Origin of the sequence: Ensifer sp. ENS02 (genome assembly GCF_014851885.1) — a bacterium.
Taxonomy (GTDB): Bacteria; Pseudomonadota; Alphaproteobacteria; order Rhizobiales; family Rhizobiaceae; genus Ensifer; species Ensifer adhaerens.
The window spans coordinates 286,260-401,339 of sequence record NZ_JACVAO010000005.1 but is presented as its reverse complement, the minus strand read 5'-3'; the positions used below and the strand labels follow the sequence as shown (position 1 = coordinate 401,339).

At 62.3% G+C, this 115,080-nt stretch carries 104 protein-coding genes and 3 pseudogenes (2 of these 107 running past the window's edge); 51 read left to right on the top strand and 56 right to left on the bottom strand.

The genetic code is table 11. The features are described from left to right. The 4 genes from IB262_RS13530 to IB262_RS13515 all read left to right on the top strand — a co-directional run. Positions 1-146: the 3' portion of a DoxX family protein gene (locus tag IB262_RS13530; protein ID WP_060610703.1), read on the top strand. The gene continues 136 nt to the left of window position 1, outside the view; only the last 146 of its 282 coding nucleotides appear in the window; its start codon lies beyond the left edge, outside the window; its stop codon occupies positions 144-146. Positions 147-484: 338 nt separating this feature from the next. Continuing rightward, positions 485-1,645: an MFS transporter gene (locus IB262_RS13525; RefSeq protein WP_192493659.1), complete on the top strand. Its 1,161-nt coding sequence runs from the start codon at positions 485-487 to the stop codon at positions 1,643-1,645. A gap of 265 nt (positions 1,646-1,910) precedes the next feature. Continuing rightward, a complete protein-coding gene (locus IB262_RS13520) occupies positions 1,911-3,116 on the top strand; it encodes an MFS transporter (RefSeq protein WP_113293256.1) in 1,206 nt (401 codons plus the stop codon). A gap of 124 nt (positions 3,117-3,240) precedes the next feature. Continuing rightward, entirely contained in the window at positions 3,241-3,879 is a 639-nt protein-coding gene (locus tag IB262_RS13515) for a LysE family transporter (RefSeq protein WP_060582249.1), read from the top strand. Between the two features lie 64 nt (positions 3,880-3,943). Here IB262_RS13515 and IB262_RS13510 read toward each other — a convergent pair whose 3' ends face one another. After that, positions 3,944-4,429 carry a hypothetical protein gene (locus IB262_RS13510; RefSeq protein WP_060521164.1) on the bottom strand — a complete coding sequence of 162 codons (486 nt, stop codon included), beginning with the start codon at positions 4,427-4,429 and terminating at the stop codon, positions 3,944-3,946. Between the two features lie 139 nt (positions 4,430-4,568). Here IB262_RS13510 and IB262_RS13505 point away from each other — a divergent pair, with 139 nt between their 5' ends. After that, a complete protein-coding gene (locus tag IB262_RS13505) occupies positions 4,569-5,162 on the top strand; it encodes a TetR/AcrR family transcriptional regulator (protein ID WP_060521163.1) in 594 nt (197 codons plus the stop codon). Between the two features lie 73 nt (positions 5,163-5,235). Here IB262_RS13505 and IB262_RS13500 read toward each other — a convergent pair whose 3' ends face one another. The 9 genes from IB262_RS13500 to tauA all read right to left on the bottom strand — a co-directional run bounded on the left by IB262_RS13500 (position 5,236) and on the right by tauA (position 14,397). After that, a complete protein-coding gene (locus tag IB262_RS13500) occupies positions 5,236-5,700 on the bottom strand; it encodes a hypothetical protein (protein WP_113136349.1) in 465 nt (154 codons plus the stop codon). 116 nt (positions 5,701-5,816) lie between these two features. Then, positions 5,817-6,827: a phosphate acetyltransferase gene (gene pta, locus IB262_RS13495; RefSeq protein ID WP_034790423.1), complete on the bottom strand. Its 1,011-nt coding sequence runs from the start codon at positions 6,825-6,827 to the stop codon at positions 5,817-5,819. Then, complete coding sequence (locus tag IB262_RS13490) at positions 6,827-7,864, bottom strand: YeiH family protein (protein ID WP_034790424.1); 1,038 nt, start codon at positions 7,862-7,864, stop codon at positions 6,827-6,829. The genes pta and IB262_RS13490 overlap by 1 nt, the downstream gene beginning before the upstream one ends. 72 nt (positions 7,865-7,936) lie before the next feature. After that, complete coding sequence (gene xsc, locus IB262_RS13485) at positions 7,937-9,712, bottom strand: sulfoacetaldehyde acetyltransferase (protein WP_034790425.1); 1,776 nt, start codon at positions 9,710-9,712, stop codon at positions 7,937-7,939. A 34-nt stretch (positions 9,713-9,746) separates the two neighbouring features. Further along, positions 9,747-11,147, bottom strand: coding sequence for an FAD-binding oxidoreductase (locus IB262_RS13480; protein ID WP_060521161.1), 1,401 nt, complete (start codon positions 11,145-11,147; stop codon positions 9,747-9,749). An 18-nt stretch (positions 11,148-11,165) separates the two neighbouring features. Beyond that, on the bottom strand, positions 11,166-11,546 hold the full coding sequence (locus IB262_RS13475) for a nuclear transport factor 2 family protein (RefSeq protein WP_090297417.1): 381 nt from the start codon (positions 11,544-11,546) through the stop codon (positions 11,166-11,168). A gap of 117 nt (positions 11,547-11,663) precedes the next feature. Then, the gene (locus IB262_RS13470) at positions 11,664-12,491 is read right to left on the bottom strand and encodes an ABC transporter permease subunit (protein WP_034790428.1); all 828 of its coding nucleotides are present in this window, start codon (positions 12,489-12,491) and stop codon (positions 11,664-11,666) included. After that, complete coding sequence (locus IB262_RS13465) at positions 12,484-13,296, bottom strand: taurine ABC transporter ATP-binding protein (RefSeq protein WP_034790429.1); 813 nt, start codon at positions 13,294-13,296, stop codon at positions 12,484-12,486. The genes IB262_RS13470 and IB262_RS13465 overlap by 8 nt, the downstream gene beginning before the upstream one ends. Positions 13,297-13,380: 84 nt before the next feature. After that, complete coding sequence (gene tauA, locus IB262_RS13460; protein WP_034790430.1) at positions 13,381-14,397, bottom strand: taurine ABC transporter substrate-binding protein; 1,017 nt, start codon at positions 14,395-14,397, stop codon at positions 13,381-13,383. A gap of 144 nt (positions 14,398-14,541) precedes the next feature. Here tauA and IB262_RS13455 point away from each other — a divergent pair, with 144 nt between their 5' ends. Beyond that, positions 14,542-16,038, top strand: a complete 1,497-nt coding sequence (locus tag IB262_RS13455; protein WP_060521160.1) for a PLP-dependent aminotransferase family protein — start codon at positions 14,542-14,544, stop codon at positions 16,036-16,038. A gap of 718 nt (positions 16,039-16,756) precedes the next feature. After that, positions 16,757-18,316: an ABC transporter substrate-binding protein gene (locus tag IB262_RS13450; protein WP_113080078.1), complete on the top strand. Its 1,560-nt coding sequence runs from the start codon at positions 16,757-16,759 to the stop codon at positions 18,314-18,316. Positions 18,317-18,408: 92 nt separating this feature from the next. On the opposite strand, the gene IB262_RS13445 is transcribed toward IB262_RS13450, so the two are convergent. Then, positions 18,409-19,806, bottom strand: coding sequence for a family 16 glycosylhydrolase (locus IB262_RS13445; protein ID WP_192493658.1), 1,398 nt, complete (start codon positions 19,804-19,806; stop codon positions 18,409-18,411). 135 nt (positions 19,807-19,941) lie between these two features. After that, complete coding sequence (locus IB262_RS13440; protein WP_090297348.1) at positions 19,942-20,550, bottom strand: TetR/AcrR family transcriptional regulator; 609 nt, start codon at positions 20,548-20,550, stop codon at positions 19,942-19,944. A 98-nt stretch (positions 20,551-20,648) separates the two neighbouring features. Here IB262_RS13440 and IB262_RS13435 point away from each other — a divergent pair, with 98 nt between their 5' ends. Beyond that, positions 20,649-21,371, top strand: a complete 723-nt coding sequence (locus IB262_RS13435) for an NIPSNAP family protein (RefSeq protein ID WP_089044859.1) — start codon at positions 20,649-20,651, stop codon at positions 21,369-21,371. A 112-nt stretch (positions 21,372-21,483) separates the two neighbouring features. Continuing rightward, positions 21,484-21,672, top strand: a complete 189-nt coding sequence (locus tag IB262_RS13430) for a hypothetical protein (RefSeq protein WP_060521158.1) — start codon at positions 21,484-21,486, stop codon at positions 21,670-21,672. Between the two features lie 96 nt (positions 21,673-21,768). Here IB262_RS13430 and IB262_RS13425 read toward each other — a convergent pair whose 3' ends face one another. Then, positions 21,769-22,746 (bottom strand): L,D-transpeptidase family protein, encoded by a 978-nt coding sequence (locus IB262_RS13425; protein WP_113136354.1) that lies wholly within the window; start codon positions 22,744-22,746, stop codon positions 21,769-21,771. A 253-nt stretch (positions 22,747-22,999) separates the two neighbouring features. Between IB262_RS13425 and IB262_RS13420 the strand changes: the two genes are divergently transcribed. Genes IB262_RS13420 through IB262_RS13395 form a run of 6 tightly spaced genes read left to right on the top strand, consistent with a single transcriptional unit; the run spans position 23,000 to position 28,691 of the window. Further along, on the top strand, positions 23,000-24,022 hold the full coding sequence (locus IB262_RS13420; RefSeq protein ID WP_090297342.1) for a LacI family DNA-binding transcriptional regulator: 1,023 nt from the start codon (positions 23,000-23,002) through the stop codon (positions 24,020-24,022). A 34-nt stretch (positions 24,023-24,056) separates the two neighbouring features. Continuing rightward, positions 24,057-25,013 carry a substrate-binding domain-containing protein gene (locus IB262_RS13415; RefSeq protein WP_060521156.1) on the top strand — a complete coding sequence of 319 codons (957 nt, stop codon included), beginning with the start codon at positions 24,057-24,059 and terminating at the stop codon, positions 25,011-25,013. After that, entirely contained in the window at positions 25,013-25,816 is an 804-nt protein-coding gene (locus IB262_RS13410; protein ID WP_034790756.1) for an ATP-binding cassette domain-containing protein, read from the top strand. Before IB262_RS13415 ends, IB262_RS13410 begins: the two co-directional genes overlap by 1 nt. Next, positions 25,813-26,811, top strand: a complete 999-nt coding sequence (locus IB262_RS13405) for an ABC transporter permease (protein ID WP_060521155.1) — start codon at positions 25,813-25,815, stop codon at positions 26,809-26,811. The genes IB262_RS13410 and IB262_RS13405 overlap by 4 nt, the downstream gene beginning before the upstream one ends. Before the next feature lie 5 nt (positions 26,812-26,816). Beyond that, entirely contained in the window at positions 26,817-27,884 is a 1,068-nt protein-coding gene (locus tag IB262_RS13400) for a phosphotriesterase (RefSeq protein WP_060521154.1), read from the top strand. A gap of 39 nt (positions 27,885-27,923) precedes the next feature. After that, positions 27,924-28,691: a glutamine amidotransferase gene (locus tag IB262_RS13395; protein ID WP_060521153.1), complete on the top strand. Its 768-nt coding sequence runs from the start codon at positions 27,924-27,926 to the stop codon at positions 28,689-28,691. 31 nt (positions 28,692-28,722) lie between these two features. On the opposite strand, the gene IB262_RS13390 is transcribed toward IB262_RS13395, so the two are convergent. Beyond that, a complete protein-coding gene (locus IB262_RS13390) occupies positions 28,723-29,622 on the bottom strand; it encodes a ribokinase (RefSeq protein ID WP_060521326.1) in 900 nt (299 codons plus the stop codon). A 25-nt stretch (positions 29,623-29,647) separates the two neighbouring features. On the opposite strand from IB262_RS13390, the gene IB262_RS13385 reads away from it, so the two are divergent. The 8 genes from IB262_RS13385 (at position 29,648) to IB262_RS13350 (ending at position 37,158) form a co-directional block, all read left to right on the top strand. Next, complete coding sequence (locus IB262_RS13385; RefSeq protein WP_113136355.1) at positions 29,648-30,490, top strand: BtpA/SgcQ family protein; 843 nt, start codon at positions 29,648-29,650, stop codon at positions 30,488-30,490. A 2-nt stretch (positions 30,491-30,492) separates the two neighbouring features. Then, positions 30,493-31,140, top strand: a complete 648-nt coding sequence (locus tag IB262_RS13380) for a TenA family protein (RefSeq protein ID WP_113136356.1) — start codon at positions 30,493-30,495, stop codon at positions 31,138-31,140. A 24-nt stretch (positions 31,141-31,164) separates the two neighbouring features. Then, positions 31,165-32,415, top strand: coding sequence for a Zn-dependent hydrolase (locus IB262_RS13375; RefSeq protein WP_060521150.1), 1,251 nt, complete (start codon positions 31,165-31,167; stop codon positions 32,413-32,415). 155 nt (positions 32,416-32,570) lie between these two features. Beyond that, on the top strand, positions 32,571-33,101 hold the full coding sequence (locus IB262_RS13370; protein WP_060529059.1) for a sigma-70 family RNA polymerase sigma factor: 531 nt from the start codon (positions 32,571-32,573) through the stop codon (positions 33,099-33,101). Beyond that, on the top strand, positions 33,094-33,855 hold the full coding sequence (locus tag IB262_RS13365) for an anti-sigma factor (RefSeq protein WP_113136358.1): 762 nt from the start codon (positions 33,094-33,096) through the stop codon (positions 33,853-33,855). The genes IB262_RS13370 and IB262_RS13365 overlap by 8 nt, the downstream gene beginning before the upstream one ends. 10 nt (positions 33,856-33,865) lie before the next feature. Continuing rightward, positions 33,866-34,582 carry a Bax inhibitor-1/YccA family protein gene (locus IB262_RS13360; protein WP_034790478.1) on the top strand — a complete coding sequence of 239 codons (717 nt, stop codon included), beginning with the start codon at positions 33,866-33,868 and terminating at the stop codon, positions 34,580-34,582. A 27-nt stretch (positions 34,583-34,609) separates the two neighbouring features. Further along, positions 34,610-35,176: a DUF2076 domain-containing protein gene (locus tag IB262_RS13355; protein ID WP_060582271.1), complete on the top strand. Its 567-nt coding sequence runs from the start codon at positions 34,610-34,612 to the stop codon at positions 35,174-35,176. A 401-nt stretch (positions 35,177-35,577) separates the two neighbouring features. Continuing rightward, complete coding sequence (locus IB262_RS13350) at positions 35,578-37,158, top strand: TerC family protein (protein WP_112983601.1); 1,581 nt, start codon at positions 35,578-35,580, stop codon at positions 37,156-37,158. A gap of 56 nt (positions 37,159-37,214) precedes the next feature. Here IB262_RS13350 and IB262_RS13345 read toward each other — a convergent pair whose 3' ends face one another. Next, positions 37,215-38,228, bottom strand: coding sequence for a 2Fe-2S iron-sulfur cluster-binding protein (locus tag IB262_RS13345; RefSeq protein WP_034790521.1), 1,014 nt, complete (start codon positions 38,226-38,228; stop codon positions 37,215-37,217). 474 nt (positions 38,229-38,702) lie between these two features. Between IB262_RS13345 and IB262_RS13340 the strand changes: the two genes are divergently transcribed. The 3 genes from IB262_RS13340 to IB262_RS36480 all read left to right on the top strand — a co-directional run bounded on the left by IB262_RS13340 (position 38,703) and on the right by IB262_RS36480 (position 43,670). Then, positions 38,703-39,965 carry an efflux RND transporter periplasmic adaptor subunit gene (locus IB262_RS13340; RefSeq protein ID WP_192493657.1) on the top strand — a complete coding sequence of 421 codons (1,263 nt, stop codon included), beginning with the start codon at positions 38,703-38,705 and terminating at the stop codon, positions 39,963-39,965. Next, positions 39,962-43,141 carry an efflux RND transporter permease subunit gene (locus IB262_RS13335; protein WP_192493656.1) on the top strand — a complete coding sequence of 1,060 codons (3,180 nt, stop codon included), beginning with the start codon at positions 39,962-39,964 and terminating at the stop codon, positions 43,139-43,141. Before IB262_RS13340 ends, IB262_RS13335 begins: the two co-directional genes overlap by 4 nt. Positions 43,142-43,547: 406 nt before the next feature. After that, complete coding sequence (locus IB262_RS36480) at positions 43,548-43,670, top strand: hypothetical protein (RefSeq protein WP_255380984.1); 123 nt, start codon at positions 43,548-43,550, stop codon at positions 43,668-43,670. A 53-nt stretch (positions 43,671-43,723) separates the two neighbouring features. Here the strand turns inward: IB262_RS36480 and IB262_RS13330 are convergent, their stop codons facing one another. Both IB262_RS13330 and IB262_RS13325 read right to left on the bottom strand, forming a co-directional pair. Then, positions 43,724-44,041 (bottom strand): hypothetical protein, encoded by a 318-nt coding sequence (locus tag IB262_RS13330; RefSeq protein WP_192493655.1) that lies wholly within the window; start codon positions 44,039-44,041, stop codon positions 43,724-43,726. Positions 44,042-44,318: 277 nt separating this feature from the next. Continuing rightward, positions 44,319-45,209: a LysR family transcriptional regulator gene (locus tag IB262_RS13325; protein WP_060583536.1), complete on the bottom strand. Its 891-nt coding sequence runs from the start codon at positions 45,207-45,209 to the stop codon at positions 44,319-44,321. A gap of 98 nt (positions 45,210-45,307) precedes the next feature. Here IB262_RS13325 and IB262_RS13320 point away from each other — a divergent pair, with 98 nt between their 5' ends. Continuing rightward, entirely contained in the window at positions 45,308-46,057 is a 750-nt protein-coding gene (locus IB262_RS13320; protein ID WP_192493654.1) for a sulfite exporter TauE/SafE family protein, read from the top strand. A 164-nt stretch (positions 46,058-46,221) separates the two neighbouring features. Here IB262_RS13320 and IB262_RS13315 read toward each other — a convergent pair whose 3' ends face one another. Beyond that, the gene (locus IB262_RS13315; RefSeq protein ID WP_034790543.1) at positions 46,222-46,554 is read right to left on the bottom strand and encodes a multidrug efflux SMR transporter; all 333 of its coding nucleotides are present in this window, start codon (positions 46,552-46,554) and stop codon (positions 46,222-46,224) included. A 42-nt stretch (positions 46,555-46,596) separates the two neighbouring features. Continuing rightward, on the bottom strand, positions 46,597-47,520 hold the full coding sequence (locus IB262_RS13310; RefSeq protein ID WP_034790550.1) for a DMT family transporter: 924 nt from the start codon (positions 47,518-47,520) through the stop codon (positions 46,597-46,599). A gap of 392 nt (positions 47,521-47,912) precedes the next feature. On the opposite strand from IB262_RS13310, the gene IB262_RS13305 reads away from it, so the two are divergent. Then, positions 47,913-48,830 carry a LysR family transcriptional regulator gene (locus tag IB262_RS13305; RefSeq protein WP_060521144.1) on the top strand — a complete coding sequence of 306 codons (918 nt, stop codon included), beginning with the start codon at positions 47,913-47,915 and terminating at the stop codon, positions 48,828-48,830. Between the two features lie 421 nt (positions 48,831-49,251). Here IB262_RS13305 and IB262_RS13300 read toward each other — a convergent pair whose 3' ends face one another. The 7 genes from IB262_RS13300 to nirK all read right to left on the bottom strand — a co-directional run bounded on the left by IB262_RS13300 (position 49,252) and on the right by nirK (position 55,968). After that, positions 49,252-50,517 (bottom strand): TolC family protein, encoded by a 1,266-nt coding sequence (locus IB262_RS13300; RefSeq protein WP_192493653.1) that lies wholly within the window; start codon positions 50,515-50,517, stop codon positions 49,252-49,254. 60 nt (positions 50,518-50,577) lie between these two features. Continuing rightward, positions 50,578-51,513, bottom strand: coding sequence for an NAD(P)-dependent oxidoreductase (locus IB262_RS13295; protein ID WP_060583524.1), 936 nt, complete (start codon positions 51,511-51,513; stop codon positions 50,578-50,580). 367 nt (positions 51,514-51,880) lie between these two features. Next, a complete protein-coding gene (locus IB262_RS13290) occupies positions 51,881-52,423 on the bottom strand; it encodes a hypothetical protein (RefSeq protein ID WP_192493652.1) in 543 nt (180 codons plus the stop codon). Positions 52,424-52,477: 54 nt separating this feature from the next. Continuing rightward, the gene (locus tag IB262_RS13285) at positions 52,478-52,723 is read right to left on the bottom strand and encodes a hypothetical protein (RefSeq protein ID WP_192493651.1); all 246 of its coding nucleotides are present in this window, start codon (positions 52,721-52,723) and stop codon (positions 52,478-52,480) included. Positions 52,724-52,988: 265 nt separating this feature from the next. Continuing rightward, positions 52,989-53,687: a Crp/Fnr family transcriptional regulator gene (locus tag IB262_RS13280; RefSeq protein ID WP_034790556.1), complete on the bottom strand. Its 699-nt coding sequence runs from the start codon at positions 53,685-53,687 to the stop codon at positions 52,989-52,991. Positions 53,688-53,811: 124 nt separating this feature from the next. Beyond that, positions 53,812-54,729, bottom strand: coding sequence for a formylglycine-generating enzyme family protein (locus tag IB262_RS13275; protein WP_090297304.1), 918 nt, complete (start codon positions 54,727-54,729; stop codon positions 53,812-53,814). 102 nt (positions 54,730-54,831) lie between these two features. After that, on the bottom strand, positions 54,832-55,968 hold the full coding sequence (gene nirK, locus IB262_RS13270; protein WP_060583514.1) for a copper-containing nitrite reductase: 1,137 nt from the start codon (positions 55,966-55,968) through the stop codon (positions 54,832-54,834). Positions 55,969-56,306: 338 nt separating this feature from the next. On the opposite strand from nirK, the gene IB262_RS13265 reads away from it, so the two are divergent. Next, a complete protein-coding gene (locus tag IB262_RS13265) occupies positions 56,307-57,530 on the top strand; it encodes an NnrS family protein (protein ID WP_060583513.1) in 1,224 nt (407 codons plus the stop codon). 68 nt (positions 57,531-57,598) lie between these two features. Here the strand turns inward: IB262_RS13265 and IB262_RS13260 are convergent, their stop codons facing one another. The 4 genes from IB262_RS13260 to IB262_RS13245 form a co-directional block, all read right to left on the bottom strand. Beyond that, complete coding sequence (locus IB262_RS13260) at positions 57,599-57,925, bottom strand: metal-sulfur cluster assembly factor (RefSeq protein WP_034790566.1); 327 nt, start codon at positions 57,923-57,925, stop codon at positions 57,599-57,601. Beyond that, complete coding sequence (locus tag IB262_RS13255) at positions 57,912-58,442, bottom strand: DUF2249 domain-containing protein (RefSeq protein ID WP_089044842.1); 531 nt, start codon at positions 58,440-58,442, stop codon at positions 57,912-57,914. Before IB262_RS13255 ends, IB262_RS13260 begins: the two co-directional genes overlap by 14 nt. Beyond that, on the bottom strand, positions 58,423-59,802 hold the full coding sequence (locus IB262_RS13250) for a hypothetical protein (RefSeq protein WP_060521138.1): 1,380 nt from the start codon (positions 59,800-59,802) through the stop codon (positions 58,423-58,425). Before IB262_RS13250 ends, IB262_RS13255 begins: the two co-directional genes overlap by 20 nt. Before the next feature lie 135 nt (positions 59,803-59,937). Further along, positions 59,938-60,216 (bottom strand): DUF2249 domain-containing protein, encoded by a 279-nt coding sequence (locus tag IB262_RS13245; protein ID WP_034790571.1) that lies wholly within the window; start codon positions 60,214-60,216, stop codon positions 59,938-59,940. Positions 60,217-60,440: 224 nt separating this feature from the next. Here IB262_RS13245 and hemN point away from each other — a divergent pair, with 224 nt between their 5' ends. Beyond that, complete coding sequence (hemN, locus tag IB262_RS13240; protein WP_112976901.1) at positions 60,441-61,793, top strand: oxygen-independent coproporphyrinogen III oxidase; 1,353 nt, start codon at positions 60,441-60,443, stop codon at positions 61,791-61,793. A 459-nt stretch (positions 61,794-62,252) separates the two neighbouring features. Here the strand turns inward: hemN and IB262_RS13235 are convergent, their stop codons facing one another. The 6 genes from IB262_RS13235 to IB262_RS13210 form a co-directional block, all read right to left on the bottom strand. Then, positions 62,253-64,154, bottom strand: coding sequence for a nitric oxide reductase activation protein NorD (locus IB262_RS13235; protein WP_060583505.1), 1,902 nt, complete (start codon positions 64,152-64,154; stop codon positions 62,253-62,255). 8 nt (positions 64,155-64,162) lie between these two features. Continuing rightward, positions 64,163-64,975, bottom strand: coding sequence for a CbbQ/NirQ/NorQ/GpvN family protein (locus tag IB262_RS13230; RefSeq protein ID WP_060521135.1), 813 nt, complete (start codon positions 64,973-64,975; stop codon positions 64,163-64,165). Between the two features lie 65 nt (positions 64,976-65,040). Then, on the bottom strand, positions 65,041-66,387 hold the full coding sequence (locus tag IB262_RS13225; protein ID WP_060521134.1) for a nitric-oxide reductase large subunit: 1,347 nt from the start codon (positions 66,385-66,387) through the stop codon (positions 65,041-65,043). Between the two features lie 24 nt (positions 66,388-66,411). After that, positions 66,412-66,864: a cytochrome c gene (locus IB262_RS13220; protein WP_060521133.1), complete on the bottom strand. Its 453-nt coding sequence runs from the start codon at positions 66,862-66,864 to the stop codon at positions 66,412-66,414. Between the two features lie 158 nt (positions 66,865-67,022). Next, positions 67,023-67,301 (bottom strand): cytochrome C oxidase subunit IV family protein, encoded by a 279-nt coding sequence (locus IB262_RS13215; protein ID WP_034790601.1) that lies wholly within the window; start codon positions 67,299-67,301, stop codon positions 67,023-67,025. Between the two features lie 5 nt (positions 67,302-67,306). Further along, positions 67,307-67,864, bottom strand: a complete 558-nt coding sequence (locus IB262_RS13210; protein WP_089044839.1) for a cytochrome c oxidase subunit 3 — start codon at positions 67,862-67,864, stop codon at positions 67,307-67,309. 122 nt (positions 67,865-67,986) lie between these two features. On the opposite strand from IB262_RS13210, the gene IB262_RS13205 reads away from it, so the two are divergent. The 3 genes from IB262_RS13205 (at position 67,987) to IB262_RS13195 (ending at position 69,349) form a co-directional block, all read left to right on the top strand. Beyond that, on the top strand, positions 67,987-68,142 hold the full coding sequence (locus IB262_RS13205) for a hypothetical protein (RefSeq protein ID WP_089044838.1): 156 nt from the start codon (positions 67,987-67,989) through the stop codon (positions 68,140-68,142). 78 nt (positions 68,143-68,220) lie between these two features. Further along, positions 68,221-68,649: a hemerythrin domain-containing protein gene (locus IB262_RS13200; protein ID WP_051659203.1), complete on the top strand. Its 429-nt coding sequence runs from the start codon at positions 68,221-68,223 to the stop codon at positions 68,647-68,649. A gap of 10 nt (positions 68,650-68,659) precedes the next feature. Continuing rightward, positions 68,660-69,349, top strand: coding sequence for an NnrU family protein (locus IB262_RS13195; protein ID WP_192493650.1), 690 nt, complete (start codon positions 68,660-68,662; stop codon positions 69,347-69,349). 1 nt (position 69,350) lies between these two features. On the opposite strand, the gene IB262_RS13190 is transcribed toward IB262_RS13195, so the two are convergent. Both IB262_RS13190 and IB262_RS13185 read right to left on the bottom strand, forming a co-directional pair. Continuing rightward, complete coding sequence (locus IB262_RS13190; RefSeq protein ID WP_034790605.1) at positions 69,351-69,941, bottom strand: UbiX family flavin prenyltransferase; 591 nt, start codon at positions 69,939-69,941, stop codon at positions 69,351-69,353. After that, positions 69,938-71,449, bottom strand: a complete 1,512-nt coding sequence (locus tag IB262_RS13185) for a UbiD family decarboxylase (protein ID WP_034790612.1) — start codon at positions 71,447-71,449, stop codon at positions 69,938-69,940. The genes IB262_RS13190 and IB262_RS13185 overlap by 4 nt, the downstream gene beginning before the upstream one ends. A gap of 115 nt (positions 71,450-71,564) precedes the next feature. On the opposite strand from IB262_RS13185, the gene IB262_RS13180 reads away from it, so the two are divergent. Genes IB262_RS13180 through IB262_RS13170 form a run of 3 tightly spaced genes read left to right on the top strand, consistent with a single transcriptional unit; the run spans position 71,565 to position 73,985 of the window. After that, entirely contained in the window at positions 71,565-72,083 is a 519-nt protein-coding gene (locus IB262_RS13180; protein WP_034790616.1) for an SCP2 sterol-binding domain-containing protein, read from the top strand. Next, positions 72,074-73,051 carry a peptidase U32 family protein gene (locus IB262_RS13175; RefSeq protein ID WP_034790618.1) on the top strand — a complete coding sequence of 326 codons (978 nt, stop codon included), beginning with the start codon at positions 72,074-72,076 and terminating at the stop codon, positions 73,049-73,051. Before IB262_RS13180 ends, IB262_RS13175 begins: the two co-directional genes overlap by 10 nt. Positions 73,052-73,058: 7 nt before the next feature. Continuing rightward, positions 73,059-73,985 carry a U32 family peptidase gene (locus IB262_RS13170; RefSeq protein ID WP_034790621.1) on the top strand — a complete coding sequence of 309 codons (927 nt, stop codon included), beginning with the start codon at positions 73,059-73,061 and terminating at the stop codon, positions 73,983-73,985. 68 nt (positions 73,986-74,053) lie between these two features. Here the strand turns inward: IB262_RS13170 and IB262_RS13165 are convergent, their stop codons facing one another. Beyond that, positions 74,054-74,977, bottom strand: coding sequence for a LysR family transcriptional regulator (locus tag IB262_RS13165; protein WP_060521129.1), 924 nt, complete (start codon positions 74,975-74,977; stop codon positions 74,054-74,056). Positions 74,978-75,090: 113 nt separating this feature from the next. Between IB262_RS13165 and ilvD the strand changes: the two genes are divergently transcribed. Then, positions 75,091-76,761, top strand: coding sequence for a dihydroxy-acid dehydratase (ilvD, locus tag IB262_RS13160; protein WP_192493649.1), 1,671 nt, complete (start codon positions 75,091-75,093; stop codon positions 76,759-76,761). A gap of 77 nt (positions 76,762-76,838) precedes the next feature. Here the strand turns inward: ilvD and IB262_RS13155 are convergent, their stop codons facing one another. Both IB262_RS13155 and IB262_RS13150 read right to left on the bottom strand, forming a co-directional pair. After that, positions 76,839-77,450: an NUDIX domain-containing protein gene (locus tag IB262_RS13155; protein ID WP_060583495.1), complete on the bottom strand. Its 612-nt coding sequence runs from the start codon at positions 77,448-77,450 to the stop codon at positions 76,839-76,841. 190 nt (positions 77,451-77,640) lie between these two features. Then, positions 77,641-78,627, bottom strand: a complete 987-nt coding sequence (locus IB262_RS13150) for a cyclase family protein (protein ID WP_060583494.1) — start codon at positions 78,625-78,627, stop codon at positions 77,641-77,643. A gap of 116 nt (positions 78,628-78,743) precedes the next feature. Here IB262_RS13150 and IB262_RS13145 point away from each other — a divergent pair, with 116 nt between their 5' ends. From IB262_RS13145 to IB262_RS13130, 4 genes are all read left to right on the top strand, one after another. Next, a complete protein-coding gene (locus IB262_RS13145; RefSeq protein ID WP_060521125.1) occupies positions 78,744-79,640 on the top strand; it encodes a LysR family transcriptional regulator in 897 nt (298 codons plus the stop codon). Positions 79,641-79,937: 297 nt separating this feature from the next. Beyond that, complete coding sequence (locus tag IB262_RS13140) at positions 79,938-81,140, top strand: HlyD family secretion protein (RefSeq protein ID WP_192493648.1); 1,203 nt, start codon at positions 79,938-79,940, stop codon at positions 81,138-81,140. A gap of 70 nt (positions 81,141-81,210) precedes the next feature. Further along, on the top strand, positions 81,211-82,803 hold the full coding sequence (locus IB262_RS13135) for a DHA2 family efflux MFS transporter permease subunit (protein ID WP_192493673.1): 1,593 nt from the start codon (positions 81,211-81,213) through the stop codon (positions 82,801-82,803). Between the two features lie 30 nt (positions 82,804-82,833). Further along, positions 82,834-83,295 carry a MaoC family dehydratase gene (locus tag IB262_RS13130; protein ID WP_060521122.1) on the top strand — a complete coding sequence of 154 codons (462 nt, stop codon included), beginning with the start codon at positions 82,834-82,836 and terminating at the stop codon, positions 83,293-83,295. A 163-nt stretch (positions 83,296-83,458) separates the two neighbouring features. Here the strand turns inward: IB262_RS13130 and IB262_RS35955 are convergent, their stop codons facing one another. Further along, positions 83,459-83,605, bottom strand: a complete 147-nt coding sequence (locus IB262_RS35955) for a hypothetical protein (protein ID WP_246802634.1) — start codon at positions 83,603-83,605, stop codon at positions 83,459-83,461. On the opposite strand from IB262_RS35955, the gene IB262_RS13125 reads away from it, so the two are divergent. From IB262_RS13125 to IB262_RS13115, 3 genes are all read left to right on the top strand, one after another. Then, complete coding sequence (locus tag IB262_RS13125) at positions 83,597-84,997, top strand: ATP-binding protein (protein WP_250806614.1); 1,401 nt, start codon at positions 83,597-83,599, stop codon at positions 84,995-84,997. The genes IB262_RS35955 and IB262_RS13125 overlap by 9 nt on opposite strands. Further along, the gene (locus IB262_RS13120; RefSeq protein ID WP_060529182.1) at positions 84,994-85,602 is read left to right on the top strand and encodes a response regulator; all 609 of its coding nucleotides are present in this window, start codon (positions 84,994-84,996) and stop codon (positions 85,600-85,602) included. The genes IB262_RS13125 and IB262_RS13120 overlap by 4 nt, the downstream gene beginning before the upstream one ends. An 88-nt stretch (positions 85,603-85,690) precedes the next feature. Then, positions 85,691-86,173 carry a heme-binding protein gene (locus tag IB262_RS13115; protein ID WP_192493647.1) on the top strand — a complete coding sequence of 161 codons (483 nt, stop codon included), beginning with the start codon at positions 85,691-85,693 and terminating at the stop codon, positions 86,171-86,173. Between the two features lie 196 nt (positions 86,174-86,369). Here the strand turns inward: IB262_RS13115 and IB262_RS13110 are convergent, their stop codons facing one another. The 8 genes from IB262_RS13110 to cyoA form a co-directional block, all read right to left on the bottom strand. After that, positions 86,370-88,574, bottom strand: coding sequence for a TonB-dependent siderophore receptor (locus IB262_RS13110; protein ID WP_060583486.1), 2,205 nt, complete (start codon positions 88,572-88,574; stop codon positions 86,370-86,372). 173 nt (positions 88,575-88,747) lie between these two features. Then, positions 88,748-89,632, bottom strand: coding sequence for an AraC family transcriptional regulator (locus IB262_RS13105; RefSeq protein ID WP_034790688.1), 885 nt, complete (start codon positions 89,630-89,632; stop codon positions 88,748-88,750). 209 nt (positions 89,633-89,841) lie between these two features. Continuing rightward, positions 89,842-95,784 (bottom strand): putative Ig domain-containing protein, encoded by a 5,943-nt coding sequence (locus IB262_RS13100; RefSeq protein WP_192493646.1) that lies wholly within the window; start codon positions 95,782-95,784, stop codon positions 89,842-89,844. A gap of 388 nt (positions 95,785-96,172) precedes the next feature. Beyond that, positions 96,173-96,931, bottom strand: coding sequence for an SURF1 family protein (locus IB262_RS13095; RefSeq protein WP_060521116.1), 759 nt, complete (start codon positions 96,929-96,931; stop codon positions 96,173-96,175). A 22-nt stretch (positions 96,932-96,953) separates the two neighbouring features. Then, positions 96,954-97,358 carry a cytochrome o ubiquinol oxidase subunit IV gene (cyoD, locus tag IB262_RS13090; protein WP_034790693.1) on the bottom strand — a complete coding sequence of 135 codons (405 nt, stop codon included), beginning with the start codon at positions 97,356-97,358 and terminating at the stop codon, positions 96,954-96,956. Beyond that, positions 97,355-97,975, bottom strand: a complete 621-nt coding sequence (gene cyoC / locus IB262_RS13085; RefSeq protein WP_034790695.1) for a cytochrome o ubiquinol oxidase subunit III — start codon at positions 97,973-97,975, stop codon at positions 97,355-97,357. The genes cyoD and cyoC overlap by 4 nt, the downstream gene beginning before the upstream one ends. A 4-nt stretch (positions 97,976-97,979) precedes the next feature. Further along, positions 97,980-99,983 carry a cytochrome o ubiquinol oxidase subunit I gene (gene cyoB / locus IB262_RS13080; protein ID WP_034790697.1) on the bottom strand — a complete coding sequence of 668 codons (2,004 nt, stop codon included), beginning with the start codon at positions 99,981-99,983 and terminating at the stop codon, positions 97,980-97,982. Positions 99,984-100,063: 80 nt separating this feature from the next. Further along, positions 100,064-101,182: a ubiquinol oxidase subunit II gene (gene cyoA, locus IB262_RS13075; RefSeq protein ID WP_060529189.1), complete on the bottom strand. Its 1,119-nt coding sequence runs from the start codon at positions 101,180-101,182 to the stop codon at positions 100,064-100,066. Positions 101,183-101,476: 294 nt separating this feature from the next. Between cyoA and IB262_RS13070 the strand changes: the two genes are divergently transcribed. Next, positions 101,477-102,802 (top strand): MFS transporter, encoded by a 1,326-nt coding sequence (locus IB262_RS13070; protein WP_060521113.1) that lies wholly within the window; start codon positions 101,477-101,479, stop codon positions 102,800-102,802. A gap of 112 nt (positions 102,803-102,914) precedes the next feature. On the opposite strand, the gene IB262_RS13065 is transcribed toward IB262_RS13070, so the two are convergent. From IB262_RS13065 to cmoA, 4 genes are all read right to left on the bottom strand, one after another. Continuing rightward, a complete protein-coding gene (locus IB262_RS13065) occupies positions 102,915-104,231 on the bottom strand; it encodes an ATP-binding protein (RefSeq protein WP_192493645.1) in 1,317 nt (438 codons plus the stop codon). Positions 104,232-104,235: 4 nt separating this feature from the next. After that, positions 104,236-104,889 (bottom strand): response regulator transcription factor, encoded by a 654-nt coding sequence (locus tag IB262_RS13060; protein ID WP_113080085.1) that lies wholly within the window; start codon positions 104,887-104,889, stop codon positions 104,236-104,238. Between the two features lie 137 nt (positions 104,890-105,026). Further along, positions 105,027-105,761: an isoprenylcysteine carboxylmethyltransferase family protein gene (locus IB262_RS13055; protein ID WP_113080067.1), complete on the bottom strand. Its 735-nt coding sequence runs from the start codon at positions 105,759-105,761 to the stop codon at positions 105,027-105,029. 12 nt (positions 105,762-105,773) lie between these two features. Continuing rightward, positions 105,774-106,541 carry a carboxy-S-adenosyl-L-methionine synthase CmoA gene (gene cmoA / locus IB262_RS13050; RefSeq protein ID WP_089044824.1) on the bottom strand — a complete coding sequence of 256 codons (768 nt, stop codon included), beginning with the start codon at positions 106,539-106,541 and terminating at the stop codon, positions 105,774-105,776. Positions 106,542-106,822: 281 nt separating this feature from the next. Between cmoA and IB262_RS13045 the strand changes: the two genes are divergently transcribed. Continuing rightward, positions 106,823-108,076 (top strand): S41 family peptidase, encoded by a 1,254-nt coding sequence (locus IB262_RS13045; protein WP_246802639.1) that lies wholly within the window; start codon positions 106,823-106,825, stop codon positions 108,074-108,076. Between the two features lie 88 nt (positions 108,077-108,164). Here IB262_RS13045 and IB262_RS13040 read toward each other — a convergent pair. Continuing rightward, positions 108,165-108,490, bottom strand: a pseudogene (locus tag IB262_RS13040) (pyridoxal-dependent decarboxylase); the annotation flags it as partial. A 1,132-nt stretch (positions 108,491-109,622) separates the two neighbouring features. Here IB262_RS13040 and IB262_RS13030 point away from each other — a divergent pair. The 5 genes and pseudogenes from IB262_RS13030 to IB262_RS35950 all read left to right on the top strand — a co-directional run. Further along, entirely contained in the window at positions 109,623-110,090 is a 468-nt protein-coding gene (locus IB262_RS13030) for a hypothetical protein (RefSeq protein ID WP_162728869.1), read from the top strand. Positions 110,091-110,271: 181 nt separating this feature from the next. Beyond that, the gene (locus tag IB262_RS13025) at positions 110,272-111,471 is read left to right on the top strand and encodes a glycosyltransferase family 4 protein (protein WP_089044820.1); all 1,200 of its coding nucleotides are present in this window, start codon (positions 110,272-110,274) and stop codon (positions 111,469-111,471) included. A gap of 614 nt (positions 111,472-112,085) precedes the next feature. After that, positions 112,086-112,229, top strand: a pseudogene (locus IB262_RS13020) (IS3 family transposase); the annotation flags it as partial. A gap of 453 nt (positions 112,230-112,682) precedes the next feature. Further along, positions 112,683-113,816, top strand: coding sequence for an SGNH/GDSL hydrolase family protein (locus tag IB262_RS13015; protein ID WP_250806612.1), 1,134 nt, complete (start codon positions 112,683-112,685; stop codon positions 113,814-113,816). Between the two features lie 92 nt (positions 113,817-113,908). Beyond that, positions 113,909-114,214: pseudogene (locus IB262_RS35950) on the top strand (hypothetical protein); the annotation flags it as partial. Positions 114,215-114,240: 26 nt separating this feature from the next. Here IB262_RS35950 and IB262_RS13010 read toward each other — a convergent pair. After that, a protein-coding gene (locus IB262_RS13010; protein WP_192493644.1) for an aspartate aminotransferase family protein crosses the window boundary here: on the bottom strand, positions 114,241-115,080 show its 3' portion. 639 nt of this gene lie beyond the right edge of the window; the window shows 840 of its 1,479 coding nt (coding positions 640-1,479); the start codon falls outside the window, past its right edge; it ends in the stop codon at positions 114,241-114,243.

The following is a 115,080-nucleotide window of genomic DNA, read 5'->3' as shown; positions in this document are numbered from 1 at the left end:
AGATGATCGTCATTCTGGTTGTGGTGATGATCCCGCGCGGCACGGGCTTTCAGCTTTCGACGGTATGGATCGGCGTCTTTGCCTATCTCAGCGCCCATGGGATCGGACGCTGGGCGCTGGACCGGCCGATTGACCGGCAGGTCTGAGCGTTCCACCGCAGATCATGTGAGGCCAGGGTCTGCCTTGACCACGAGCGCCTGAATGGGCCGGTCGCGCGATAGCGCGGCTGGCCACCCAGCGGTTCGTTTCGGATACCGATCGGGAAGAACTGTTGTGTTCCCTAAACCTCTTTGCTAGAGGTTCCTTGTCGTATTCAGCTTAGGCGAGCATTCATTCGCATCGCCATGACCCGAACCATCGGGGTCCGCAGCGCCGACACTCTCCCCCCCAAAAAAAACGCTTCGATCCTTCCGGCGCCACGAACGGGCTAGACGTCTTCGCGCGCCGGTTCTCTCCTGCTTCTCAAGCTCAAGGACGATAATCCGTGCCCTCACGCTTCATTTTGCCCACCCTCGCGTTTGCCGTTTTCTTTGTCGGCGCGACCGAGTTCATGCTGTCGGCGATGCTTTCGCCCCTGGCCGTGGCCTTCGAGACGACGCCGGCGCACGCCGCATGGCTCGTCAGCAGCTACGCGCTTTCCTATGCCGTGGCCGCGCCGATCTTCGGCTACCTTTCCGATCGCATAGACCGTCGCCGACTTCTGCTCGTGTCGCTGGTTCTGTTCTCGATTGACGGCCTCGCGGTGACGATCGCGCCGAGCTTCGGGGCAGCGATCGTCCTGCGGGTCTTCGGCGGCCTGGCGTCGGCGGCTCTGATTCCGACGGCCTTTGCCCTGGTGGCAGACATCATCCCCGCGCACCGACAATCCGCCGCGATGGGAGCGGTGATGATCGGCATGACATCAGGCATCGTCTCGGGGCCGGTCATCGCCGGCGTCCTGACGGAGGCATTCGATTGGCGTGCGCCTTTCCTGGTGACTGCCGCCGGCTGCCTCACGACAGTTGCCATAGCCCGGAGTGCGATTCCCGCCCGGGCGGGAAATCCCCCAGTGCCGAAGATGAGGCGTCCTGTCTGGCTCGGCCGTGGCAATTTGATCCGCCCCCTGGCCGCGAAAGGCCTTTGGAACGGAACGGCTGTCGCCGGTTTCCTTCTTGCCGGCGAGGTCCTGCGGCTTCGTTATGACCTCGGCGTTGCGGCCACCGGCGTCTCCATCTCGGCTTTCGGTCTGGGACTCTTGCTTGGCAACCTCGGCGTCGGCCGAGCCGCACGGCTGTTTCGCGGTGACGATCGCACGCTGATCGTTGCGCTGTTCCTCCTGAGTGCGGCGGTCGGCGGCTTCATGCTCAACCCCCTGTCGTTCACGGGGGACCTCGTTTTCCTGACGGCATGGGGCTTTGCCTTGGGGCTCGCCGCACCGACGAGCACCGCCATTCTTGCGAGCCTGGCCGGAGAGGAAAAAGGCCAGGTGCTTTCGCTTTCGGAAAGCCTCAACAACCTGACGATCCTGGCCGTGCTGCCGCTTGCTGCGATGCAGCTCGACGCGACTGGTGCAACTGGAGCGGCGCTGGTCCTTGCCGTATTCCTCGCGATCGGTGTTTTCCTCGCGATCGCGGACCTTGCCACCCGAAAGCCGACAGCGCCGTGAGACCTGTCTCGCGGGGGAAGGCCTGAGTCGGGGCGAACGAGGCGGCGGGGCAAGAACCGCGCCTTGCCGGCAAGCTCCGGGGCGTCCTCAGAGGAAGGTTGGCCAAGAAAGTGCCCGTGCGAGCCTAACCTCCCGCCCCGACAGCTCATTTTTTCGCGCGCAGCGTCATCCGGTGGTTGCCCGCCTATCGGAGGATGCATAAGCTCCCCGCCGCGCGGCATCGCCGCAGGCCGTTTCACGGCATCCTGGAGTCTAGAAATCAACCATGACAGTCGCCATCCCTGCCGTGACACGCCCGAAGACGCATCTGGCCGTCCTGGTCGTTCTCGGGGTCACCCATCTCCTCAACGACCTCATGCAGTCGCTGATCCCGGCCGCCTATCCGATCCTGAAGGACGCCTATGCGCTCGACTTCGTGCAGATCGGCATGATCACCATGACCTTCCAGATTGCCGGGTCTCTGCTGCAGCCGGCGATCGGCATGGTCACGGACAAACACCCCGCCCCCTATTCGCCAGTCGTCGGGATGATGTTCACGCTCTCGGGCCTGGTCAGCCTCGCCCTTGCCGATAGCTATTCCATGATCCTTGTCTCTGTCGCGCTGATCGGCATCGGGTCGTCCATTTTCCACCCGGAAGCCACGCGCATGGCGCGCTATGCCGCCGGCGGCCGGCAGGGATTGGCGCAGGGACTGTTTCAGGTCGGCGGCCAGGCCGGCGGCGCACTCGGTCCGGTTTTTGCCGCGGTGATCATCGTTCCCTGGGGGCAGCCGAGCCTCGCCTGGTTCGCCGCCTTGGCGTTGCTGGCAATGGTGCTTCTCGCGTGGATCGGCGGCAAGCAGCGGGAGATCAGCGCCGCATTCATGGCGCTGCGGGCGGACAGCAAGAAGGCGGGCAGCATCCGCCACGCGCCGGCGACGATTGGCGCCGCTCTGGTGGTCCTGACGCTGCTGATGTTCACCAAGAACGCCTATGGCGAAAGTTTCCGCTCGTTCTACACCTTCTACCTCATGGAGAAGTTTGGTCTCTCCATCCCTTCCGCACAGATGATGTTGTTCATCTTCCTGCTTGCCTCGGCCGCAGGCGCACTGATCGGAGGGATTGTCGGCGATCGCATCGGACGCTACCGGATCATCTGGATCTCGGTTCTGGGGCCGCTTCCCCTGACGCTGATCCTGCCACATGCCGATCTGTTCTGGACCGGCGTGCTGACGGTGATGATCAACCTGATCATGGCAAGCGCCTTCGCATCGATCCTGATCTACGCCATCGAGCTGTTGCCGAACCGCATCGGGCTTATCGGCGGGCTGTTCTACGGCTTGAACTTCGGTCTCGGCGGCATTGCGGCAGCGCTTCTCGGGATACTGGCCGATAGCTACGGCGTCGAAACGGTCTACTATATCTGCTCGTTCCTTCCGCTTGCGGGGCTTCTCGCGTGGTTCCTCCCGAAGATCGAGGAAGGTCATTCTTGACGAACGTCTCCCGCTCTCTCGACGGAGAGAGCGGGAGAGGACATTCCCGATTGTGGGATGACGCAACGCGTTTCATACTCGCCCTGCGTCGGCGGCAGCAGCGTTCTAAAGAGAGGATAGTGACATGCATGAACTTGCAATTCTTGCCTCCATCCTGGGCGTCTTCCTGCTTGGAGCCATGAGCCCCGGGCCGAGCTTCATCGTGGTGTCGCGGATCGCGATCGCACGGTCCCGCGCCGATGGATTGATGGCAGCGGTCGGCATGGGCATTGGCGGCTTTTTCTTCGCCTGTATTGCGGTCGCCGGCCTGACGGCGATCCTTCTTCAGGTTGAATGGCTCAACATCCTCCTGAGGCTCGCCGGTGGCGCCTATCTCGTCTGGATCGGCATAAGCATCTGGCGGGCCGCACCGCAGAAGATAGTGATTGCCGAGACACCCGCCGACCAGCCGAGCACGCTCTGGAAATCCCTGCTACGGGGGCTCTTCGTTCAGATCTCCAACCCGAAGACGGCGATCTTTTACGCCTCGATGTTCGCCGCGCTGTTGCCGTCGCCGGCGCCTACCTGGATGCTTCTCGCCCTGCCCCCGCTGCTCTTCATCAACGAGTTTGCGTGGTACGCAATCGTCGCCCTCGGCTTTTCCTCCCACGGCCCGCGGGTCGTCTACCTGCGCTCCAAGACCTGGATCGACCGCGCCGCCGGCGCCGTGGTGGGCGCACTGGGGCTGAAGCTGATGACGGATAGCGCACGAACAATCGCCTGACGGCGCTTGTTCGCAGCGTTGCCTTATCCGAACGACCGGCGCGGCCGCCGGCACCTAAATCCGATCACCGGGCGGGCGGCCGCAACAGAGCGAGCGTATTCAGCGCGGTGATGACGGCGAGCGGGAACTGGGCGATCCCCGTCAATTCAAAAAGCAAACTATCCGGCAACCGGTACACGGGCTCGGGAAACAGGGACCGTGCTGCATCTGTTCCGAAGCCGAAATAGGCGACGTTCTTGACCACATGGTTCCAGCCGCCCTCGTAGATGCCGATCATTGCGACCGGAAAGGCGAGCACGACAAGGGCGGCCAGCCAGGTCGCGACACGTCCAGCCGTGGTCCCGCTCCTCGACCGGCCAACGAACAGCGCGGCCGCAATGACTATTGCCGCCGGCACGGCCAACTGGACGATATGGAGACGCCACGGTGTTTCATAGATGTAGGCGCCATAGGCGTGATGCAGGCTCGTCAGGGTGAGCAGGAGAAGCGCGCAGGCACCCGCTTTTCGAAATGGGGAAGAGAGAGGGGACTTTGCAGAAAGCTCAACCATGGCTGTTCCTCGATGTTGACTAGACGACATTCGGCTAGCACGATCCGGAACACGGTGTTCGGAAGTTGCGAAACAGAAGGGTGCCTCGTGTACCGAATGGGACTGCAACGCGCGCTCGTCCGGAAAAAGGAGAACAAATTTGCCGATCGATCGACGCGTGGCCCGAACGCGCACGGCGCTCTATGAAGCTCTTCTCGCCTTGATACGCCGCAAGCACTACGAACTGATCACCGTCGAAGACATCCTGACCGAGGCGAATATCGGGCGGTCGACGTTCTATGCGCACTTCACGTCGAAAGACGACCTTCTGAAACGCAGTCTGGAGCGTCTGCGCGATCTGCTGGTGACCGCAAAGGACAAGACGATCTCATCGCCACGCGAGCGGGTGCGAGAAGAGGCGTGGGATCCCAGCCGCGCCTTGTTCGAGCATGTCGCCGAACACGCGGACATCCAGGTCGCACTTGCCGGCGGACGCGGAGGCGGCATCGTTCGCGATGCGGTTGACGAGGTGCTTGCGGAGGTCCTTCGCCAGTCGCTCCCCGCCACGATGCATGCCGCTCTTCCGCGTGACCTCGTGATCCGTCACATGGTCTCCACGTTCAACGCCGTTCTGCGCTGGTGGCTGGAGGAGCGACCGGAAATGCCTCCCCGGGAAGTCGACGCTGCGTTCCGAAAACTTGTACTTGATGGTCTGCCGCCGGAGACATGCCGGCCCTTCATCATGACGTCGTGACCGACAGCCTGCGCGGCAACCGAGCTTTGCTCCGCCGCGAACACGAAGGATTCGCTGCGAGAAGATCGTGCGCCTAGTTGGCGCACAGCATTCGGGCGTCGAAAGCGCTTTGCTCTTTGTTGAAGCGCACTGCGATGGCCTTCTTCAAACCATCCGGGTGCACTTGAAGCACGCCGTCGGCCTGGCCGGTTTCGGCAGGGGTCTCGATCTGCCGATAGCTCACGAGGCCGGGCACGAGATCCACCTGCTCGACATAGCCCGGCACTTCGAAGCTATAGACGATGTCCGTCGAGACGAGTTCGAGGTTCACCACCGCGCCGGCGGGAAGCGTGAACCGAGCGCCAACGGCGCATTGGACGGAGGGATCATCTTCGAGACGTTGGCCTGGCTTGCGGTATTCGAGCGTGAGCGCGCCCTTATCCGCCCTCAATAGGATCGTCAGATCATCGTCTGGCGACGCGGCCTCCTCTGTCGTTGCCATACCCGACGATACGAAGGCCATGGTAAGAAAGAAGATGATCCTTGACGCCCAAGTCATTGTTCGGTCTCTCCTTTAGATCGGCAGTCGATAGACCACCGATGGTCCAATTCGACCCAAAGGTGATAGCTTTGCCAGGCTCAACCGGCAAGGCGGTTCGCTGTCACTTGCGCGACTTAGCCGGTCGACTGCCCGCCCGACGCCTGAACGACGGTGACGGCGATCATGTGGAAGACGTCGTCGGCGTTGCAGCCGCGCGAGAGATCGTTGGCAGGCTTCGCAAGCCCCTGCAGGATCGGGCCGATGGCGGTGGCGCCGCCGATGCGCTGGGCGATCTTGTAGCCGATGTTTGCCGCGTCGAGGTTGGGGAAGACAAAGACATTGGCCTCGCCATGCAGCGCCGATTGCGGCGCCTTTGCCGCGCTGACGGCCTCGACAAAAGCGGTGTCGAATTGCAATTCCCCGTCGATCACCAATCCCGGCGCTGAGGCATGGGCCAGGCGCGTCGCCTCCACCACCTTCGAAACGCGCTCATGCGCGGCACTGCCGGCCGTCGAGAACGAGAGCATCGCCACCTTCGCCGGTTTGCCGGAGAGCGCCTCGTAGGAGCGTGCCGAGGTCACGGCGATATCGGCAAGGCCGGTGGCGTCAGGATCCACAACCAACCCGCAATCGGCGAAAACGAAGGCGCCCTTCTTTTCGTGGTGCGGCGCGCAGAGCATCATCAGGAAGAAGCTCGACACCAGTCCGACATCCGGTGCCCGGCCGATGGTCTGGAGGGCGGCGCGCACGGTATCGGCGGTGGTGGCGACAGCGCCCCCGACCGTTCCGTCTGCCTGATCCTCGCGGACCATCATGGCCGCAAAGACAAGAGGCGAGCGTACGGCTGCTGCCGCGGCCGCTTCGTCGACACCCTTGCTACGACGGAGATCGTGGTAGGCAACGGCAAGGTGCTCAGTCAGCGCAGACGAAGTCGGATCCTCGATGCGGATTTCGTCTGGTGCGCCGCCGGCGGCGTGCAACTCCTCCGCGACGATTTTCCTGTCGCCGACGAGCGTGATCTTGGCGATACCGGCGCGCACGGCGCGCAAGGCGCCTTCGACGATGCGTGGGTCTTCGCCCTCGGCGAGCACGATATGGCGCGGGGCGGCTTTAGCGGCCTCGATAATGCGATCGAGCGGTTTCATCAGGCGTGCCCCAGATAGTGAATGCCGACGAGGATGAAGAGAGCGATGAAGACGGTTTCGGCGACGATCAGCGCGACGGCGTCGCCACCGACATCGAGCACGCGGCGAAGCGACGTGCGCATGCCGACGGCGACGATGCCGGCAAGCAGCGCCCAGCGCGACGTTTCCATGCCGGCCTTGGCCACCAGTTCCGGCACGAAACCGAAGGAATTCAGCGCTGCAAAGATCAGGAAGGCGACGACGAAGCCGGGCAAGAGCGGCGGGCGCTTACCGGTCTCGCCCTCAGGCTGCGGTACTTTGCGCAGTGACAGCGAAAAGATGAGCACGACCGGCGCCAGCATGGTGACGCGGATCAGCTTGACGAGCGTCGCCGTTTCGCCCGCCTCCGGCGAGACCGAGAAGCCTGCGCCGACGACCTGCGCGACGTCATGGATGGTGCCACCGAAGAAGATGCCCGTGGCGCGCGCGTCGAGCCCCATGGTCTGGGCGAGGATCGGATAGGCAATCATCGCAAGTGTCGAGAGCACGGTGACCGAAAGCACGGTGAAGATCAGGTTGCGCTCGGAGAACTCGTTCTTGGGAAGAACGGCTGCGATCGCCATCGCTGCAGACGCTCCGCAGATTGCGACCGAACCGCTGGTGATAAGCGCCAGCCGCCAGCCACGCCCGAGAAGCTTTGCGGCAAGCAGGCCGAAGCCGATGGTCGCGGCGATGGCTGAGATGAGGAGCAGGATCGTGCTTGCGCCAAGCCCGATGAGGAGGTCGACGCTGATGCGCATGCCGAGCAGCGCCACACCGATGCGCAGCACCTTCTTGGCACAGAAATCGATGCCGGCGACGCAACGCCCTTCCTCGGACAGAAAGTGAAAGGCGATGCCGAGCAGGAGCGCCATGAGCATGGCCGGCGCGCCGTAGTGGTCGGAAAGGAATTGGGCAGCGACGGCCACCGCCGCGGTAACGGCAAAGCCAGGCCAGTAGGCCGCAAAGCCGGAGGGCACGCTTCGGAAGCGTTCGTGGACGGAGGCGACGAAGGTCATGGTTCTGTTCCGGTCATCTGCGGGAGGCTTCGCCCCGCCCGGGTACCGGGCGGGGCTTGACGTAATCGAGGATCAGGCCCGCTTCTGGGGACGCATGTCGGCGCGATCGATACCGGCAACGGGCACCGGCTTCTTCATCGCGTCTCGGCGGAAGGGTTCGCCGAGCTCCTGGTTGAGGATGACTTCGATGAAGGTTGTCACGCCCTTCTTCTGGTCGGCGATCGCAGTGGACAGGGCTTCGGTGAGAGCTGCGGTCGTGTTGACCGCCACGCCCTTCAGGCCGCAGCCTTCCGCCACCTTGGCGTAGGAGAGGTTGGGGTTGAGCTCCGTGCCGACGAAGTTGTTGGCGTACCAGAGCGTCGTGTTGCGCTTTTCGGCACCCCATTGGTAGTTGCGGAAGATCACCATCGTTATCGCCGGCCATCCCTCGCGGCCGATCGAGCCCATCTCGTTCATCGAGATGCCGAAGGCACCGTCACCGGCAAAACCGACCACTGGCACATCAGGGCAACCGATCTTGGCGCCGACGATCGACGGGAAACCGTAGCCGCAGGGGCCGAACATGCCCGGCGCCAGATATTTGCGGCCCGCTTCGAAGGTCGGATAGGCATTGCCGATCGCGCAGTTGTTGCCGATGTCGGTGGAGATGATCGCTTCCTTCGGCAGGGCCGCCTGGATCGCACGCCAGGCCTGGCGCGGTGACATGCGGTTCGGCTCGCGCGAGCGTGCGCTTTCGTTCCATTCCGTGCCCGGATCATCGTCCTCGTGATCCATCGAGGAGAGTTGCTGCTGCCAGGCCGAGCGGGTCTGGTGGATCGCGGCCTTGCGCTCCTCGCGGCCGGCATCGCCGGCAGACGGCGAGAGCAGCTCCAGGATCTGGCGGGCGACCTGCTTGGCATCGCCGCAGATGCCGACCGACACCTTCTTGGTAAGCCCGATCCGGTCGGCGTTGATGTCGACCTGGATGATCGAGGCGTTCTTCGGCCAGTAGTCGATGCCGTAGCCCGGAAGCGTCGAGAACGGATTGAGCCTCGTGCCGAGCGCCAAGACAACATCGGCCTTGGAGATCAGCTCCATCGCAGCCTTCGAGCCGTTGTAGCCGAGCGGGCCGACCGACAGGCGATGGCTCCCCGGGAAGGCGTCATTGTGCTGGTAGCCGCAGCAGACTGGCGCGTCGAGACGCTCGGCGAGCTTCATGGAATCGGAGATGGCATTGCCGATGACGACGCCGGCGCCGTTGAGAATGACCGGGAATTTTGCCTCGGACAAAAGCTTGGCCGCTTCGGCAATCGCCTGCGGGCCACCAGCCGGGCGCTCGAAGCGAACGATCGCCGGCAGGTCGACGTCGATCACCTGGGTCCAGTAGTCGCGCGGGATGTTGATCTGTGCTGGGGCACAGCCGCGCCAGGCCTTTTCGATGACGCGGTTGAGCACCTCGGGGATACGTGAGGGATCGCGCACTTCTTCCTGGTAGCAGACCATCTCCTCGAACATCGCCATCTGGTCCACTTCCTGGAAACCGCCCTGCCCGATCGTCTTGTTGGCCGCCTGCGGCGTGACCATCAGAAGCGGCGTGTGGTTCCAGTAGGCGGTCTTGATCGCGGTGATGAAGCCGGTGACGCCGGGGCCGTTCTGGCCGATGGCAACCGACATCGTGCCCGTGGCGCGGCTGAAGCCGTCGGCCATCATGCCGGCATTGGTCTCATGGGCGCAGTCCCAGAATTTGATGCCGGCCTTCGGGAACAGGTCCGACACCGGCATCATGGCCGAGCCGATGATGCCGAAGGCATGTTCGAGGCCATGCATCTGAAGAACTTTGACGAAGGCTTCCTCGGTGGTCATTTTCATGGGGTGGTTCCTTTCCTGGTATTATTTCAGAGAGTTAGAGGATCTCGTCACGGAGGTAGTACCAGCGGTACATTCCCCATTGGCCGAGCCGTCGGAACGGCGTCAGAAGCCCGTGGCCCGGCAGAGGCGAAGTGAAGATGGGAAGGTCGAGGCCGCCGCCTTTGCCGGCGACCATCTGGGCCATGCGACGGCCGGCCTGGGCGGAATACATCACGCCGTTGCCGCCATAGCCCATGGCGTAGAACAGCCTCTGGCTCCGGTCCGGCTGGAAGATGCGCGGCATCATGTCGTGGCTGACATCCACCCACCCCCACCAGGAGTAGTCGATGTCGATGCCGCGGAGTGCCGGGAACTTGCGGTAGAGACCGGCAAGCAGAAGCTCGAGATGCTTCGGATTGCTCGCGTCGCGTCCGGTGATGGCGCTGCGGCTGCCGATCTGCACCCGGCCATCCGGCAGCATGCGATAGTAGTGACGCAGCGTCCGCGTATCAGTGAGCGGGATGCGCGCCTTGAAGTTCAGCGCCTTCTGCTCGCTTTCCGTCAGCGGCCGAGTGACGATCGAGTTCGACAGGATAGGCATCAGTCGGTGGCGGGTGAGCGCGTTCATGCCGGGTGACGTGTAGCCGGCCGTCGCAATGCAGACGGCACGCGCCCGCACCGTTCCGCCAGGCGTCGTCAGGTAATGCATGCCGCCCTTGGCGGTGCAATCAAGCACCGGGCTCGACGTATGCACCTTTGCCCCCAGCTTGCGGGCAAGCCTGAGGTAGCCGAAGGCGAGCTTGGCGGCATGGATGCCCATGCCATCGGGCTCATACATCGCCCCGCGGGCTTCCTCGTCGCGAACGAAATCGCGGTGGATCTCGTCGCGCGAGACCATGCGGGCGCGATAGCCGAAGGTATCGTTGAGAACGCGAACCTCGCTTTGCAGCGCTGGCAGCATCTTGTCGCGGTGGGCGATATAGAGATGGCCGCCATCCTGCGGATCGCAGTCGATTTCGGGCTCGCGGACGAGAGAGCGAAAGAGGTCGAATCCCTCGGAAATCTCCGCATGCATCTTGCGGGCAACGTCCACGCCCCAGCGGGCGATCCATTGCGAGCGCTTCAGGCGGCCGGCAGAAATCTGTGCCTGCCCGCCGTTGCGGGTGCTGCAGCCCCAGGCGACGCCATTGGCCTCCAGCACCGTTGCTTTGATGCCGTGCTCGCGCGCCAGATGAATGGCGCAGGAGAGACCGGTATAGCCGGACCCGATGATCGCAACATCGACATCGATATCGCCCGTGATCGGACCGTCGTCCTCCGGTTCGGGACCGGCGGTGCCGATCCAGTAGGTCGGCGCATAGTCCTTGCCCGTGCCGGGGCTGCGGGCATGGTTGGGGTCATAGGCCGGGTCAAACGGCTCTCTTTCAGGCTTCAAGGGTGTGGCGCGCAGTTGCATGGCTCTAGCTCCAGGCCATCAGTAGCGGGGTTGCAGGACCGGGCGGTTCTTGCGGAACGCCTGCTTGCGCACGATCTTGCCGTTGCGGAAGGTGAAGAGGTCGCAGCCTTCTGCCTCGATGCGGCTGCCGTCGGCAGCCGTGCCGGAGAAGGTCCACTCGGACACGCCGCGATCGCCTTCGACGAAGTGGCTGTGGTTGCCCCATTCGGCGTCCGGCATCGATTTCCAGACGCCGCTGAAGGCATCTGCGATCGGACCGGTACCGACGAAACGGTTGCCGTAGACCTCCGGGCCGCCGACGGCGTTGAATACGCAATCTTCGGCGAAGAAGTGCATGACCCCGTCGATGTCATGCCGGTTGAAGGCATCGAACAAGGTTTTGAGATCGGTTGCCGTCAGTGTCATGGTCCAGTCCTTTGGCTTGGTCGTAAGGCATGGCTTCGCCGGAGACGGGAAAGGCCGTCTTCAAAAGGCCGCCAGGCCGTATTCAGTTGAAGTGTCGGAGGTGGTCGCCGGTTAGAGGCGGCCCTTCCAGGGGATCAGCGCCTTTTCGAGGTAGCGGATCAGAAGATCGAAGGCGAAGGCGAAGATGCCGATGATGAAGATGCCCATGATCACCGTGTCGCTTTCGAGGTTTTCGGCGGCATTCAAAACCATGAAGCCGAGGCCTCGGTTGGCCGCCACCATTTCGGCGGCAACCAGGGTGGTCCAGCCGACGCCGATGCCGATGCGCATGCCGGTGAAGATCTCCGGCAAGGCCGCCTTCATGATCACCTGACTGATGACCTGCCCGCGGGTGGCGCCCATCGCATAGGCAGCGTGGATCTGTTCCGTCGAGACCGAACGCACCCCTGCCCTTGCGGCAATTGCCATCGGCGCAAAGATCGCCAGATAGATCAGGAACACCTTCGGGAACTCACCGATGCCGAGCCAGATGATGACGAGCGGCAGGTAGGCGAGCGGCGGCAACGGCCGGTAGAATTCGATGATCGGATCGAACAGGCCGCGCACGAAGCGATTGACGCCCATGAGCACGCCAATCGGCACGGCGGTCAGCAGCGCCAGCAGGAAGGCGCCGAACACGCGGCCGATACTGGCAAGCGTGTGCTGCATCAGCGTCGAGTTCGAAACACCGTCGGTCATCGCCAGCATGAACTTGTCCCAGACCGCCAGCGGCGACGGCAGGAACAGCGGCTTGACCCAGCCGCCTTCGGTCACGAGGAACCAGAGAGCGACGATGACGACCGTCGTCGAAAAGCTGATGAGGCCGCTGCTGCCTTCACCGGGCGCGCCGAAGATCTTGCCGGCCTTTACGGGCTTGGCGCGTGTCACTCTGTCAAGCATGGGCCACCTCCGGGTTGCCGGACGCACGTTCGTCGCCATAAATGATGCCGAGCACTTCTTCGCGCATGCGGATGAATTCCGGGCTGGATTTGATTGCGCGCGCATTGCCCTCGGCGAGGAACCGCTTGTTGAAGTTGAGCTCGTAGGTGTGGGTGATGCGGCCCGGGCGCGGCGACATGACGATCAGCCGCGAGCCGAGGAACAACGCTTCTTCCACACTGTGGGTGATGAAGAAGAACATCTTGTTGGTGAGTTGCCAGACCTTGAGCAACAGTTCCTGGATGGTCTCGCGTGTCAGCGCGTCGAGTGCTGCCATCGGTTCGTCCATCAGCAGCATCGCGGGATCGCAGGTCAGCGCCCTTGCGATGCCAACACGTTGCTGCATGCCGCCTGAGAGGTGATAGATCATGTGGCGGTGGAAATCCTGAAGGCCGACCAGAGCTAGGTTCTTGGTGGCAAGATCCCGCCGGGTCGCCTTGTCGACGCCGCGCAGCTTGAGGCCGAACTCGGTATTCTCGATGACGTTCAGCCACGGCAGAAGCGCGTGCTTCTGGAAGACGACGCCGCGCTCGGCGCCAGGTCCGTTGACCTGGTGGTTGCCAAGGGTGATGTCGCCTTCCGACGGGGCCATGAAGCCCGCCATCAGGTTGAGCAGCGTCGTCTTTCCGCAGCCCGATGCGCCCAGCGCAACGACGAAGTCTCCGCTGTTGATGGTAAGGTTGACGCCTTTTAAGGCGATGATTGCCTGGTCCGAATAGAGGCCCGGGTAGGTCAGACTGATGTTTCTGACGCTCAATGTTTCCATGAGAAATGCCTCCCTGCACCTCGGTCACGGTCTATGGTGGTGCGCCGGCCGCTCCTCAACGGCCGGGGCAATCGACAGATTAGCCTATTGTGCGGCCGCCTTGGCAAAGTCGGCGTTCACATAAGGCGCGTAGTCGTCGAGCGACTGGCTGATCTGCTTCTGCTCGACGAGGAACTTGGCGCTTTCGGTCAGTGCACGCGTGGCGCCGCCGCCGAGCCAGACCTCGGAGGCCTGCTCATCCGCATTCGGGAACGAAAGCAGGCGCAAGGCTTCGACGGTGCTCGGGCCATCGCCGCCGATCAGCTTGACGATGCCTTCCACTTGCGGCGACTCCTCCGTCCACGCCGCCTTGTTGGCGTTGTAGTCGGCATAAGCGTCCGCCAGAACCTTGGTGAAGGCTTCCATCAGCTTCGGGTTCTCCGAGGCCCAGGCCTTGTCGACCACCAGCCCGTCGAAGGTCGGCACGCTAGCCGCGCCAATCACCTCGGAATCCGAGATCGTCTTGCCGGTCTTCTGGATTTCTGAGAGCGCCGGCGGCCAGACATAGGCCGCGTCTATATCGCCACGCTGCCAGGCGGCAACGATCTGCGGCGGCTTCAGGTTGAGGATTTCCACCTCGCGCGGATCGACGTTCCAGACCTTGTTCATACCGACCAGCAAGTGAAAATGCGACGTCGAGACGAAAGGCACGGCGACCTTCTTGCCCTTGAGATCGGCCGGCGTCTCGATGCCCGAGCCCTCGCGGGCGACCAGCGCTTCCGACTGACCGATATTGTCGAGGATCCAGAAGAGCTGCAGTTCGACGCCGCGCGTCGCGGCAGCCGCAGTACCTGTCGAACCGAGAACGCCGATCGGCACGTCACCGGAGGCAAGCGCCGTAGTGATGTCGCCGGCCGAGCTGAATTGGCGCCAGTCGATCGAATAGCCGGCCTCCTTGGCGGCTGCATCGAAGCGGCCATCGGCGATCGCAGCCACGAACGGGCCAACGATCTGCTGATAGCCGACGACGAGTTTCGTTTCGGCATAAGCGACGCCGGATGCGGCCAGGCTCGCGACAATGCTGGCGGCTGCGGCCAGTCGTCTGAAATGTCCATGTAGCATTTGTCTTCCTCCTCTTTGTTTATTCGCTGACCGTTTCTCCGGTCTTGCTGATGACGATAAGGCCGAGATCCGGCTTGCGTTATATCCAGTCTGGAAGTTGAATAGATCCAGTTTAGCGCCGTCGGGGGAGCAGGCGTCGTGCAGATGAACGTTTCCGAAACCATTTTTTTCATCGATCGCGACAGTGGGATCGGCCTGCAGGCGCAGTTGCGCGAGACGGTCGTTTCGGCCGTGCTCGCCGGAAGGGTGCAGCCGCGCGCGCATCTGCCATCCAGCCGCAAGCTCGCCGACTATCTGCGAATATCGCGCATCACGGTGACACTCGCCTATCAGGAACTGATCAACCAGGGCTATGTCGAGGCGGTCAACCGCAGCTCCTATCGCATCTCCGGCAATCCGCCGGGCATGGATGTGGAAGGGGAGCGCCCATCCGCCGGCTCCAATCCGATCGACTGGAGCCGCAAGATCAAGATGAGCTTTGGCGTCGTGCGCCAGGTCGCCAAGCCGCTGGACTGGCGGCGCTATCCATTCCCCTTCCTCTATGGCCAGATGGACCCGACACTGTTCGATCTCAATGCCTGGCGCGACTGTGCCCGCCGGGCTCTGGCGCGAGAGGATTTCGTGCTGATGGCGAGCGACTTTGCCGCGGCCGACGATGTGCGGCTGGTCAACTACATCTGCTCGCGCACGCTGCCGCGCCGGGGCATCCACGCCACGCCGGACGAAATCCTCGTCACCGTCGGCGCGCAGAATGCGCTCTGGATCGTGACCCGTCTGATCCTGGAGAAGGGCTCCGCCGCCGTCTGCGAAAACCCCTGCCATCCCGATATCAGCGCCTCGCTGCTGTTGAGCGGCGCCGACGTCACCACCGTCGATGTCGATGTCGAGGGCCTGTCACCGGATGCCTTGCCGGAAAACGTCGATGCCGTCTTCGTGACCCCGAGCCACCACTCGCCGACCGGCGCGACTATGCCAGTGGATCGGCGTACGCAACTGCTGCAGGCTGCGGAAGAACGGGATTTCGTCATCGTCGAGGACGATTACGAGTTCGAGATCAGCTACCTCGCTCCGCCTTCCCCGGCGCTGAAGGCGCTCGATCCGTCAGGCCGGGTGCTCTACATCGGCAGCTTCTCGAAATCGCTTTTTCCCGGGCTTCGGCTCGGCTACCTCGTGGCGCCAGCCCCCTTCATTCGCGAGGCGCGTGCGCTTCGCTCGCTGATGTTGCGCCACCCGCCCGGACACCTTCAGCGCACCGCAGCCTATTTCCTGGCGCTCGGCCATTATGACGCCGTGCTCCACCGGATGCGGACCGAATATCACAAGCGCCACGTAATCATGGCCGAGTCACTGCGTAGGGCGAACCTGAAAGTCGCAGGCTCCTCGACCTTCGGCGGCACGTCCTTCTGGATGGAGGGACCGGAAGGGCTCGATGCCGACCGGCTGGTCAGCGAATTGCGGCAGGACGGCGTGCTGGTCGAATCCGGCTCGCCCTTCTTCCCCAGAAGCGACCAGCCCTGCCGCTACTTCCGGATGGGATATTCGTCCATTCCAAGCACAAGCATTGCCGAGGGCGTCGCCCGGGTTCGCGCCCGCATCGACAGTCTTTGCGGCGGCAGCGAGCAGGCCTCCGTGGCGAAGTGACAGGTTGACCGCTTGTGGCTTTCCCTATCGAGCTGGCCGTAGCGTACCTTGGCCTAAGGCGTCCTCTCCATTGCCCGGAATGTTGCTCGCGCCTGGGCCGATCAATCGGTCATTTGGATTGTCGCCATAATCGTATTCAAGATTGTCGACAAAGACGTTGACAAATACTTTTGGCGTGCGATGGTGCCGCTTAGCAGCAACGAGCTAGGGAGGAGCAGGTTGATGCAAGGGCTCCAGAAGACCGCGTACTCGCACGACTTTTCGCAATGCCGCACGTACGAGCCCGCACCGCCGGGCCGGCTCGCCTGACATCTTCTCATTCGATCGCCATTGCGGCGTCCAACCACCGACCTCGGGTTTCTGAACCGCCTCCATGAAGCGGCGCAGAGATATGCCCCTGTTCGAGTTGATGCTTGGCGTTGGCCATCGAATGACCGCCGATCGACAACGGGACTTGGTGCTTCAAGCATCGCCAGGAGGCTTTCGCTTGGGTGCATCGCCGTCCAGGAACGCCAGTTGATCAAGATTCCCGCATAGGCCGCCGAAGGTCTTTGCGGTGATCGACACGACCGAGAAGGTCATGCCGCGCAACAGCAGATCACGCCACTGGCCGCCCCTGTCGGGCGGCGAGATGGACGGCCTGTGAGCCGTCCTTGCCTCTTAAATAGAAGCTCCCCGTTCAAGGGGGCCGGTGACCTCAACAAAGGAGAACAGCAGAATGCTCAAGAAACTGATCCTCGCAGCCGCCATGTCGACGGCGCTTTCCGCGGCTGCTCACGCGGAGACGCTCAAATGGGGCTCTTCGCGCGATATCTACTCGCTCGACCCTTATTCCTATGGCGACAGCTACACGCTGTCTTTCCTCAATCACGTCTATGAAGGGCTCGTCCGCTTTGACGCCGACCTGAAGATCGAGCCGGCACTGGCGACCTCCTGGGAAACGGTATCGGACACGGTCTGGCGGTTCCATCTGCGCGAGGACGTCAAGTTCCACAATGGCGCTGATTTCACGGCCGATGACGTGATCGCCTCGCTGACGCGGGTCAGCGATCCGGCATCTCCGCTGCGGGGCAACCTACCGGCATACAAGTCGGCGAAGAAGGTCGACGACCGCACTGTCGATATCGAACTGACCGGCCCCTATCCGCTGCTCTTGAACGACCTGACGAACATCCACATTTTCGACGCCACGTGGCTCGCCGACAACAATTCGCTGAAGCCGACGGATGTCGGCAAGAAGATAGAAGGCTACGCTACCTACCACACCAACGGCACGGGTCCGTTCAAGCTCGAGAGCCGCACGCCCGACAGCAAGACCGTTCTGGTCAAGAACGGCGAGTGGTGGGACCCGGCGAAGTCCAACATCGATCGCATCGAGTTTACGCCGATTGTCTCAGCCGCGACACGCGTGGCGGCACTGTTGTCAGGCGAGATCGACTTCACTGAGAATGCGCCGGCGCAGGATCTTCCGCGCCTTGTCGCGCAGCCGGACCTGAAGGTGATGGAGCGCACCGACCTTCGCACCATCATGATGGGCTTCAACCGCAAACCGAAACTGGCCGACGGCGTCGACAACAAGTTCAACGACCTGCGTGTCCGCCAGGCCGTCGCCCATGCGCTCGACACAGAACTCATCCAGAAGCGGGTCATGCGCGGCAAGTCGAGGACAGCGGGTGCGATCGTTGCGCCGGAAATCCCGGGATATGTCGAAGCACTGGACAAGGTCGTGCCGTACGATCCCGAACGGTCGAAAAAGCTGCTCGCCGAGGCCGGCGCAAGCGATCTCCCCTTCACGCTCGTCTGCACGAACGAGGCCTATGTCAACGAAGAGGAGCTTTGCCAGAGCATCGTCAACATGCTGAGCCGCGCCGGCTTCAAGCCGCAACTCGACATCGGCCCGACGGCGGCACAGGCGCCCAAACGCACGGGCGGTCTGTCGGATGTCTACATCATCGGCTGGGCAAACGAGCCGATGCTCGACAGCTACTCGATCCTGCTTCAGATGATCGAGACGAGGAGCGACAAGGCGGGCGTTTTCAACTGGGGCGGCTGGAGCTATCCTGATATCGACAAGCTGATCATCCAGGCATCGACCGAAATGGATCGGACCAAGCGGCTCGATCTGCAGACCAAGGCACTGCAGATGGTCAAGGACGAGATCATCATGCTGCCGCTGCACCAACAGCCAATGGCTTGGGTGATGAGCAACAAGATCGACAAGGTCGCTCAGCTCGCCGACAACAAGCCGCGCCATTGGCTCACGCATATCGCGGACTAGCCCTGTTGCGGAGCTGGAACGGCGAACGTTCCGGCTCCGACAGGCCGGGACCGGCAGCCCGGACGCTGCCGGCCCCCTTCGTGCTTCTCCGCCTAGATCAGCCAGTCGGCGTCCAGCGTATAGGCCTCGATGGAATCGATCTTCATTTGCGACCCGTCGTCAAAATCGCCATCGGGTGTGCCGGCCATTCCGCCGACCGCGAGATTGACGAGCATGTACATCGGCTCGTGCATGTCCGCGGGGGTATCGGCGCGGGCGATCTCCGTATCATCGAAATACCAGACGATCTCGTCTTCCGTCCAAAGCACGCCGTAATCGTGGAACCCGTCGGTATCGGCGACTTGCGCGCCGTCTCTGACGATCGTGTGCTCGCCGCTTTCGTTGGAATGGGCGGTGGTGATGACGGTGTTGGTGTCCTGCCCGCGCATTTCGACGACGTCGAGCTCCGGCGGCCAGGAGCCGTCGGCGGGCAGCAGCCAGAAAGCGGGCCAGGCGCCCTGATCGTCCGGCATGTCGGCCCGCATCTCGAAGTAACCGTAGGTCTGCGCAAAGGACGAATAGGTCGTCAACATCCCGGACGTGTAGTCATAGCCGCCGATCTCCGACTGGATTGCGTCCGGTGCACGCTCTGCGGTGATCGTCAGTACACCATCCTCGACCGAAAACGGGTTAGCCGATGCGGTCGGCCCGTAACTCGGATTGACGTACCATTGCAGCTCACCGTTTTCCGAGAGCGTCGCCCCCTCTTCCGGCGCCCACCAGTATTTGGCATCCCAGATGCCGCCCGTGCCGTCGGTGAGCTGAAGTGTGTCGAAATCGTCTGAGAAGGTCTGCGTCAGGGCGGATCGGTCCAGGCTCAACTGGAACTGGCCCTCCTGCAGTTGGTCGGTTGTCGTATCGGCCAGGACCAGGCTTTCTCCATCGCCGAGATGGAGGCGGAGATCGTCTCCCTGCTGGCCTGCATTCGCCAGCACCTCTTCGAACGAGGTAATCCCGTATCCGTCGAGGCGAATGGTATCGTTGGAGCTGAAGTCCGTGACAAGGTCGCTGCCGTTGCCGTGCTCGAACACGAAGGTATCAGCGCCTCCGGAACCGACCAGCACGTCATTGCCTGCGCGTCCGTCGATGGTCTGGCTGCCGGAGCCACCGGTGATGATGTTGTCGGCGTTGTTGCCGAAGGCGTGTCGACCGTCACCGGTGACGGTCAGGTTTTCGAAGTTCTCCGGTAAGCTGTAGCTCATCCAGGTATCGATCGTGTCTATCCCGTCGCCGGGTGCCTCTTCGGCCCGGTTCGTCGATGAATAGAGATAGTAGACGTCGTCGCCCGTGCCGCCGAACATGGTCACATCGACGGAACCGTCGCCCCAGATCGAATCGTTGCCGGGAGTTCCGCAGAGCGTGGACCCGGATCCGGTTGCGGAAAACCATGCGGTCGAACTTCCGCTATAATGGAGCGGTTGTCCGAGGGCGTTCATGGCAGTTCTGCTCATCGAGAAGTCTCCTGTTTACTGGAGTGCCCCTTCCCGATGAGCACCTCTAGCATCTCAAGCTGTCGCCCACACCCCCAACATTTGCGGATAATCCGGAGCAGCGGCCTCCCCACGAGGGAGCCGAGCGGACCCAGTCTAGACGTATTTCGACGCGAGAAGTGCTGCGATCTCCGCCTGACAGTTCACGAGCGGACGTGTGTGCTGATTGGCTTTTGCCATCGCCATCGCGCCGGAATAGGCGGCGATGATCAGGGTGGCGAGGCTGTCGGGTTGAATGCCTGCGACGCGCTTCAGGCGGATGTCTTCCTGGAATCGCGCTGCGAGCGCTTCTTCCCAAGCCTCAAAAATTGCACCCAGCGCCTGCTGCATCTCGTCATCATGCCTGGAGACTTCGATCGCCATATTGTTCAGTGGGCAGCCGGAGACGGAGCCGTTTTCGGAGAGCTCGCTGATGATCTCGGTGAAGATCTGATCGATCGCTGTGGGCGTATCGCTCGAGATACGCAGCGGGTCGATCCACGTTTGCCGCACCGCTTCGGCGACGCGGTCGCGGATAACCGCCAATCCAAGTTCCCGTTTGGCCGGAAAGTGATGGGCCATAGCGCCCCCCGAGACGGATGCCTTCGCGCGCAATTCCTGCATTCCCGTCGCGAGATATCCTTGGGTGACAAAGGCCTGGTAGGCCGCATCGACGATCCTGCGGCGCACCGCTTGAGGATCGTTGGTTCTTTTGTGTTCGCTCATGACAGCCGCCTGAAAAATCGTTCGCCATAGTGCCTTGACAAAACAGGTCGATCAACCTGTTATTAGAAACAGGACAATTGACCTGTTTTGGAGGATTCATGGAACCGCACGCCGTTTACGAACTTCGCCGCTACCGACTTCATCCCGGCGGAAGGGATCGCCTGATCGACTTGTTTGACCGCGAATTCGTTGAACCGCAGGAAGCGCTCGGAATGCGTCTTGAAGGCGAATTCCGCGACTGCGACGATCCCGACGCCTTCGTCTGGGTACGTTCCTTTGCCGATATGCAAACGCGAACCGACGCGTTGGCGGCCTTTTATTCGGGCCCGGTTTGGAAGGACCATGGGTCTCGCGCCAACGAGACGATGCTCAACTCGGACAATGTGTTGCTGGTCAAGCCAGTCGCTGGCACGCAGCCGTTTCCTCACAACCTTGCAAGGGAGCAAGAGGCACAATCGACCAGAGGTGTCGTCACCGTGAACCTCTGCTCGCTGGCGCCCGGCACGGAGGACCGTTTCGCTGCATTCTTCATCGCCGAGGCACTGCCGATCCTCGAAGACGCCGGTGCTCGTATCGACGCGGTGTTCGTTACCGAACGCAGCGCAAACGCCTTCCCGAGGCTCCCCGTCCGTGAGGGCGAAACGGTGTTTATCTGGTTTGAAATGCATGAGGACGACGACGGCCTTTCACGGCATCGGGAGCAACTGAACAAGGACGTCAGATGGACCAGTGAGGTCTTTCCTCGAATGGATAGCCAGTGCTGGCGAAGGATCGAGGTTTCTCGGCTGACCCCGACGTCGCGATCGCTTTGCACCTTGTAGCTGGCGCCCATACACGACGGATCGGTACGAACGCACCCACAGCCGCCAGGAACGCATCCTGGCGGAACCAAACCAGGCTCCAAACGTTGTATTGGGTTAGGGGAGGCACCGAATGAAACACGCGGATGTTCGAACAGTCGCCAACGCCCAGATCAGACATATCTGGGACGTCGCGGATTATTGCCGGCGGACCGGTATTCACAAAACCGAAGAGCAGCGCCTGATCAAGGTGCTCGGTAGACAGGCAACCAGCCACGAGCTCCAGATGAACATCGTGCGCGTTCAGACGCGTATCCGCTGAAGCTTCGACATGGGAATTGCGCGAGCGGTCACCGCGTGATCGGTGGCCGGTTTCGACTTCTTGCCCGTTCAGAAATTCCTAAACGTCTTCGCTACCTTAGTCGACGAACTCGACAATCACGCCAGGCTTGACCATCCCCGCCAACTCCTCCGCATCCCAGTTGGTCAGGCGAACGCATCCGTGCGATCCCGACTTGTCGATCATCGACGGCTCCGGCGTGCCGTGAATTCCGTAGGTGGGCTTCGAGAGATCGATCCAGACCGTGCCGACCGGACCGTTCGGGCCGCCCGGCAAGGTCAAGATCTTTCGGTTGTCGCCCTGCTTGAAGTTGATTTTTGGATTGTAGACATAGGGCGGCATTCGGGCGACGCCTTTGACCTTGTGCGTTCCCGAAGGAGATGGCGTTTCCCGGCTGCCGATCGTTGCCGGATAGGCTGCGATCAGCGTATCGTCGGCGCCAAGTGCCACGATTTGACCGGTGCGCCGGTGCGCTTCAATGCGCTTGACCGTTCCCTGCGTCGGTGGACCTGGGTTCACAACGGAAACCGTGTCACCGACCGAGAACTCCGAAGTCTGATTGAGCGCCTTGAGAAGATCGATATCCATGTGGAAGCGCTCCGCCAGCTTCTCGGCGACGCTCGTGTATCCGAGCTGAGCCATCTTCGCCTGCTCGGAGTAGTCTTCGGGGATCTCAGCGACCAATCCTTGAGCATCGTCCTCGGAGATGACGTAGGGCTCGACCACCGTCGTCTGGTCCGGCAGTCGCCCGATGACGTCGGCGTCCAATGTTCCGTCAGCGGACAGACCTTGCATGGTCTCGAAGGCGGCGATCGCCTTGGCGACATTCTCACCGGCGAAACCGTCGATCACACCGGGCGACGCCCCCGCCCGATCGAGAAGCACCTGGAGCCTGACGATGGCGGGGTCTGGCTTGTCCGAGGTCTCGGTCGTCCGTTCCAACAATGTGGGCGTAATCGATGCACCGTCGATGGCTTCTGGCTGAAGCGTCTGGGCATTGGCCAGCGCGGCGGGGGATAGCAGCATCAGCGCCGCCAATAGAACCTTGGTTTTCATGATCTCTCAATCGATCAGCCCCTGATTTGTTCCCGCCTCGCGGCGCCAAGATGCTGCTTTCTCAGGTGCGAACGGCATTGACCTTGCGGCCTTTTCGCCGCGGCCAATCGGCCCCAGGCCGAGCCTCGATCCGTGGCCCCATAGGCGCACCGACCTCGTGTCAGAGAAAGTCTCTTGACAGAACACGAAAGTCGAAATCTTATTGTAAAGCGTTTTAGTAAATCGGTTTACAACGGCAGGGGATGGAGCCAAGGTGACCACACGACGCGTCACAGGTCTGAAGGATGTAGCCCGAGCTGCCGGCGTTTCCGTGACAACGGTCTCGCGCCTGCTGAACGGATCGCTCGACCTGCCTTCCGAAACGAAGAAGCGGATCTCGGATGCGATCCGCGACCTCAATTACCAGCCCAACCCGCATGCCCGCCGGCTCAGCCGCGGTCGTTCCGATACGATCGGTCTTGTCGTTCCCGATATCGCCAACCCCTTCTTCGCGACGCTCGTGGCAGCCGTCGAAGAAGAGGCGGATACCCGCGGACTTGCCGTCTCGCTTTACGCCACCCTGAACCGGGCCGGTCGCGAGGTAGCCTATCTCCAGCTGATCGAACGCAATCACGTCGATGGCCTGATCTTCGTCACCAACCACCCGGACGACGGTCAACTCGCCACGTTGATAAACCGCACCGGCAAAGTCGTGATCGCCGACGAAGACGTTCCCGGCGCGCAGGCGCCCAAGCTCTTCTGCGATAACGAGCTGGGCGGAGCGCTCGCAGGCCGGCATCTGGCGGAATTCGGGCACAGGGATGTGCTGTTCGTCGGCGGCCCGCAAGCGATGATCAGTTCGCGTCGGCGCTCCAACGGTCTTGAGCGGACGCTGCGCGATGCGTTCGGCGAGGATATCCGTCTTTTAAAATACGCCGGTGACTACACCGTGGCCTTCGGTCGGCAGGCGGCGAAGCGCTTCATCGAGGAAGGTCGCCCGGCAACGGCGATCTTCGCCAGCTCGGACGAAATCGCCATCGGCATGATCGAGGTCTTCCGGGACCAGGGGGTGTCGATCCCGGACGATGTTTCGGTCATCGGCTTTGACGACGTCGGCCCGCTCCATCTTTTCGGTCCGCCTATGACCGCCATTCGCCAGCCGGTCCGCGCGATCGGCGGGCGTGCCCTCTCCCTTCTTCTCGAAACAAACTGGCAGGGCAAACAGGCTCTCGTCGAAGAGCTCCTGCCAGTCGAAATCGTCGTGCGGAAATCCGTTGCTCCGCCTGCGAAACGATAAATCACGCAATGGAGAACCAACAGAGGATGAGAACATGAACTGGAATTTGAAACGCAGGACTTTAGTCGCCACGCTTGGTTTCACGGCATTGACGACCCTCGGCGCTGCTCTCTCGCCGGCCCTTGCCGCCGAAAAGACCTTTGCGCTCGTGCAAATCAACCAGCAGGCGCTTTTCTTCAATCAGATGAACGAAGGCGCGCAGAAGGCGGCTGACGCTGCCGGCGCGAAGCTCGTCATCTTCAATGCCAACAACGACCCGGCCGCGCAGAACAGTGCGATCGAAACCTACATCCAGCAGAAGGTCGATGGCATCGCCGTCGTCGCAATCGACGTCAACGGCATCATGCCGGCGGTCAACCAGGCAGCCGAAGCCGGGATCCCCGTCGTCGCCATCGATGCGATCCTTCCGGAAGGCCCGCAGAAGGCGCAGATCGGCGTCGACAACGCCACGGCCGGCGCCGACATGGGCAAGTTCTTCCTCGACTACATCAAGGCCAACGCCGATGGCAAAGCCAAGATCGGTGTCGTCGGCGCGCTCAACTCCTTCATTCAGAACGTTCGTCAGGAAGGATTTGAAAAGACCATCAAGGATGTCGACGGTATCAGCTCGGCCGGCGTCGTCGATGGACAGAACGTGCAGGACAACGCGCTCGCTGCCGCCGAGAACCTGATTACCGGCAATCCCGACCTGACCGCAATCTATGCGACCGGTGAGCCGGCCCTGATGGGTGCCATCGCCGCGGTCGAAAGCCAGAGCAAGCAGGATAGCGTGAAGGTCTTCGGTTGGGACCTGACGGCCCAGGCGATCGCCGGCATCGACGCCGGCTACGTCACCGCCGTGATTCAGCAGGATCCGGCTGCCATGGGTGCCGCTGCCGTCGACGCCTTGAAGAAGGTCTCCGACGGCGGCAGCGTCGAAAAGACCATCGCCGTGCCGGTAACGATCGTCACCAAGGACAACGTCGAGCCATATCGGGCGATCTTCAAATGATGACGACTGAAAGACAGCATCCTCCCGCTGTCGCTGGTGTCGGGGGGGCTTTGCCCTCCCGCACCGGTGTCAGCCCCCGCGTGTCCCTCAAAGGGATCGTCAAGACGTTCGGATCGCACCAGGCGCTGCGTGGCGTCGACCTCGACATCTATCCCGGCGAGTGCCTTGGCCTCGTCGGCGACAACGCCGCCGGCAAATCGACGCTGACCAAGGTCATCTCGGGCACCTACATTCCCGATGGCGGGACCATTACGCTGGAAGGCGAAGAGGTTCGGTTCTCAGGACCTGCGGACGCCCGTAACCGCAATATCGAAATGGTCTTTCAGGACCTGAGCCTTTGCGACCACATCGATGTGGTCGGCAATCTTTTCCTCGGTCGAGAAATCAGCAAAGGGCCATTCCTCGATACGAGGACCATGCTCGAGGAAGCACGCAAGATGCTCGATGCGCTGGAAATCCGCATTCCGCGTCTGACCGGCAAGGTCGCTCAACTCTCGGGCGGACAGCGTCAGGCGATCGCGATCGCGCGCGCCGCTTCGTTCAATCCGAAAGTCCTCATCATGGACGAGCCCACCTCGGCGCTCGCCGTGGCGGAGGTCGAAGCCGTGCTCGCGCTGATCAACCGCGTCAAGGCAAAGGGCGTCTCGGTCATCCTGATCACCCACCGTCTCCAGGACCTGTTCCGTGTCTGCGACCGCATTGCCGTGATGTACGAAGGCACCAAGGTCGCCGAGCGCGAAATCGGCAAGACCAACCTGGAAGACCTCGTCAAGCTGATCGTCGGGGAAGGAGCCAAGCAATGACGGCCTATACCGAACGCGCAAAAGGCTCGCCGGCGGCAGACTTCCTTTCGGAAAACGCCCAGGTTCTGTCGATCGCCTTCTTCTTCCTGGCCTGCGTCATCTTTTTCGCGGCCACGACCGATACCTTCATGACGCTCGGCAACATTCTGAACGTCATCCGCCAGGCAGCGCCGATTCTCATCGTCGCGGTCGCCATGACGCTGGTAATCATAACCGGCGGCATCGACCTCTCTGTCGGTTCGCAGGTCGCCCTGGTCAATGCGGTGGCGGCCATTGTCTTGGCCATGGGCTATCCCTGGCCTCTCGTCGTCGTCGCGATGCTCTTCTTCGGCGCCTTTCTCGGCTTCGTGCAGGGATGGTTCACCGCCTATCAGGGTATTCCGGCCTTCATCGTCACGCTTGCCGGCCTGTCGATCCTGCGCGGCTTGGCGCTCTATCTGACGCAAGGGTACTCGATCCCGATCAAGGACGCTCCCGGCTTCTTCATGCTCGGCCGCGGCGAATTGCTGGGCATTCCGATGCCTGCGCTTATCGCGGTTGCGGTCGCGGTCGCCGGTTATGTCGTCATATCCTCGACCAAATACGGCCGCCAGGTCGTCGCCGTCGGGTCCAACATGGAAGCGGCTCGCCGCGTCGGCATGCCGGCGAAATGGGTGATCGCCTCGGTCTATATGATCGCCGGCGTTGCCTGCGCCCTTGCTGGCCTGTTGATCGCCGCGCGCCTCGGCTCCGGCTCCTCGAATGCGGCCGTCGGCTTCGAGCTTCAAGTTATCGCCGCCGTAGTGCTGGGCGGGACATCGCTGATGGGGGGGCGCGGCACGATCCTCGGGACCGTGCTCGGCACGATGACGATTGCGGTCATCGGCAACGGCCTGATCCTCATGCATATCTCGCCGTTCTTCACGCAGATTGTTACCGGTGCGATCATTCTCGTTGCGATCTGGCTCAACACCCGGATCTTCACCGCCAACTTTCGCTTCGGCGGCAAGAGATAACCGTCATGAGCAAGGAGCTGTCAGAAGGACATGTGCGGTCCGGCAAGGTGATGACGGTGAACGGCGCGATCAACGCGGATCAACTCGGCATCACACTGATGCACGAGCATATCCTCAACGATTGCCGCTGCTGGTGGAACGCACCGCAAACGAAGGAGCGTCAGTATCTCGCCGAAGGCTTCGTCTGCATGGAGATCCTCGGCGAACTGCGCCAGGACCCCTTCGTTAACAAGCACAACATTACGCTCGACGACGAACCCTTGGCTATCGCCGAATTGCAGGCTTTCGCGACCGCAGGCGGCCGTACAGTCGTCGAACCTACCTGCAATGGCATCGGTCGAAACCCGCTCGCCTTACGGCGCATCTCCAAGGCGACGGGTCTCAATATCGTGATGGGGGCCGGATACTATCTTGCCTCCTCGCATCCGGCCGAGGTCGCGGACATGAGCGTCGACCAGATCGCCGACGGCATCGTCCGCGAGGCCATCGACGGTGTTGACGGCACGGGCGTGAAAATCGGACTGATCGGCGAGATCGGCGTCTCCTCCGATTTCACCCCGGCCGAGGAGAAGTCCCTGCGTGGGGCCGCCCGGGCGCAGGTCCGGACCGGTTTGCCGCTGATGGTGCATCTGCCGGGCTGGTTCCGGCTCGGCCATCGGGTGCTCGATGTCGTCGCCGAGGAAGGGGCGGATCTGCGCCACACCGTGCTTTGTCACATGAACCCGTCCCACGACGATTTCGCCTATCAAAGCGAGCTCGCCGAACGCGGTGCGTTCATCGAATACGACATGATCGGCATGGACTTCTTCTATGCCGATCAACAGGTACAGTGCCCGAGCGACGAAGAGGCAGCACGAGCGATCGCCAGGCTGGTGGACGCCGGCCACATGGACCGCATCCTGCTCTCGCACGATGTGTTCCTGAAGATGATGCTCAGCCACTACGGAGGCAACGGCTATGCCTACGTCCTGCGCCACTTCCTGCCGCGTCTCAAACGACACGGACTGGAGGACGGCGCGCTCGACAGAATGATGCGGGACAACCCCCGCTCGGTATTCCAAACCGGGGCCTGATATCGGCTCCCAACGCAATTCAAGACAGACGGATAGACCATGACAAAGAAAGTGCTTCTCGTCGGCGAGAGCTGGGTAAGCTCCGCCACCCACTACAAGGGTTTCGACCAGTTCGGCAGCGTGACCTTCCATCTGGGCGCGGAACCGCTCGTCAAGGTGCTCAAGGACAGCGAGTTCGAGCTGACCTACATGACCGCACACGACGCCGTGGACCAGTTCCCCTATGAAATGGCAGGCCTCGACCAATACGATGCGATCATCCTGTCGGATATCGGCGCCAACTCGCTGTTGCTGCCGCCGGCCGTATGGCTGCATTCGCGCACCGTTCCGAACCGGTTGAAGCTCATCAAGGCCTGGGTCGAAAAGGGCGGAGCGCTGCTGATGGTCGGCGGCTACTTCTCCTTCCAGGGTATCGACGGTAAGGCGCGCTGGCGCCGCACGGCTGTCGAAGACACGCTTCCGGTGACGTGCCTTCCCTATGACGACCGCGTCGAGATTCCCGAGGGCGCGGTTGCCGACGTCGTCAAGCCGGACCATCCGACCATGGCGGGGCTTTCGGGCAGTTGGCCGTTGCTTCTCGGCGTCAATGAAGTGGAGGTTCGCGATGGAGCCGAGGTCGTCGCCCGGCTTCCCGAAGATCAGGGCGGACACCCGCTGCTCGTCCTTGGCGGTTTCGGCAAGGGGCGCACCGCCGCCTGGACGTCCGATATCGGCCCCCACTGGCTGTCGCCGGCATTCTGCGAGTGGGAGGGCTACGGCCGCCTCTGGAAGAACATCCTTGGGTGGATGACGGCAACGGAGCGCTAACCGCAGCGAGGAGCGCGCGCTGAGGAGAGCCTCAGCGCGCGGCCAGGATCGCTTGCAACTGCTCGATCGATGGAAACGCCGAACGGGTTCCGGGACGGCTGACAGTGATGGCGGCGGCGCGCGTTGCATGTTCGATCGCGGTGCGATCGAGGCGAGTGCCACGAAGTGTGGCGGATGCGAGCGCCACCGCCATGAACGTGTCGCCGGCGCCTGTCGTGTCGACGACGTCGCATTCGACGGCGCCGATCGGGACGCTGCTTTCGGCGGTGACGAGCATGGCTCCGTCGCCGCCGAAGGTCAGGACGACTTCGCGAACGCCGGCCGCAAGCAGCTTGCGGGCAGCCTCTTCGCCGCTGGTACCGGTCATTGCCTGCGCCTCACCCTGGTTGAGGAAAGCAATGTCAACCAAGGGCCACAGGGTGCTGAAATAAGGACGCAAGGGAGACGGATTGAAGGCGGTGATCATGTGGCGGGCGCGCGCAGCTTCAAGGACACCGCGCGTCGTTTCGTCCGACAGGTTTCCCTGGAGCACAGCAAGGTCGCCGGGAACCGCGTCGGCCAGCGCTGCCACGGCGTCGGCAAGCGTGAGGTTCTGGGCAGAGTCGGTGGTCGTGATGTTGACGTTTTCTCCATCCGGCGTGGTCAGCACGATCGAGAAGTCGGTGGACTTGCCGAGGACCGGCACAAGTCTGCTGACCACCGGTTCGCTTGCCAGATGCTGGCGGATCATGTCGGCGCGAAAGCCGTCGCCGAAGGCTGCGACAAGGCTCGTCGGCAGGCCGGTGCGGGCCATGACAACAGCCTGGTTCGCGCCCTTGCCACCGAGGTCCCGGGACCGCTGGCTACCGTGGATCGATGCGCCCGCGGCCGGCATTTCCGACACGGCGATGGTCTCGTCCACCGTCACATTACCGATTACGTAAGCGTGCATGAACATACCTTCGAAAGGGAGAGAAATGCAGGAAATATCTGACAAGTCCACAAGCGCCATAAGGGAAATATTTGGGACTGACAAGGTTCTGATCGGCATGATCCATTGCCCGGCCTTCCCCGGTGCGCCGCGCTATCGGGGTGCCGATATGTCTGTTATCTACGATGCCTGCATGCGTGACGCCGAGGCGTTGGTCGAGGGTGGCCTGCATGGCCTGATGATCGAAAATCATGGCGACGTGCCGTTCTCCAAGCCGGAAGATATCGGCCCCGAAACGGCAGCCTTCATGTCGGTCGTCACCGACCGGATCGCGCGGGCGACAGGTGTGCCGCTCGGCATCAACGTCCTTGCCAATGCGCCGATCCCGGCCTTTGCCATAGCCATGGCGGGCGGCGCCAAGTTCATTCGCGTCAACCAGTGGGCCAACGCCTATGTCGCCAACGAAGGCTTCATGGAGGGGCGGGCCGCAGAAGCGATGCGCTACCGCTCATTGCTGCGTGCCGAGCACATCAAGGTCTTTGCCGACAGCCATGTGAAGCACGGCGCCCACGCCATCGTGGCCGATCGCTCGATCCAGGAACTGACGCGCGACCTCGCCTTCTTCGACGCCGACGGTGTGATCGCCACCGGTCAGCGCACCGGCAATACGGCAACCATCGAGGAGATCGAGGAGATCGGCTCGGCGACGCACCTGCCGCTTCTGGTCGGCTCGGGCGTGACCAAGGACAACATCGTCGAAATCCTCAGGCGCACCAACGGCGTGATCGTCGCCTCGTCTCTGAAGCAGGGCGGGGTCTGGTGGAACCCGGTCGATATCGAGCGGGTTAAGGCTTTCCGCGCCGCTGCCGAACCCGCGCTGGAGGCGTGACGATGGCGGCTGAAACGCTTTCGGAACAGATCCTGCGGGAAAACGCCACCGTCTTCGAAGCCATGGTGAACCATCGCTTCGTCGAGGACATCGTGATGGGGCGCCTGTCCCCGCAGGTTTTCGAACGCTATCTCGTCTATGAGGGGGCCTTCGTCGAAACCGCGATCTCGATCTTCGCCTTTGCGGCGGCGAAGGCCGAGACGATCGAACAGAAGCGCTGGCTGATTGCCGTTCTGGATGCGCTCGCCAACCAGCAGATCGCCTACTTCGAACGGATTTTTGCCGAACGCAATATCAATCCCGGCACCTATGATCTCAATGTTGCCGAGGTCGATGCTTTCCGAACGGGTATGCTGGACATCGCCCGCAACGGCGGTTTCCTCGATACCGTCGCTGCCATGTTTGCGGCCGAGTGGATGTACTGGACCTGGTCGAAAAGGGCCGCCCGTTCATCGTTTGCCGATCCACATTTGAAGGAATGGGTCGAAATGCACGCCGATGATGAGTTTGCGGCTCAGGCGAAGTGGCTGAAGCAAGAACTCGACGTTGCCGGCGACGCGCTCGAGGCTTCCGAGCGCAAACGCCTGAGCGCTATCTTCGGGCGAGCGCAGCAACTGGAAATCGCCTTTCATGACGCAGCCTACGTCTGATCAAGGCTACATTTGGGAACGACTATGACCTCTCGCACCACAGTGGACGGCAAGCGCCTGCTCAAGCGTCTTGATGACTTCGCAAAAATCGGCGGGACGCCGGCCGGGGGCGTCAACCGGCAGGCTTTGTCGGTGGAAGATCGGGGCTCCCGCCGGCTGCTAGCGGAACTCGCGCTTGCGCGCGGTTTCCGCGTCTTCCAGGATCCGATGGCAAACCTGTTCATCCGGCGGGAGGGCCTTTTTCCTCAAAGGCCGCCGTTCGTGATCGGCAGCCACCTCGACAGCCAGCCGACCGGCGGGCGCTTTGACGGAGCGCTCGGCACTCTGGCGGCCTTTGAGGTGATGGAAAGTCTCGAAGATGCCGGCATCGAGACTGATTTTCCGCTTGAGGTCGTTGCCTGGACGAACGAAGAAGGAAGCCGCTTTGCCCCCGGCACGATGGGATCGATGGCTTTTGCCGCCGGTGCCATCCCCGGGGCCTGGTCCGATCTTCGCGGCCGCGACGGAGCGTTGTTCGTCGATGAGTTGGAGGCAACACTGAAAGCCCTGCCGGAAGCCGAAATGCGCCCGCTCGGCTTCCCGATCACCGGCTACCTTGAGCTTCATATCGAACAGGGCCCGTCGCTGGAACGGGAGAACATACCGGTTGGCATCGTCTATGGCATCCAGGGCACGCGGTGGCTGGAGGTCAGGATCGATGGGCAGGCAGCGCATGCGGGCACGACGGCGCTCGAATTCCGTCGCGACCCGATGGCCGCGGCCGTTACCGCGCTTGAACCACTGTATAGGAGCGCCATGCCGGGCGACCGGCGCGCACGCTTTACCGTCGGCCGCTTCGCAGTCGAACCAGGTTCGGTGAACTCGATTCCGGGGTCGGTCACGTTCACCGTCGATCTGCGCCACCCGGAGACCAACGCCATCGACGACCTGGAAGAGCGGGTCCGGCAGGCATGTGACAACGCCTCTAAAGCCAACGGTTGCCAGAGCACAACGCGGCAAATCTTCGACATGCCGCCGGCCCTCTTTTCAGACGACCTGCTCACCTGCCTCGATCGCGCTGCCGCCTCGCTCGGACTGACAACCAGGCGTATGCTCTCCGGCGCCTTCCACGATGCCTTGTTCGTCAGTCGTGTCGCGCCGGCAGCCATGATCTTCGTGCCTTGCCGCGATGGGCTTAGCCACAACGAAGCGGAATATGTCGAGCCCGCGCATTCCATCGAAGGTGCCCGTATGCTGCTTGCCGCGACCCTCGAAGCGTTTGCTGCGGGCGCATAGAGCGCGCGCGGGTGCTGCTCGCCGCCCCTGTAGCCAGCGCAGGCGCGCTTCGGTGTTGCCAGCGGGCATGCGCTCCGAAACTGCTGCATCCGGATGGATCATATTTTTTTCGTCGACGATGGATGAGAAATCGCATCGGCTCCGTATATGCGGGTATGGAATCGAAAAAAGGCGCTTTCGACGTTATTGGGCAGCTGGCCGCGCTGCGGCGCTACGCGCGTTCGCTTGCGCGCAATTCGCCTGACGCAGAAGATCTCGTTCATGATGCCTTGGTGAGAGCCTACGAGCGGCGCTCGACGTTCCGGTCGGGAGCGAACCTTCGAAACTGGCTTTTCGCCATCGTTCGCAACGCCCATATCGACCGCGTACGATCGGCGATGTCGCGCGGCCAGCGTGACAGCCAGACGGCGCAGGAAGCCGTGTCATCCTACCCGGCCCACCAGGAACACAGCGTCCGGCTCGCTCAGGTTCGCGAGGCGTTCATGCTGCTGCCGGAGGAGCAGCGCGAAGCCCTACATCTGGTTGCTGTCGAAGATCTCTCCTACCAGGAGGCCGCCGACATACTCGACATCCCCGTCGGGACCTTGATGTCGCGCGTCTCCCGCGCACGAGCAGCGCTCAGAGATTTCGAAAGCGGACGGAGGAAGCCTAACCATCTGAAGCTTGTCGGAGGCGACAATGACTGACGTCGATACGATTACCGATGGCGATCTCGACGCCTACATCGACAATCAGCTCGACGCGACCGGTCGGCTGCGGGTCGAGACCTGGCTTGCCAGGAATCCGGATGCGGCGGCGCGCGTCATGGCCGACCTCGGCATGCGCACCACGCTCAAACTGGCGATGACGTCGGATGTCGTTGCCGGTCGTCCAGAGACGCGCGAGGCGGCCCGGCGCCTTTCTTCTGGGCTTGCGAATGCGCGCGTTTGGAACGCGCTGCAAAAGGTTGCGGCGGTCGGCTTGATGGTGTCGGTCGGGTGGATTGCCCATTCGGCGGTCGGCCCGAGCGAAGTCAATGCCTCGGCCCATCCGCCGGCTTTCGTGGAGCACGCCATCCGCGCCCATCAGACCTCGGTCGTCAGGGCTGGAATGCCGTCGCAGCCTGAGGTTCAGACCTATGACCGGGACGACATTCGTGCCGCGACCGCCATCGTCATGCCGGAGCTCCCGAAGGGCTGGAACGTCGTCGATGTCCAGGTGTTCCCCTCGGAATTCGGACCCAGCGTCGAGATGAGCGTCAAGACCTATGCGGGCACGGTCATTTCACTTTTCGCCGGCAGGCCCGGTCGTTTCGCGGTCGAACCCGTGAAGGACCTCAACCTTTCCAATGCCGAGGCTGCCTGGTGGCAGGTCGGCGAGGTTGCCTATGCCGTCGTTTCAAGCACGCCGGGCATCGGCCTCAGCGACGAGGCCGAGCTTCTCAAGAACTCACTTTACTGAGGAAACCTTCATGTATCAGAACCAGAACCGCTTCGGCGGTATGAGTCAGGCTTCGGCCGCCGCCCTCGACGAGGGCCTTCGCCAGCACATGCTACGCGTCTTCAACTATATGGGCCTCGGCCTCGTCGTGACGGGCCTTGTCGCCTTCATCGTCGGCACCACGCCGGCGCTTTACGTGCCGATCTTCTCCACGCCGCTGAAATGGGTGGTGATGCTGGCGCCGCTCGCCTTCGTCTTCTTCTTTTCCTTCAAGATGCATTCGATGTCGGCATCCTCGGCACAGATGACCTTCTGGGCCTTCTGCGCCGTTATGGGCCTGTCGCTCGCTTCGGTCTTCCTGGTCTTCACCGGCGCCAGCATCGCCCGCACATTCTTCATCGCCGCTACCATGTTCGGAGCGACGAGCCTCTACGGCTATGTGACGAAACGGGACCTCGCGAAGTTCGGTTCGTTCATGATCATGGGTTTGATCGGCGTGATGATCGCCTCGATCGTCAACATCTTCCTCGGTTCCAGCGCCCTTCAGTTTGCCGTCTCGGTGATCGGCATCGTCGTCTTCGTCGGTCTGACCGCCTGGGACACGCAGAACATCAAGGAGCAGTATGCCGACAACTTCGACCAGGAATCCCAGCAGAAGCTGGCGGTCTTCGGCGCTCTCTCGCTCTACCTGAACTTCGTCAACATCTTCCAGCTGCTGCTGAATTTCACCGGCCAGCGCGAAGAGTAACAGTCGCCGATATCAAGGACATATCTTATGGATCGCAATGATCAGCAGGCCATAGACGGCCTGTTCTCCAAGCTCGCCCAGGCGGAGCGCCAATCCGCTCCGCGCGACGCGGAAGCCGACCGCTTCATAAAAGAGCGGATAGGCCAGCAGCCGGGCGCGCCCTATTACATGGCGCAGACGATCGTCGTACAGGAACAGGCACTGGAGGCGGCTCAACGCCGTATCGAAGAACTGGAAGCGCACACCGCACAAAGCCAGCAGCGCGGCGGCTTCTTCTCCTCGATGTTCGGCAGCAACGCTGCTCCTCAGCGCCCGGCGCCACAACAGGCCGGGTATGGCCGTGCGGCCCCGAGCTCGCCATGGGGCAACCAGAGCCAGGCTTACGGCCAGCCGATGCAACAGCGCACCGGCGGCGGCTTCCTCGCGGGCGCCGCGCAGACCGCAATGGGCGTCGCCGGTGGCGTCCTGCTCGGCAATGCGATTGCCGGCATGTTGGGTGGTAACGAGGCCCAGGCCGCTCAACCAGCCGCCCCTGCCCCGGAGCCGGAAGCGCCCGTTGACGACATGGATTTCGGCGGCGACGAAGATATTTGACGCCGCTTTTGGCTTCCGGGGACCATCCCCCTCCCCCGGAAGCCAGCCTTCCTTCAGAGCCAACCCTTTCTCATGATCCCAGCTGCACCAAGCCCACCGCCTGTCCCCCATCCGGTCACGATGACCCGCCACCTTGTCGGTCGCGCAGGGTGGGCGGAGTTCGGCTTGCTGTTTGCCGCCCGCTCCATGGCCTATCCGACAAGGCGGACCACGCGGCATGCCTGACGACGCCGACCCTGACCAACGTTCATCAGACCCTACAAGCGCGGCTCCGCTGAAGCGGTTTCGCGGTCACCTACTTTGCGCCCGCAACCGTCGACCAGACGGGCGGGCGACGCTTTTTCTTTTCCCATCAACAATAGAAGGATTGGCCTTGCCTTGAGGGCTGGCCTTTAAACCCAATGATGTTCGAATGGATGTCTGATCCGGCCGCCTGGGCGGGTCTCGCCACCCTCATCGTTCTCGAGATCGTGCTCGGTATCGACAACCTCGTCTTCATCGCCATCCTCGCGGACAAGCTTCCAGAGCATCAACGGGAAAGAGCCCGACTGATTGGCCTCGGACTGGCGCTGGGCATGCGTCTCGTCCTGCTTGCCTCGATCGCCTGGATCGTGACGCTGACCACTCCGTTGTTCACAGTGCTCGGCGCTGAGATCTCCGGCCGCGACCTGATCCTTCTGTTCGGCGGCCTGTTCCTTCTGTTCAAGGGGACGATGGAGCTGCACGAGCGCCTCGAGGGCCATGCCGGTCACAAGGAAGGCAAGGTGGAGCATGCGGTCTTCTGGCAGGTCCTCGTGCAGATCGTCGTCCTCGATGCCGTCTTCTCGCTGGACAGCGTCATCACCGCCGTCGGGATGGTTCAGCATCTCTCCGTGATGATGATCGCGGTCATTGTCGCCGTCGGCGTGTTGCTGCTTGCGTCCAAACCACTGATGGCCTTCGTGTCGAAACACCCGACCGTCGTCATCCTCTGCCTCGGCTTCCTGATGATGATCGGCTTCTCCTTGATCGTCGAAGGGTTCGGTTTCCATATCCCCAAGGGCTACCTCTATGCGGCGATCGGCTTCTCGGTGCTGATCGAGGCCTTCAACCAGATCGGACGCCGCAACCGCGAACGCTTCATGACGACGGGTGACTTGCGCGAGCGTACGGCAAATGCCGTTCTCTCCCTCCTCGGTCGACGCAAGAGCGAGACGTCGCTCGGCGAAACGGCGGATGTCATCGCGGAGCGGGCGACGGAGGACGAACTGTTCACGCCGGTGGAGCACGAGATGATCGAAGGCGTACTGACACTTGCAGAGCGCCCGGCAAAATCGGTCATGACCCCGAGGCTTGATGTCGAGTGGCTGGATATCGAGGAGAGTGACGACGAGTTGCGCCGCAAGATCATCGAAACAGGTCATTCGCGCTTCCCGATCGGACGCGGCAATCTCGATGAGTTCCTGGGCGTCGCGCTGGCGAAAGACCTGTTGAGAGACCTGCTCGAGACCGGCAAGATCGACTTCAGCCGATCCCTTCGCCAGCCCCTGGTCGTGCATGAAACCGTCAGCGCGCTGCGCCTGCTTGAGCAGTTGCGACAGTCTCCCCTTCAGGTCGCGATCGTCCTTGACGAATATGGCTCGATGGAAGGCCTGGTGACACCAACAGACCTGCTCGAAGCCATCGCCGGCGACTTTGCCGACGATGATGATGATCAGTTGACGGTCGAGCGCGAGGAAGACGGAGCGCTCCTCGTCGACGGGTGGATCGATATCCGGCATGTCTCAAAACTGCTGGAGGTCGATCTCGTGGATGAGGCCGACCGCTACTCCACACTGGCAGGCCTCGTTCTTTGGCGCCTCGGACATCTGCCCAACCAGGGTGAAAGCGTCAGCTTTGGTGGCCTGACCTATGAAGTCGTCGCCTTGGATGGCCGCAACGTCGACAAGGTCAGGATCCGAAGGCCGCAGATGGAGGAACTGACGGGCGCCCAGTTTCGCTGAGCTTCCGCCAGGCTGAGATGAAGCAGTTGCGCCGCCGATTTTGCGCCCGAGAGCGGCTATTCCGCCGGCTCGGGCGTGAAAAACACGTCGGCATGCATGTCTGAGCGGTTCAGGCCGCGCGCAAACGCAACCTCCATTGCCGCATCCACCATCGGCGGCGGGCCGGCGACATAGGCTTTCCATCCGTCGAGGTCAGACAGATCCTCGGCCACAGCCTCCGTCACGAATCCACGACGGTACCCTGCCGAATCGGCCTCCGACAAGACGGGCCTGAAGACGAAATTGGCGTGCCACTCGGCGAGCGCGCGGAAATGATCGACGAGATAGAGATCGCGTTCGCTGCGTGCGCCGAAGTAGAGATGGATCGGCTGCTTCAGGCCGTGGGCAAGGGCGGTTTCGACGATCGATTTGATCGGTGCGAGGCCGGAGCCGCCGGCGATGCAGAGGATCGGGCCGGAGTGGTTCTCTCGCAGATAGGAGGATCCCATCGGGTATTCGAGCGTCACCTTGTCCCCGGCCTTCAAAGCGCCGTGCACATATTGCGAGGTCGCTCCGCCGACCACGTGGCGAATGTGGAACTCCACCCGGCCGTCGCCATGCCGGTTGGCCATGGAATAGCTGCGGGCGGGGACCCCATCGAAACTGACCTGCGCATATTGTCCAGCGACGAAACGAGAGCTGCCCCCATCTTCCGCATCGATGCGCACCAGCTTGATGTCGTGCGTGAGGTCCTCCAGATGCGTAACGATGCCGCTTAGCCGTTGGGGCGTTTGGACGGCATCTTCTTCGCCGCCTCCAAGCCATGCCACGGCGGAGTTCGTTACCGGAAGCGCCCGGCAGGCAAGGATGAGACCGCCGGCTTTCTCCTCATCGGTGAGGGCGAAGGGCGAATGCTGGAGAAGCTCCACCTCGCCTTCGATCAGCCGAGACTTGCAAGCGCCGCACCGCCCGGATCTGCAGCCATGGGGGTAAGGAAGCTTGGCGGCGAGCGCAGCATCGAGAATGGTCTGGTCGGCGTGCACTTCGAGGTTTGTTCGTGCCGATCGTATGTCTATGCGTTTGACGGTCATATCAAATGTTTCCTCACAGAGTTCGAATTCTCTCGCGGGCCGGTTCCTGACGGCGGCAAGCGAAAATGCCCTCAGGCTGCGGCTTCCAGCGCTGGTAAGGTCAAGGGGTATCGGATCACCGCCGACGTTCTCAGTTTCGGAGATTGGAATGCGACGGCGAACCTGGACCGATTGCCTAGTGGGACCCTCGGCGCGACTACACGAATGACGGTGGCGTGGCGCCCCAGCAAAGAGCACAGATCAGTCGTGGTCGGCGGCCCCCCGCCTGAGTGCCAGCCGCGGGGAATACACAAGACGAAAATCCCGATTTTCCAATCTCTTATCGGCAGAACCTGACCATTCGCATCAGGGTGAGCGAAAGAAGTTTCAGGAGGTCTTGACCTTTCCATCGTTGGAAACCGCACCTTCGCGAAGAACTGATCGCTGCCGTGGCCGCCCCGGCCGCAAGCGTGAACAAAATGAAGGTGAACGAGAATGAGTAAAAAGGCCGCCGCCCTGTTCCTAGCCGGTATCGCAACCGTTGGAGGGCTTGCGCTTGCCGACGGCGATGGAATGGGAACCTTCGCCAGTCGGCTTCTTGGGCTTGCCTCCTCGACCAGTGCGTCGGAGGCAGTCGCGGCGACCGGAACCACGGGTGCGCCCATGCCCAAGGTTCCGGTCGCCGAGGTCATCACGCGAGAGGTCGCGCCAGCCGTAGAGTTCACGGGCCACTTCGAGGCGGCAAAATCCGTTGAACTGCGTCCGCGTGTCGGCGGCGCCATCGACAGGGTGAGTGTTCCCGAAGGCGCTCTCGTCAAACCGGAACAGGTCCTGTTCCAGATCGATCCGCGACCGTTCCAAGTCGCCCTGGACGCCGCCAAGGCGCGCTTGAAACAGGCGATCGTTCTTCTCGATCACGCCGACATCGCGTTCCGCCGCGCCAAATCCCTGGCTCCGAACGGGACCGTGTCGCGCAAGACCTATGACGATGCCGAGGCAGTGCGGCGCCAACGGCAGGCCGAGGTCGAAATCGCCAAGGCGGCAGTGGCTGCGGCAGAGCTTGATCTCTCCTTCACGCGCGTCGCAGCCCCGATTGGCGGGCGGGTCGATCGTGTCCGGGTGACCGAGGGCAACCTTGTTTCAGGCGGCAATGCGGGTGCCGCCACGCTCCTCACCACCATCGTCTCGACGGACCCGCTCTACGTCTACTTCGACATCGACGAAGCGACGTTTCTCGATTTTGGCGGGCGAGCGCGTCCTGACAATGGAGAAGGCGGAACCGAGAAGTTGCCGGTCGGGATTGGCCTCATGACGGATGCCGGTTTCCCCCATGCCGGCGTGCTCGACTTCATCAGCAACCAGGTCGAACGCAGCACCGGCACGATCCGGGCCCGCGCGATCGTCCGGAATCCGGACGGACTGCTGGCCCCGGGTCTGTTTGCTCGGGTGAACCTTGTGACGGCCCAGCCAGCCCGCACCGTTCTGATCGACGATCAGGCGATCGGTACCGACCAGGGTCGCCGCTATGTGCTGACGCTGGGCTCGGGGAACAAGGCCGAGTACCGGCCGATCGAACTCGGTCCGATGATCGACGGCTTGCGTGTTGTCGCAAGCGGTCTCAGGCCGGGTGAGAAGATCATTCTCAAGGGCCTCGTGCGCCCTGGTATGGAGGTTGACCCGCAGACGGTTTCGATGGTGTCGGGCGAGGCGGCCAAAGGTGACTTAGCGGCCGCCGCTTCGCAGAAGGCGCGTCGATGAACATTCCACGCTTTTTCGTCGACCGCCCCATCTTTGCGGTCGTTCTCTCCGTATTGATGCTGATCGGCGGTGGCCTGACCCTCCTAAAGCTGCCGCTCAGCGAATATCCCCAGGTGACGCCGCCGACCGTGCAGGTGACCGCAAGCTATCCGGGTGCCAGCCCCGAAGTGATCGCCGAAACGGTTGCGGCTCCGCTGGAGCAGGTGATCAACGGCGTCGAGAACATGCTCTACATGAGCTCGCAGGCCGCAACCGACGGGCGCATGACGCTGACGGTGACCTTTCAGCAGGGCACCGATCCCGACATGGCGCAGATCCAGGTTCAGAACCGGGTTTCGCGCGCGCTTCCGCGTCTGCCGCAGGAAGTTCAGCGCATCGGTGTCGTGACGCAGAAGACCTCGCCCGATATCCTGATGGTCGTGCATCTGGTTTCGCCCGATGACCGCTACGATCCTCTCTACCTATCGAACTTCGCGACGCTGCAGGTCCGCGACCAGCTCGCGCGCCTGTCGGGTGTGGGTGACGTGCTCGTCTGGGGAGCCGGCGAATACTCCATGCGGGTCTGGCTCGATCCGGCCAAGGTCGCGGCGCGCGGATTGACCGCTTCCGACGTGGTTGCTGCAATCCAGGAGCAGAACGCTCAGGTGGCCGCCGGCTCCGTCGGCCAGCAACCGGATGCCTCGGCAGCGCTGCAGGTCACGGTCAACACGCTCGGCAGGCTATCCAACGAAGAGCAGTTCGGCGCCATCGTCGTCAAGACCGGCGCCGATGGCCAGGTCACCCGGCTGCGCGACATTGCCCGCATCGAGTTGGGCGCCGACTCCTATGCGCTGCGCAGTCTTCTTGACGGCAAGCCGGCGCTGGCGCTGCAGATCATCCAAAGCCCCGGCGCCAACGCGCTCGACGTGGCGAGTTCCATTCGCGCCACGATGGAAGACCTGCAGAAAGGCTTTCCTGAGGGCATAGAGTATCGCATCGCCTACGATCCCACCGTCTTCGTGAAGGCCTCGCTGGAGGCCGTGGTGATGACGCTACTTGAAGCGATCGTGCTGGTCGTCATCGTGGTCGTGCTTTTTCTTCAGACCTGGCGCGCGTCGATCATCCCGCTGGTTGCCGTGCCGATCTCCTTGGTCGGCACATTCGCGCTGATGTACATGTTCGGCTTTTCGCTCAACACGCTGTCGCTGTTCGGCCTGGTCCTCTCGATCGGGATCGTGGTCGACGACGCGATCGTCGTCGTCGAAAACGTCGAGCGTCACATCGCGCTTGGCGAAACGCCGAAGGAAGCGGCGCGCAAGGCCATGGACGAGGTGACCGGGCCGATCATTGCGATCACGTCCGTGCTCTCGGCCGTGTTCATTCCGTCAGCGTTCCTATCCGGCCTGCAAGGCGAGTTCTATCGTCAGTTCGCCTTGACGATCGCAATCTCGACGATCCTGTCCGCGGTCAACTCCCTGACGCTTTCCCCGGCGCTAGCCGGCGTGCTTCTGAAGCCGCACCACGGCGAGGTGAAGCGCGATCTCCTGACGCGCGTGATAGACGGCCTGTTCGGCTGGTTCTTCCGGCTCTTCAACCGGTTCTTCGAGCGCGCTTCGAACGCCTATGTCTGGTCCGTCCGCCGTGCCGTCAGGTTCAGCGCGCTCGTCCTTCTCGTCTACGCTGGCCTGGTCGCCACGACATGGCTGGGCTTCCACACCGTGCCGAACGGCTTTGTCCCGGCGCAGGACAAATACTACCTGGTCGGCATCGCCCAATTGCCGACAGGAGCCTCGCTCGACCGAACCGAGGCGGTCGTCAAGAAGATGTCGGAGATAGCCCTCGCGGAACCGGGCGTCGAAAGCGTCGTCGCTTTTCCGGGGCTTTCGGTCAACGGCATGGTCAATATTCCCAATGCCGCCGTCATCTTCACGATGCTGAAGCCCTTCGACGAGCGCAAGGATCCGTCCTTGTCCGCATTCGCGATCGCAGGTCGCCTGATGGGCAAATTCAGCCAGATACCCGACGGCTTTGCCGGCATCTTCCCGCCGCCGCCCGTCCCGGGTCTCGGTACGACCGGCGGTTTCAAGTTCCAGGTCGAGGACAGGGCCGGGCTCGGCTTTGCGGCGCTTGCCGAAGCGCAGGGCGCGATTATGGGCAAGGCGATGCAGACGCCGGAGCTTGCCGGAATGCTTGCAAGCTTTCAGGTGAATGCGCCGCAGGTGCAGGTGGACATCGACCGGGTGAAAGCCAAGTCTCAAGGAGTGCCGCTCAACACCATCTTCGAAACGCTGCAGGTCAACCTCGGTTCTCTCTACGCCAACGATTTCAACCGCTTCGGCCGGACCTATCGCGTGGTGGTCCAGGCAGACGCGCCATTCCGCATGCAGCCGGAAGACATTGGCCGGCTGAAGGTGCGCAACGCGGCGGGCGCGATGATACCTTTGTCGGCGCTGTTGACGGTCAAGCACAGTTCGGGACCGGATCGCGTCATGCATTACAACAGCTTCCCGTCGGCCGATATCAGCGGCGGTCCGGCGCCCGGCTATTCGTTCGGCCAAGCAACCGCGGCCATAGAACGGATCGCGGCGGAGACGCTGCCACCCGGCATGACCTTCGAATGGACGGAGCTCGCCTATCAGGAAAAGCAGGCCGGAAACACCGCGATGTACATTTTCCCTCTGTCTGTCCTGCTGGCGTTTCTCATTCTCGCCGCCCAGTACAACAGCTGGTCTTTGCCCTTCGCCGTGTTGCTGATCGCGCCGATGGCGCTGCTTTCCGCAATCGCAGGCGTCTGGTTTACCGGCGGCGACAACAACATCTTCACGCAGATCGGCTTTGTCGTTCTCGTGGGGCTCGCGGCCAAGAATGCGATCCTGATCGTCGAGTTCGCGCGAGCGAAAGAGGATGAAGGTGCCGATCCTCTGTCCGCCGCGCTTGAGGCGGCCCGCCTTCGGCTCAGACCGATCCTGATGACGTCGCTTGCCTTTATCGCAGGCGTCGTTCCGCTGGTGATTGCTAAAGGCGCTGGCGCAGAGATGCGCCACGTCATGGGCATCGCCGTCTTTGCCGGCATGCTCGGCGTTACCTTGTTCGGCCTCGTATTGACGCCGGTATTCTATGTTCTGGTGCGGAAGTTGGCGATCCGGCGGGAAAAAGGCCGAATCCCTGAAGGGGCGTCGCTGGAACAGCGAGCCTAAACCAACCATAACCATCGCACGCGGTCATGTCGGGAAGCCAGATGGCCACGTGCGATGCCTCCCGTCCGAAGGCAAATCCGATCGGCCTGGCGAACTGAGCGCAAGTGCAAATAGTCGTCAGGTTTGCCGGCTAGGGCGCACCTGGTTTCCGGTCGCAAACCGCAGGGCTCACGCAAACGTGCAAGGACGTGACCGGCAAAGGATTGCATCGGGTCGAAACCCTGCTAACACCCGGCTCCTCAAGCACCGCGTTGGAAGATCAGCAAGCGGTCGACGTCGGAATTTCGAGTGGGGCACTGCTTTGCCTGGCGCTCTTCGTTGATCCCGACCGACTTCTCTCCCATATGCGACGAGCCCGGCCTCTCCTCCCGGCGGGCTCGACAACAACGACCCAGGAAGAATAAAAATGAACAATAATGGACGCCTATCGGGCAACTCCTTCGCTGCGCATAACCTGCGCGATCGCCTGGCGGCCGACGGTCTCGCCTATCTGGTCGCGCTGATGCCCGTATTCCTGTTGCTCTGCTAAGCTCGACTGCCGCGTTTCAGGACGCCTGTCGTGGACGCGCTCTGTTCGCGGCCTCAAAGCCACCTTCGGCGCAAGAAAGATCCCCATTCGGCTTCAATTCTCAGCTTTCGGAGGCGATCGCCGCTTGTGACGTGCGCGGCGTAGGAATTGGTAAAGGTGACGAGCAGGATGCGCGCAATCTTCGGATCCCCTTCGGTTCGCTCAAGTTCGTCGGCGATCTCTCGGTAGAGAGCTTCGCTCGACGTGGGCTCGGCGATACGCCGTTCCGCCATCTCCAGCATCCGTTCGACGAAGGCGAGATCGATCACATAGGCCGGCATCGATTTTCCGATCATGATGATGCCCCGCTGCCTGCAGAAGAGGTCCGGCATGGTGTCTCGTGCGTGGGAACGCACGGGCGGTCCGTCTGAGAGAAGGTGGGAGTCCGGGGCGTGTCCTGTCCTGTTCGGAAAAGTATCATGCTCCATCTCCTTCTCACGCTATAGGCCCGGCAAGGATCGGGCCGAAGGATATCCCTATGGGAGCCCAACCGCCAAAGGCGCGAAGAGTTCCAAGGGAAAATCAATTTTTGCGATCAAAGGCCGCCTTCGCGCGACGACGCCAAACGCATGGAACGGAGCGCGTGAGGCTACCGGCGCGTTTCTAAGGTCAATGCGAACCGCTCGAGCCCAGATGCTCGAACAGGTCTCGCGCCGGCGGGGACAGTTCCTCTTCCGCGCGCACGCAGACGGACAGCCGCCGCGTCGCCCAGTCATCAGCAAGGCGCACGAACGCGGTCTTGGCAGATCTGCCGCCGCGCCGTGCCGCCGTCTCCGGCATGATGGCAAGGCCGACACCCGCCGAAACCATGTGACACATGCCTTCGAAGCTACGCATGCGCGAGCGCATCTTCAGCGTCAGCCCCAATCTCCGAGCTTGTGCATCGATATGGCTCTGCAATGCGCCATCTGCCAAGCCGACGAAAGGCTGGTCCGCAATGTCGGCGAAGAGTGCCCGCCTGCGTGCCGCGAATACGTGATCGCGTGGGATGACGACGACGAGCCGGTCGACGGCAAAGGGACGCAGTTGCAGGCCGCCAGTATCGACCGCGTCCGAAAGAATGCCGATCTCCACGAGGTCGGCGGCGACGGCTCTCGCAATCTCGATGCTTTGCCGTTCCTTCAGATCGACGTCGATCCGCGGATGCGCCGTCATCCAGGCGCCGAGCCGCTGTGGCAGAAACTCTGTGAGTGCGGCCGTGTTCACCGCAAGCCGGATTGTTGCCCGAAGGCCATCGGCGTGTTCACCAAGCTCGCCGCGCATCCGCGCCATCTGGCGCAGGATCAGCCGGGCGTGATGCGCGAGCGCTTCTCCGGCCGGTGTCGGCCGCACCCCGCGGCGACCACGTTCGAGCAGTTTGACTTTGCCGATCATCTCCATGTCGCGCAGACGTTCACTTGCCGCCGGCAACGAAAGCCCGGCATCCGCAGCACCATGGGTCATGCTGCCGGCATCCACCACGGCAAGAAACAGACGAAGGTCGATAAGATCGAAACGCATGCAAAGGAGGCTAACGGAAAAACAGCCTTCGGACCAGCCGAAGTCTGACTGCGGATGATCCGCATTGTGCCGATGCGGGTATACGCTATGCCGATGGCATGTTCGATCTTGCTCCGTCCCTCGTCGTTGCGATTGCCGCAACTTTCTTCGCCGCCGGCATCCTCAAGGGCGTCACCGGCATGGGGTTGCCGACCTTGGCGATGGGCGTGCTCGGTACGCTCATCTCTCCACTTGCGGCCGCCAGCCTGTTGATTGCCCCGTCCTTCGTGACAAATGTCTGGCAGCTTCTCGCGGGCCCGAGCTTCGGCGCGCTTGCGCTCCGGCTTTGGCCGATGATGCTGGCGGTCGTTCTTGGCACGCTCAGCGGTTCTTCGGTGCTTGCCGGTGGCAGCACCGCGCTCACGACGGGCGCACTTGGTGCGGCCCTCCTTCTCTACGCCGCCTTCACGCTCTTTGCGCGCCAGCTTCGCGTTCCGGCGAAGTGGGAGCCGTGGCTGTCTCCCGTGGTCGGCGCGGCAACCGGGATCGTCACGGGCGCAACCGGCGTCTTCGTCATGCCGGCCGTGCCCTATCTGCAGGCGCTAGGTCTTGAACGGGACGAACTGGTGCAGGCGCTCGGCCTCTCCTTCACCGTCTCCACAGTCGCCCTCACCGCCGGGCTCGTCTGGCGGGGCGCTTTCGAGGCCGACAATCTGCTCTTCTCCGGCCTCGCGATTGCGCCGGCGCTCGCCGGCATGTGGGCGGGGCAAATCGTTCGCAACCGTGTCGACCCGCCCGTATTCCGGCGCTGGTTCCTCATCAGTCTGCTCGTCCTCGGCGCCGAAATGCTTGCGCGGCCGCTTCTGTAAAGGCGATTGCCTATCTAGTGGGGCGGCGAACTGTCGTTGCGAGATGCTGGCGCCGTACCATACACGATGCCGGTCGGCCGGCTGACGTTCTTAAGAACTTCGTTAAGGAACATCGATCAATATATTGAAGAAACTACGTTTTAATGCCGCCTCCGGCCCGGAATTCAGGCCGGCACGATCTTCAGCGCGATGACACCGCCGGCGATCACCAGCATTGCGGTTGCCCGCGAGACTGTGATGGTTTCTCCAAAGAGCAGCACACCGCAGAGCACGGAACCGACGGCGCCGATGCCGGTCCAGACCGCGTAGGCTGTTCCGAGCGGCAACGTCTTGAGCGCCTGGGTGAGCAGGGACAGAAAGATCACCAGGGCAACGATCGAGACCAGCGTCCAGGACAGGCGGCTGTAACCGTTCGAGAACTTGGTGCTGACGGCCCAGGCGACGTCTGCAACGCCGGATAGCACGAGGTAGATCCAGGCAAGCGATGTGGATGACATGGCAATTCTCCAGGGTTCGGCAGATCGCGATCGGTTGCGGCTTCAGACGAGTTTAATAACGGCGACACCGGCCAACAGCAGCACCACGCCGCCCAGGCGCAGCCCCGACACGGACCTCTGCGGCAGACGGAACCAGCCATAGCGATCGACGAAGACGCTTGCGACCTGCTGGCCGGCCACGGTGAGACCAACCGCCGCGGCCGCACCAATCGCTGGGATTGCGGTAAAGACTGTGGTGACATAGGTCGCTCCGGCGAGACCACCGAGCCAACCCCACCAGGGCATCGTCTGCACGCCGGTGATGTTGGGACGGGATGTCTTTTGCCCGGCGAGCACCAGAAGCATCACCGCGGCCATGGCGAGCGTGGCGACGAGAAACGAGATCGCACCCACCGCGAACGGCGCACCCCCGAGATCATGGCGCAGGAGCGCATTGACGGCACCCTGGACCGGGAGCACGGCCCCTGCCATCAGCGCAAGGGCAATCCAGCCAAGCCGGTCGACTTTAACATTGTCTTTTCCGCCTTGCCCGAACACCACCATGGCAACCCCGAGGAGCACGACGAGCGTGCCAACGGCGGCCCCGACCCGCAGTCCCGTCGGCGGAACGCCCAGCAAGCCGAAACTATCGAGCGTCAGGGAGGCGAGCATCTGTCCGGCGATGAACAATCCGACGGAAACGACGGCGCCAAGGCGGGGGAAGAGAACGATGGTCGAGACGACATAGACGGCTGAGGCGGTGCCTCCGACGAGATGCCACCACTTGACCGCGGGAATTGCACCAAGCGCGGCGATTGTTCCCGTCAAGAGGGTGACGAGAAGCAGCAGACCGGTACCAATCGCGAGCTGAAGTGTGGTCGCTGCAAAAGGCGATCCGACAGCTTTGGAAAGTTGTGCGTTGGCACCCGCCTGGACAGCGAGCAGACCACCCGCAAACAAGGCCAATGGGACGAACAGGGTCTCCATGACGGGACCTCCTTGACGAGAATGAGTTGAAAATGGAGGAAGGGTTGATCAGGTGGACGCGCTCTGGTGCGCCCGGACCTGAGGAAGGTGCGGGGCGGTCGGGTGATCACTCGTCTCAGGCACCAGATCGCTGAAGAATGGGATCATCTTGCGTCGCTCCACCGATCGGCCCATCCGATCGTGACACCATCTTTAGACGGTGCTCGGTTGCAGAACGATCTGTCGTTTCGCCTACTGCCTCTGCATATTTGCACAGCCGCTTCAATGACGGTACCACAGCGAATAAGGCGTTTGACCGTGGAGCTCGATTGCGCAGAGCGATTGACAATACGCGGTGATAGCGGTGCAAATTCGCTCATCCGATGAACAACCTGTCTTAGGTTTGCCCAATCATGCACAGCCATCACCGTATCGACTGGGAAGACCTCCGCTTCGTTCTGGCAGTCGCGGAGGCGAACTCCCTTGCTGCTGCTGCCCGGGCGCTTGGCGTCAATCACACAACAGTGTTAAGGCGTGTCGGGTCGTTCGAACAGAAGCTCGGGGTCCGGCTGTTTGACCGCCTCCCGTCCGGCTACATGCTCACCGCCGGCGGCGAGGAGCTGCTGGCCGTGGCCCGGCAGATGGCTGAAACGGTCACGGAGCTCGAGCGCCGCTTGACGGGTCAGGATCTGCGGCTCGAGGGTAGCCTGCGGATCACCACCACGGATACGCTGATGGCGTCCATCCTGCCGTCGATCCTGGCGGATTTCCGTCAACGCCATCCCGGCGTCCTGCTCGAGGTCAGCACCTCGAATGCGCTCGCAAACCTCTCGCATCGCGACGCGGACGTTGCCATCCGCCCCGCGGTCGATTCACCGGATGCATTGGTCGGTCGCCGGATCGCGAAGGTCGCTTTCGCCGTCTATGCGGCGCCGTCCTATCTCGATGTGCGGGAGCTGACAGCCGACACGCTGAATATTGCACGGGAGCACTGGATCGGGCTTGGTGACGCGCTTGCGTCCACGAGCGTGGCACGATGGATGCGCGCGACGCTCGTGGCACCCGCGGTCTTGCGTTGCGATTCGCTGGTTACGGCCCGCGAGGCGGCAAAGGCCGGCATCGGTCTTGCGGCCCTGCCCTGTTATCTCGGAGACACGACGCCCGGTCTCATCCGTATCGGCGCACCGGTCGCCGATATGACGAGAGAGCTTTGGCTTCTCACACACGAGGATCTGCGGCGCACGGCCCGCGTCAGCGCCTTCACCGAATTTGTTGGCCAGGCGCTCGCGAAACATCGGCCGCTCCTCGAAGGCAACAAGCCCTCAACTTAGGAGTTCCCCCGGGAACGGCCAATGCGGACGGAGCGCTTAAGATCGCTTTAAATCCAGTTGATCAGGGACACGTCAGATGCCAAGCTCAGTTTGCGAAACCTATCCCGGAATATGCGAAAAAAGCCGCCTGAAGTATCCGCGGCCGCCCCGCCTCCTGCGTGCTGCCAACCAGAACCTCCGAGGTGCGCCACGGCCGATATCGTTCGCGCCGGTAGCCATTTCACTGACCGTTGAAAGCGAAAGCGCTTCGGCAATCCGGATCGGATCGGCTATCTCGATGCTGGGATTGCTCGTTCTTGCCGCGTACGCCGGGACGACGGCCGTTGCAGGCATTCTTGCCGGCGGATTCGATGGACTGTTGATCGAGGCGTCGTCGAACCTCTGGTGAGTTCGGCACTGGGCGACCCGTCGCCTCAGGCCGTCAGAAGCGATTGACCGCATTGCGGTTCGTCAACGTTCCCGTTGCAAAAGCAAGGCTTGCCGCGGCGACAAGCGTGTCGCTGTAGGCGGTCGACTTTGCGACTTTCGCCTGGAGCAACGCCGTCTGCGCGATGCTGACATCGGTGATCGTGCCCAGGACCTGCTTGTAGTAGTCGACCGCAGCATCGTAGGTCGTCTGAGCGGCCGTCGTCAGCTCGCTTGCGGCCGCATAGCCGGCCAGGCTGGTGCGCAGCAGATCATAGGCGACGACGACTTCCCGCGCCGCAGTGTTTTGCAACTGCGCCATCTCCTGCTCGGCAGCGCCGACCTGCGCCATCGCCGACTGCAACCGCGCGTCGCGCAGCCCGCCATCGTAAATCGGGAAACTCAGGCCGATCATCAGGTTGGCGTTCGGCTGGTTGACGCGGATCGTCGAGCGCTGGTCGAAACGGGTGTCTTCGACGCTGAGCGAGCCGATATTGCGGTTCACGTTGCCCACCAGCGCGACCTTCGGCATGAACTCCGCGCGGGCGGCCGCAATACCGTTCTTGTCGGCCTGCAGGCGGGCAAAAGCCGCCTGCACATCCGGGCGACGCTGGAGCGATGTCGCAATCAGCCGGTTGAGGTCCTCGGGCACAGCCTTCGGCAGAGCACGATTGCTGCCGTCGGCGATGCGGATCTCGAGCGTTGGCGAGACCCCGACCGCTTCGAGAAGCGTCATATAGGCATTGCGCTCCTGCCCTTGCGATTGGGTCAGGTTGAAGCGCGCCTGCGCCACTTGCTGGTTTGCCTGCGCGACTTCGATCGATGTGGCGATGCCGCGACCCATGCGCGCCTTGGCGGCTGCCTGGACAAGCTCGGCATTCTGCACCGTCTGGCGGGCGATCTTCAGCTGAACACGCGCCGCCGTCAGGACGAAATAGGCGTTGGAAACATCGAAGATCAGCTTCTGGTGCGTACCGTTGAAGGTCACGTTTGCGGCAAACGCCAATTGCGTTGCCGCCTCTCTCCCCGCATCCCGCCCGCCGAAATCGAGAAGCAGCCACTTGACCGTATGGGATGGAATGAACTGCGCGCCAGTTGTCGTCAGCGTGCCGGGGGCAATCGGTATGGGACCGCTGATGCCGGGCGCAGTCGCCGACGTCTGCTCAAGATCGGCGAGTACATCGGCCGTCAGGAGAGGCAGGTACACCGCTTCGGTGATGCCGACGGCAATCGCCGCCTGCGAGCGCGCTGCCAGGCGGCTCGGGTACTTGCAGAATGTCACCCTGGATCGGCTCGTCGGCGTCAGCGAAACAGTTGATATCCAGATCGCCGTACGCACGCGCTACGTGTGTTTTCTCGCCCAGTCGATGGTTCGCGCGATACCATCGCGCCAAGGTACGCGTGCCTTCCAACCTACGACCGCCTCCGCTAAAGCTGGTGATGGACAGAGATCAACGTCGTCGGATGCGCTCGTCTCGGAAAATTCGACCAGCGTAGGATTAACTCCGACTTTCTCAACGATGAGGGTGGCGACCTCTCGCATTGTCGGTGCGCATCCCGAGGCAATGTTGATGAGTGGCGTCTTTTGATGACAAACGTTGGCCACCTGATAGAGCCCGTCCACGGCGTCTTGCACAAACAAGAGATCACGGCGTTCGTTGGGTCGGCGCACGATTGAAGGTTCTCCGACTAGGCATTTTCGGATCAAGGACGGGATGAGGAAGTCGCCCGACTGGCCAGGCCCGAAGACAAGCGAAAGGCGTGCCGTCAAGATCGGAAACGCCAAGCGCGGCTGCAGCGCTTCAACATAGTGATGACCCGCGACGAGGCCAGCGGCATAGGTTGTGCAAGGCATCTCGCGCTGCGTTTCTAGATGAGGCATCGGCGCTTTGCCGTAAGCGGCCAGGGTTCCCGCTCGCACGAAGGCGATCGGAGACACAGGCGCCTCCGCTACGGCAGCGATGGTTTGCAACAGACCTAGCAGATCCTCCTGGACGCTCCCGAAAGCGTCTGCGAGACTCGGTTCCGGCTTTCGTCGGGTAGCAGCAGCAAGATAAAAAATGTAACGCGCCTTGGCAGCCACAAGACAACGCTGAAGGGCTCTGGTGTCAGCAAGCTCCAAAATATGAAGACGAAAAGTCCTATCGATATGCTTTAAGCGATGCAGATCTGTACCGGGTCGAGCGAGCACGTGGACTGCGTGCCCTTCCGTACAACACCGTGCCACGAGGTGCGATCCGATGAAACCGGCACCTCCAACGATCAATACGTTGGACATTGGGACGACTTTCAGTTTCGCCGTTTTGCCAGGATTAGTATAACGCGATCGCACAGTAAGACATGCCTCGCGATCCGTCACGTTACAGCCGCGGCAGCGACATGCAACTCACCCGATGGGATGCCGAAGATACTCAAAACGGCTATGGGATGGGGACGCTGGGCCAGACGCGTCCGCGCCCACAACCGTGTACTTACGAGGCGACTCACTTGCTTGCCTGCATCGTGGTCAACCAGCACCGAGACAAAGGTGGCCTAGATTTTCACACGTGATCTCCAGGGTTCTCTTCCGATGCTGGCTGGAAAGAGACGTTGTCGCTGTCGCCGAGTAGAGCCCGGGAGGAATATTCAGCCAGTGGATGCGGACGTCACTCTGCGCTATGAGATCTACGATCTTTCCTCGCCTCGGCATTTTCTACCAGGTAGACCACCAGGAAGAACACGACCACCCACATCCAGGCGAGCCCGCGGATCAGCAGTTCCGGGATCGGCACGATGTCGTAGAGCGTCATGACAAACGCAAAGACCATGACGACCGTGCCGATCGGCGGTCCGGCGCGGCTTGCCTGCGTCAGGTACATGCCGCCGAAGGTAAATAAGGCGATCAGTGCCAGGCGCGGTACCGGTTCGTCCGCCGCCAACATGAGGCAGACGATGGCCAGCAGAATCCCGATCGTCGCCCTGACAAGCAAGCCGATGGCGATCAGGATGCCGGCATCGGCTGTGAACGCGAAAAAGACGAGATAAAAGGAGATCGCTGCTTCGGGGACCTGCAGCGCCATCGCCGTCACAGCAACCAGCGTGGTGACCAGCGCCATGCGCAGGGAAAGGTCCAGCCGGCCCGGATAAGGCTGCAACTCGTCCCAGAGGATCGACGTGTAGCGGACGCTACTTCGCGGCTGGAACAGCATCGGCGTCGTTAGGCGCGGGCCCGATGACGACGACCGCGGAAGCCCCGACTGGCATCAGGTCCTCCGGCGGATTTTCAAGCCACACATGCACAGGAAGCGCTTGGCGACCCTCACCCAACTCAACGAGTCGGAAACGATCGGTATGCCGAGGATCGTCGCGGAATCTTCCGAGCGCACGCCCCAGCCGACACCCTCGACCGTGCCGGAAATACGACGTTCCGGACCCGCCATGACGAAGACATAGGCGCGGCTGCCTATGGCGGTCGCTCTGTTTCGCGGAAGAAGGCGACGGTTTCCCATTCGGCGGTATCGATTAAAGTGAACAGCGTTTTGGCAGGAACCACGCCCTTGCCGACCGCCGTGCGCAAACCGACGATCTTGCCGTCAAAGGCGCCCGCACGATGGTGTTCTCCAGGTCCCGCTCGGCAAGTGCGACCTTCGCGCGTGCTACGTCCGCCTCGGCTTTACGGACGTCGTTCGAGAAACGACCGGTCGTTGAGGGGCTGGTGATCTGTCGTTCTTGGGACGGACGGCTTGCCCCATATGGAGGCGGTCAAGGGTCGGGCTAGTTGTCGGCGCGCTCCGCCAGGCGCCGCAGCCCGGGAATGTCCTTCAGCGTCAGCTTCTGCCGTCCGCCGACGACCAGACCCTGCCCCTCCCAGGCGCTGAGGATGCGCGAAACCGTGTGCAGCGTTGTCCCGGTCATCTCGGCGATATCCTGGCGTGAGATCGGAAAGTCGATGCGGATGCCGCCGCTTTCGGGTTTGCCAGCCTGTTCGGCGAGCCGGAGCACCGTGTGCGCGACGCGGCGCTCGACCTCTTCAGTCGACATCTCGCGGATACGGGTATGGGCCTCGTCGAGCCGCTGGCCGATGGTGTGGAGGGCATTCACAGCAAGGTGAGGATTTTTCTCGACGAAGATGTTCCAGAGCTCCGTCGGCCAGGCGAGAACCAGACTTTCGGTCGCCGCCGTTGCGGTGCCCGGATAGTCGCTGCGCTGGAGCGCTCGGGCAAAACCGAAGAGATCGCCGGGATTGACGACCCGCACGATGATCTGCTGCCCGTCCTTGGTGACCTGGGTCACCTTCAGCCGGCCATTCAGCAGCAGGAAGAAGAAATCGGCCGTGGCCCCCTGTTCGAACACGGCTTCGTTCTGCGGCACGCGCCGCACCGTGGCGCGCGTCAGCAGCGTGTCCAGTTCCGGGTCGCTCATCTTCTGAAACAGGGGGAGCGATTTGACGAGTGTGCGATCGAGTGCAGCCACGTTGGCCCTATATCCTGCCGATTTGAAATTGCCTTTGCTCTAGCATAGTGCCGGGTCCTGCAAAAGGACCCGGCATTTATGCCCGAGCGACGGTTTTCCCAGCAATTTCATCGGCCGTCTCATCTCAGCCCGCACCGTGGAGCCGCCGTTCAAAGGCATAGAGGTAGCCCGAATACCAGCGGCCGTCGCGCACGAGCCGGAAACCGAGATTGTCGGGCGGCACGCCGACGGCGCAGCCGCCGCTCTTCGGATCCCGGATGAAGAAGCTCATCGACGCCCGGTGCTTGCCGTTGACGACGAAGATGCCGCAAGCGGGAGCCTCCTTCAGCACCTCGCCGTCGTCGCCGATCGTGACGCGGCGGTGGCAGGTCTCGGTCCATTCCCAGACATTGCCGTCGAGATCGGCAACCCCATACTCGTTCTCACCGAAGGCGCCCGTGGGCAGCGGCATCGGGTTCTTCGCCCTCTGCCGGCTGGATTCGCGCTCGTAGTCCGCAAGCCAGCGCAGCGCCGGATTGTCCTTGGTGCCGTCGATCCCCAGCGCATCGTCGGGGAATTTGGACCCGGCGGCAAACGCCCATTGCTGGTCGGTCGGAAGGCGCCAGACCTCTCCGGTCTTCTTGGTCAGCCATGCCGCATAGTCGGTTGCGTCCGTGTAATTGACCCCGGTCATCGGCACACCCGACAGGCCGGCGCCATGGCCGCCCTCCGGCTGCTGGCAGCCGCCATCGGCGACGCAGCGCTCGTAGTCGTCGCGCGTCACCTGATACTTCATGATCTCGAGCGGCTGCTTGATGGCTGCCACCACGATCGGCGCGTCGACGGCAAAACCGTTCTTCAGGAAGTGTCCCTCCGCCCGATAGCTCATCTGTCGCGGCGCGATCGTCACGGTCACCGGCGGCCTGATCGACGGATCGATGCCGTCCTTGAGATCGTCGAACAGCCCCACCTTCGCCGAAAGCACGCCGCCGATTGCCGCCAAAAGGACGACCGGTGCTGCTAGCGAGAGGAGCGAAACCGCAGTTTTCTTGGTGGTGGGCATGGAAGGTCTCCGGGGGAAGTGGCACGCGCCGGCAAGCGCGTGCCTTTGTTCGCGCGTGGGGTCGCTGTGAGCGCGGCCCCACGATCATCCGCTGTCACCCGGCTACATCGACGCCGGCTTGACGACCGATGTCATCAGATCGTCGTTCCATTCGCCGGTCACCTTGAAGTGGCCGGCGGCACCCAACTCGAACGCCTCGATCAGGTTGTGGTTGACGTAGGCGTACACACCCGGCTGGCGGAAGGTGTAGAAGGCAGCGCCCGCGGTTCCGCCCGGAATGAGCCAGGTTTCCTGGTCGAGATCCGGCGGGTTGCGGAACTTGCCGGTCGCCCAGACATAGTCACCATGCCCGCCGATCAGGTGCGGCCGCGTATCGCGGTTGGCCTGCGAATGGACGACGAGCACACGCTCGCCCACGGCCGCAGTCAAAGCATGGTCGCCGGTCAGCGCGCCGACCGCACCGTTGAAGACGATGTGGGTCGGGGTCAGCGTGCGCATCGCCTTGACAGCATCTTCATAGGCTTCGCCGGGGGTTTCGTACTTCTTGTAGTTCCCGGCCTCGTCCTTCGGCACGTAGAAGTCCTGCTCGCCGACATAGTAGATCTTGTCGTACGTCAGCGGCTGGCCCTTCTCGTCCTTCAGTCCGTCGCGCGGCAGCACCATGATGGCGCCGTTCATGCCCGAGGTGACGTGCCAGGGCACCATGCCCTCCGGCGCGCAATGGTAGACGAAGACGCCGGGCTTGGTCGCCTTGAAACGAAGCGTGGTTTCCTCGCCCGGGTTCACCTGGGTCAGCGCCCCGCCGCCGAGCGCACCGGTTGCGGCGTGGAAGTCGATGTTGTGCAGCAACGTGTTGGTGTCAGGGTTGATCAGCCGCAGTTCAACATAGTCGTTCTCATGCACCACCATCAGCGGACCAGGCACCGAACCGTTGAAGGTCATCGCGTGGATCTCAGTGCCCTCGCGGTCGATCACCAGCTTCTTTTCCTCGATCGTCATGGTGAACTCGACGACGCGCGGTCCGGTCTTGGCGACCTGGTCATGGGCGTGCACGAAAGGCGGCTTGACGAGGTCGACCTTCACGCGAGGCAGGGTCGAGATATCGACGGGGGCAGCACCGGCTGCCGCGGCAGCGCCAGCGGCATGCGCCTGAGCGGTGTGGAGAAGCGGCGCAACCGCGCCCGCCAGGGCAGCGCCGGCAAGCATCGTCCGGCGGGTCATCTGAAGTTTTTCAGTCATCTTGCTCTCCTTCGGCGCGTTCCAGCGGCCGGGATTGGCCTTCTGCGAAACGCGCCTGTATTCAACGAGTTAGGGTGGGCGGCGCCGACTCGGGCGGCCTCACCTCCGGTCTCGACCACCGGTCCCCCAGCAGTCACTAGAGAAGTAAAACCACAGACGAATCTCGTCTTTGTCTTGGAACAAATCGTTGCGAGGAGATCGCTTTTCTTTACGCCTTGCGACGTCGGCGGTCCGACCGGGCAGCGATACTTGCGTTTTCGCAAAGAGGGCCTTCGAACCCATTGATAGATCAAGCCTCATCCGCAAGTCCGCAAGGACGCACGACGAGGAACACGACCATGTTGGACAGATTGATAAGACCGAAACCGAGCGGCGGCATTCCGCGCGGACTCTCGACCACCGGCCCGGTGCTCTTCTCCTATGGCTTTCGGCCGTTCTTCCTCGCAGCCGCCCTCTGGGCGATCGGCGCCATGGCGCTGTGGATCGCCGCACTGATTCTCGGACTAGACCTAGCCGGCGACTACGGTGCCGCCCATTGGCACGCGCATGAGATGCTGTTTGGCTTTTCCTCCGCCGTTCTCGGCGGCTTTCTGTTGACGGCGATCCCGAACTGGACGGGAAGGCTGCCGGTTTCCGGCCGACCGCTCGCTGCCCTCTTCGGACTCTGGGTCATTGGTCGGGTTGCTCTCCTGTCGAGCGGCATCATCGGTCTACCCGTCGCAGCCGCTGTCGAGGCGCTGTTTCTGCCGGTGCTGTTGCTGATCTGCGCGCGCGAGGTGATCGTCGGTCGCAAGTGGAAGGACCTCAAGGTGATCGGCGGGCTCATAATTTTGTCGGCCGCCAATATCTGGTTCCACCTCTCGGTCCTCGGCAATCTCGATGTCGACGCCGCAGCGCGGCTGGCGATCGGGGCCTACACCATGCTGATCATGATCGTCGGCGGACGCATCGTGCCGAGCTTCACTCGCAACTGGCTGAACAAAGTTGGCCGCACCGATTTCCCCGTGCCCTACAACAGGTTCGACACCGCGGCGATCCTGATCGGCGTTGCAGCGCTCGGTGCCTGGACCTTCGCGCCCGTTCACATCGTCACCGCAGCGATTGCGGTGATCGCGTGCGCCTTTCATACGGTACGGTTGCTGCGCTGGCACGGATCACCGACCTGGCCGGAGAAGCTGCTCTTCGTTCTGCACGCGGCTTACGCCTTCGTGCCGCTCGGCTTCCTGGCCATATCGGCCGGCGCGATCGAGCTCCTCAGCGACTACCCGGTCATGCATGTGCTGACCGTCGGCGTGATCGCCTTCATGATGCTTGCCGTAATGACGCGCGCCACTCGCGGCCATACCGGGCGGCCGCTGGTGGGATCGACACTCACCAGCGCCTCCTATGTCGCGATCGCGGGCGCCGCGCTAATCCGGCCGCTGGCCGAGGTGCTGCCGGAGCATTATCATCACCTGATCGCGCTCTCGGGTGCATTGTGGATCGCGGCCTTTGTGCTGTTCACGCTCGAATACGGACCGATGCTGGTGCGCGAGCGCCGCGCGCCGCGCGCCTCACCCTGACCGGACGTCGATACCCAACGCAAAAGGCGCCGCAGATGCGGCGCCTTTTCTTTTCTAAAAGGCTGGTCCTAGAAGATGCTGCCGTGGCCAAGTTCCAACGCGCCGTCGGCGATCATGTCAGGCGTCCACGGCGGCTCGTACGTCAGCCGGACCTCGGCATATTCGACACCCGGCACATACCAGACGCAGTTCTGCACCGCTTCCTTGAGGAAGGCAGTCGCCGGGCAGCCCTTGATCGTCGTCGTCATGGTGACACGGGCAATGCCGCCCTCCTGAACGTCGATGTCATAGATCAGGCCGAGATCGACGACGTTCTTGCCCATTTCGGGGTCGATGATGATGCGCAAGGCATCGCGGATCCTCGCCTCGAGGTCCAGGGTTTCAGGCGCCGACATGGGAGCGCCTCCCACCGATTCGGATGAGGATCCGGTAGGTCTCGCCGGTCGCATCGAAATTGCCGGCCCATTTGTGGCCGCGCTTGGCGAGCTCCGGATAAAGGAACAGCGGTTCGCGCGCGAGCAAGGCGAACAGAACCTCGCCTTCGGACATCTTCTCGGCCGCTGCCAGAATGCGCACCATAGGCTCCGGCGGATCGAGCTCTGTCAGGTCGAGCTGGCGGCTCGGGTCGGGCCAGGCGTCGAGATCCGTTTCGCTGACCGAAAGCCTGATCCCCTCGACCTCGCCTTCGGGCGTAAACAGAACCTCCCAGTCGCCATTGTCGAGCGGGCGGTCCTGATGGGTGAAGCCGCGACCCGCCATGACGCTGAAGAGCGGAACGGGCCGGAAGGTCGCGATCAGCTTCAGCGCCTGGCCCGGCGCCAGGCTGTCGACTGCATTCATGATGGCCTGGAACGGGTCGCTGCCGCCGCGCAAGTGCGGTCGGACGTCGAGTTCATAAGGATCTTGGCTCATGGGAACCTCCGTGAGGAAAAGATGGCAGAAACAGGCCTGGTCGAACAAGTCCATCAGGCAATCGAAGTTCGGCCGGAACGTTGATCAGTCGCCGTGTTCGCACGAACTCCAGGATGAGCGCATTGACGGCAATCAACTGGCCGAGGCTTGCAAAACGAAAAATAGGCGCGCTGCCGATCAGGAGGGCGAGCGAGCCAACCGCGACCGTCAGATAAAAGAGCCGGAACCAGCGAAGGGCGGACGTTTCGCTGACGAGGTCCTGGACCCTCGGGGTCGGCATGCGCCCAAGCGCCGGCCCGTAACATTCGAGCCAGGTCATGAACGGCACGATCTTGTAGAGCTGGGCGAGCCCCATGCCCGTCAGCCATCCAAAGGTGGCGAGATAAATAACGGCGCCGATAGCCTCATCAAGGCGGCCGGCCGAGAGCAGCGCGACGAAGAGCATAGCCGCGGCGACCAGTGACACGAAGGCGCCGATGCTGGCGCGGCTGTTGAGTTCGATCGCCTTGCGCCGGCGCTCCCGATAGATACGCAGGATATCGCCGACATAGATCGCGACCACGGCCGCGCCGGAACCGACGGCAAGGAGGAAAAGCGGCGAGCGACCAACGGTGCCCACGAGAATGACGGGCACTGCGGCCGCCAGAACGCCGAGGCAAAAGGCACCAAGCATGAAGACAACACGGCTGCTTGTCCGCTCTTTGTCTGGCGACAGCATGAACATGGTCAAAAGTCGATAGCTGACGCCCATGGTGGTGAAGCTCAACCAGCCGCAGAGGCCGAGGGAGGCATGAAGCGAGAGACCATCGACGGTGAGGTCGATCGCGCCCGCCGCGTCGATCAGGCCCGAGAGCACGCCAGCATAGACGCCGCCGAGCAGCATCGTGCCGAAGAGAGCGGCAAGGCCGACCGCGACGAAGCGGGCCGGTAGTGGTAGGGGGCGTGCATGCCAAAGCGTGACTGCGAAGGAAAAGCCCAGCACCGAAAAGCCAACGATCGAGAAAGCGGCTCCAAGAGGAAGCAGCGTCACGGGAACATCGATCGCACCGGAAAGACCGACGAAGCCGAGGGTCAGGGTGGCGATGCCGACGATAAGAAAGAGGAGCGCCGGCAGGGCGACGGTCGGCAAGGACAGCGGCTGGCCGACGAGAACAGGTACGAATTGCAGCAATGCGCCGGTCATCAGCAGGCTTAGCCAACCGAGAGCGACAATATGGACGAGCGCCAGCGTTTCAGGCGCCTCAAGGGCTAAGACCGGATAACCAAAGCCGAGAACCATCATGGTCTCGCCAAGGACGAGGAAAATCAGCGCGGCCGCGAAATAGGACATGGTCCAGCGGGATAGCGTGGCTGCGAACATGGTGGTTCAACCCTTGGATCACGATGGCTCTGGTCGAGCCGAACAAGCGTGATCGATTCTGCTAAGTGGGAGCGGGATGAGAGCGGAAAATGACGCACGCTTTTTCTCACCCCGCTCTTGAAGGACACCAGGGGCTCAGTGCCCGCCGCAGCAGCAGTCACAGCCGGAGGACTGTTGCCGACCGATCTCAACTCGCCAGACCTCCGGCCCCTGCTCGAGGTATTCCCAGGTGAATTCGCCCGGATAGCGGGTTTCCAGCTGGTAGTGCAGTGGACGCGGATCGTGGTCGTTAACGATGATGAAGGCGCCACCCTCGGCAAGTGCGTTCAACATGCCGAAGATTTTCGGATGGCGTTCTACCGGCGGGATCGTCCGCACATCGATAAAGGGCTTGTCGGTCTCTGCAATGGTCATGGTTATCCGATTCTGAGCGCCGTGGTTTGATGATGATCCGGGAAACGCCGGCGCACACGCCCCGGATTTCCGCAACCTAGCGACAGCGCCGCCGCGACATTTTGTCGAAGCGCAAACAAATCTCGCTTTGGCCTCGACCAACCCCGTCCTTGACTTTTCGCAAAGAGGTGCCTGCCAGCGCGGCCTACAAAAGCTGTATCCATCGCCACCCAGATGAGGACGAAATGTTAGCTTCCGCGCTCCTGAAATACGGTGAAATGCGCCTGCCGCGCTACACGAGTTACCCGACCGCACCGCGCTTTGCCGCTGATGTCGACGATCACACCTACGGCGACTGGCTGAAGGCGATCCCCGAGGGGCAGAACGTGTCGCTCTACCTGCACATCCCCTTCTGTCGTTCCATGTGCTGGTACTGTGGCTGCCACACGACGATCACCAAGAAGGACGATCCGATCCTCGACTATCTCGATGTGCTCCGAGACGAGATCCGCATGGTCGCCGATACCATTGGCCGGCCGCTTCCGGTCTCGGAGGTACATTTTGGCGGCGGCACGCCGACGATCATCGAGCCACGTGAATTCCTTGCGCTGATGACGTTGATGGGCGAGCGCTTCGCGCTGTCACCATTGGCCAATGTCGCCGTCGAGATCGATCCGCGCCGGCTGACGCTTGCCATGGCCGAGGCACTCGGCGAAGGCGGCGTTAGGCGTGCCAGCCTCGGCGTACAGAGCTTCGATCCCGTCGTGCAGAAGGCGATCAACCGCATCCAGAGCGAAAAGCAGACGGCCGAAGCCGTCGACCATCTGCGCGGCGCGGGCATCGGTGGCATCAATTTCGACCTGATCTACGGCCTGCCGCATCAGACGGTGCGCTCCTGCGTCGAGACGGTCGAAGCGGCCGTCGCGATGCGGCCGGAACGGTTCGCGGTTTTCGGTTACGCCCATGTGCCGAGCTTCAAGAAGCACCAGCGTATGATCGACGAGAACGCGCTGCCCGACAGTGCCGCCCGCGCCGAACAGGCGATGGCGATCAGCGAAGCGTTGGTCAAAGCCGGCTACCGCCAGATCGGCCTCGATCATTTTGCGCTTCCTGACGACGATCTCGTCACCGCCCAGGAGGCCGGGCAACTCCGCCGCAACTTCCAGGGCTATACGACCGACACTTGCGAAACGCTGATAGGTTTCGGCGCTTCGGCAATCGGCCGCTCGCACGACGGTTATGTCCAGAACGAGGTCCCCCCCGGCGTCTATGCAAGCCGCATCGCATCGGGACGGCTCGCAACAACCAAGGGCTACCGACTGACCGACGAGGACCGTTTGCGCGCCGCGATCATCGAACGGCTGATGTGCGATTTCAGCGCGGATATGTCCGCAATCGCCGCAGCGCATGGCCGGGACTGGCAATCGTTCGTCGACGGCAATAGCAAACTGGCCGAACTGCGAAAGGATAGCGTGATCGATATCGCTGATGGCGTCATCACGGTGCGTCCCGAGCACCGCTTCGTCATCCGCGCGGTGGCGGCGGCCTTCGACGCCTATATCGACGAGTCCCAGAGGGTGCACAGCAAGGCGGCTTGAGTGCGCTGATCGCCGGGAAGGTTTGGTATTGCGAGCCTTCCCGGCGCAATCACGCCGGCAAAGCGTCATCCGTCTCTTCCGTCATGCTCGGGCTCGACCCGAGCACTTCGTTGTTTTGTGCCACGAAATACGTTCGGATGCGCCTTGGATCCTCGCCTCAAGGGCGACGATGACGAAGTTTGGGGCAACTGCGCTCCCTGAAAACGAGCCGTTTCCAAGCTTATCGCTGGCAGCTCAGCGATACACTTTGGCAAAACTGCCCATCCAACACGTCATGCCGGCTTTTCCCGAGCATCGAGACCCAGCCTCCTCCCCCCGAGAATAGCCGCGAGCGGATCGGCAAATCCGTCCCGAATGGCCGCGAAACGGCGCACGCGCGGCGGGCATACGGCTTCCGTTGAATCAAAGAGGCCCGGCGGTTGCAGGGCCTCTTGCTTCTCTCTCGACTTGGGGACCGCCCTACCCCACCAGATTGCGGTAGATCGCCGGCAGTGCCGCCGGCAGCCGCGAGATGTTGCCGACTACGGAATAGCCGTTCTGGCCGAACATGGCGGGCACGTAGGACTTCGCCTCCCGGTCGACCGTGACAGCGAAGGTGTTTATGCCGCTGCGCCGTGCCTCCGTGACCGCGCGACGGCTATCCTCGAGCGCAAAACGCCCCTCGTAGTGATCGATATCGTTGGGCTTGCCATCGGTCAGAACAAGCAAGAGCTTCTTGCGGTTCGGCTGCCGACGAAGCTCGGCCGAGGCATGCCGGATCGCAGCACCGATGCGGGTATAGTAGCCGGGTTTCAGTGCGGCAATGCGCGCTTCGACCAGCGGCCCCATAGCCTCGTTGAAGGCCTTCACGGTTTCCACCCGCACCCAGTCACGCCGCCTTGAGGTGAAGGTAAGGATCGAGTGGTTGTCGCCGCAGGCCGACAGCCCGTGCGCAAGGATGAGCAAAGCTTCTTTTTCCACGTCGAGCACCCGCCGGTTGTCTGACCAGGAATCGGTCGACAGCGACACGTCGACGAGGATCGTCACCGCCAGGTCATGCACCTGCGGCCGACTCATCAGATGGATGCGGTCGCTGCCCTGGCCGCCGGCGGCGAGATCGGTGCGGGCACGCACGACCGCGTCGAGATCGAGATCGGCGCCGTCAAGTTGTGCACGCAGCATCTCGTGCCGCGGGCGCAGCACTTCGAACTGGCGCCGCACCCGGCGGATCAAGCTCCGGCTTTCCTCGGTCAGTTCGCTCCGCTCTTCCTGGGCGGAAGCCGGCATTGCCAGCACGCGGCAATGGTCCTTGAGGTACTGCCCGGTCCGGTAGTTCCATTCGGGATAGGTCAGCTCGGCCGTCAGCGGCGTCGGATCGACGGCTTCCGGCGGCAGATCGAGATCGAAGCGGAATCGCGCCGAGGGCCGTCCCTTGCGCTCGCCGAGCGTCATGTCGTCCAGTTCCTCGGCAGCCTTGCTGTCGTGGTCGTCGCTGTCGTCGCCGGGACGGTCGACGTTGACCATCTCGGCCATGGCCAGGATCTTCTCGAAGCGATTGAGGATGAACGGGCTGCGTTCGCCCTTGCGGTTCTCCGGGTTTTCGCGCACCGCCACGTGGCGCTCAACCTCGACACCCTCACTCTGCGTGCCCGCTGTCGCGGCCACATCTTCGTCGCGCACGGTCGTGGTTTCGGCCCGCAACAGCGTGTCCGGCCATAGCGGCATCGGCAGCATCGGCAGGTAGCCGGGCGGCGCACGATGCGGGAAGATCACCGGCAGCGTCGTATCTGCCTCGCCTGTGGCCCTGCGCAACAGCCGCAGGACGCGGTTTTCAAGATGCTGCTCGATCGACGGCAGAGCGCCCCGCTTCCGCTCGGCAAGGGTAGCCTCGGCCAGACGCCGATAGCGCCGCCTAAGGCCTGGGAACCGCTGGAAGACGTCCTCGACCGTCTCCAGCGCGCGCGATATCAGCGCCAGGTCACGACGGAGCGGATCGGTCTCGCTGACGGGGTCGACCGGCATCGTCGCCATATAGGCGACGAGCCAGTGATAGAGATCCCGGTTCAGGTCTTTCGTCGGAAAAATGTCGATCTCGCCCGGCAGCATCAAGGACGCGTGGTCGCGCGCCGGCTGGACGAGTTTCTCTTCGCCAAGTCCCATGCGCTGCCGCCACCGCAAGCGATGGGTCGACGTGCGCCCGCGGGCGGGCACGATCTGCACCGCTGGCTCGCCGCCATGTCCGCGAAAGCAAACGCCGAGCACCGGCAGCATGTCGGCGAGCTTCACCGCCTCCTCCGGATAACGCCGCCAGGTTCTGGTGTTGCCGACGAAACGGTGCCAGGCTCGTCCGACGGTTTCTTCGAGCTCGAGGAAATCAAGCATGGCTCACCTCAGGCGATCAGAGAACCGGCCACTTCGAGAAGTGCTGAGCGCACATCCGGTTCGTCGGTCAGAGGCTCGATCATCGCGGCCCGCACCGCATCCTTCACCGGCATTCCGGCATCAATCAGCGAGGCGCAATAGACGAGCAGCCGGGTCGACACGCCTTCTTCGAGATCATGCCCTTTCAGAGCGCGCAGGCGCTGCGCGAGGTTGACGAGCGGCGCCACCTGGCTCTCCAGCAGTCCGCTCTCTTGCGAAACGACTGAAATCTCGGCGTTGCGCGGCAGGAAATCGAACTCGATCGCCACGAAGCGCTGACGGGTGCTCGGCTTCAGGCTCTTCAAAAGGTTCTGGTAGCCGGGATTGTAGGACACGATCAGCATGAAGCTCGACGGTGCTTCGAGCAGTTCGCCGGTCCGTTCAAGCGGCAACATGCGGCGATCGTCGGTCAGTGGATGCAGGACGACGGCGACGTCCTTGCGGGCTTCCACGATCTCGTCGAGATAGCAGACGCCGCCGTTGCGCACGGCCCGGGTCAGGGGGCCGTCGACCCAGACGGTGTCGCCACCCTTGAGCAGATAGCGACCGGTAAGGTCGGCGGCGGCCAGATCGTCATGGCAGGAAACGGTCGAAAGCGGCAGGCCGAGCTTCGCTGCCATGTGGCTGACGAAGCGGGTCTTGCCGCATCCTGTCGGTCCCTTCAAGAGCAGCGGCAGCTGTCGCACCCAGGCGCTTTCGAACAGCGCGCATTCATTGCCGGAGGGGCTGTAGGCGGGGATATCGAGCGCCGCGCGACTGACGGCAGATTGGACAGGGCTCATGGCAAGTCTCCATGCTGGGAATTCTTGGGGAGATGCCGGCGCGGCGAACCGCGCCGGCTGGTCGGTTATTCAGCGGGTTGGACGATGCCGGCGAGCTTCTCGCTGCGCTCGCGCCCGGGCACCAGAACGGCCCAGATGAACATCAGCGCCGAGATCAGGACGACGGCACCGGAACCGAGGCGGATCCAGTAGAACAGCGCCAGCTGGTCCTGGACGTCCATGTAGCTTTCGCCGAGCACGCGCTGCAGATGCGCCTGGAGAACACCGGCAAAGGTCAGCGCGAAGGTCATGACCGACATGGCGGTGCACATGATCCAGAAGCTCACCATCGACAGCCACTGGTTATAGGGCGCACGGCCGCGGATCTCCGGGATGGCATAGGCCATGACCGCGAGGTTCAGCATCACGTAGGCGCCGAAGAAGGCGAGGTGTCCATGGGCCGCGGTCACCTGAGTGCCGTGGGTATAGTAGTTCACCGAAGACAGCGTGTGCAGGAAGCCCCAGACGCCAGCGCCGAAGAAGGCCATGACCGAGCAGCCGATCGACCAGAGGAGGGCTGCGCGGTTCGGATGCTTGCGGCCGGCCTTCCAGGTCATCACGAAGGTGAAGACCACCATGGTGAAGAAGGGGGCCACTTCCAGCGTCGAGAACAGCGAACCGATCCACTGCCAGTAGCCCGGCGCGCCGATCCAGTAGTAGTGGTGGCCCGTGCCGAGGATGCCGGAGAAGAGCGCCAGGCCGACGATGACATAGAGCCATTTTTCGACGACCTCACGGTCGATGCCGTTGAGCTTGATCATCAGGAAGGCGAGCACCGATGCCATGATCAGTTCCCAGACGCCTTCGACCCAGAGATGGACGACGTACCACCAGTACATCTTGTCGAGCGCCAGGTTGATCGGATTGTAGAAAGCGAAGAGGAAGAAGATCGCGACACCCCAAAGCCCGAAGATCAGGATGTTGGTGACGGTCGTCTTGCGGCCTTTCAACACCGTCAGCGTGATGTTGTAGAGGAACATCAGCGCGACGATGACGATACCGACCTTGATCGCGAAGGGCTGCTCGAGGAACTCACGCCCCTCGTGGATGTGCATGAGGTAGCCGACGACGGCAATGGCAGCGGCGATCAGGAAGATCCAGAACTGCGCGATGGCGATCTTCGTGCTGTAGAGCTCGGTTTCCGCCTCTTCCGGCAGCAGGTAGTAGGTCGCGCCCATGAAGCCCATGAGCAGCCAGACGATCAGCGCGTTGGTGTGGACCATGCGCACGATGTTGAAGGGCAGCAGCTCGGAGAGCGTGTTGGGCAGGACGTAGATGGTGCCGGCAAGCACGCCGAACAGCACCTGGGCGAGAAACAGGCCAAGCGCTCCGTAGAAATAGAGCATCGCGACCTTTTGGGTTTGGTATTTCATGGTGTCACACTCCACTCGGTTCGCTTAACCTGCCTCGTTCGGCGGCCAGTTCTGGGTCTTGATGCGGCTCGTCCATTCGAGGAAGTCAGCGAGGTCGTTGAGTTCCTGTTCGGTGAGATTGAACTGCGGCATCTGCCGCCGTCCCTCGATGCCGGTCGGCTGGGCAGCCATCCAGGCCTTAAGCGTATCGCGGGCGCCATCCGGATCGGCCTCGCCGCCGAATCGCTTCCAGACGTTGCCGAGCTCAGGCGCGAAATAGGCGCCCTCGCCGAGAAGCGTGTGGCAGTTGATACAGGAGTTCTTTTCCCAGACGTGTTTGCCGCGGGCGACCGCATCGGTCAGCGTCGACTCATCCGTCGAAGTCGTCCGCATGTAATAGTGGCTGTGGGCGGTCAGCCCGACGAAGATTGCGAAGAAAAAGAAGGACCCGCCGTAAAAGACGTTACGGGCCCCGGTTTTGGTGAGGCGTTCTGCCATCACGTGGTCCTTTCGATTTCAGTTGGCCGCTGAGAGTGCGGCCGGCTGATCTGATCCCCTCCCCGTGCGGCGCAGCCGGCAACAATCGGGGCGACCTCATGTCTAGGGAAATCGGCGGCGGCTTCTTTGCGTTTCGGCAAACAAGTCCGCGGCTAGCCTCAGCTGATGAAAGCAGTGCTCAGGACCAGCTTCGCTGCAGCGACGAGGACGAGTGCTGCGGGCCAGATCAAAAGGCCAAGACGAAGGGCCGACGGCGCCTGCCGGAGCCCCATGAAATCGAGCGCGACGAACCGGCTTTTGACGATGGCGAGCCCGAGCAACACGACGATGACGAGGGTGGCCGGCCCGGCGACCGCCATCAGCGCCATGCCCGACATCACGGCTACGGCAAGCAGCAGCCAGGTCTTGAACAATTGTCTGGGATTGCGATCGGTCATGGCACTCACACGAGATAGACGAGCGGGAACATCACGATCCAGACCAGATCGATCACGTGCCAGAGCGTGGTGATCAGCTCGACATTGCCGGGTTTCGGTCGCCAGGCAACGATGATGAGCACGAAGGCACCGAAGACGACGTGCAGCAGATGGAAGCCCGTGACGAGAAAATAGAGCTCGAAGAAGGAGCCGAACTGAGGATCGCCGGCAACGCCGGCCTCGGCGCTATATTCGAAGAGCTTGATCCCCACGAAGGCGAAGCCGAAAAGTGCTGCATTCACCAGCGCCCGCCGACGCTGCTTAAGTGATGCACTCGGCCTCGTCGCCAAGGCCGCCTGCCAGCCGCTTGTCAAAAGAACAAGCGTGTTGATACCGGCAAGCAGCGGATCGAGATGCGAGCGGGCGGCGGCAAACGCGTCCGGCTGGAGAAGACCCACAATCAGGAAGCCGACAAGCAGAATACCGAACGCGGCAAGTTCACTCCAGACGAGCACCCAGAGCAGCAAGGCGTCCGTCGTATCCTCTTCCACCGTTGCGGCAATCGGATGACTGCGGGCATCCATGTCAGCGCCTCCGTTCAAAAAACATCGTTCGAGCTAGGCGCGAGCGCGCACCCTGTCTTTGCGATTGAGCAAAGAAGCCGGCAGGGGGCGGGGCTATTGGCTGACAACAAAGGAGCCTTCCGATGACAGACGCACAGATCGGCCTTTCCGTCGCCACCCCCATCATCATCGTCTTCGCCCTCGTGCTCTATCGCATGGGCGTGCTTCAGCGCGGCGCGACGCTGTCGGCGATCCTCTCCTCCGTTGCGATCGCCATCGTTCTGTTTCTCGATCGCTGATCTGCAGACTTTGAGAAATGTCAAAGAGGATCATTGCCGTCGGGTGTAGTTCGAACCAACACTCAACGGAGCAGATCGATGCAGCAGCAATTTTCAGAACATCACGAGCTGGGGCAGGCTTACCGCGAGCTTTTATCCCTGTGTGATCGCCTCGAGACGCTGGCCGATTCCATCCCGCGCCGCATCGACCTGACGAGCTGCCGCGTGATCCTGACGGAGCTGCCGGAAAAGCTCAGGCGCGTCCACGCGCTGGAGGAAATGATCCTGTTTCCAGCAGTCGAAATTCAGCGGGCAGACGACGGCCGTTACGCCTTGATCGCACGGCTGCGCGCCGAGCATGACCAGGACGATCGGGCAGCCGTCGAGCTGGTACGTGTGCTGAAGGCGGTTCTCGACAACAGGCCATCGCTCAGCTGGGATGCGATCGGCTACATGCTGCGGGGCTTCTTCGAAACTGTTCGCCGCCATGTCGCAACGGAGCGCCTGCTTCTCTGGCGCCATGCGTGAGACAACCGATATGACCTATTTTCTCCTCGCCTTCGCCGTCTTCCTGCTGCTCCATCTGGTGCCGGCCTGGCCGGCGTTACGCCAGGGCCTGATCGACCGGCTCGGTCGCTCGACCTATTTCGCGGTGTATTCGCTTCTTTCCGTGCTTGCTCTCGGCTTCGTCTTTCACGCGGCCCTTCAGCTCGATTTCATCCCGCTCTGGGAACCGGCGGCCTGGCAGGCCTGGGTAACCTTCGTGCTGGCGCCACTCGGCATCTTTCTCGTGCTGGCTGGCCTCTTCAGCGAAAACGCGCTGTCGATCTCCATCTATCAGGGAAACGAGCGGCCCGGCGCCATCGTAACGATCACCCGTCACCCGGTGCTCTGGGGCTTCCTGCTCTGGGCCGCCGGTCACATCGTGCCCAATGGCGACTTGCGCGCGCTGGTTCTTTTCGGCGGTTTCGCACTGTTTTCCGCCGGTGGCTTCTTGATGCTTGAAAAGCGTGCCCGCCGGCGTTTGGGTGACAACTGGCAAGCGGCCTCGAAGGGCACGTCAGTCTGGCCCTTTGCAGCCATCATCCGAAGCGAAACCCGTTTGCGCGCCGATCCCGTGATGATCATCGCCGCCTTTGCCACCGTCGCGATTGCCGTGTGGCTGCTGCTTGGCGGTCACGAGGTCCTGTTCGGCGCCGATCCGCTGCTTCAGGCCACCGTCTCCTAGATCACGATGATTTTTGGTCCTCACCCTGCCAGGCCATAGCCTGCGGGGTGATCGGCAGTGCCAGCAGGTCGATCGCTCGGGCCGCCAGATGGTCGACGATGGCCGAGACGCTCTCAGGCCGATGATAGAAGGCCGGCACCGGCGGCATGATAATCGCCCCCATTTCCGTGACGGCGCACATATTGCGCAGGTGACCGAGATGCAGCGGTGTCTCGCGTGCCATCAGCACCAGCCTGCGCCGCTCCTTCAGATGCACGTCGGCTGCCCGTACCACGAGGTTATCGGCCATGCCGGCAGAGATCGCCGCAAGTGAGCGCATGGAGCACGGCGCGACGATCATGCCGGCCGTCGAAAACGATCCGCTCGCAATCGCCGCGCCGATATCGGCGTGGTCATAGGTCCGCGCGGCCAGACGCAGCAGGGATGGAAGAGCGCCTGCGCCGACCTCATGCGCGAGCGTGCGGTGCGCCGCCGGCGACAGAACCAGATGCAGCTCGACGCTTTCGATTTCGCTGAGCCGCTCCGCGATGCGCACCGCAATCGCAGCACCCGAAGCCCCGGTGACACCGAGGACGATCTTCAACCGGTTCATCGGGTCAGCCCTCCAAGCCCGAGACCGGCCCAGATCGCATCGACCTGACCCACGACCTCCGGCGACATTTCGAGCACCCGCCCCCATTCACGGTCGGTCTCGGCGCCGATCTTGTTGGTGGCGTCGAGCCCGAGCTTGCCACCGAGGCCGGAGCGTGGCGACGCGAAGTCGAGATAGTCGATCGGCGTGCCCTCGATCACGGTCACGTCGCGGCTGGCATCGAAGCGGGTCGCAAGAGCCCACATTACGTCGGACCAGTTGCGCACGTCGATATCCGGGTCGACGGCGATGATCAGCTTGGTGTAGCTGAACTGCGGCAAGACAGACCAAAGCCCCATCATCACGCGCTTGGCCTGACCGGGATAACGCTTGTCGATCGCGACGACCATGGCTCTGTAGGAGCAGGCCTCCGGCGGCAACCAGAGATCGGATATCTCCGGAAACTGCTTGCGAACCAGTGGCACGAACAGCCTGTTCATCGCCTCTCCGAGCCGCGAAGGCTCGTCCGGCGGTCGGCCGGTATAGGTGGAAAGATAGAGCGGATTCCGACGCATGGTGATCGCCGACAGACGCATGACCGGGAACGGCTCCACCGAATTGTAATAGCCGGTATGGTCGCCATAGGGGCCCTCCTCCGCGGTCTTGCTCGCCGAGACCGTACCCTCGATCACGATCTCCGCATTGGCCGGCACTGAAAGTGGCACGGTCTTCGCCTTCACGAGTTGCGTCCTGCCGCGCCGAAGCAGGCCTGAGAAATTCAGCTCGCTCAGTCCGTCCGGCAGCGGCATGACCGCAGAAAGGATCGTCGCTGGGTCGGCACCGATGACGACCGCGATCGGCATGTCCTGACCCAGGCGTTGCCAGAGACGATGGTGGCGGGCGCCGCCGCGGTGGGCGAGCCAGCGCACGATGGCGCGATCGGGCCCTAGCACCTGCATGCGATAGATCCCGACATTGACATCGAACGGATCATCCGGCGCGCGCGTGATCACCAGTGGCCAGGTAATCAGCGGCGCCGGCTCTCCCGGCCAGCACCATTGAACCGGCAGGCGCCCAAGGTCGATTTCCTGATCGCGCCAGACGACCTCCTGACACAGCGCACGCGTTACCTTTCGTGGCCGCATATACATCGCCGATCGGAGCAGAGGCAGCCGATCCCAGGCGTCGCGCAGCGACTGCGGCGCTCTCGGATCGCGCAGCTCCGCAAGTTCACCCGCAAGCGCATCGAGCCCGCCCGGCGCCAGGCCGAAACCACGCTCGATCCGGCGTTCCGACCCGAAGAGATTGGTCAGAAGCGGGATCGGTTGTGCGGCGCCTGTCGCATCGACCGGCCGCTCGAAGAGAAGCGCCGGCCCGTCGGCGGCAAGCACGCGGCGGTGGATTTCGGTCACCTCATGCACCAGCGAAACCGGTCGCGAAATCCGCTTCAAATCGCCTTCGCGCTCGAGCGCGTCGATAAAATCCTGAAGCGTTGCAAAGCCCTTTGACGGGCGAAAGGTCCTGTTCATGGAGCCTGTTTGTGGCGGCGAATGGCCCTTGTCTTTGACGTGGCGCAAACAACGACCGGCAGCAGGCGACTAGCATGCGCCGCATCGTTCGATTCCGACGCTCCACAGGTAGCAAATGACACTTCCGCTCGCGATCACCGCCCCCCTTAGCTTCGTTCCCATCGTCGCCATCGAAAGCGTGGTGCAGCGCGTCTTTGCCCATGTGATCGCGAGCCATCCGGGCCTCTTCGACCGTCTCGCGGATCATGCAGCCAAGCGCTACGCCTTCCAGCCGTCTGACCTGCCGATCGGCTTCCTTGTCGAACCGGCCGTGCCGCGCATCTCCGTACATCGCAAGGAGCGCACGCCGGTTTCCGATGCCTGCATGGAAGGCGAGCTCGTACTGCTCTTGGCGCTGCTCGAGGGCCGCATCGACGGCGACGCCGTGTTCTTTTCGCGCGATCTTGCCGTCAGCGGCGACATGGAGGCGATGCTGGCGCTGCGCAACGCACTCGACGACTGCGAGATCGACCTTCCAAGCGATCTCGCTGACATGGCCGGACCGCTGGCCCCGCTCGTGCGCCGCGCGGGAGAAAAGATCCGCGAACGTGCGCTTGGCCGCGTTCTCAAGGAGGAGGCTCCCCAATGGAACTGATCTGCCCCGCCGGCACGCCAGCTGCCTTCCGCGAAGCCGTCGATGCCGGTGCCGACGCGGTCTATTGCGGCTTTCGCGACGAGACGAACGCCCGCAATTTTCCGGGGTTGAACTTCTCGCGCGACGAACTCCGAACGGCAATTGCCTATGCCAAGCAGCGCAGGGTGATGACCTTTGTTGCGATCAACACCTTCATGCGCGCCGGCCAGGAGACGCTCTGGCATCAGGCGGTGGATGACGCCGTGGCACTTGGTGCCGATGCCGTCATCCTCGCGGATTTCGGCCTGATGGCTTATACGGTGGAACGCCATCCGCAGCAGCGGCTGCACGTTTCCGTCCAGGCCTCGGCCTCGAATGCCGACGCCGTGCGCTTCCTCGTCGAGACCTTCGCGGCAAAACGCGTTGTGTTGCCGCGCACCCTGACGATCGCCGACATCGCTCGCCTTGCCAAACAGATCGATTGCGAGATCGAGGTCTTTGCCTTCGGCGGCCTCTGTGTCATGGCCGAGGGGCGCTGTTCGCTCTCTTCCTACGCCACGGGCAAGTCGCCCAACATGAACGGTGTCTGCTCGCCCGCAAGCCACGTGCGCTATCGCCAGGACGGACGCGAGCTGGTGTCCGAGCTCGGCGATTACACTATCAACCGCTTCCCGGCGGGCGAAGCCGCTGGCTATCCGACGCTCTGCAAGGGGCGCTTCGACATTGCGGAGGACCGCGGCTACGCCTTCGAGGACCCGGTTTCACTCGACGTCATGGACCATATCGATGCCCTGCGCAGCGCCGGCGTCAGCGCGCTGAAGATCGAGGGCCGGCAGCGCGGCAAGGCCTATGTCGCCGAGGTCGTGTCAGTGATGCGGCGGGCGCTGACCGCCAGCGCCACCGAGCGGCCCGCATTGGTGTCGCGGCTGAAGGCGCTCAGCGAAGGCCAGAAGACGACAACAGGCGCCTACGAAAAGCGCTGGAGGTAATCGGCCCATGACCATATCGACAAGCCCATCCAAGCCCGTCCTGAGCCTCGGCCCGGTCTACTATCTCTGGGATGGCCCCAAATGGCGCGATTTCTATTTCCGCATCGCTGACGAAGCGCCGATCGCCCACGTCACGATCGGCGAGGCCGTCTGCTCGAAGCGGCTGCATTTCATCGAGCCCCATGTCGGCGAGGTCATCGAACGGCTGGAGAATGCCGGCAAGCAGGTGAGCCTCGCCTCGCTCGCGCTGGTGACGCTGGAACGTGAAAGCCAGTTGGTGCGCGGGCTGGTGCGTGACAGCGCCCATCCGATCGAGGTCAATGACCTATCCGCGCTGCACCTGCTTGCCGGCAAGCCGCATTCTATCGGGCCGCTGGTCAACGTCTATAACGGCGCGACTGCCCGGCTCTTGGCCTCGAGGGGCGCGATGAGCATCTGTCTGCCGCCAGAACTGCCGATGACGTCGGTGCGCGGCATTATCGAGGAAAGTCCGGGGGTCGCCTTCGAGGTCTTCGCGTTCGGCCGCGTACCGCTGGCGATTTCGGCGCGTTGCGCCCATGCCCGCTCCAAGGGGCTGATCAAGGACAATTGCCAGTTCATCTGCGGCGAAGACCCTGACGGCCTGACCGTCGAGACCCTCGACAGCCAGGCTTTTCTGGCGCTGAACGGCGTACAGACCATGTCGCACACCTGCCAGGCGCTGATCCAGGAACTGCCGGAGCTTGCCGCCGCCGGCGTTTCCCGCATTCGGCTGTCGCCGCAGGATTGCGACATGGCGGCCGTGGCCCGCATCTTCGACGATGTCATCGCCGGGCGATGCTCACCACGTGAAGCACAGGCGGATCTTGGCGGCGTTTACCCAAACAGGCCGTTTTCGAATGGTTTCCACCACGGTCAGACAGGAGCGGCATGGATATCCGCCGAAGCAAGTTAGCGAGGTGAGGAGGCGCATACATCGCCTCGCATTTGCGAATTGCGTCCTTCGCAGGATCCACCTGTCGGTTACAGCGCTTGCGCAGGCTGATGAACCGACGCATTGGCGACAGCGAGAAAGTTTGCGCATGCCGCGTTCCGATCATTGGTGCGCCAAAGCAAGCCAGTTTCAACTGTCGGGACGCGCCCGGAAAGCGGCAGATAGGTCACCCCGTCTCGCTGCAGCCTGGTCATGGACTGCGGAACCAGTGCGACACCCATCCCGGAGCCCACCAGTCCGATGATCGTCTGCATCTGTATAGCCTCCTGGAAGACGGAGAAGGCTGAGCGATGCTCGGCGAAGTAGCCCGAAACAAGGTCGTGAAAGATCGGCGCGGACCGCCGTGGAAAGAGGATCAGTGGCGCGGCGAAGAACGCGGCAGGTTGGAGTATCCCCTCGCAGAAGCCGTCGCGCCCTTCGTCTATCCAGGATGACGGGACCGCGGCAATCAGCGGTTCGCGAAGGATCGGGCGATAGCTCAGGGTTTGGCTCAGCGAACTGGATGGCGGAGCGATGACGATGCCGACATCGACTTCGCTCCTTAGCAGGGCATCGATCTGCACGTCGCTTGTCGCTTCGCGCAGAGAGAGCTCGACGTTTGGATAGGCAGCCCGAAAGCGACCGACGGCTGCTGGCAGCAGGCTATAGTCGACAGTACTGACGAAGGACAGGCGCAGGAGCCCCATTTCGCCGCGTGCAAGCTTTCTCGCGATATCAGGCAGCGCTGTCGCCTCTGCCAGAACGCGTCGGGCATGCACAAACCATTGCTCGCCGACGGGCGTGAGTTTCACCTCGCGTTTGGTGCGATCGAAAAGCCGCAATCCGAGTTCTCTTTCCAGCGCCTGGATCGCTTGACTGAGCGGCGGTTGCGTCATGTTGAGGCGTTCGGCGGCGCGGCCGAAATGAAGTTCCTCGGCAACCGCCACGAACTGGCGAATCTGTCTCAGGTCCATGTTGCTCATTAATATGTTTAGCGACCTAAATTGGCGTCAGAAATATATTTCACAACTCTTTTGCGCGCCAGTAGGTTGGTCTCGATTTCGGGAGGCCAATTCGGGAGGCCAAGATGCACAACCAACGATCCAGACAGATTACAGAAGGCGTCGCCCGTTCGCCGAACCGGGCAATGTATTATGCGCTCGGATACAAGAAGGCCGATTTCGCCAAGCCGATGATTGGTATTGCCAATGGCCACTCGACGATCACGCCCTGCAATGCCGGGCTGCAGCCACTCGCGGACGCGGCCGTAACCGCGATCAAGGCTGCTGGAGCTAACCCACAGATATTCGGGACGCCGACGATTTCGGACGGCATGTCCATGGGAACAGAGGGCATGAAATACTCCCTCGTCTCGCGTGAGGTAATTGCTGACTGCGTCGAGACGACGGTGCAGGGTCAATGGATGGACGGCGTTCTGGTGCTCGGCGGCTGCGACAAGAACATGCCGGGCGGCATGATCGGCATTCTCCGCGCCAATGTCCCGGCCATCTATGTCTATGGCGGCACGATAAAGCCCGGTCTCTGGAAGGGGCAGAGCCTCTCGGTCGTTTCGGCATTCGAGGCCGTCGGCGCCTACATGGCAGGCCAGATGAGCGCGGAGGATTTCGAAGGCATAGAGCGAAATGCCTGTCCGACGACCGGATCCTGCGGCGGCATGTACACGGCCAACACGATGAGTTCCTCGTTTGAAGCCCTGGGCATGTCCCTGCTCTACTCGTCGAACATGGCCAATCCCGACCGGGAGAAGATCGACAGCACCGTCGAATCGGCACGCGTCCTGGTGGATGCCGTGAAGAAGGGCATCAGGCCGCGCGACATCGTCACGCGGCAATCGATTGAAAACGCAATCACACTCGTCATGGCGACGGGTGGCTCGACGAACGCCGTGCTGCACTACCTGGCGATCGCGCATGCGGCTGAGGTCGACTGGACGTTGGAGGATTTCGAGCGCGTGCGTCGCCAGGTTCCGGTGATCTGCGACCTGAAGCCGTCCGGCCGCTATATGGCCGTCGACCTTCACAAGGCCGGTGGCGTGCCGCAGGTACTGAAACTCCTGTTGAACGCGGGCCTGCTCTACGGTGATTGTCTTACGATAACCGGCAGGACAATCGGAGAGGAACTCTCGCACGTGCCGGATAGGCCCACCGCAGAGCAGGAGGTCATCCGGCCGCTCAGTGCACCGCTCTATCGCGAAGGACATCTCGCGATCCTCAATGGCAATCTCGCTGAAGGCGGGGCGGTCGCGAAGATCAGCGGGCTCAAGCGCCCCGTCATGACCGGTCCGGCGCGGGTCTTTGAGGACGAGCAGTCCGCCATGGATGCCATTTTCTCCGACACAATAAGGCCAGGTGATATCCTCGTCCTTCGTTATCTCGGCCCGAAAGGCGGACCGGGCATGCCGGAAATGCTCGCTCCCACATCGGCGATCATCGGGCGCGGTCTCGGCGAGAGCGTCGGCCTTGTCACCGACGGGCGGTTTTCCGGTGGCACATGGGGCATGGTCGTCGGCCATGTCTCCCCGGAAGCGTTCGAAGGCGAAACGATCGCCCTCGTCGAGGATGGTGACCAGATCACGATCGACGCTGGCAAGCGGCTCCTGCAGCTTAACCTGCCGGTAGACGAGATCGCCCGACGGCGGGCGTTGTGGCTCCAGCCTGCGCCGCGTTATCGGCGGGGCGTGCTGGCAAAGTATGCGGCCCTGGTGCGCCCGGCCAGCGAAGGTGCGGTCACCGGCTGACGTTGCTGAGCATTTTCGACAGCCGTCGGAAAACCGGGTCATCGACGCCGACCCAGAGGCGGGTGGGCGCCGCAGCCTCAATCTGCAACGCCGCTGACCGGTACTCGGTTGGAGAACAGGTTCAAGGCGGCGTACTGCAGAAGCATGATCGTCTTGCCATCGCGGATGGCGCCAGAGCGGATCATGGCAAGCGCCTCGTCTATGCCAAGTTCGAGAACTGCGATATCCTCGCCTTCGTCTTTGTTGCCGCCGCCCTGGGATGTGCGGTCGTCGGGCTGGTACTCGCCAACGAAGAAATGCAGGCGCTCGGTCACCGAGCCTGGGCTCATGAAGGCGTCGAACACCTGTCGCACGTCGCGCACGCGAAAGCCCGTCTCCTCCTCCGTTTCCGCGCGGATGCGCGCTTCCGGTTCGGCGTTGTCGAGCAGTCCCGCCGGCGCCTCGACGAGCAGGTCATCATGGCCGTTGACGAAGGCTGGGTAGCGAAACTGTCGGGTCAGGATCACGGTGCGGCGGACCAGATCGTAGAGCAGGATCGTCGCGCCGTTGCCGCGATCGTAGGTTTCCCGTGACTGCCGCTGCCAGCTCCCGTCGCCGCGCAGAAAGGAAAAGGTGGTTTTCTTCAGGACGTACCAATCATCCGAGAGAATAGTGACGTCTTCCACTTGAATTCGGTGCGCAATGCTCATGCTGCCCTCCATTGATAATGGTTGTGATGCGGTCCAGTAATTTCGTGCACGTTCGTGCAATGTCAAGATTTTTCGTGTACGGACGTCGCCATGCGGCAGGGATATCGGGCGGCGTTTGTTGCGGAAACGGCGAGTGCCGCGGGCGCAATCCCGCGGCACTCGCGTCAGTCGATGGCCTAACGGCATCCGCCTATCGCAACGGGAAGGCGACCGGCCGGATCGGAGCTGCGTCGGCGCCACGGAACTTCAACGACGCACCAACGAAGGCGAACTCGTAGACCCTGTCCTTGGACAGTTGTTCGAGATTGATGAGCTCGATGATCGGAGCGCCTTGCTGCGCGAGCAGGTAGGTGTGAACGGGAATGTAGTTGTTTTCCGTTTCGGCCGGAAAGGCTTCGAAGCTCAGGTTATCTGCGCCCACCACCATGGCGCCGCCGTCCTCGACGAGGAACTTTGCCGCGTCGATGCTGAGGCCGGGAGGGTTGCTCATATAGGCGGACTTGTCTTCGTAGTTCTGCATGCGACCCGTGCGGATCAAGGCGACATCGCCCTCCGCCAGCGTCACGCCCTGGCTTTTCAGCGCGTCTTCGAGATCCTTGCGCGTGATCCGGTAGTTGTCGGGCAGCATCTGCATGCCTTTGGCTGCCGCGACGTCGATCATCACGCCGCGCGCGACGATCGGCGGCAGCTTTTCGGCGCCGGTGATGGTCCAACCCTGGTCCCCGAGGTGATCGGCAGCGGCATAGCCATTCCAGATCTTGCCGTTCAGGCCGAAGTGATTGAGCGCGTCAATGTGGGTACCCATGTGGGCATACATAGAAACCGCCGAGCCGGTGTAGCTGACATGGGCGTTCATCTCCTTGCCGACCTTCATCGGATCGGAGACCAGAGTGCCATTCGGCGTGTGCGTCATCCACATCTGGTAGGGCGGGTCCCCGGCCGCCTCCCAGCTGGGCATGCCGATGAAATACTCGACCGCGAGGTCGTAGGACTTGCTCCCCTCGATCCGCGACAAAATGGCGGCGCGGGAATCCGGCGTGATGAGGTTGAGGCGCCCGATCTCGTCCTTCGGCCCCCACGGGCTCTTGCCGACCTCCTGCGCGAAGGCCGGGCCGCCGACGAGGCTGGCGACGAGAGAAGCGACCAAGACACGCTCCAGGACTGCGGTGTTGAACATGATGAACTCCTTCTTCTGGTCTTCCCGCGATATCAGGAAGCTGGGCTCACCTTATTGCTGGCGCTGAAGAGAATAATCAGCGATGAATTGAAAATATAATTTACTCTGGAGAAAATATGGATCTGCTGGCCGCCATGCGTTCGTTCCGCCGCGTCATCGAACTTCAGAGCTTCAACAAGGCGGCGGAGGAGCTCGGACAGTCGAACGCGTCGATCAGCAAGCAGGTCCGGCAACTGGAAGAACGGCTCGGGGCCGTGCTCATCGTGCGCACGACCCGGCGCATGAGCCTGTCGGAAAACGGACGCGCCTATTTTTCCGAATGCTGCCGGCTTCTCGACGAGCTCGATCATCTGGAGCGCACCACCTCCGGCGAGGCAGGCGAGATCAACGGCCGGCTCCGGCTCAATGCGCCTCTCTCCTTCGGATTGACCGTGCTTGCGCCGATGCTCGCGCGCTTCATGACACTTCATCCGCAATTGAAGGTCGACATGACGCTCGACGACCACGTGCTCGACGTCGTTTCGGAAGGCTTTGACGTTTCCATCCGGGTGCGTGCGGCTCTGACGGATTCATCGCTGATCGCCCGGCGGCTCGGCGACATTGGCCAAGTCATCTGCGCCGCCCCGGCCTATCTCGCAGACAATGGCACGCCCGCGACCGTTGCCGATCTCAAGAGCCACCATTGCCTCACCTATCGCCTGGCCGACCAGCCCGGCAGCTGGAGGCTGGAAGGGCCTGACGGCGCCGTCATGATCGACCTGCCGGCACGTTTCGTCGCCGACAACAGCCTGATGCTCAGCGAAATGATTCAGGCGGGCATCGGCATTGGCGTGTTGCCCTCCTTCATCGCCACGCCGTTGCTTGCCGAGGGCAAGCTCTGCCAGGTGCTGCCTGGTCACAAGCTCGCCGAACGCGGCATCTACGCGGTCTATCCTACCAATCGGCTGTTGCTGCCGAAGGTGAAGGCCTTCACCGAGTTTCTGGCAAGCGAGATGCGACAGGCCGGGCTTTAAGGGCTCGGCGTGACAAATACCTCAGAACCGGGTCGTGAGGTTCACGCGGAATATGCGCCCCGGTAGCCGCATTCAGATAGCTGTCATGTTCGGCCAACTGAAGATGGCGCGGGCGCCGTCGATCGCGAACGCCTCGTAATCATGTTACCTGGGTGACAGCTCAGATTATGGAACGGCCAAACTTTCCAAATTCGTTTGACAGCAATCGGCGGCGCGAATATTTTGGAAAGCATAAAGTTTCCTTATTTGGCCAACCGTTCATTTCGACGCGCGCCGCACCGGTGAAAGGAACCGGAAATGAGCCAGCAGTCATTCAGCATCGAAAATGCCCAGCCCATGAAAACGATGGAGGCCGTGCCCGGCGTGGAGGCACAGCGGACGCTGCCTGTCATCCCGACTGTGATCGCCACGAACGCTATCGGAACCCGCAGGCGCTGGCTTCGCAATGTGCTTTTCGCATCCGTTGCCATCGCAGCCGTCGCCGGCGCGACCGATTTCGGTTGGGCCTACTGGACGACGGGTCGCTTCGAGGTGTCGACCGACGACGCCTATGTGAAGGCCGATAGCACGACCATTGCCCCAAAGGTCTCGGGCCATATCGCCGAGGTGCTGGTCACCGACAACCAGCAGGTCAAGGCCGGACAGGTTCTCGCCCGCATCGACGATCGGGACTTCACAGTCAGCCTCGAACAGACCAGGGCCGGCGTCGAAGCCGCCGAGGCCAATATCGCAAACAAGCAATCGGCTCTCATCGCACAGCAATCCGTGATCGATTCGGCCAAGGCGACGGTCGAGGCCGACAAGGCCGACCAAACCTTCGCCGAGCAGGACGACAGGCGCTATTCGGAGCTCGCAAGGCAAGGCTTCGGTACCCTGCAGAACGCGCAACAGGCGGCCTCACGCATTGCCGCCGCAAGGGCCGCGGTGACGCGCGACACGGCAGCGCTCGCAAGCGCGGTCAAGCAGCTCGACGTGATCAAAGCCGAAGTCGCACAAGCAAAGGCCGCGCTCGACAGCGCGAAGGCGGCCGATCATCAGGCCGAGCTCAACCTCTCCTACACCGCGCTCGCAGCACCGATCGACGGCGTGATCGGCAACCGCACCTTGCGCGTCGGTCAATATGTGCAGGCCGGGACACAGCTGATGGCAGTCGTGCCCACGCACGCGGCCTACATCGTTGCCAACTACAAGGAAACACAGCTTGCCGATGTCGTTCCCGGCCAGACCGTGGCGATAGAGGTGGACACCTTCCCGGGCCAGGTCTTCGAGGGCCACGTCGACAGCATCTCGCCGGCAAGCGGCCAGGAATTTGCGCTGCTGCCGCCCGACAATGCGACGGGAAACTTCACCAAGGTGGTGCAGCGCATCCCCGTCAAGATCGTGATCAATCGCGACAGTCCGCTCGACGTGGTGCTGCGGCCCGGCATGTCCGTCTACCCGACGATCGACACCCGAACCGCAGGAACGGCGGTGGCCGCCGTGTCGGCAAGCATAAACTGAAGGACGCTCAGACGCCGTTCCCAGCTTTAAGGGCTGGCAGGAGGATGCAATGTCCACCACCACGATGCCCATGGTTTCGCCCGGCGTGCGTGAGCCCGCAGCAACGTCGCCCGACAAGGCAAGTACGACGGCCTGGATTTCCGTTCTTGCCGGCCTGATCGGCGCCTTCATGGCGATCCTCAACATCCAGATTACCAACGCCTCGCTGCTCGATATCGAAGGCGGCATCGGTACCGGCGTCGACAACGGCGCCTGGATATCGACCTCGTATCTCATCGGCGAAATCGTCGTGATCCCGCTCACCGACTATTTGAGCCGGGTCTTCTCGTTCCGGCGCTATATGCTGACGAACGCCATCCTGTTTCCGCTGTTTTCGGCGGCCTGTGCGTTTGCCCATGATCTAGGCTCGATGATTGCGCTGCGCGGTCTGCAGGGCTTTGCCGGCGGCGTGCTCATTCCGATGGCCTTCACCATGGTGTTGACCCGCCTGCCCAAAGCACAGCAGCCGCTCGGCCTGGCGCTGTTTGCGCTCTCCGTTACCTTCGCCCCGGCGATTGGCCCGACGATCGGCGGCTATCTCACCGAGAATTATGGCTGGCAGTCGATCTTTTTCGTCAACGCCCCGCCGAGCCTGGTGATGGTAATTGCGCTCTACTTCACCCTTGAAAAAAAGCCGATGCAATTGTCCCTGCTCAAGGAGGGCGATTGGGCCGGCATTATTACCATGGCCATCGGCCTTTCGGCGCTGCAGACGGTTTTGGAGGAAGGCAACAAGGACGACTGGTTCCAGTCGCCGTTCATCGTCAAGCTCGCTTTGACGGCGGCCGTGTTCCTGATCGCCTTCATCATCATAGAGCTCAGGGTCGAAAAGCCGCTGGTGCAATTGCGCCTGCTCAAGCAGCGCAATTTCGGGGTCGGCGTTCTCGTCAACGTGCTTGTCGGCGTCGCCCTGTTCGGCACGGTCTACATCCTGCCGCAGTATCTCGGCCAGGTGCAGCGCTACAATGCCGAGCAGATTGGCCTCGTGCTTGCCTGGACCGGGCTGCCGCAGCTTCTCATCATCCCGCTCGTGCCGGCGCTGATGAAGCGGTTCGACGTGCGCTATATCGGTTTCGTCGGCATCAGCATCTTCGCGGCCAGCTGTTTCATGAACACGACGCTGTCGCTCGACAGTGCCGGCGACCAGTTCTTCGTCCCGAATATCGTACGCGCCATCGGTCAGGCGCTGGTGCTGACGCCGATCACGGTGATCACCACCGCCCGTATCGCCCCGAACGACGCGGCAGCCGCCTCGGGCCTGTCGAACATGCTGCGCAATCTCGGCGGCGCCGTCGGCACGGCCACCCTTGCGACGGTGCTGACCAAGCGTGAGCAGTTTCACTCAAACATCATCGGCCAGTCGGTGACCGTCTATCGCGACGAAGTCCGCGACCGGATCGGCGATCTGACGCGGCATTTCATGGCCCATGGCGTCACCGATGCCGCCGTCGCACAGCACAAGGCGATCGCCGTGATCGGTGCTACGGTTCGCCGGCAGGCGCTGATCCTCGGTTTCAGTGATACCTTCGCGGTGATCGGGATCGTGCTGGCGCTTGCAGCCATCGCGCTGCTCTTCACCCGCAAGATCCAACTCGGCGGCGCCGGCGCGGGTGGCGCACACTAATTCGAAGATACGATGGAAGGAGGAAGGCCCATGCATGGTTCCAGACCGGATCGTCTCTATCTGGAGGATCTTCACGTCGGACAACGCTTTACCAGCGCGACGCATACGGTCGACGAGGCGCAGATCAAGACTTTTGCCGCGCAGTTCGACCCGCAGCCGTTTCATCTGGACGAGGCGGCCGCCAGTGACACGCTCTTCAAGGGCCTGGCCGCAAGCGGGTGGCACACGGCGGCGATCACGATGCGGCTGAACGTGGAGACCGGCCTGCCTTTCGCCGGTGGCCTCATCGGCGCGGGCGGAGACATCACTTGGCCGGCCCCGACGCGGCCCGGCGATACCCTGCGTGTCGAAAGCGAGGTGGTCGAGATCATTCCCTCGCGCTCGAAACCGGACCGCGGCATCGCCGTCGTCGTCAGCCAGACGATCAACCAGCGCAACGAGGTCGTGCAGATCCTCAAGGCGAAGCTCGTGATCGCGCGCAAGCCGGGCTGAAACGGCCGGCCGTGCTTGGCGATCCTTCGGGGTAGCGCCGCGCGACGCGCTCTGGATTTTCTGTCGTCGGGACCGTATTTTCCCCGGCAGGCGCCCCGCGCAGCCGGACAGCAGCAATGGAAGGCTGTGCAAGAAAGCCTGCAAATGACAAGAATGATCAATGTTACCGAACAACCGTCCGTTTCTTGAACGACCCTTTTTTCTTGCTGCCCTTTGGTGTCTCCTCCTGCTTGTCGGGGCCGTGGCCCTCGGCGCTCGTGAGCGACAGTCCCTCGTTGCCGAACTGGAGCAGGAAAGTACCGTGCTCCATGGGCTGGCCTCCCAGCGCGCCGATCAGCACGATGCCCATTTGACGGCGCTTTCGGCCGTGGCGGTTGCGTCCGAAGGGCGCCGGCACGATCTCTTCCTGGATGTCGCGCGCACGATTACCCGCTTCTATCCGCGCATTGATGAAGTCCAGCTTGTCTCGCTTGATCCGGAGACAGAGACGATCGGGACCGGTCCGCTGGATGCGGCGACGGCCAAGCGCATTCGTGCGGCGGCCAAAGCTTCCGACGGCCGGATTGCGCTTCTGCCGCATCCGCAGCGCCCCGATCATTACATGATGGTCAAGCGCAGCCCCAACACGAACGAGGCGCGCTACGGGTTGATGCTCGCCATCGATGCCGGCAAGCTGATCGGCGATGGCGGGCCTTTCTGGTCCCGATCGAGCACGGCCGTCCGGCTTTCGCTGCCGGACGGGCACAATCTGCTTCAGCCGGCCACGCTGCCCAATGCCATCCGCTTCTCCAGGCCGCTCAGCAGCGCGTCACAACCGCTCTTGCTCGAAACCGGTATGGATATCGGTCTCTCCGATATGTTTCCGCCCCTACAGACTGGCCTGACGTTCGTCGCCCTGACGCTCGCCTATCTCGCAGGCTTGGCGGCCTTGCGCCAACGGGCGCGAACCCGCGCGGCGGAACAGCAGGCACGGCTGAGCGCGCTCGATTCGCGGCTTAGCCATGCCTCACGGGTCAATGCGCTTGGAGAGATGGCAAGCGGCATGGCCCACGAGTTGACCCAACCCTTGACCGCGATCCTCGCGCAGGCTCAAGCCGGGCGTCGCCTCCTCAACCAGGGAAACCAGGCGGCGCTCGCCTCCGTGCTCGACGATACCGTCAGTCAGGCGCGCCGGGCTTCCGGTATTCTGGAGCGGTTCCGCAACTGGTCGCAGCCGAATGCGGTACCTGTGAGTGCATTCGACCTGCGCCGAGCGCTCGGCAATGTCGAGGCGCTGCTGGAGCAGGACGCCCGGTCCCGCAGCATCCTGCTGGAGTTCCACCTGCCGGAAACGCCGGTGATCGTGACAGGCGACCCGGTCGAAATCGAGCAGGTAGCCTTCAATCTGGTGCGTAATGCGATGGAAGCACTTGACGGTCACGCAGGCGAAGCGCCCGGCGTGGTCGTGACCTTGAGGCAAGAAGATTCCATGGTGGTTTTCGATGTCGTCGACAATGGCCCAGGTATTCCCGAAGCCTTGCGCCCGCGCCTTTTCACCCCGTTCATGACGACGCGGGCGGGCGGCACGGGACTTGGCCTCGCCCTCAGCCAACGCCTGGTGGAACGCGTCGGCGGCGAGATTACATTGGTGGCCGGCGACGAGGGCGCCACCTTCCGGGTGACACTGCCCAAGGCGCGAGCCCGTCTGGAAGAGACACAATGACCGTTCCCGTCTATCTCGTCGACGACGACGATGCGGTCCGCCGCGCGCTCGGCCTGCTGCTCTCGACGGTCGGCATCAAGGTCATCCCCTTCGCCGATCCGCAGGCTTTTCTCGGGCAATTGTCGCGCCTTGAGCCGGGTTGCCTGATCCTCGACATCCGCATGCCGGCGATCTCCGGGCTGAAGCTGCAGGAAAAGCTCCGCGAAAATGGCGTGGACTGGCCGACAATCGTCATTTCCGGCCATGGCGATATCGAAGCTTGCCGGCGCGCCTTCCGCAACGGCGCCATCGACTTTCTCTCCAAGCCCATAGACGAAGAGGACCTGATCGACGCGATCCACAAGGGGCAGGAAATACTGGTGCGTACGATGCAGGCACGGGCGGAAAAGGCGGAAACTCTTGCTCTGTTGGCAGCGCTCACGCAGCGTGAGCGCGAGGTTCTCGATCGCATCGCTGCAGGTTTCACCACCCGCCAGATCGCCGAGGGGCTCGGCCTCTCGCCGCGAACGGTGGAAAGCCATCGCGCGGCGATCGGCGCCAAGCTCGGCAGCACCTCGCAGGCGGAGTTGACCCGCATCTGGCTCGAAGGGACGCAAACTCCGTAGAACTACGGATGGTGATGGAAGAGCTACGAATATCGATGGGCGGCGTCCCGCAATAACCTTTCCATATCAACAGGAAAGGAACCCATTGATGATCCGCAATATCGTGCTTGCAGCAGCTCTTCTCGCTCCCGTTGCCGCCACCGCCCAGGAGCTTCCGACCGCCGTCTACCTGCCGCTCGACATGGCCGTCAAGGCGGCCGACGCAGCGCTGAAGGCATGCGCCGCCGAAGGCCACAATGTCAGCGTCGCGGTCGTTGCACGGGACGGTTCGACCAAGGTGCTGCTGAAGGCCGACAATTCCGGTCCGCACACCGGAAACAGCGCCCAGGGCAAGGCCTTCACCTCGGCGGCCATGGGGCGCGACACGGCTGGCCTCGGCGAATTCATCGCTTCCAATCCCGCCAATGAAGGTCTCCGCGACATGGACGCACGCATGGTCATCCAGGCCGGCGGCGTGCCGATCAAGTTCGGCAAGGCGCTCGTCGGCGGCATCGGTGTCGGCGGTGCGCCGTCGGGCGACGTTGACGCAAACTGCGCGACAGCAGGCCTTGCTGCAATCGGCGCGAAGTAATTCGCTCCAAGGGGGGCTCTCGCCCTTGAAAAGGCGGCGGGCCTCTCCATTTAAAGGCCACTACCCGTTTCGAGAGCTCTCAGCCGTCGGCGCCTTTGGCGTGCGATAGCGGCACTCCGGGTTAAAAACAGGGCGCTCCCCGGCACGGGTCGAGCGCCCTGTTTGCTTTAGCAGGTCATCGATCAGCCGAACGATCTCACCAGGTCTTGCTGAGCTTCAACGTGACCGTACGCGCATCGCCATATCCGCAAACAAGCAGGCCATTGCAGCCGCTGACATAGTGCTTGTCGAACAGGTTGGTGACATTGAGGGCAGCGCCCCAGCCGTCCTTCTCGTAGCGCAGGGCTGCGTCGAAGACGGTCGACGCCGGCACCTTCGCGGTATTTTCCTTGTCCGCCCAGCTCTCGCCGCGATAGCGCACGCCGGCGCCGAGGCTGAGGCCTTCCAGCGCGCCCTGCTGCACCGTGTAGTCGAGCCACAGCGAAGCCTGCGTATCGGGGACGAGATAGGGCGACTTGCCGATCAGCGCACGGTTTGCGTCCTCGGTCACCTCGATATCCATGAAATCGAGGCCCGCAATCAGCTTCCAGCTTTCGTCGAGATTGACCTTGCCCTCAAACTCGATGCCGCGGGAACGCACTTCGCCGGTCTGGGTGGAGATGCTGGTCAGCGGATCGGTGACGAGAGCGTTGCGCTTGGTCAGCTGGTAGATGGACGCCGTCAGCACGCCATCAAAAAAGGTCGGTTCGTACTTGATCCCGGCCTCGAACTGCTCACCCTCCTCGGGCTTCGTGTTGCCGGTCGCCGTTACCGCCACGACCGGATTGAAGAAGGTCGCGGCGCTGACGTAAGGGGTGAGGCCGTTGTCGAATTCATAGGCAAGGCCGGCGCGGCCGCTAAGCGCGCCTTCGCTGTAGTCGAAACTCGAATTCTGGGTCGGCGCCCAGAAGGTCGGCCCGTTGTCGGTCTTGGTGTCGACATAGTCGTAACGGCCGTTGAGCGTGACGAGCCAGCCGTCGCCAAAGCGGATCTGGTCCTGCGCGTAGACGCCGATTTGCTGCTGTGTGATCACCTGGTTGATGTAGATGGCGTTCGCGGGTTGCGGCGCGCCATAGACCGGATCAGTAGCGCTGATCGGCGTTCCCGCCGACGACGCCTGGACGTGGTCCAGCCGGAAGAACTTGTAGTCGAGGCCGACGAGCAGCGTATGCTCGAGCGCTCCCGTCTCGAACTCGCCTTCGAGCCGGTTGTCGACGGCGAACGTATCGACCTTCGACGTCGCCTCGAAGCCGAGGCGATAAAGCAGGTTGTCGGGGGTCGCCGGCGTGTTCGAAACCGGAAAAGGAAGGCTCGGATCGTAGTAGCCGTAGGTGTAAGGCCCGTTCTCGTGCTTGTAGAGATGACCGTAGCGAAGGTTCTGACTGAACTGCCAGCCGCTGTCGAACTCGTGCTTGAATTCGTAGCCGAGCATCTGCTGCACATAAGTTCCGGTATCGATGTCCGGCTCGCCAAAGAAGGCCTTGCGGTCGATCTTGCCGAAGGGCGCATCGACGACCGAGCCGACATAGGGCAGGAAGCCGCCACCGGTATGAACCTGGTCGAGGCCCTGCAGCAGGCCGTAGACGGTCAAGCTGGTCGCGTCGTCGGGCTGATAGGTGATCTGCGGCAGGATGAAGCCGCGCAGATCCTCCGAATGGTCCACATAGTTGTCGCCACCTGAGATCTTGCCGGTGACGCGATAGTTGATTGCGTCGTCCAGCTGCCGGTTCACGTCAATCCCGAGGAAGGCATTGCCGTTGTTGTTGATGCCGGTCTCGACATAGGCGGAGTTTTCCCCCGTCGGCCGCTTGCTGATGAGGCTGACGATCCCGCCCGGATTGGCGCCGCCATAAAGCACCGAAGCCGGACCTTTCAGCACCTCGACACGTTCCAGCATGAAGGGATCGATCTGGAACCCGCCAAAGCCGTAGGAAAAGAGGTTGAGGCCGTCGAGGAACACGCCGGTCTGCGTCGCGTCGAAGCCGCGGATGTAGAACCAGTCGGTATCCGGATCGACGCCGAAGGGCTCGGCCATCACGCCCGGCGTGTAGCGCAGCGCTTCGTCGACCTTGTTGACGACGCCGCGGTCGTCAAGCTCCTCGCGTCCGACGACGGAAACGCTCTGCGGGATCTCAGCGATCGGAGTTGCGGATTTCGAGCCGGTCGTCGTCGCCTTGGCGACATAGCCGTCGACCGGACCTGTGGCGTCGTTCTCCGTCCTCGCGCCGGTCGCCTCGATCGTTTCCAGCCTTGTCGCCGGCGCATCCTGCGCCATTGCCGCGCCGGTGGCCAGAACCGCAATGGCGGCGACCCCGCTTGCCAGCCACTCCGTCAGCCGTACTGCCTTACCTCTTACCATCATCTGTCTGCCATCTCACCCGAACCACCGCAGTGCCTTACAGGCGGCGCGGCTTACACCCTCTAATAAGGTGAGTGTTTATATCAACTATTCCGGTGGCTCTTGTCGCGATCAGCGGAAATTGAACGTTTCTGGGCTATTTGATGCGAACAACCGCCCTTCAAGATGGAACTTGCTCAGCTCAATCGGCTGCGTTTCCAAGACGCAGGCGTCGCGCCCACGACCTTGCGGAAGACCCGGGTGAAGTGCGCCTGGTCGGAGAAGCCGGTCTCGGCCGCAACCGTCGTCAGCGACGCCTCGTTCTTCAGCAACAGTTGCTTGGCTCTCTCAACCCGCGCATTGGTCTGCCACTGGTGCGGTGCCATGCCGGTCGACGCCTTGAAGGCGTGACTGAAGTGCGACTGCGACAGTCCGGCAAGGGACGCCAGCTCCTCCAGGCGGATGTTGCGCCCCCAGTTCTCGTCGATGTATTCGACCGCCCGGCGGAGTTGCCAGGTGGCAAGCGCGCTGCGTTTGCGGGCATCGCTGCGATTAAGCTTCATCAGGTCGATGAACAATGCGACCGTCAGGCCATCGCCGTAGAGATCGTGCAAGGGCTGCGGATTGAGGCACTCGGCGGCGATCAGCTGTGCAAGCTGCAGGAAGCGTTCGTCGTAAAACATCAGCCGTGGCGTGTCGCATCGCCCCGCATCGAGCTCCTCCTCCAGCCGTCGGCCGAGAACCTCGAGATTGAAATGCAGGTCGAGGTGGCGGATACGCCTGACATCGACCATGTCCGCCCAGATTTCCATGCCCGCCGGGATATAGGAAAGCGCCTGCTGGCGCTCGTTCTCGACCGCGCCGCGCCCATCGGGCGAAAGTCTGACGTTGCAACGGCTACCGCCTTCAGCGTCGAGCACGATGAACATGCGCGGATCATCCGAGAGGTAGTGGCCACCTGCCCTCGCCTCGCATTCGACGTCCCAGACGTCGGCGATGATGCCGTTCCATTCGCGCCGGTGGAGCCCGCCGATCACCTTGAACCCGGAAATTTTGTTCTGCATCCGCGGTTGAAACGACATCTAGGCGTATCCAATGCTCTAGGACGAGGCGACGCCTCCGGCTAATTCCTTCCTGTATTACTCATCTTTAATGTTTGACGGAAGCCCGTAATCTTTCCAACGCGATTTAAACGGTCAGAACGCACATGGACCGGTGCATATCGGGAGCGGAAAGGCAGCGGTGGAGCGCCGGTTCGGGCAGCCTGCCTGCCCGAACCGGTTGCGCGCGATCAGAACCGGACGCGGGCGCCGACCTTGGCACCGGCCGACTTCGAACCGTCGCCCTCGATGTTGAAGAGCAGCGAGAAGTCGAGGTCCCAGTTGTCGTTGTTGCTGAGCGCAAGCCCGGCCGACACCCGCCCGAACAGACCCTCGCCGTCAAGCGAGGCAAAGCCGACATCGGCGCCGACTGTCGGCGACAGGATCAGCCCGTTTTCTAGCTCCAGGGTGCGTTCGACGTCGAAGCCGATGCTGAGACGGGCCTGTTCCTCGATGAAGCCCTTGAGATCGATCACCTCGCCGAGCGGGTTCTTGACGGTGTAGTCCTCGGTCTCTTCATTGAAGTAGACGGCTCTCAGCTTCGGCATCAGCACCGTCGCCTCATCCAGTTGCCATTCGCCGGTCAGCTTGACGTCCGCCATCCAGCGGGTGGTGTCGAACGTGCCGGTGAAGATGCCGGTGTCGATGTCGTTGGACGAACCGCCATAGAGCAGGTTGGCGTCGAGGAAGACGCCCTGGCCGATCTCGAACGAGGCATAAGGACCGGCCAGCCAGCCGTTTCCTTTAAGCTCGGCATCCGCGTCGGTCGGATCGGTCATGTAGTCGTAGTGGAACGACAGGCCGATGAGCGCCCGATCGCTTAAGAGATAATCGGCGCCGAGCGAGAACAGGGCGAAATTGCCCCACTTGTCGTTTCTGTCGTCTTCATCCTTGTGGAACAGGAAACTGCCGTTCACCCAGATGTCGAACGGCCGGTCGGTCGCCACGAAGGTTTGACCGGTTGCTGCCGCATCGGCGGCATCGCGCGCCGCCTGGATCTGCGACAGGCTGGAGGAGAAGCCGAGGCGGGCACCCTTTTCCGACGGCGTCACCGCCGTCGTCACCGGATCGGTGCTCATCGCCGCCCGCCGCCGTTCGATCAGGCCGGGCACCTTGACCGTCGACGACAACAGGTTCTGGCGATTGCGCACAAAATCGCGCACCAGCCCGTCGATCTCTTCGCCGGCAGCCACCCGATCGAGCGCGATCTTGTAGGTGACGGAGCCAATATTGGACGAGCCTAGCGAGCTCCTGAGCGTATAACTGACCACCGCCGAGCCGGAATAGGACGGGTTCGGCGTGAACTTCAGATAGAAGCCGACCGGCGTGAAGCTGGTGGCAGCGGCAAGCTCGCCTTCGATGATTTCGGCCGTGCCGGCAAAGGGCGGCGAGACCGAGGCAACCGATGCGTCGGTGAACGGACCGCCGGTCGCGCCACCGTTGAGATAGACATCCTTCGGCGTCGAACCGGCCGGAACCTCGACGACGACATTGGGCACCGTCACCGCACGAGCGTTCAGTTTCAGCGTATAGGCGGCCGAACCGCTGGCGCCGCGGCTGTCAGTCACAGCAATGGTGAAGTGATAGCTGTCAGGCACCGCATCGTCCGCGAGCGGTCCGGTCAATTCGCCAGTGGAGATATTCAGCACCATGCCATTCGGCAGGGCGCCGCTCTTGAGGCTGTAGACCAGCGCGCCGGTGCCACCGGTCGCCGAGACGCGTTGGGAATAGGCTTCGCCGACCATCGCGTCGGGAAGCCCGCCGGCCGACGGGGTAAAGACGAAACTGGCGGAGGCAACGGCGATCTGATAGCTGGCCTGGCCTGTCGCGCCATTGGCATCGGTCGCCGTCACGGTGAAGGCGAAATCGCCATCGGCCGAAGGTCGTCCCGAGATCGTCCCGCTTGAGGCATCGAGCGACAGACCGCCCGGCAGAGCACCCGACGAGACCGCGTAGTTGTAGGGGGCCGTGCCGGCGCTGGCTGAGATGTTCTGGCTGTAGGAAACGCCGGGCACGCCGTTGGCAAGCGCCCCGCCTGCCGGCGACAACAACAGCATCGGCGGCGAGACCGTGACCGAAACGGTTGAAGGAGCCGACGTGCCGGTCGCGTTCGTTGCCGTATAGGTGAAGCTGTCAGCGCCCGAATAGCCGGCATCAGGCGTGTAGAGGATCGTTGTCCCCGTCGCCGTAGCTGTGCCATGCGCGGGCGCGGTGGCGATCGCCACAGATGTTGCCGCCCCGCCCGTCAGACTGAGGCTGATAGCATTTGGGCTGGAGTTCGCAGCAACAGTCGCTGCAACCGGACCGGCCGATGGCGCTTCGACGGCGACCGCGAGACTATAGTTCGCGGTGCCCGTCGCATTGTTCGCGTCGGTCGCCGTCACCGTGAACGTTGCCGCTCCATCGGCGGTCGGCGTTCCGGACAGGCGACCGTCGGCAGCAAGCGTCAAGCCGGCCGGAAGTGCACCACCGGTGACCGCGTAGGTGTAGGGAGCCGTTCCGTTGGCGGCGATGATCGTCAGGTCATAGGCGTCTGCAACGGTCACGCCGGCAAGCGCACCCGCAGCCGGCGTGAAGGCGAATGTCGGCGGAGACACCGTCACCGTGACCGTCGCTGCAGCGGATGTTCCGGTCGTATTCGCCGCCGTGTAGGTGAAGCTGTCGGCGCCGGAGAAGCCGGCCGCCGGCGTATAGCTGAATGTGTTACCCGCGACCGTGGCCGTACCGTGCGATGGGGGCGCTGCGATAGCGACCGAAGCGGCCGTGCCGCCCGTAAGGTTCGGCGTAATCCCGTTGGCCGACGAGTTGGCGGCAACGGTTGCCGTCGTGGCGTTGGCGATCGGCGCCTGGATGCGAACCTCCAGGCTATAGCTGCCGCTGGTTGCGGTCGCGCCATGGGTATCGGTCGCCTGAACCGTAAAGGTGAAGCTGCCGTCCGCCGTTGGCGTGCCGGACAGCGTACCGGCAGCGTCGAGCGAAAGTCCGGCCGGAAACGCGCCGCTGGCCAAGGCGTAGCTGTAGGCCGCCGTGCCGCCATTGGCCGTGAAGCTCTGGCTGTAGGTCGTTGCCACGGTTGCGGTCGGCAAAGCGCCGGCCGCCGGCGTGAAGGCGAATATCGGCGCGGAGACGAGGAAGGACTGGCTCACATTGGACGCGGCCAGGTAAGCGCTATCACCGGCTTGCGAGACTTCGATGGTGCAGGTGCCGCCATTGCGGAATGTGACATCGCCGGTTGACGTGACGACGCAGACGGGCGTCGTCAGAGACTGGAACGTGACCGGCAGAGCGGAACTGGCGCTCGCCGAAAGGGTCACCGGCGTTGCATAGTCCTGCGGGCCGGGATTGGCGAAGGTGATCGTCTGTGGCGCCTTGGGCGTCACCGTGTTCGACGCACTGGAGGCCGGTCCCGTGCCGACAGCGTTGGTCGCCGTCACCGTGAACGTGTAGCTGGTGCCGTTGCTCAGACTGCCGACCGTGACCGGGCTCGACGTGCCCGTTCCAACAAAACCACCGGGATTGGACGTGACCGTGTAGCCGGTGATCGATGCGCCGCCGGCGCTTACCGGCGCGGTAAAATTGACGGACACCTCGCCATCGCCAGCGATAGCCGTGCCCACCGTCGGGGCGTCCGGAACAACAGCGTTGACGGTAAAGCTCTGGGTGACAGTCGTCGCAGGCAGATAGGTGCCGTCGCCGCCCTGGTCGGCAGCAATCGCGCAGGTCCCCGCTCTGTGGAAGGTCATGCTGCCACGCGGCGTGATCGTGCACACGGCTGCGGTCGAGGATGTGAAGGCAACGGGCAAACTCGCGTCCGACGATGCCGTCAATGTCGGCGTGGTCCCGAACGTCTGCGCGCCCGGATTGGCAAAGGTGATCGTCTGGGTTGCGCGCGGCGTGACGGCGTTCGAGGCCGCCGACGCAGGCCCCGTGCCGGCACTGTTGGTTGCCGTCACCGTAAATGTATAGCTGGACCCATTGCTGAGACCCGTCACCACGACCGGGCTTGACGACCCCGTCCCGGTGAAGCCACCCGGGTTCGACGTCACGGTGTAGCTAGAGATCGACGCTCCACCCGTGCTCGCCGGCGCCGTGAAGGCGACGGACGCCGAAGCGACATCGGCGGTTGCGGTTCCGATCGTCGGTGCGCCGGGTTCGACGGCATCGACCGTGAACGTCTGTGAGACCGTCGGTGCAGCCAGATACGTTCCGTTGCCCACCTGATCGGCTGCGATGGTGCAACTGCCGGCCTGATGGAAGGTCAAATCGCCCTCGGGCGTCACAGTGCACACGCCGGCAGTCGACGAGGTAAAGGCAACAGCCAGGCTGGAGCTTGCCGTCGCCGTCAATGTCGGCGACGTGCCGAACGCCTGCGTACCCGGATTGGCGAACGTGATCGTCTGTGCGGATCGCGGCGTAACCGCATTGGAGGCGGCCGACGCGGTGCTTGTCCCGGCGCTGTTGGTGGCGGTCACGGTGAACGTATAGCTCGTGCCGTTGGTCAGGCCAGTCACCCTGATCGGGCTCGTCGTATCCGTGGCCGTCATGCCGCCGGGGTTCGACGTCACGGTATAGCCCGTGATCGTCGCGCCGCCGTTCGACGCCGGGGCGGTGAACGACACGTCTGCATAGGCATCACCCTCCACGGCCGCACCGATGGTGGGCGCGTCGGGCACGGTCGGCGCAACGTCGACAGTGAAGACTTGGCTGCCGGTCGCGCCATAGGCGTCCGTTGCCGTAACGGTAAAGGTGACGGCGCCACCGATCGATGCAGTGCCCGACAACACCCCGTTGTTCGCCAGCGTCATGCCAGCGGGCAAGGCATTCTGCGTGACGGCGAATGTGTAGGGGCTTGCGCCGCCTGATGCCGCCAGGGTTTGTGAATAGGCGGTGCCAGCGGTCGGATCAGGAAGCGTCGCCGGCGAGAGCGCGATCGTCGGCGCAACGATGGTGATGGAGAATGCGCGCGAGGCGGTCGAGCCTTCGGGATCGGTCGCTGTCACTGTGAAATTGAACGGACCGCTTGCCGTTGGGGTGCCGGAGACGACGCCGCCGCTCGAGATCGCCATGCCGGCGGGCAGTGCACCGGAGGTCGTTGCGTAACTCAAGGTGCCCGATCCCCCGGTGGCACTTAGCGTTTGCGCCGCATAGGCCTGGTTGTAGACCGGGTTCGGCAGCGTTGTAGTCGAAATCGCGATCGGTGCGTAGGCAACCGAATTGTCGGTGCTGGTGGATAGGTCGTTGGTAAAGCCGGCCGCGCTCATGGCCTTGCCGGCGGGTATGGACGCCACGACCGTGCCTGCCTGCGTCATTCCGCTGACCGAAACGGTGTAATTGGCGCCCGATCCCGAAACACTCGCCGTCGTCGCGCCGGCCGTGCCTGAAATCTGGACGTCGCCAGCGGAAAAGCCGGTGACGGACTTGCTGAACACCACATCGAACGCAACGGATGTCTTGGCGCTGGGATCGGATTGCGAGCCTGCCTGGTTGATCGCGACCGTCGGTTTGGTGTCGACCCAGTGGCTGGCGCCGGTCGCAGTGCCGGTGCTGCAGCCGCTGCCGCCACCGTAGCTGGCGGAAACCGCGTGCTGTCCGAGCGGCAGCGTCGATGTCTGGAAGGTCGCAGACGATGCCGTGCTGACGGGCCCGGTCGGCGTCAACCCAAGGGTCGTCGACTGCGATCCGATCGTGATCGTCACGTTCCCAGGCGGAGACTGTCCGGCGTTACAGCCCATCGACGATACCGTTGCCGTCACCGAAACCTGTTCGCCCGGCAGCGACGGTCTCGGGGAAGATACGACATCAACGACAACCGGTCCCCCTGTGGCCGCCTTGACGACGATGTTGTTGCTGTTGGCGGTGTAGTTGCCGCCCGTGCGCGTGCCCGTGAATGTGACCCAATCGGAAAACTGGCCGGACATCGCATCGAGGGAATCGACCTGATAGGAGCCTGTGCAGGTCACGGAAGACGTCGTGCCGCCGCCCGGGATTGCCGGGCATGAAACGACGACGCCCTTGTTCGCGGTGGTCGCAGGCGCGATGCTGAGAATATTGTAGGATCCGGGGTTCAGCACATAGCTGAAATTGATCGTGTCGCCAGCCGCATTGAAGGTCGCCGGGTTCGCCGAAATCGTCACAACCTGCGCCGAGGCACCAATGGCAGAAGCCAGAAGAATGCCAATCGCTGCGAAAAATGTCCTGAAATACAAACCCTGGAATGCAGACGAAAAAATCTTCCCGCCCGCGACGCTTCCGCACCGCAGCCCCATAAATACCCCCAATATATGCCGGGAAAATTAGCCCCATCTCCCAGTCGAGGCAGCTAATAAAGTGGAAGGTACCGAGTCAATCGCACAACTCACCATTGCCGGAGAAAATGCGGTCGGCCGTTGCCATGTGGCTTATCGATCACACTTTTTGGCGCCGCCGCCGACTGAACTTCAGCTGCGCCGAGTGACGGCCCCAAGGTCAGCAACTTCAGGAGGAGTGCGCGAAAATGGCGGCCAGCCGTCGCGAAGAGAATCGTTATTCCGCGCTTGGCCTCTTCCGGCTTCGAAAGACGAGGTATGCGCCCCCCACACTCATGGCCGCCAGCGCGAACCAGGTCAGCGCGTAGACAAGATGGCTGTTGCGGAAGCTGACGACCGTGAGACCGCCGATCGGTAGGCCGCCTGGGTTTGGCGTCGCGTCCGCGTCGATGAAATAGGGCGCGACATCCGTCAGCTGTTGTGCTGCCGCGATTGCCGCGACATCGCGGGAAAACCAGCGATCGCTAGCCGGATCGTTGGAGCGAAGAAAGGCGCCGCCGGGTTCGCTGATGCGCAAGAGCCCGGTGATCCCGGTGGTGCCGGGCGTTTCGCCTGCGGCGCGGGCAGTCCGATCGCGCCGGTCGGCGGGCACGAAGCCGCGATTGACGAGAACCGTCGTGCCGTCTTCGCGGCGCATCGGCGTCAACACCCAGAACCCGGCGCCCCGCTCGGTTACCGCCTGCACCAGAACCGACTTGTCGTGGCTAAAGGTACCCGTTGCCGTGACGCGAAGGTATTCGTCGTTCTCTCGGGTGATGCCACCCCAGTCCGGCCGCGACGGGGCCGGGACGGCGTCAGCGTGCACACGCGCATCGACGCGAGCGATCAGATCGAGCTTCCAGAAGAGCCGCTGGATCTGCCAGGTCCCGAGCGCCACGAAGATGGCGCAAAGAAACAAGAGCGCGCCGGTCAGAAGGAATCTGGCGCGAGAGGACGCTTTCGCACCCTCCCCTTTCACGTCGCGGCCGCCGGTCATGTTCGCGTCTGCCCGCCCCTGATCAGGGCATGTTCTTCATCATCTCGTGTGTCATCGGCATCATGTTCGTATTGAGGTGATGCATGACCCAGAGCGAGCCGGCGAGCGCGATGCCGACGATGATGATCGTGAAGATCAGCGCCATCAGCGTCCAGCCACCTTCCGAACGGGCGTTCATGTGCAGGAAGTAGATGACGTGCACGACGATCTGGACGACGCCGATACCCATGACGAGCACGGCGGTCAGCAACTTGCTGTCGAGCGCGCCGCTCATGACCAGCCAGAACGGGATCGCCGTCAGGATGACCGACAGGATGAAGCCCGTCATGTAGCTCTTGAGCGAACCATGCCCGGCAGCGTCGCCCGGATGGCTGTGCGCGTGGTGAGGCTCGAACGCGCTTTCGTGGCCAGGATGCTGCGAACTCATCCGAGTACTCCCAACAGATAGACGAAGGAGAAGACGCCGATCCAAATGACGTCGAGGAAGTGCCAGAACATGGAGAGGCACATCAGGCGGCGGCGGTTTTCCGGGTTCAAGCCATGTTTTTTGACCTGCACCATCAGCGTGATCAGCCAGATGATGCCGAAGGTGACGTGCAGGCCGTGGGTGCCGACCAGCGTGAAGAACGAGGACAGGAACGCCGAACGCGTTGGACCGGCACCCTCGTGGATCAGGTGGTAGAATTCATAGAGCTCGAGCGCGAGGAAGATCGCGCCGAACACGCCGGTGACGCCGAGCCAGAACAGCGTCTCCATCTTGGCGTTGCGCTCCATCTGAAGCATGGCAAAGCCGTAGGTGATCGACGAGAACAGCAGCATCGCCGTGTTGATGGCGATCAGGTTGAGGTCGAACAGGTCGGCTGGTGCGGGACCTGCCGCGTAGTTGCGCCCGACCACACCGTGCGTGGCGAAGAGAACGGCGAAGATCAGGCAGTCGCTCATCAGGTAGAGCCAGAAGCCCAGCATGGTGCTGTGCTCCGGGTGGTGCTCTTCCTTCAGGTAGAACTGCGGCTTTTCTGTTTCTTGGACTTGGGTTTGGCTCATCGTTTCAGATCCGTTCCGCAAGCAGTTTCGAGCGTGCGTCTTCTGTCGCCGCGACGGTTTCCGCGGGAATGAAGAAATCACGGTTGTAGTTGAAGGTATGGCCGATGGAGACCGCAATCAGGGCGATGAAGGATACCGCCGCCAGCCACCAGATGTACCAGATCAACGCGAAGGCGAGCACGACGCTGATGCCGGAGAGAATGATGCCAGTGCCGGTGTTCTTCGGCATGTGGATCGGCTTGAAGCCTTCGAGCGGACGCTCGTAACCCCGGTTCTTCATGTCGTACCAGCTGTCATGGTCGTGAACGACGGGCGTGAAGGCGAAGTTGTAGTCCGGCGGCGGCGACGAGGTCGACCATTCGAGCGTGCGGCCATCCCAGGCATCGCCTGAGGTTTCACGCAGTTGGTCGCGACGCAGGAAGCTGACGACAAGCTGGATGATGAAGGACGCGATGCCGATGGCGATCAGGACCGCACCGAAGGCGGCGATGATGAACCAGATCTGCAGCGAGGGATCCTCGAACTGGCTGACACGCCGGGTGACCCCCATCAGGCCGAGCACGTAGAGCGGCATGAAGGCGAAGAAGAAGCCGATCTGCCAGAACCAGAAGCTCATCTTGCCCCAGAAGGGGTCGAGCTTGTAGCCGAAGGCCTTCGGCCACCAGTAGACAAGGCCGGCCATCAGCCCGAACAGCACACCGCCGATGATGACGTTGTGGAAGTGGGCAATCAGGAATAGCGAGTTGTGCAGCACGAAGTCGGCCGGCGGGATCGCCAGCATGACGCCGGTCATGCCGCCGATGACGAAGGTCACCATGAAACCGATCGTCCACAGCATCGGCAGTTCGTAGCGGATACGGCCGCGATACATGGTGAAGAGCCAATTGAACATCTTCGCCCCGGTCGGGATCGAGATGATCATCGTGGTGATGCCGAAGAAGGCGTTCACCGAGGCACCTGAACCCATGGTGAAGAAGTGATGCAGCCACACCAGGTAGGAGAGGATCATGATCACGCAGGTGGCGTAGACCATCGACGTATAACCGAAGAGGCGCTTGCCGCAGAAGGTCGCGACGACTTCGGAGAAGATGCCGAAGGCCGGCAGCACGAGAATGTAGACTTCCGGGTGGCCCCAGATCCAGATGAGGTTGATGTACATCATCGGATTGCCACCAAGGTCATTGGTGAAGAAGTTGAAGCCGAGGTAGCGGTCGAGCGACAACAGCGCAAGCGTCGCCGTCAGGATCGGGAAGGTCGCGACGATGAGGATGTTGGTGCACAGCGACGTCCAGGTGAAGACCGGCATCTTCATGAAGGTCATGCCCGGAGCGCGCATCTTCACGATCGTGGCGATCAGGTTGATGCCGGATAAGGTCGTCCCGACGCCCGCCACCTGTAGGCCCCATATGTAATAGTCGACGCCGACGCCGGGACTGTAGTCGGCACCCGAGAGCGGCGGATAGGCGAGCCAGCCGGTGCGCGCGAATTCACCGACGAACAGCGACATCATGATGATGACCGCACCGCCCGTCGTCATCCAGAACGAGAAATTGTTGAGGAAGGGGAACGAGACGTCGCGCGCGCCGATCTGCAGCGGCACGACATAGTTCATGAAACCGGTGACGAAGGGCATCGCCACGAAGAAGATCATGATCACGCCGTGGGCAGTGAAGATCTGGTCGTAATGGTGCGGGTTGAGATAGCCTTCGTTGCCGTTGAAGGCGATCGCCTGCTGTATGCGCATCATGATCGCGTCGGCAAATCCGCGCAAAAGCATCACGATCGCCAGGATGATGTACATGATACCGATCTTCTTGTGATCGACCGACGTGAACCACTCGTTCCAGAGATAGCCCCAGAGCTTGTACTTCGTGATCAGCGCGAGGATCGCCAGGCCGCCGACGGCCACGGCTGCGAAGGTCACGACAAGGATCGGCTCGTGGTATGGGATCGCTTCCCAGGTAAGCCGCCCGAAGATGAATTGCGTGAGGCTGGTGTCACCAAACATGGGTCTTCCAATATGTCTCGAATTGCGGCCCGAAGGGCCCTGGCGCTCGCTGGATCAAGGCCGGCGAGCGCGCGAAAGTCCTAGTGCGTCTTGTGCATGTCGTGGTTCATGGGCTCAGCCGCGGGCCGCTCTTCCTTGACGCCCTCGGCCGGTTCCTCGCTCTTGGCGGGGTTACCGGTTTCGGGGAAGGTCGCGGCCGGTGCGGCCGCTTCGGTCACTCCGCCCGTATGGCGGTTGTCATGCTCGAGTTTGGCGCGGTTCTCATGGCTTTCGACGCCGGCTCCGCCCATCATGTCGATGTGCATCATATCCTTCATGCACATCTGGCCTTCGCGCACGCACATGTTGAGAACGGCTTCATAGAGGCCGTTTTCGACGGAAGCGTAGTAGCGCACCGGCTCCTTCACGCTCGGTTTTTCGAGCTTCAGGTAGGCGTCGCGATTGAGCATCGTGCCGTTCTGCTTGACGCGGGCAACCCAGGCGTCAAAGCCCGCCTGGTCCACGCCGTGGAACTTGAAGCGCATGTGCGAGAAGCCGTCGCCGCTGTAGTTGGACGAAAGGCCCTCGTATTCGCCTGCCTTGTTGATAACGGCGTGCAGCTTGGTCTGCATGCCGGGCATGGCGTAGATCATGCCGGCGAGCGCCGGAACGTAGAACGAGTTCATCACCGACGAGGCAGTGATCTTGAAGTTGATCGGCACGTCGACCGGCGCCGCCATCTCGTTGACCGTGGCAATACCGTATTCCGGATAGAAGAACAGCCATTTCCAGTCGAGCGCGACGACTTCGACCGTGATCGGCTTCGTCTCTTCGGTCACCGGGCGCGCCGCATCGATCCGATCGAGCGGTCGATAGGGGTCGAGCTTGTGGGTGCTGACCCAGGTGATCGCGCCGAGCGCGATGATGATCGCGAGCGGCGCCGACCAGATGATGACTTCGAGGCCGGTGGAATGGTGCCATTCCGGATCATACTTGGCGGCCGTGTTCGACTGGCGATAGCGCCAGGCAAAGAACAGCGTCAGGAAAAGGACGGGAACGATGATCAACAGCATCAGGACCGTCGAAATAACGATCAGATCCCGCTGCTGCGCGGCGATATCACCGGAAGGCGACATGACCACCATGTTGCATCCCGAGAGAACGGAGAGCAACAGGACGGCAATCGTCGATCGTCCGGCTAAACTGTATGGCTTCGGCATTGCGGCCTCAACTTGCGTTTTGTCTAGTCGGCATTACTCGGGCATGATCGGGCATGGAAGTGAGGTCCATCGTCGCAGCGCAACATTTTGCCGCAGTGCAGTGACGACCGTATCGCTCTATGCGCGTTTGTACGGGCGCAAAGGCATATTGTCGGTTCGATGCCGGCTGTTCCAGCGAACGTTAGGCACGAACTCGAATGAGGCATGTGCGCAGGTACGTGCACGGCATTCTTGATATCAGACGCCAATTGGTCAACACTCTAACGACAAGACGTTCGATCGTCGGAGAAATTCATGGTTTCGGTCGCTAACCCAACATCGTCTGGTCTCGAGCGGGATGCACGTCGCATTCACGAGGACGACAAGCCTCTGTCCCCGGGCAGCATCGCCATCGGCGTGGTCATTGGACGAACCTCGGAATTCTTCGACTTCTTCGTCTACGGCCTCGGCTCGATCCTCGTTTTTCCGAAGCTGATTTTCCCGTTCGCGCCCAATGCGGTCACCGCGACGCTCATGTCCTTCGCGCTGTTCCCGCTCGCTTTCCTCGCCCGCCCGGTCGGCTCCTTCGTCTTCATGTGGGTCGACCGCAACTACGGGCGCGGCACGAAGCTGACGATCGCGCTCGTCATTCTCGGTGGCTCGACGGCGTCAATCGCCTTCCTGCCCGGCTATGACACGATCGGGTATTGGGCGGTGGCGCTATTGGCGCTGTTCCGGCTGGGCCAGGGCTTTGCGCTCGGCGGCGCCTGGGACGGCCTCGCATCGCTGCTGAACCTCAATGCGCCGCAAAATCACCGCGGCTGGTACGCGATGATCCCGCAGCTCGGCGCGCCGATCGGCTTTGCGCTTGCGAGCATCCTCTTCGGTTATTTCGTCAGCAACCTTTCGCAGGAAGATTTCCTCGCCTGGGGCTGGCGCTATCCGTTCTTCGTCGCCTTTGCGATCAACGTCGTGGCGCTTTTCGCGCGCCTGCGCATCGTCGCCAGCAAGGAATTCGGCGCCGCCATGGAGGCCAAGGAGCTTGAGGCGAGGCCGATCTTCGAGATGCTGAGCAAGCACAGCATCGACGTCGTGCTCGGCGCCTTCGTGCCGCTCGCAAGCTTCGCAATGTTCCACCTCGTCACCATTTTCCCCTTGAGCTGGGTGACGCTCAATGGCGGCCAGTCGGCGGCTGAATTCCTGTGGGTGCAGGTCGCTGGTGCCGTCGTCGGCGCCATCGGCATCGTGCTTTCGGGCGTAATTGCCGACCGGGTCGGTCGCCGCAACCAGCTGATGATCGGTGCGATCCTGATCGCGATCTTCAGCTTCTCGGCCCCCTTCCTGCTCGATGCCGGCGGCAAGGGCCAGGACGCTTACATCCTGATCGGCTTCGCCATCCTTGGCCTTTCCTTCGGCCAGTCCTCGGGCGCCGTCTCCTCGCGCTTCACCCAGTACTATCGCTACACGGGTGCCGCTCTGACGTCGGACCTCGCCTGGCTCGTCGGCGCCGCTTTCGCGCCGCTCGTGGCACTCGGGCTTGCCAGCAGCTTTGGCATCATCTTCATCGGCGGCTACCTGATTTCGGGTGCGATCTGCACGATCGCGGCGCTGAGCCTCAGCCGCGCGCTCGACCAGCAGTAAGATCCAGAGGCAGCGGGGCGCAGTTGAAGGCGTCCCGCTTGTTCGTCCTTTCCTCGCGTGACCTTGATTGCGAGGAACGGAAACGCGACCGGATTGACCGGTCCTGCAGCCGTCAAAGGCGGACTTCGACCTCAAACCCCTGCGTCTTGCCGCGCGCCGGCGAAGCGATGAGCAATTGGCCCTGCATCTGCGCGACCAGCCGCTCAACGATGGCAAGCCCGAGCCCGGAACCGGAGGCCTCGGTCGGCCCGCGGACGAAGCGCTTGGTCAGGTTGGCGCGGACGTCCTCGGCGACAACAGCGCTTTCGTTCGTGACGCGGATACCCATTGGGTCGACATGGAGATCGACCCGGCTGCCCGGCGGACTGTGGATCAGGGCGTTTTCGAGAAGATTGCGCAAGACGATCGCAAAGGCGTCCACGCGGATCGGCCGTTCAAGTACGGTGCCCTTGGCGACCTGAACGTTCAGGCGGTTGGCGCCGAGCGCGGATCGCTCCAGATCCTGCATCACGACCATCAACACCGGCAGCAGATCGTGCTGCTCGTCCGAAATGGCAATCTCCGCTTCGGCGCGCGACATCTGCAGCAACTTCTCGGCAAGCCGGCTCAGATGCACGAGCGCACGTTCAATCTGGGCGGTTCGCGGTTGGTATGCCGGCGGCACCTCGCGCGCCAGCCGTTGGGTCTGCGCGAGCGCACCGGCAATCGGGGTCCGCAGCTCATGGGCGCTGTTCGAGGTGAATTCCCTCTCCGCCTCTAGGCACGCCTTCAGCCGCGCCAGAAGCAGGTTCACGGAACGCGCGATCGCCCGCAGTTCGCGCGGCAGCGTCGCCTCGTCGATCGGCGCCAGATTACCGCTGTCCTTGGTCAGGATATCGTCGCGCAGCTGCGACACGGGCGACAGCGTGCTGCGAACGACGAAGACAATCGCAAGGATGCTGCCCGGTATCAGCACGAGCAGCGGCAAAAGCAGCGCCGTTCCGCCTTCCATGAGCGCTTCTGTGCGATGTTCGATCGCATCGGCAACTTGCACATAGAGTGATCCGTCAGTCGTTCCGGCCGTGTAGATCCGATGGGTGGGGGTCTGCGAGAAGCCGGTCGCAAGGGGAACCGCGAAGGGCTCCGGCGCGCCGTCGTCAAACAGCACGCGGCCGTCGCGGTCGCGCACCTGGTAGGTAAGGAATTGCGAATTGAGCGCGGGCGCCGTAACCGACGCCTGGGCCAAGCCGCTGGGCGCGTCCCTCGTCGTCTCGTTAGCCACGATCTGCAACAATCGTTCGGCGGTTTCCTGCACGCCGCTGTCGAAGATTTCGGTGAACTCGTCCTGCATCACATAGACGCCAAGCCCGAGCGCAACAAACCAGAAGAGGGCGACGACGCTGGTGAGCGCAATGGCCAGTCTGCGGGTCATGCTCCTCTTGTCGGACATGCGATCACCTGAGGCAGTAGCCGAGGCCGCGCACGGTCTCGATCCGGTCAGACCCGATCTTCTTGCGCAGGCGGCTGATATAGACCTCGACCGTATTGCTTTCGATCTCGGCACCGAAGGCGTAAAGCGCATCGTGCAACTGCGCCTTCGACACGAGGGCGCCGGGATGCGCGGCCAGCTTGTCCAAAACGGCCCATTCCCGAGCGCTCAGGCTCTGGCTGTCGCCATTAACGGCGATCTTGCGGTGAACCTGGTCGATCTCGATGCCGGGCAGCTTGACCGTCGGCGTCGCGTTGCCCGTATAGCGCCTGGAAACGGCCAGCATGCGGGCCGTCAGTTCATTGAGATCGAAGGGCTTGACCAGATAGTCGTCCGCCCCGCTGTTGAGCCCCTCGATCCGGTCGGATATTTGGTCGTGCGCCGTCAGAATGATTACGGGCGTGCCATCGCCGCGCGCGCGGAGAGCGCGCAGGAGCGTCAGCCCTTCGCCATCGGGCAATCGCAGATCGAGCAGGAGTAGTCCGTAGGTTACCGTATCGGTCGCCGCCACCGCATCGAGGATGCGCTTGAACCAATCGACCGCGTGGCCGGCGGCGGCGACATGGTCGCGCAGCGCCTCCCCCAGAACCTGATCGTCTTCGACTAGTAGGACTCTCAAGATATCACCGGACACTTGTTCGTCCTTGCCTAGGGTCGATCGGGGATGGCCGTCAAGTCCTTGAGCGCCCAAGCGGCGAAATGCGGTGAGGCTGCCCGTCTCGGCCGCCGCATACAGGGCGCAAGAATGGGAGGATTTCAGGAGGCGACGGGATCGCGAAAAGCCCCGCGCCTCTTCTTGTAGCTGATCACCGCCGTCGCGATCCCGACCAGAGCCATCGCGCCGCCAAGAACGGCCAGGACGCCAACATTCCGGCCTGATGGCTCGTAGGTCGCGAGCTTGTACATCTCCGTTCCGAGCACCGCGATCATGGCCGCCGAGACGGTCGAATAGTCCTTGCCGACGACACGTCTGATGTTGAACGCCATGCCTTCCGTGGATTGGCTGAAGTTTGAAAGGCGCAGCGCCCAGCGCGGCACGTCACGGCAATAGACCTGATAGGCTTCGCCGAAGGTGCGAAGAAGAAAAGCCTCCTCCGCATAGACAATGCATTGGTACATGAAGGCAAAGAGCCCGATGCCGATCACGATGAGCAGCGGGTTGCCGTGCAGCAGGAAAACGCCGCAGTAGAGCAGCATGTTGCCGACATAGAGCGGGTTCCGGCAAACGCCGAACATGCCCTCGGTTACCAGGTCCTTGGCGTAGACCCTCTTTTTCAGGCCGCCACGCTGGATGTACTTATAGCCGACGACCGTCGCGCGAAGCGCGAGGCCTGCCAGAATGACCAGGATCGCGACCGCGTCCTTGGCCAGCGTCAGCAGCGGGTTGTCCAAGACCAACGCCGGCGGCGGCATCAGCAGGAACAACACCACGATGATCGCGGGAAAAAGCTGGTTGCGGAAGCGGAAGAGAAAATTGCCGATCGCGATCATGGTCGGTCCGTCCTACTTGATCGCGACAATGCCGCAGAAATTATACCAGCGGAAAAAGACCTCGACGCTGCGGAAACCCACTTCCTTCAGCAGCTGGAAATTTTCCTCCAGGCGGTACGGAATGAGCACGTTTTCAAGCGCCTCGCGCTTCCTGGCGATCTCGATCTCGGAATAGCCGTTGCGGCGCTTGTAGTCGTAGTAGTGCTCGATGAACAAGCGGTTGAACGTCGAGTCTTCGCTGGTCAGCTTCTCGACGAGCAGCAGAGCGCCGCGCTCGTTGAGGCCGTCATAGATCGAGCGCATGACGCGCTCGCGGTAGAGGGGGCGCACGAACTGCAAGGTCAGAAGCATCAGGACGACGCTGGCATTGTGGATTTCGATGCCGTGGTGCAGGTCGCCGCCCCTGAGATCAATCGCCCGGTTGGAATTTGCCTGGACGATCTTTTCCTTCGCCTTCTCGATCATGTCGGGAGCGTTGTCGATGCCGACGAAGCGCACGGCGGGATCAACCATGGCGTCGAGCCCGAGCAGCGTCGTCGCGGTCGAGCAACCGATGTCGTAGAGGTTGGTATCGGCTTCGGCAAAGTCGCTGGCGAGTTCGCAAACCATCCGCTGGATTTCGCCGTAGTAGGGAACCGATCGGCTGACCATGTCGTCGAAGACGGCGGCCACGGTTGCATTGAAGGCGAAGTCGCCGACATTCTGGTCCGGTGCGGCGAAAACCTCGTCCCGGCGGTGGTTGTTGTCGTGCACGTGTAGATGCGGGGCCTTGCCAACCATTCGCACTTTCCTTTCTTTTCCGGAGCACGCCAAAGGAGAGGGCAATCGCCTCTGTCCCCGGAGCGATCGATGCACCACACAAGCCACCCTAACCTGACACGAACCTGAAAGGTTTGGCCGCAGTGGGTTCGGCAGATCGGGGTGCCGGGCGGGGATCACGGCGTGATCACGCGATTTTGCCGGCAGGTGCGCGCGCTTTTGTCGATAATCGGCGGCGCGAAACCGGAGCAACGACCATGCGGCCGAGACTAAGGTGTACAGCGTTGATCGCCAGCCTCGTCATGTCGACGGCCGCTATGGCGTGGGCCGCGGAGCTGCCACGCTCCGGCGAGCCGACATTCGACCGGGTGATCGAACTCGTGAACGCGAACTTCTATGACGGCAAGGCGCTCGACCGTTTCAATACCACCGCCCAGGCCGAGATCACGGATCCCGTTGCGGCACTATCCAGGACGAGCGCGTCTTCCCGCGTCGATGCGGCGATCGCGTCCGTCCTTGCAAGTCTCGGGGTTTCCCATACCGGACGTTTCAAAGCCGACACGATCGACTATTTCGAGCTCGCCGACATTTTTCGCTTCGCCATCCGTGACGATATGCGGCGTCTTTTTCCGCCGGATGGCGCCGCGCGCTATCCCGGCATCGGCATGGTGACGACGGTTAAGAATGGGCAGCGGTTCGTCAGCGATGTTTATGACGGATCGGCTGCAAAGAAGGCGGGCCTCCTCGTTGGCGACCAGATCCTTTCGGTCGACGGGCAGGCTTATCATGAGATCGGATCCTTCGAAGACAAGGTCGGCCGCACGGTCGAACTTCGGCTCCGCCGCCACCGCGATGCGGAGCCATTGTCGCTGCAGGTTCCGGTCGAAAGCTTACGACCACTTCAAATGTTCGAGCGCGCGATCGAAGAGAGCATCGCACTGGTCGAGACCGGCGGCCGGAAGGTCGGCTATGTGCGGCTCTGGACCCTTTCCACGCGAAACGGGCTCAATCTCGTCGCCGAGGCGCTTTCGAGCGGCCGCTTGAAGGATGCGGAAGGCCTCGTCGTCGACCTGCGCGGACGCTGGGGCGGCGGGCCGGCAGACGCAGCCGAGTTTCTGGTCGGTGGTACGCCGACGTTCCGGCTGATTCCACGCCGGGGCGAAGCCACGCTTGCCAATTTCCGCTGGCAAAAGCCTGTGGTCGCGCTGATCGACAACGGAACCCGCAGCGGCCTCGAACTCTTTGCCTACACGCTGCGGCAACACGGGATCACGCTCGTCGGCGAGCGGACGGCCGGTGCTCTGCTTGCCGGTCGTGCCTATTTGCTACCGGACGACAGCCTCTTGGAAGTGGCGGTTTCGGATGCGGTCATCGGCGACAAGCTAAGGCTTGAGGGGGTGGGCATCGCGCCGGATGTGCAGATGGCCTTTCCGCTTGCCTATGCGGCCGGCAAGGATCCGCAGCGGGAAGCCGCGATCGCTGAGATGGTTCGCGTTCTCCAAGCCACGTCGGCGCCCGAAACCGCGCCGGCGCAAGAACCGGCCGCAACCCGGTGACGCCCCGCAGGACTATAGCGTCAGCCGATGCCGCCGCCTGAGACGATCTCCCGCCCGGGCCTGACAACTTCATTCACTAACAGGTCCAGGGCGTAACGGCGAAGGTGCCGCGGGGCGCGGCCGCATCTCGAACGAGAACGCAGCTCGCCTCGAAGGGGGCATACAACCAATTGTGCGGATCGAGCGCGACAGAATCTGCCCTTTCGATGCCTGCGACGCGCCAGGCAAACTCAGACGCAATCCGAAACAGGGCGCCGAAACAGCCGTCGACGTGGAGCCAGAGGTCTTGCTCGGTCGCCAGATCGGCGAGAGCTTGACTGTCATCGAAATGGCGCCCGTGTTCACCGTCCCGGCATTGGCGATCGCGCCGCGCAAGGCATCAATATTGATGCGCAGGTCCGCATCCGTCCCGATGCCTCCATCCTAAATGCTCTCAATCTGATCTAGGCGATCTACTTCATAACCCACGTGGGCTTTGTCGGCCCGATCGTACCCGTTCGCAAATAAAATCAGCAATTGCGGGAACCGTTCCAGTGAAATCGATTTCGCTCTTAAACGCACCAAAGTGGATTTCCGGGATCTCGGTCGCTTTAGGCTCCTCCACTACCACCGTGCCGCCAGCCTCCTTAATGGCCCTCAGTCCTAGCCTTCCATCCTTCAACAGCCCTGTAAGGGTTACACCAATTACCCGTCTCCCGGCGCTATGGGCGAGTGACGTAAAGAGCGCATCTATCGTGTACCCTCGGTAATATCCGTCGGCGAGGAGGTGCGTGCGGGGTCCGGACCCGACGGTCAGGAGCTTGTCCGGCGGTCCGACGAAGCAAGCCCCTATCTCAAGGGGAGCTCCCTCGATTGGAACAACAACACGCAAATGGGCCACCCGCCTCAAAGTCTCTGGCAGAAAGCTATCGGGGAATGGCGAGCGGTGAAGAACCACTAGGACGGCCGCCGACAGGTTTTCCGGCAGTCGCCCAACGAGATCCGTGACGCCTTCTACCCCTCCAGCAGGCGCGCCAATTGCCACAATGTCAGGTCTCATGATTCAAACTGATACCAGCGCTACGATATATTAGGTGTAGCTTATTTTACCGCACTGCGCGACATCATTTCAACAGGCGACGCGCGAGGCGTCGCCATGCGCGAACGCCCAGTCTAGCGATCAGCGCATAGCGCTGAGGGCGGACATAGCGGATGTTTGTGGGACCACTTATCGACTGCATTTACCGTCGAATCCCGCTGCGAAGCAGTTCTGGTCGCTAACCTCCTGTCGAACGCGCGCCAGATTGCGGTAACGAAGCAGGGGCTGCCGGACAGTTACTCGCGTAAAGATCTATGTATCGGCCCGTCGACCAGGGATCGCGGTCTCTCGTACTTCGCATCCGAAGAAGCACATCTTGAAGGCATCTCTGGACAACTCAAGGCCGGCTCGTCGGCAAAGCAGACGTCCTTCGCCCGCAGAAAGCGAGAATTCGGCTTGCTACAAACGGCTTGATTTCGTCGACAAGCGGCAGTCGACAACCGTATGGACCTGAAGGATAATACCCACATGGCACGAGAAAATGACACGGTTTCACCTAGAGGGGCGGAGTATACCGCAAGCCTTCGACGGGCAACGCTCTTCCTTGGGTTCCTTTACCAGTTGATGCAGTTCGTCATCAGCAACACGCTCTGGGCTTCCCTCGGATACGACCCAATAGCGATCTTGCCGATCACGCTCATCCTAATGCTGAGCGGAACACTCATGTCCTATGCGATGGCGGCGGTGCTCTTTCGCTTCCGTGACCAGTCTATCCTCTTCAAGCTTCTGCTCGGCTCCGCCCTGTCGCTCGGCGCCGGAGCGATCAACGCCGGCGTCGATTTCCTCAGTCATGGGCTGATTGAGCATGGCGACCAGATCGGGACTGTCTGGACCAACGTTAGCTACAACGTCATCTATTGCACAGCGCTGTTTCACGGATGGGCTTTTCTCTACATCGCGCTTCTGGCGAATTTCGAACTACGCGAGCGACGCTGACTGTGCAAATGCGGGCGCTGTGCTACCAGGTCAATCCGCGCTTTCCGTTCAATAGCCCGGCGATTTTTGGCGTTACTACAACCAGACCTCCTACCCTGGCGGCATATTCTTGGCCGCGGAAGAGACAGTCTGAATGCTCCGAAAGAGCGATTGCGCCGAATTTAAGGACGCCATAATATAACTGAAACGAGCTGAGAGTAGCGAAAGTGCAGGACTCGGAGTGGCGGACCTCGCAGGCGCGCGCATAACCATTATTGTTCCTGCACTCGGCGCCGGCGGCACCGAGCACGTCGTCAGTCTCGTTGCCAGCCACTGGGCCTGTCTCGGCTGCACCGTCACGGTGATTACGCTCGAAGCGCCGACCTCCGAACCCTATTACAGGCTCGATCCGCGCGTCACCATCGAGCGGCTTGACGTGCCGGTTCAGAAGGCCGGCAAGCTGCGGGCCGCCTGGCTGGTGGCAAGGCGGCTCTACCGACTGCGCTCGACGATCAGCCGCACCCGCCCCGACTTCGTGCTGAGCTTCCTGACGCGCACGAACGTGTTGACGCTGCTCGCAACACGAGGCCTCAGGCTTCCGGTGATCGTGTCCGAGCGCAACAACCCCGCGGTGCAGCCCTTTGGCCCCTTATGGAAATGGCTGCAGCTTCGCCTCTACCCGCGCGCTTTTGCGCTGGTGACCATGACCAAAGGCGCACTGGATTATTTCCCGCCGAATGTGCGCCGCTCCGGCTGCGTGATCGCCAATGCGATCAATCTGCCCGACGGCTGGCAAAAGAAGCGCGGCAACAATGTGCTCACCGCCGTCGGGCGCCTGACTGAGCAAAAGGGCTTCGATCTGCTGCTCGAAGCCTTCGCCAAGGTGGCCAGCGACCACCCCGAATGGAAGCTCGTCATCTGGGGCGAAGGCGAGGCGAGAAAAGCGCTGGAAACCCAGCGTGACGCGCTCGGGTTGGCCGATCGGGTGGAAATGCCCGGCGTCACCGCAAAACCCGGCCTCTGGGTCGAAACCGCCGACCTCTTTGTCCTGTCATCCCGCTACGAAGGCTGGGGCATCGCCCTGCTCGAAGCCATGGCCGCAGGCCTTCCCGTCGTCTCCTTCGCCTGCGAATGGGGCCCGACCGACATGATCGCCAACGGCGACGACGGCATCCTCGTCGAAAACGGCGACATCAACGCCCTGGCCGAAGCCCTCTCCAACCTGATGGGCGACGAGACGTTGCGCTCCCACCTTTCCGCCAAAGCCGAAGCCAATGCCCGGCGCTACGATGCCGAGCATATCCTTTCGCTATGGGACACCGTCGCGTTGGCGGCGCGAGAACACTCAGCCGGACGCAAAACCGAAATTCTGCGCCGTCCCCGTCTTCGGCTAGACGCTTGATGCTCGCTTGCAGGGAGCCCAGTGTTGAAGTCCGCGCGGAGTGCGCATGCGAGATCGACATCGCCAAGAGGTCGCTTGTTCTGTTGAGAGCACAGACAAGAACTCGGTGCCCTCAATTGCGGAAAATTCGGTCGCTCTTTGGATGGCCTGTCGCTCTGTTCAAACCATCCCGCTACGGATTCACCGAGATTTCCTCCAATTCATCGACGTCCGTCGACCACCTTGACTCGTGCAACCCACGATATAATCTTATTTAAGTAAATATCGATGTTACAGAGGCCACGCATGTCGACATCGGTCACCTATTCGCGTCCACGGTATAAATCCGGCCCCCGGCAGCACAAGCTATTCCCCTGTTCGAACTGTGGCAGGCTATGGAATGCGTAAGGAAACGAAGGTCAAGGGAAGGGCCAAAGTAGATCAGCACATTCATCATTGCGCGCAGCTTCGAGATCGCAACTTGACGTCGCCGTCCAATGGCCTGGTGTTCACCTGCGGACTGCCTCGGTTCACCACTGACGCGTTTGATGGGCAGATCATCGCGTGGGCGGCGGTAGTTGGAAGCAGTCGAGAAACGCTTCGGTGGCAGGCATGGCTCCACATTCCATCGAATATCTGCCTACACAGCAAGGGAAACAAAGGCGTCTGCTCAGGCCCTCAATCTGGTCCCACACTTCACGCCGGTCGCCAGCCCTCAATCAAGCGGTATGTCGAAGGCTTTCGTCAAAATCCTGAAACGCGACTATACGCATCTCGCATTCCCGACGCTGACAAGCACGTAACTCGATAGATGGATAGAGGTTTACAACGGAATCCATCGCCGTTTGGCGCAGAAAGTGGATCTCCCAGGGAACTAATCTGTATTAATAGCTCACTCCTCCTGGAGAAATGGGGCGCACGCTGGCGCTTCGTCAGAGAAGCTCGGGAGCAGTATATGTAAATAAATATCTACACGACTTTAGTGAGTTACCTGAAAATTTAAAAGAATTATCCAATCGGACGTTAGCGCGATGGGTTCTAGAAAAACTTCGGCGATCTTATGTGGGGCACTTGCATCCTATTGGCTGCTGAGCCCAGTCTACGCGGTTTGGCATTTCGATGAGTATGCCTCCACCGGCCCCCTCCTCGTGCGATACGTTCTCGTCCCTACGGCATTCGCGCTGACCGTCCTTTGTGTGGGACTCCGTGCTCCCCCAAGGGTGGCAACCGGCGTGGGTATCTACGGCTTAAGTGTCCTGATGGGGCTTTTTCTCTTCGAGGCGCTGCTCACCCTGCGCTCCATACCGGTTCGTCTATCGATGCTCGGGCAGCTATCACAGCAGCAAAGCGAGGCGATGGCGCAACGGGAAGACATGGTCCGAGGATTCACGCTCGCACAGCTCAACCAGCTATCCGGCGCAACCAAATTGCGCGAAGCGATTCTGTCAGGCTTCCCGAAGACGCAGGTCGTGCTTTGCTCTGGACCGGATAGTATTGTTAGTTACCGCGCCGATCGGTACGGCTTCAATAATCCAGATGCACTGTATGAGACAACGCATTTAGAATCGATGTTGCTAGGTGATTCTTTCGTTGAGGGCTTTTGTTTGCGTCCGGAAGAAAACATGGTGTCGCAGCTGCGCCGAAAAGGCGTTCATGCCATCGGCATGGGAATTCGCGGTAACGGACCGCTGACAGAGCTGGCGACGCTGGGGCGGTTTGGCCCGATGTTCAAACCACGCCACGTTTTTATGGTCTTTTTTGAGGGCAATGACTGGGAAAACCTCCAAGCCGAACTAGGGCGGCCCTGGCTGCTTCCGGCTCTCGTCGAAAGCGCCGATTTTGGAACGCCTTCAACCGCGAACGAGATGATGCAGCGCGCTAAGTCGATGATGGACGATATCAATAGCCGGCCAGTAACAGCCGCCGACCTGTTTACAAAAACTGAGATCCTTCGGAATTTCATCGCGCTGCAGCAAACTTTCACCCGACTGGGCCTAATCTTTCCGAAAGCGACGCCCGCGATTCCCGAGTTTGGCGAAGCCCTCCGGAGAGCAAAGACCATCGCGATGGGCTGGAGCGGGTCATTCACATTGGTCTATGTGCCGCAGCTCGACCGATATATCGGACCTCTGTCCGCGGCGCACGCGTATGAACCGCTGCGAACTCGGGTTCTGGGAAGCGCTTCCGCGGCAGGGGTAGACGTAATCGATCTAACGTCAGCACTCGAGAAAGAACTCCAACCAGAAACCTTTTATGGGCCGGACGGACATTTCAACAGCCGGGGCGCTGCATTCGCCGCCACGATTTTGGCCCGCCATTTGCGGGACCTCGGGGTAGTGCCTTCGGTAGCCAACATTAAACCTTAGCGGTGTCGTTTTTCAGCTTTCATTGCAGCCAGGCAAACAGACTGGCGACGCCGCGTCAGTACCCAGTGAGAACAAAAAGTTGGAGAGACACGCTGCGGCAGCATGCGATCTCGCTGGTCGGCGAGCGGATGGCCGGTGCTTTGCTTGCCGGCCGTGCGTGCGTATGTGCTACCGGACGACAGCCTCTTGGAAGTGGCGGTTTCGGATGCGGTCATCGGCGACGAGCTGAGGCTTGAGGGGGTGGGCATCGCGCGGATGTGCAGATGGCCTTTCCGCTTGCCTATGCGGCCGGCAAGGATCCGCAGCGGGAAGCCGCGATCGCTGAGATGGTTCGCGTGCTCCAAGCCGCGCCGGCGCCAGAAACCCTGCCGGCGCAAGAACCGGCCGCAACCCGGTGACGCTTGGAGCCTCGCAGAACTATGTGTCAGCCGATGCCGCCGCCTGCGACAATCTCCCGTCCGAGTCTCACAACTTCGCGCACAAACAGGTCCAGGTCCTCCCGTCGCGTCCGGTGATTGTTGACTGCCACGCGCAGGCAATGCTTGCCGTGTACCGTCGTGTCGGAGATGACGGCGGTCCCCTCGTCCTGAAGCCGCAGCATGATTTCCGTGTTCACTGCCTTCAATCGCTCAGGCGTCATTTCCTCCGGATGGTAACGGAAGCAGACGATGTTGATGTTGGTCGGCGCCACGAGTTCGAGTTGGGGCTCTGCCTCGACGAGGCCGCTCAGATAATGGCCTTGAGCAACATTCTGGTCGACGAGGCGGCCAAACTTCTCGATGCCGTGCTCCATCAGCGACACCCAGATTTTCAGGGCACGAAAACCACGCGACGTCTGCAGGCCATAGTCATAGAGCCAGGGCGCCGAAGCGAGACCCCGCACGGTTGACTCCAGATATTCCGGCGTAACGGCGAAGGTGCCGCGGTGCGCGGCCGCATCGCGAACGAGGACGCAGCCTGCCTCGAAGGGCGCATGCAGCCATTTATGCGGGTCCAGCGCGATGGAATCTGCCCTTTCGATGCCTGCGACACGCCAGGCATTCTCGGGCGCGATCCGGAGCAGAGCGCCGATACAGCCGTCGACGTGGAGCCAGAGGCCAAACTCTGCAGCCAGATCGGCGAGAGCCTGGATGTCATCGATGGCGCCGGTATTCACCGTTCCGGCATTGGCGATGATGCAGATGGGCAGCCGACCGGACGCGCGATCCTGCTCGATCGCACGGCGCAAGGCCGCGATATCGATGCGCAACTCGGCATCCGTCGC

Coding starts and splice junctions, on each gene's coding strand:
- IB262_RS13520 (WP_113293256.1), top strand. CDS start 1,911: ATGACAGTCGCCATCCCTGCCGTGACACGCCCGAAGACGCATCTGGCC.
- IB262_RS13515 (WP_060582249.1), top strand. CDS start 3,241: ATGCATGAACTTGCAATTCTTGCCTCCATCCTGGGCGTCTTCCTGCTT.
- IB262_RS13510 (WP_060521164.1), bottom strand. CDS start 4,429: ATGGTTGAGCTTTCTGCAAAGTCCCCTCTCTCTTCCCCATTTCGAAAA.
- IB262_RS13500 (WP_113136349.1), bottom strand. CDS start 5,700: ATGACTTGGGCGTCAAGGATCATCTTCTTTCTTACCATGGCCTTCGTA.
- pta (WP_034790423.1), bottom strand. CDS start 6,827: ATGAAACCGCTCGATCGCATTATCGAGGCCGCTAAAGCCGCCCCGCGC.
- IB262_RS13490 (WP_034790424.1), bottom strand. CDS start 7,864: ATGACCTTCGTCGCCTCCGTCCACGAACGCTTCCGAAGCGTGCCCTCC.
- xsc (WP_034790425.1), bottom strand. CDS start 9,712: ATGAAAATGACCACCGAGGAAGCCTTCGTCAAAGTTCTTCAGATGCAT.
- IB262_RS13480 (WP_060521161.1), bottom strand. CDS start 11,147: ATGCAACTGCGCGCCACACCCTTGAAGCCTGAAAGAGAGCCGTTTGAC.
- IB262_RS13470 (WP_034790428.1), bottom strand. CDS start 12,491: ATGCTTGACAGAGTGACACGCGCCAAGCCCGTAAAGGCCGGCAAGATC.
- IB262_RS13465 (WP_034790429.1), bottom strand. CDS start 13,296: ATGGAAACATTGAGCGTCAGAAACATCAGTCTGACCTACCCGGGCCTC.
- tauA (WP_034790430.1), bottom strand. CDS start 14,397: ATGCTACATGGACATTTCAGACGACTGGCCGCAGCCGCCAGCATTGTC.
- IB262_RS13455 (WP_060521160.1), top strand. CDS start 14,542: ATGAACGTTTCCGAAACCATTTTTTTCATCGATCGCGACAGTGGGATC.
- IB262_RS13450 (WP_113080078.1), top strand. CDS start 16,757: ATGCTCAAGAAACTGATCCTCGCAGCCGCCATGTCGACGGCGCTTTCC.
- IB262_RS13445 (WP_192493658.1), bottom strand. CDS start 19,806: ATGAGCAGAACTGCCATGAACGCCCTCGGACAACCGCTCCATTATAGC.
- IB262_RS13440 (WP_090297348.1), bottom strand. CDS start 20,550: ATGAGCGAACACAAAAGAACCAACGATCCTCAAGCGGTGCGCCGCAGG.
- IB262_RS13435 (WP_089044859.1), top strand. CDS start 20,649: ATGGAACCGCACGCCGTTTACGAACTTCGCCGCTACCGACTTCATCCC.
- IB262_RS13430 (WP_060521158.1), top strand. CDS start 21,484: ATGAAACACGCGGATGTTCGAACAGTCGCCAACGCCCAGATCAGACAT.
- IB262_RS13425 (WP_113136354.1), bottom strand. CDS start 22,746: ATGAAAACCAAGGTTCTATTGGCGGCGCTGATGCTGCTATCCCCCGCC.
- IB262_RS13415 (WP_060521156.1), top strand. CDS start 24,057: ATGAACTGGAATTTGAAACGCAGGACTTTAGTCGCCACGCTTGGTTTC.
- IB262_RS13410 (WP_034790756.1), top strand. CDS start 25,013: ATGACGACTGAAAGACAGCATCCTCCCGCTGTCGCTGGTGTCGGGGGG.
- IB262_RS13405 (WP_060521155.1), top strand. CDS start 25,813: ATGACGGCCTATACCGAACGCGCAAAAGGCTCGCCGGCGGCAGACTTC.
- IB262_RS13400 (WP_060521154.1), top strand. CDS start 26,817: ATGAGCAAGGAGCTGTCAGAAGGACATGTGCGGTCCGGCAAGGTGATG.
- IB262_RS13395 (WP_060521153.1), top strand. CDS start 27,924: ATGACAAAGAAAGTGCTTCTCGTCGGCGAGAGCTGGGTAAGCTCCGCC.
- IB262_RS13390 (WP_060521326.1), bottom strand. CDS start 29,622: ATGCACGCTTACGTAATCGGTAATGTGACGGTGGACGAGACCATCGCC.
- IB262_RS13385 (WP_113136355.1), top strand. CDS start 29,648: ATGCAGGAAATATCTGACAAGTCCACAAGCGCCATAAGGGAAATATTT.
- IB262_RS13380 (WP_113136356.1), top strand. CDS start 30,493: ATGGCGGCTGAAACGCTTTCGGAACAGATCCTGCGGGAAAACGCCACC.
- IB262_RS13375 (WP_060521150.1), top strand. CDS start 31,165: ATGACCTCTCGCACCACAGTGGACGGCAAGCGCCTGCTCAAGCGTCTT.
- IB262_RS13370 (WP_060529059.1), top strand. CDS start 32,571: ATGGAATCGAAAAAAGGCGCTTTCGACGTTATTGGGCAGCTGGCCGCG.
- IB262_RS13365 (WP_113136358.1), top strand. CDS start 33,094: ATGACTGACGTCGATACGATTACCGATGGCGATCTCGACGCCTACATC.
- IB262_RS13360 (WP_034790478.1), top strand. CDS start 33,866: ATGTATCAGAACCAGAACCGCTTCGGCGGTATGAGTCAGGCTTCGGCC.
- IB262_RS13355 (WP_060582271.1), top strand. CDS start 34,610: ATGGATCGCAATGATCAGCAGGCCATAGACGGCCTGTTCTCCAAGCTC.
- IB262_RS13350 (WP_112983601.1), top strand. CDS start 35,578: ATGATGTTCGAATGGATGTCTGATCCGGCCGCCTGGGCGGGTCTCGCC.
- IB262_RS13345 (WP_034790521.1), bottom strand. CDS start 38,228: ATGACCGTCAAACGCATAGACATACGATCGGCACGAACAAACCTCGAA.
- IB262_RS13340 (WP_192493657.1), top strand. CDS start 38,703: ATGAGTAAAAAGGCCGCCGCCCTGTTCCTAGCCGGTATCGCAACCGTT.
- IB262_RS13335 (WP_192493656.1), top strand. CDS start 39,962: ATGAACATTCCACGCTTTTTCGTCGACCGCCCCATCTTTGCGGTCGTT.
- IB262_RS36480 (WP_255380984.1), top strand. CDS start 43,548: ATGAACAATAATGGACGCCTATCGGGCAACTCCTTCGCTGCGCATAAC.
- IB262_RS13330 (WP_192493655.1), bottom strand. CDS start 44,041: ATGCCGGACCTCTTCTGCAGGCAGCGGGGCATCATCATGATCGGAAAA.
- IB262_RS13325 (WP_060583536.1), bottom strand. CDS start 45,209: ATGCGTTTCGATCTTATCGACCTTCGTCTGTTTCTTGCCGTGGTGGAT.
- IB262_RS13320 (WP_192493654.1), top strand. CDS start 45,308: ATGTTCGATCTTGCTCCGTCCCTCGTCGTTGCGATTGCCGCAACTTTC.
- IB262_RS13315 (WP_034790543.1), bottom strand. CDS start 46,554: ATGTCATCCACATCGCTTGCCTGGATCTACCTCGTGCTATCCGGCGTT.
- IB262_RS13310 (WP_034790550.1), bottom strand. CDS start 47,520: ATGGAGACCCTGTTCGTCCCATTGGCCTTGTTTGCGGGTGGTCTGCTC.
- IB262_RS13305 (WP_060521144.1), top strand. CDS start 47,913: ATGCACAGCCATCACCGTATCGACTGGGAAGACCTCCGCTTCGTTCTG.
- IB262_RS13295 (WP_060583524.1), bottom strand. CDS start 51,513: ATGTCCAACGTATTGATCGTTGGAGGTGCCGGTTTCATCGGATCGCAC.
- IB262_RS13290 (WP_192493652.1), bottom strand. CDS start 52,423: ATGCTGTTCCAGCCGCGAAGTAGCGTCCGCTACACGTCGATCCTCTGG.
- IB262_RS13285 (WP_192493651.1), bottom strand. CDS start 52,723: ATGGGAAACCGTCGCCTTCTTCCGCGAAACAGAGCGACCGCCATAGGC.
- IB262_RS13275 (WP_090297304.1), bottom strand. CDS start 54,729: ATGCCCACCACCAAGAAAACTGCGGTTTCGCTCCTCTCGCTAGCAGCA.
- nirK (WP_060583514.1), bottom strand. CDS start 55,968: ATGACTGAAAAACTTCAGATGACCCGCCGGACGATGCTTGCCGGCGCT.
- IB262_RS13265 (WP_060583513.1), top strand. CDS start 56,307: ATGTTGGACAGATTGATAAGACCGAAACCGAGCGGCGGCATTCCGCGC.
- IB262_RS13260 (WP_034790566.1), bottom strand. CDS start 57,925: ATGTCGGCGCCTGAAACCCTGGACCTCGAGGCGAGGATCCGCGATGCC.
- IB262_RS13255 (WP_089044842.1), bottom strand. CDS start 58,442: ATGAGCCAAGATCCTTATGAACTCGACGTCCGACCGCACTTGCGCGGC.
- IB262_RS13250 (WP_060521138.1), bottom strand. CDS start 59,802: ATGTTCGCAGCCACGCTATCCCGCTGGACCATGTCCTATTTCGCGGCC.
- IB262_RS13245 (WP_034790571.1), bottom strand. CDS start 60,216: ATGACCATTGCAGAGACCGACAAGCCCTTTATCGATGTGCGGACGATC.
- hemN (WP_112976901.1), top strand. CDS start 60,441: ATGTTAGCTTCCGCGCTCCTGAAATACGGTGAAATGCGCCTGCCGCGC.
- IB262_RS13235 (WP_060583505.1), bottom strand. CDS start 64,154: ATGCTTGATTTCCTCGAGCTCGAAGAAACCGTCGGACGAGCCTGGCAC.
- IB262_RS13230 (WP_060521135.1), bottom strand. CDS start 64,975: ATGAGCCCTGTCCAATCTGCCGTCAGTCGCGCGGCGCTCGATATCCCC.
- IB262_RS13225 (WP_060521134.1), bottom strand. CDS start 66,387: ATGAAATACCAAACCCAAAAGGTCGCGATGCTCTATTTCTACGGAGCG.
- IB262_RS13220 (WP_060521133.1), bottom strand. CDS start 66,864: ATGGCAGAACGCCTCACCAAAACCGGGGCCCGTAACGTCTTTTACGGC.
- IB262_RS13215 (WP_034790601.1), bottom strand. CDS start 67,301: ATGACCGATCGCAATCCCAGACAATTGTTCAAGACCTGGCTGCTGCTT.
- IB262_RS13210 (WP_089044839.1), bottom strand. CDS start 67,864: ATGGATGCCCGCAGTCATCCGATTGCCGCAACGGTGGAAGAGGATACG.
- IB262_RS13205 (WP_089044838.1), top strand. CDS start 67,987: ATGACAGACGCACAGATCGGCCTTTCCGTCGCCACCCCCATCATCATC.
- IB262_RS13200 (WP_051659203.1), top strand. CDS start 68,221: ATGCAGCAGCAATTTTCAGAACATCACGAGCTGGGGCAGGCTTACCGC.
- IB262_RS13195 (WP_192493650.1), top strand. CDS start 68,660: ATGACCTATTTTCTCCTCGCCTTCGCCGTCTTCCTGCTGCTCCATCTG.
- IB262_RS13190 (WP_034790605.1), bottom strand. CDS start 69,941: ATGAACCGGTTGAAGATCGTCCTCGGTGTCACCGGGGCTTCGGGTGCT.
- IB262_RS13185 (WP_034790612.1), bottom strand. CDS start 71,449: ATGAACAGGACCTTTCGCCCGTCAAAGGGCTTTGCAACGCTTCAGGAT.
- IB262_RS13180 (WP_034790616.1), top strand. CDS start 71,565: ATGACACTTCCGCTCGCGATCACCGCCCCCCTTAGCTTCGTTCCCATC.
- IB262_RS13175 (WP_034790618.1), top strand. CDS start 72,074: ATGGAACTGATCTGCCCCGCCGGCACGCCAGCTGCCTTCCGCGAAGCC.
- IB262_RS13170 (WP_034790621.1), top strand. CDS start 73,059: ATGACCATATCGACAAGCCCATCCAAGCCCGTCCTGAGCCTCGGCCCG.
- IB262_RS13165 (WP_060521129.1), bottom strand. CDS start 74,977: ATGGACCTGAGACAGATTCGCCAGTTCGTGGCGGTTGCCGAGGAACTT.
- ilvD (WP_192493649.1), top strand. CDS start 75,091: ATGCACAACCAACGATCCAGACAGATTACAGAAGGCGTCGCCCGTTCG.
- IB262_RS13155 (WP_060583495.1), bottom strand. CDS start 77,450: ATGAGCATTGCGCACCGAATTCAAGTGGAAGACGTCACTATTCTCTCG.
- IB262_RS13150 (WP_060583494.1), bottom strand. CDS start 78,627: ATGTTCAACACCGCAGTCCTGGAGCGTGTCTTGGTCGCTTCTCTCGTC.
- IB262_RS13145 (WP_060521125.1), top strand. CDS start 78,744: ATGGATCTGCTGGCCGCCATGCGTTCGTTCCGCCGCGTCATCGAACTT.
- IB262_RS13140 (WP_192493648.1), top strand. CDS start 79,938: ATGAGCCAGCAGTCATTCAGCATCGAAAATGCCCAGCCCATGAAAACG.
- IB262_RS13135 (WP_192493673.1), top strand. CDS start 81,211: ATGGTTTCGCCCGGCGTGCGTGAGCCCGCAGCAACGTCGCCCGACAAG.
- IB262_RS13130 (WP_060521122.1), top strand. CDS start 82,834: ATGCATGGTTCCAGACCGGATCGTCTCTATCTGGAGGATCTTCACGTC.
- IB262_RS35955 (WP_246802634.1), bottom strand. CDS start 83,605: ATGGAGCACGGTACTTTCCTGCTCCAGTTCGGCAACGAGGGACTGTCG.
- IB262_RS13120 (WP_060529182.1), top strand. CDS start 84,994: ATGACCGTTCCCGTCTATCTCGTCGACGACGACGATGCGGTCCGCCGC.
- IB262_RS13115 (WP_192493647.1), top strand. CDS start 85,691: ATGATCCGCAATATCGTGCTTGCAGCAGCTCTTCTCGCTCCCGTTGCC.
- IB262_RS13110 (WP_060583486.1), bottom strand. CDS start 88,574: ATGATGGTAAGAGGTAAGGCAGTACGGCTGACGGAGTGGCTGGCAAGC.
- IB262_RS13105 (WP_034790688.1), bottom strand. CDS start 89,632: ATGTCGTTTCAACCGCGGATGCAGAACAAAATTTCCGGGTTCAAGGTG.
- IB262_RS13095 (WP_060521116.1), bottom strand. CDS start 96,931: ATGACCGGCGGCCGCGACGTGAAAGGGGAGGGTGCGAAAGCGTCCTCT.
- cyoD (WP_034790693.1), bottom strand. CDS start 97,358: ATGAGTTCGCAGCATCCTGGCCACGAAAGCGCGTTCGAGCCTCACCAC.
- cyoC (WP_034790695.1), bottom strand. CDS start 97,975: ATGAGCCAAACCCAAGTCCAAGAAACAGAAAAGCCGCAGTTCTACCTG.
- cyoB (WP_034790697.1), bottom strand. CDS start 99,983: ATGTTTGGTGACACCAGCCTCACGCAATTCATCTTCGGGCGGCTTACC.
- cyoA (WP_060529189.1), bottom strand. CDS start 101,182: ATGCCGAAGCCATACAGTTTAGCCGGACGATCGACGATTGCCGTCCTG.
- IB262_RS13070 (WP_060521113.1), top strand. CDS start 101,477: ATGGTTTCGGTCGCTAACCCAACATCGTCTGGTCTCGAGCGGGATGCA.
- IB262_RS13065 (WP_192493645.1), bottom strand. CDS start 104,231: ATGTCCGACAAGAGGAGCATGACCCGCAGACTGGCCATTGCGCTCACC.
- IB262_RS13055 (WP_113080067.1), bottom strand. CDS start 105,761: ATGATCGCGATCGGCAATTTTCTCTTCCGCTTCCGCAACCAGCTTTTT.
- cmoA (WP_089044824.1), bottom strand. CDS start 106,541: ATGGTTGGCAAGGCCCCGCATCTACACGTGCACGACAACAACCACCGC.
- IB262_RS13045 (WP_246802639.1), top strand. CDS start 106,823: ATGTCGACGGCCGCTATGGCGTGGGCCGCGGAGCTGCCACGCTCCGGC.
- IB262_RS13030 (WP_162728869.1), top strand. CDS start 109,623: ATGGCACGAGAAAATGACACGGTTTCACCTAGAGGGGCGGAGTATACC.